The organism is Virgibacillus tibetensis (assembly GCF_036026595.1).
GTDB classification, from domain to species: domain Bacteria; phylum Bacillota; class Bacilli; order Bacillales; family Amphibacillaceae; genus Virgibacillus_P; species Virgibacillus_P tibetensis.
On record NZ_JARZFX010000002.1, the window covers coordinates 173,015 to 288,357 of the forward strand.

The window sequence follows — 115,343 nt, forward strand, 5'->3', positions numbered from 1 at the left end:
CTGAACAAAAACCATCTCGCGCTTTATTTTTAATAGCTGGTCGAAAAAAGCTATCATGTGCCGTACTCACATCATTCACAACTGTGTACCCATCCACATAACTCAAGGCATCCTGTTTTGTGAGGTGTGTTGCATTTCTGCCAATTATGACGCCAATCGTTGCATTGACTTCTACACCTGATTTCCCAGAAGGAACGGGGATCGGATGTTGATGACTATTGATCGTATTTCTGGGTTTTATATATAGAACGGGTCTAATTGGAGGTTCGTTATATGGCATTTCATGAAATTTCTCCTTCATCGCTTTCTGCTGGTCCCTGAAATTAAATAACGTACCATATATTGTTCCAGAAACAGGCGCCTGAAACGAGAGCGTATTTTTTTTGTACGTTTTGCCATTCCATTTCACTTCATCTATAAAATTGATTCTTATATCGTCCACTTGCTCTGATCCGGTAAACTTTGCTTTTGCACGATACATTAGTTCACTCCTTTTAAATTATGTAGGGGAGAATTGGTACACTTCTGCATTTTCCCTTTAAAATACTCTTTTCTTACTATTTCACTTCGGTTTTACTGAAACATATCCGGTTCTAGAGCAGATTCTCTCAAGCTATTGCTTCATTGTTCCTCTCCCCAGTTACTTCATATCAACGAGTGCTTGTATCTGTTTATATTTACCTTCAAAAAAAGCTAGTGGTGCCCCATCACTAATACAAACATCCGTTACTTTTCCAATGTAGAGTATATGGTCACCAGCAATCACAGTATCATGAACATCGCATGTCAGGTTAACGAGTGAATTCTTGATCGTTGGCATATTATTAAACCAATTAAATTCAATTTCGGTTGTTTCCTCAATTTGCCCGGCGAAATAGGCAGACATATCCTGTTGTTCTTCATTTAATACGCTTACCGCAAACTTACCGGAAACATTTATATAGTTTTTTATATTAGCATTTTCATCAATGGATATTACTACAAGTTTTGGATTTAAGGAAACAGACATAAATGCGTTGGCAGTCATTCCACGAATATCTTTTCCAACCTGTGTTGTCACAACTGTTACACCTGTAGCGAATTTCCCCATCGCCTTTCTGAACGTCAGATCGTCCATATGCTAACCTCTCCTTTTTCCTTAAGTGTATAAAACCTTTTTAAAGTCTCATGTCGGAAGTATTGTTGCTTTTAATTCTCGCAGTTGATATAAAATACGGCGTTTCTTTTTAGTAATGCTTTTTCTCCTTTTAAAGATGGTTGAGTGCTTGGATTCACTTCGACAGAATACTTCGCTTGCCATGGGCCGGCCTCAGTCTCCTCGAAAAACAAAGAACGCTCACTAAGGAGGTCTTCGGACACGTGCTGTTTCGACGAATATGACGTTAAAAAACAATCCTCTTTAAATGACGAAGGTTGGCTTATGCTGCTTCAGCTTACCCGGCTTCTGTTCGACTTCCTCCCCTGTTAACACATCCATTACGGCAGACGCTTCATTAAACCAGCAGTCAGGTGCCGCATGTCCCCAGAACGTCTGCCGCATTGGATCATTAATATCCCAGCGGATTGGCTTGAAGTCTGGATCGCTCGTTAAATAATCTCCATTATATAGCTCTATCCGATGTCCATCAGGATCACGTAAATATAAGAAAAATGCATTCGATAATCCGTGCCGTCCTGGCCCTCGCTCAATAGAATTGCCATATCCCATGGATGCAAGCACATCACATGTATGAATAATAGCTAATGGATCCGGAAGCCAAAAACCAATGTGATGCAGTCGTGGTCCTACGCCATTCATGAAAGCTTGGTCATGCACGGTCTGCTTACGATGCAGCCATGCAGCCCAGATATCCCCATCAGAAGTATCTGTATACTCGGAGCATGCGAAGCCCAGCTTTTCCTGGTAAAAGGCAGATGCACGTTCAACATCCGAAACACTGCAATTAAAATGATCGATCCGCTGCATCCGTGAACCTTTATACAAATCATAACGTTGTAGAAGCCTTTCAGCTGGTTCTATATCTGCAAAAAACTCCAGGGGCAAACCGGAAATATCCTGAACACGCAATGCCCGACCAATCGCATGCTGCTCCCCATTTTCCAGCCACTTTGTCTGATGACCTTCTTCTTCAAATAATAATGACAACGCTTCCAAATCTGCGTTTGACTGTACTTTATAACCTAATGTCTCAACACAGGGTTTTTCAGCCTTCTTCAATACAAGGCTGTGATGAGTATGCTCTTCAAGTCCACGAAGATAAATGTGTTCAGCATCAGATTCCGTTTCTATAAAACCAAGCGCATCTACATAAAACTTACGTGAGGCATCCAGGTCGGTCACATGCAAAATCGCCCGTGCACATCGAATAATATTAAAATCCACAAAGGTTCCCCCTTTTAATAGGTGTAGCTATCACTTGATAAACCACTGTATCTACTTTAAATCTTCACTCCGCTTGATTTTTTCATAAAGTCAGCGACATAGCTTTTGTACGTATCTTTTTCAAATTCATCAAAGTAAGTCATACCCATTTTAACCGGGTCCCCAAAGAAATAATATTCGTAATGTGCCTGCCTGCTGCCGAATGAACTCATGGTCATGTCCCAGGCCAGTCGGAATAGCTGAACACGCTCATAGCCATCCAGATTCTTGCCTTGCAGACCTCGTTGGATGATTGGTCCGATCTCCTCATGCTGGAAATCTGCTTGGGTGGGAATTCCCATTAAGCCAGATGCACCCAGTATTTTCACTATTTCTACCATGCGTGGGTAAATCCTTGGATACCAGTTACGAGCAGCATTTAGTGCATCGAAGTCTGGTGTCATCGTTCCCGATTTATCGAGTTTCGCATTATGCTCCGCGCGATACAGATGGGAGCGCATCGTCTCCAATGTCAGCATTATTTCCGTTCCTTTGTCCTTCACATGCTGGAACTGATCAATACCAATTGCATCCATCATGCTTAGTACAACACCAAGGAGGAATTCTGTTTTCACAATGTTTTTCGATACAACCTGGTGAGACATGTGTACAACAGCATTTGTTTCTCGGAAGGTCCGATTACAAACAGATGAATTTCCACAAACAAAGACACGTTCCCACGGTACAAAGACATTTTCAAAGGACACAATTGCATCGCCCTCTTCAAAACGGGAACCGAGTGGATGATCCCAATCATTTTTCCCGTAATCAAATGACTCACGACTAATAAATTTTAGACCAGGCGTATTATTCGGTATGGCAAATGCCAGTGAATAAGGGTCGTCAAGTTCTCCGGCCTTTTTAACAGTTGAGGGGAATACTAGAATTTCGTCTGTAATTCCACCTTGAGTTGCAAGCAGGCGTATGCCATCAACAATTATTCCGTCCGAGCGTTCCTCTACCAAATGCAGGGCAACATTTGCATCCTTTTGCTGATGCTGCATTTTTGCCCTGTTAACCTGTGGGTGAATTAATGTATGTGTCAGACTTATATCATTTTCTCTGGCGTATTCATAATAATTACGTGCATTCTCAGCGAAGCGTGGATCGGCTTCTGCAAATAAACCATTATTCATTCCCATAGCCATTACTTCTGCATTCAGATAGTCAGGGGATCGACCCATCATCCCACCAGAGGTCCTTGCCCATTCCTGTATTGCTTCCCGTCTTAAAATTAAATCCTCAATTGTTTTCGGCTGCAAAAAAGTCATACCCACCATGTCACCGCTTGTTGGTGATGTATACAGCATTTTATCTTTCTTTTCATACTGTAAATCATAAAGATCGGCCATCGATTTTACGACATTCTTAAAAGCCGGGTGTTCCGTCACATCATCAACGCGCTCCCCTTGGCAATATATATTATTCTTTGCTTCTTTTAATCTGCGAATATAAGCTGCACCTGTTTTTGCTGGCATAATCGTTTTCCCTCCCTATTTTTTCTTTCCAAACTGTGGAATGTGATGATCCTTCATTGCTACATGGATTGCTTTTGGTTCAGTGTAAAATTCCATTATTGCAAAATGTCCGCCTTCGCGACCGATTCCACTTGCCTTCATGCCGCCAAACGGAATTCGTAAGTCTCTAACATTCTGGGCATTTACCCAAAGCATTCCTGAATCTATCGCCTGTGCTACACGATGACCTCGTTTTATATCATTCGTCCAGACATATCCTGCCAATCCGTATTCTACGTTATTTGCCATCCTCACAACTTCTTCTTCTGTTTCGAATTCAATTACAGCCATTACCGGGCCGAAAATTTCCTCCTGACATATGCGCATATCATTGCTTGCTTCCAGCAATAAGGTTGGTGGTACGAAATTACCTGCTTTAACAGCTTCTGGAACGCTGCCTTGATAAATTGCACAGCCTTCTTCTTCTGCCATTTCAATATATCCAGACACTTTATTAAAATGACTGTGGTCTATCAAGGGTCCGATCTGAGTCTCTGGAGCGGCAGGATCTCCAATAACAATGTTGTCAACACGCTCTTTTAATTTGCTGACAAATTTATCTTTTATATTTTTATGCAAGAAAACCCTGGAGTTTGCTGTACACCGTTCGCCATTAAAGGAGAATATCCCCCAGACTGCTGCATCAAGGGCACGTTCAAACTCAGCATCATCAAAGACGATTAATGGTGACTTCCCGCCAAGCTCCATCGAAGTTTTCTTCAATGTGCCAGCCGCATTGCGAATGATCGTCTTACCTGTAGTAGTTTCACCAGTGAATGAAATGGCTTTTACTTTTTCATTTTTGACAAGTGCATCACCTGCCGTTTCTCCAAATCCATGGACGACATTGAACACGCCCTTAGGCAGTTCTGCTTTTTTCATAATTCCAGCGATTTTATTTGCGGAGAGTGGCGACAACTCAGCCGGTTTTAAGATGACTGTATTACCTGTTGCCAGGGCTGGTGCGATCTTCCATGTTGTCAGCATAAAAGGTGCATTCCATGGGGTGATTAAACCAACAACTCCAAGTGGCTGGTAGACAGTATAATTAATAAATTCATCATCAACCTGGTATGCATCCCCATGCATTCTCGTCTGAACCATACGGGAGTAGAACCTGAAATTTTCAGCTGCCCGCCCTACCATCTTACGTGTTTGGCTGATGGGCAAGCCGGTATCGAGCGTTTCCAGTATAGCGATTTCATCCACTTCCTCATCAATCAAATCTGCAATTCGCTCAATATACATCATGCGGTCTTTGAGCTTCATACTTCCCCATGGTCCATTAAGAAAAGCTTCTTGAGCAGCTGTTGCCGCTTTTTCAATATCAGATCGGTCTCCTTTAGCTATGCGATTTATTACTTCATTTGTAAAGGGGTTTTTGTTATCGAAGTACCCCGATCCAGCAGCATGTATAAATTCTCCGTTAATATAGAGCTGTACATCTGCCACCTTTTTATGTTCCAACTGATTCACCTTCTTTACTTAAATTGTGTGTACATCCTCTTTGATTAATTGATAGGTTACTAATGTATCTCTGATTTCCTCTTGAATTTCCATAGATGGGACATCCAGTGGCTTGCGTAAAACCGGCTCTATCTTGCCCATCATCCCTAAAGCAGATTTGGCTGGTGCTGGATTTGTGTCGCGAAAAAGCACATCATTTAGTGGCATCATTTCATAATGCATATCCTGTGCTCCTTTAACATCTCCCGCTTCCCATTTATTAAAAATATCAGCAACTTCTTTTGGCGCAACGTTTGCTGTTGCACTAATATGTCCTGCGCCACCGATTGCCAGCATTGGGTAACATAGAACTTCAATTCCAGAATACAAATTAAAATCTCTTCCACATTTCAACAAGACCTTATTTACATGCTCGAAATCTTTATTGGACTCTTTGACCCCTATAATATTAGGACAATCCTCTGCTAATCTCGATATTGTAACCGCTTCCAAATTCACGGCTGTTCTACCTGGAATATTATAAAGTATGATTGGAATATCTACAGAGTCTGCAACTGCTTTGAAGTGTTTGTATAGGGCGTGTTGGTTTGGCTTATTGTAGTAGGGGACAATTACCATCGCGCCATCTGCCCCCATCTCTTGTGCGGCTTTCGTCATTCGAAGTGTTTCCTGGTGATTGGTGGACCCTGTACCTGGTAAAAAAGGAACTCTGCCGTTTACTGTTTTACAAGCTGTTTCCATAACCTTTTCCCGCTCTTCAATGGACATCGAACTCGGTTCTCCAGAGGTTCCAGTTACCGATATACCATGACTTCCACTAGCGATATGCCAATTAATCAGCTCCTGGAATTTAACATAATCAATCGATTCATCCTGGTGAAATGGTGTAATTACTGGGGAAATCGATCCTCTGAAACGCTTTTTCGCTTCATCATATGACATTGCAATCCCTCCAATTTTTAGTTTTAAATATCTACTAATATTCTGAATAATTAAATCGTATATGATTTCGCATATAATGTCAACATTACTTTTTTTCTTAGCTGGAAATCTAAAAGATGAGAATTTACCTGCAACATGACATAAATTCACGGGGAATAGTAGCAGCTGAAGATCCTAAAGGACATGGAACAGTCTGAAGCCCCCCAGCGCTGGACTCATCTAATAATGATGGGAGGAGCTAGGCTAAAGATACGTTGCAGTTTAAATAAATAGTTACAAACCACGAGAAAAAAGAGTTAGAGAAAAAAAGAAAAACCTATACAGTAACTGCTTTTAACAGTTGCTATACAGGTTCATCTGTTTTTATGTTTGTTTTAATCGTCGTCTTTCAAAATCTTCGGCTGTCTTTATTTTATGCTGGCGGCTTAATTGCTCCAATTCGGGGAAATCGCTACCATTTTCTAACAGGGAAATTATCTCTTCATGCTCTTTTATTGATTCCTTCACTCGTATGGAATATAACGTTGAACCGACACCTCGAATAGAATCAAGGCGGCTTGTCGTATCTTTTATCGACTCCATTAAGTAGTTATTATTGCATTCTTCCCAAATCATTTGATGGAATGCTGTATTTAACTTACTGTATTTTATAATATCAAACTCCTCAAGAGCCTCCTCCATTAATTTATTGTGAACTTTCAGCTGCTTGATTTTATTTCCAGGGAATCGCTGGGCACTCAGTACCGTCGCATAGCCTTCCAAAACAGCTAGCACACGTAAAGTATCTGAGTAATCCGATTCATTTACTTCCGCTACGACTGGACCAACATTCTGCTTGTAAAATATTAACCGTTCTGACTCAAGCTGACGAATTGCTTCCCTTACTGGAATGGAACTGGTTTCCAGTTCTTTCGCAATTTGATCAATAACAATACGTTGTCCAGGAACATACACCCGTTCAATTATTCTTGCCTTTAATAACCGATACACTTTTTGTTGTTTGTTTTCCTTTATCATAATAAATCAATAATATATAAAATAATATATGATGTCAATCTATGAAAAAATTAAAGTAATCCCTTCATATAAAAAGCCACTGAAACTTACTTCAGCAGCTCTATTAATTATAACATGGAAATAATCCAACCTATCACAACAATCGCACCAATAACCATTAATATTGTTCGTAGCATATACTTATCATCCTTTCATTTATTAATTCTAATTTATTAATGCACATATCAGTAAGTTACCCATTATTAACTAAATAAAAACATTCCGTTCTGTGCTTTGATGACATTCCTCCCCGTTTGGAACAATCTGAGGCAGATTAAAGCGCAATAACCTTCAAACATAATTTAAATCTTTCTATTGACTTAATTTGTGTATATTGTATATATTGTATATATACAATTATAAAACGAGGGATAATCTGATGAATATTCTAATCGCCAGTACGAGTAAAGAACCACTGTTTCAACAAATTAAAGAACAAATAAAACAGCACATTTTCTCTGGCGAACTTAAGGAAGGCGATGCCCTTCCTTCGATGAGAGTTCTTGCAAAAGATTTAAAAGTAAGCGTCATAACAACTAAGCGCGCGTATGAGGATTTGGAACACGAAGGTTATTTACTATCTGCAGTCGGCAAAGGAACTTTTGTAGCTGGCCAGCAACCACACGTCCTGAGAGAATGGCAGGTTCGTGAGCTGGAAAATGATCTAGAAAAAGTCGTTCAAGAAGGCAAACGGTTAGGTTTAGCGAAATCTGATCTAATCGAGCTTATTGATATTTATTACGAGGAGGACCTATAACATGAATACAGTTGAATTTCATCATGTCACCAAAAAACGGAAGGACTTTTCTATTGAGAATTTAAACATCAATATTCCAAAGGGCTACATTACCGGGTTCATCGGTCCTAATGGTAGTGGGAAAACGACAACGATTCAAATGATGATGAACATTTTACAATTGGATGAAGGAAACATCAAATTGTTTGGAACACCACATAAAGACCACACCATTAAACAAAGAATTGGCTTTGTCTATGATGATCTTTATATGTATGAAGAATTTACAATTAAAAAGATGAAATCATTTATTGCACCATTGTATAACACGTGGAACGAGAATTTGTTTCAAAGCTATTTAGCAAAATTTGAGCTTCCGACACGTAAAAAATTGAAGAAGTTTTCGAGGGGAATGAAAATGAAGTGCTCCCTCCTTTTTGCCCTTTCACACGAGCCCGAATTTATTGTAATGGATGAGCCAACAGGAGGTCTGGACCCTATTTTCAGAAGGGAATTATTGGATCTTCTGCAGAACTTAATGGTAAATGAAGACCAAACGATTTTCTTATCCACCCATATTACAACAGACCTGGATCGCATCGCAGATCACGTTATCTTCATTTATCAGGGAAAGATCATTCTTCAGCAAAGTATGGATGACATAAAGGGACAGTTCCATGTCATAAAAGGGAAACGGGACATGATAGACGCGGATACTAAGGAACTTTTTATTGGAATTCAAAATACAGAAGTAGGATTTAGCGCCTTATTTGAGGGGAACCCATCTATTTTCAATACATTTGGCAATGAAATTGTGATTGATCATGCAACACTCGAAGATATCATGTATTTCATGACTAGAAAGGAGAACTAATCGTGCTACAAATGCTAAAACGCAACTTTTATTTAACTATAATATAAATCCTATTTATTTCTTTTCACCCTCTTTTCCTATGAATATGCCAAATACCCTCATGTATGTCGGTATAATGCTCGGTTTTATTTTCAATGTATTTTATGACAACAAGATTATGTAAATCGTTTACTTTTAAGTATGCCTTTTAATTTGAAAAAAATTGTATTCAGCAGGTAGGGCTTTTTACTGTAACTGTGATTCATTTATTCTAATGCACATTATAATCTTCCCTACTTAGATAAATCCGTTAAACAGCGTTCCGTATTAGCCATAAAGCCTTCTTTAATTCTGGCCAAATTTTCAGTTGGTTTTTATATCTGTCTTATAAACTTTCGGCATTGATTTTTTTGAGAAAAGATATTATATAGAGGGAGGAAAAAATAAATGAAACAACTTGTTAAGTATGATTTTTTAGTACATACCTGGGGAGCGATCTTATCGGTTTTTATTTTGATACCAATAGGTTATGCAGTTAATCTCCCACCGATATCCACGTATATCATAGTTTTAGTAACTTCAATCATCACCCTTTTTTATTATGATACGCGCGCGAATGCAAATCATTTTTTAGTAAGCTTACCTATTTCAAAAAGCAGTATTGTCAAAAGCAGATACCAATCGGTTATCATTTTTGCATTATGTATACTTATTTATCAATGGATAATAGGTCACGTGTTACCACCCTTTTTCGAAGCTTCCAACTATGTGTATAGTTGGAAGGAAATCATGATACTGGCCAGTCTCTCTGCATTAATCGCAGCAATTGTAATTCCGTTCTTTTATTTATTTCGGTCATTTATAATTGCGGCTGTGTGTGTCCTAATTATTGTATTCATAACTACCTTTTATTTGCTCGGCGCACTAATAACTGTTTTAAGCATGGAGGACCAGGATATGATCATCTTTAACGATCTAGACCCCGGGTTTGTTTTACTAGTTGAAAAGCATATTCCAGTTCAACCATTTCTGATCTTGCCACTCGTTTCTATAGTAATTTTATATGTATCAATAGCCGTATCCACACAACTTTTCTCGAAAAAAGACATTTGAACTTGACAAGCTAATCCATATATGAGATTATAGTTGAGTTAACGAAATGAAGTAACAAATAAGTTATTCTGGCATTCTACGTAATGTTTTTGAAGAAGCTTATTCACACTGGCGCGACTAAAGGGTCGCAAGGACGTAAAAGCAGGTAGGGTTTACGTTGCTTAAGTTAGAGAACATCATCCAGTGGAACACGTACCGCGGTTAAAGTGAAATGATTCTTATAAGACTCGAGACTCGAATCTTGCGAGTTAAGAAAAAGAAGTTAATGTTAATCCATGCTGCACATTAAAACAATGTATGCTCCGGCATAATGAGATGAATTTCCCACCCGATTGATTCGGGATAAAATAAAATTGAAGCTTATGTGTTACTTTAGAAATCAAAGGGGTACTCTTACTATGAGTGCCCCTTTTCCAATACATACTATCACCAAGTACAGACAAATACTTACTATAAAAGAAAGAAGGTCAGCTAAATGAATACACTACCACTAGGAACAATTCAGACAATGACAGTACTCCGTAAAATTGATACAGGCTATGTCCTTAAGCAGGATACAGAGGAAGCACTTTTGCACCACAATGAAACTGATGAAGAGCTCGAAATTGACCAGGAAGTTGATGTATTTTTATACAATGACAAAAAAGGTAATGTTACTGCGACTACGTCCTTACCCACCGTCCTAATGGATGCGTACGATTGGGCAGAAGTAGTAGAAGTAATTCCGAAGCTTGGGGCTTTTGTTACTATCGGAATCGCAAAAGAAATGCTTGTTTCAGTAGATGACCTGCCGTTATTTGAAGATGTTTGGCCAAAGGTTGGCGATAAGCTTTTCGTTACATTAGGAAAAGACCAAAAGGATCGCCTGCTCGCTATTCCTGCAACAGAAGGAATTATTGAAAGGACAATAGACCAGGCACCAGATGAATTACTGAATAAACCAGTGAGTGGCAGGGTATATTTTACGAACAGAGAAGGTACTGCAATTATAACAGAAGAAAATTATCGCGGATTCATCCATCACACAGAACGAAAACAGGAACCACGTCTTGGTGAGCTCGTCTCTGGCCGCGTTATAGAAGTGAAACCGGATGGGACAGTCAACATCTCCCTCCGCCCATTAAAACAAGACAGTATGGGTGAGGATGCTGATGCCATTCTTGAACATCTGGAAAAAAACGATGGAGCCATTCCATTCACTGATAAAAGTGATCCCGAGGATATACGTGGAACATTTAATATTAGCAAAGCATCCTTCAAACGCGCACTTGGCAGACTCATGAAAGAAGGAAAGATTGAACAGCGGGATGGAAACACATATTTGAAGTAATACCGTACTACACATTTACGAATAAGAAAAAGAGCGGAAAAAAACCCGCTCTTTTTTTGTTGTCTATTATGCTTTTGCTTTTGCATTTGCGTTTGCATACGTATCCAGGATTGACGTAATGATTAAGCCGATTGCTGCTGCAAATAGCGATGCAATCCCCCAACCGCCAAGTCCAGCACCCATAATTTCAATTTTATCAAATAGAGATGCTGCACCAAGCAATAATAATCCGATAATTATTAATATAATGCTCGGGAAATAGCTAGTGTATTTGTCCTTCGATGAATTTTTAGAGAGGACAAAGCTTATTGCGATGATTGCTATTGTTAAGATAATAGCGATTGTAAACACTGACTGTATCATAATTTCACCTCATAAATTTATAAATATATCACTGTATATAGTCTACAATTGAACATGCGTAAAGTCAATTATTCAGTAATCTTTTATGTGAAATATATAAGAATTATTTATTCACTTTTATCCTTTTTAGAATTTTCAAACATAATGATGAATAACATAATAGCACAGCTTATTTAAAGGAGGTATCAAACTGAATCACCACTCTAATTGAAGGAGGGTCTTAATGAAGAAGAATTTCTTTTGGCAAATTATCATTGCTTTTATCCTTGCAATAATTGTTGGTCTGTTTTTCGGTGAAAGAGCAGAATTGGTCCAGCCGCTTGGTGATCTGTTTTTGCGTTTGATTCGTTTTATTATCGTGCCGTTAATTTTAGCTACAATTGTTGTTGGTGTTACTAGTGCGGGGGACATAAAGAAACTGAGCCGATTAGGTGGAAAAACAATTTCCTACTATTTGATTACAAGCTTCATCGCTATTTCAATTGGTTTAACAGCAGGTTATTTATTTTCTCCAGGGAAAGGTCTCGATATTGTGGTGGAAAGCGAAGCAGCAGTAAATGAAACTGAAGGCTTTGTTCAGACCATGCTGAATATCATTCCAACTAATCCCATGGAATCATTAACATCTGGTAATGTACTTCAAATTATCTTTTTTGCTATATTTTTAGGAATCGGAATCATGTTAGTTGGGGAAAAGGCTTTGCCAGTGCAGCGATTCTTTGATGGGTTAGCTGAAATAATGTATAAAATCACCGGACTTATTATGGTACTTGTTCCTCTTGGGATATTCGGTTTACTTGCACCTATCGTTGGACAGTATGGGCTATCCGTTCTTCTGCCTTTAATTAAATTAATTCTGGCTATGCTTGTAGCATGCATTATACACGCCGGGATTGTTTATTCTTCGGCTGTACGTTCATTTGGTAAAATGAGCCCTATTGTATTTTTCAAAGGTATCTTCCCCGCAGCAACAGTCGCTTTTAGTACAGCAAGTAGTGCAGGAACGTTGCCAGTCACTATGAAAAACGCACAGGAAAACTTAGGTGTCTCTAAACAAACAAGCAGTTTCACACTTCCCTTGGGGGCGACCATCAATATGGATGGAACAGCTATTTATCAAGGGATAGCCGTAGTGTTTATCGCTCAATACTTCAGTACTGAATTAACATTTGCTCAAATTATGACCGTAGCTTTGATAGCTACACTTGCTTCCATTGGAACTGCAGGTGTACCAGGTGCTGGTCTGATTATGCTAACAATGGTGTTAGCAGCAGTTAATTTACCCCTAGAAGGGATTGCATTAATTGCTGGGATCGACCGCATTCTGGATATGATGCGTACTTCCGTAAATGTCATGGGTGACGCATCAGCCAGCGTTGTCGTTGATGCTTCCGAGAAAAGGCGGGAAGCGGAAGCCACCGCATCCTAAACAAACCGTAGTCAACGGGATGGTCTTGCTATTTACCAACGCTCAGATTTTGAAGAAATTGGTAAACTAAAAAGTTTTTGAAAATAAACAGTTGATTAATTCATTAAAATGCCTGCTACATGGCGGCTTCCACCGCTAAGTGACAGGCATTTTAATTATTCCGTATACACCCTGCCAACTTGTCCATCCTCTAAACGGACTTTAATACCATGTGGGTGATAAGAAGAATTGGTAAGCAAATCTTTTACTATTCCAGAAGTTGTTTTACCGGATCGCTGATCTTTTTTCAATACTACCTTCACTTCTAAACCTGGATTGATATTCTTACGGTACCTACCATCTATTGACATGTGTATGCTCCTTTTAATCTGCTGTTTATCTTTTGCAGCGGTATAGCCTTCTTTTCAAGTCTTACTTTAGTATTGTAGAACAATACATCCAGCTCTACAATCATTTAGTATGTTGTGAAGCCAACCAACTTCTGTATCCAGTATGTAGCTTTTCTAATTGGTGTTAGTTGATCTTGGTAAGCATCATAATCTGCAGTGAAAATACCATCCTGGTTTTCCCATATCCGGTAAAAATACGATTCAACATCTCGCATAATCTCTTCATCCATAGCGGCAGTAACTTTCAGGTTATTTTCAAGATTAAGGTCATCGAGGTTTCGTTTCGTAAAATTGGTCGATCCACCAATAAGTACACCCTCTTCAGCTTTATTAATGAACATGAGCTTTGTATGAAACTGGTCTTGTTCCGAATCATACCACCTGACGGTAATGTTGTCTTTATTATACAATTCAGAGGCGACCGGTAAATTTGGCAGACCTGTTTTTTGAGTACCGAATGCGATTACATTGGGATCCAGAATCATCCGAATTTCGGCCCCACGGTCTGCAGCGTTCAATAGTGCACCAATAACCTCACGTTGAGCCAGGTAAAACATTCCTAGCCAAATTTCATCATTGGCTTCCGCACTGTCTATCTCCTTCAAAGTATGCTTAAGAATTTCCCCCTCGGTTAGATATTGCATGGCGATGGCTCCAGTATCATCCTCTTCGCGCCTTTCAGGTTTCCTGATGTTAACAGGCTCTATATCATCAATTGAGTAGTCTACTACCGCTTGCTCTGCTGACACAATATCACGAATAATATCACCTTCTACCTTAAAAGCGATATTAGAAAAAAAACCACTTGCATCATGGGCATTTGCTGATGTAATCAACGCTGCATTCTCTGAAGCAACAACCTTTCGATGATTGGCTTTAATATTAAGCAATTTCAGGTAGGAACGGAGCGTAACATCCGGACCTTCAGAAGCTAACGGATTGGTAATCCAGCCGGATCCTCTTTGTCCAAACACCTGAAAAAAAGTTCTCCATACTGTGGAGTAAATAGGATTCGAGTCCCTAAGTTCACTAAGACTTGTAATTATAACCTCTACCCCATTATCTTTTAATCGTTGCAGATTTTTATTGGCGTGGGAATGGTAGCCAGTATTAATGGGATCAGTAATAAACACAGCCTGCAGTTCAGGAAACCGCTGTTTCTGTGCAATTATTTTTTCAGTAAGATTTGTACTTAATTTGGGGAAATGGCGATCCTCGTCTGAGTAATCATTAAATAGGAACATATCAACTAGAATAAAATCCTCTGCCTCCTCTATCAGCCGATAAACTTCCTCAAAGATCTCTTGTTCATATTCTATTTCTCCTTCAGCCGTTTGGTAGGTAAGGTCTGTTAAAAACTGGATGTCATCTGTATAGTAAATACCTCCTTCAAAAGAAATACCATCGGGTAATGGCTTGACTGCGTGAAAAAAGAATACAGAAATTAGAATCAGAAGCAATCCAGCACTAATCCATAAGCGTTTCATTCTAATTAACTTTTTCATAAATGTACACCTTTCCAAATGACAACAGCTGGTAAATTAAATTCTCCGGCTGTAAAAAGTTTTAATGGCAAAGGGAGCAACCATTCACTGCTAATATAGTAATATAGTAATTCCACTAATCATGTTAAATGAAACATAAAGAAGGATTTCGTTTAAATGTGTCGAATTACTTAGTTATAAAAAGGAGGTCCATTATGCAAAAATTTGAAAACTACATCTATGAACGACCTGATCTGCAGCAGGAAAAAAGTAAATTTACTGAACTCTTAACTTCATTTACTGCTGCAGACTCGACGGAGAAAGCCACACGGGCAATTGAAGCTATAAACGCATTTCGAAACAGACTATCAACCATGTCTAATCTGGTTTATATACGTGCATCAATTAACACGAATGATGAGTTCTATCAAAATGAACGTGATTTTTTCGACAATATAGAACCTGAAGTCCAAGCGATGAGCACAGAGTTTTACAAAGAATTGATACGCTCTCCGTATCGTAATGACCTTGAAAAACAATGGGGGGCGCAGCTGTTTCAAATCGCAGATCATGAAATAAGAGCATTTTCACCTGAAGTGATTCATCTGTTACAACAGGAAAATAAATTATCGTCCGAATATGCAAAGCTTGTAGCATCGGCAGAGGTGGAATTTCAAGGTGAAACGTACACATTGGCTCAACTGGGTCCGTTTGTTCAAGACAAAGACCGCAGCATACGTAAAGAAGCTGTTAATGCAAGCACTGGGTTTTTTGAGAGTCACGCAGAAAAATTCGATAACATCTATGACCAACTAGTAAAGGTTCGCCACGAAATAGCGACAACCCTTGGCTATAAAAACTTTGTAGAGCTTGGTTATGTCCGTATGCTGCGAATTGATTATGATGCTGGCATGGTCGCTGTATTCCGTAAACAAGTACGTGACGTTATTGTACCGCTTGTTTCAAAGCTACAAGAGAAACAGACTGAACGAATTGGTCTCGACTCCCTTAAGTTCTATGATGAATATTTTAAGTTTGAAAATGGAAATGCAAAACCAAAGGGTACGCCAGAGTGGATTATTGAAAACGGAAAAAAAATGTATGAAGAGTTATCTCCTGAGACAAGGGAGTTTTTCCAGTACATGCTTGACCGTAACTTAATGGATCTGGAAGCCAAAAAGGGAAAAGAAGCTGGTGGTTACTGCACATTTATTGAGGATTACGAGTCACCATTCATATTCGCCAACTTTAATGGAACATCCGGCGATATTGATGTGCTGACGCATGAAGCCGGACATGCTTTCCAGGCTTACTCAAGCCGGGACATAGGTATCCCGGAATACCTTTTTCCAACGTATGAATCAGCCGAAATACATTCGATGAGTATGGAATTCTTCACATGGCCGTGGATGGAGAGGTTCTTCAAGGAAGAGACAGATAAGTACAAATACGCCCATCTCGCAGATGGACTTCAATTCCTGCCATATGGCGTTGCCGTGGATGAATTTCAGCATCTTGTATATGAAAACCCTACATGGACACCTGATGAACGAAAGCAAGCATGGAAAAAGCTCGAAGAAATATACTTACCTAACCGTGACTATGATGGCAATGCTTATTTAGAAGCAGGCAGTTTCTGGCAGCGACAAGGCCATATTTATGATGTTCCATTTTACTATATTGACTATACGCTTGCACAGATCTGTGCATTTCAATTTTGGAAGCGATCCCGGGAACAAAATGAAGAAGCTTGGAATGACTATCTCAAGCTTTGCAAGCTCGGTGGTTCTAAATCCTTTTTGGGTCTTGTGAAGGCAGCAAACCTCCGCTCCCCATTTGAGGAAGGTACAGTTGAATCTGTTGTTGGCACAATTGAAGATTGGCTTAATTCTGTCGATGACAAAGCACTTTAACAGGTATTTATTTAAAATGACCACACGCTTTAACAAAAGCATGTGGCCATTTTTTTAGATTTTTTCCAGGAAAACCCTTACTCAGCTATTGCTTCTTCTGGTATAGCCTTTCCCCACACTTTATTCAAGATAGATGCAAATACGATTAATGTTACTGCACCAATCGCAAGTGCTATCAATGCCGATCCTGTTATTCCAGCAACCAGGAAGGATATAATCCCACTGATTCCAGCAGTCATAGCATACGGTATTTGTGTGTTAACATGATCAATCAAGTCACTCGATGCACCAGCAGATGACAGGATTGTTGTATCGGATATTGGTGAACAGTGATCCCCGAAAATCCCTCCGCTCAGTACCGCAGCTATCGCCAGATACATGTTTATATCCATGGCTGCAGCTATTGGCATTGCGATAGGTATCATAATGGCAAACGTTCCATAGGAAGTCCCTGTCGTGAATGCCACAATTCCGCCAATGATAAACAGCAATACTGGAATAATTGCCGGTGAAGCATTTTGCTGAGCTAATTCTACAATAAAGGCTGCTGTTCCAAGTTCTGATGTTACACTACCAATGGACCAAGCCAATGTTAAAATGATATAAACGAGCATCATACTCCTAAAACCACTTACATAAATAGACATAGCTTCCTTAAAAGAGAACAGTTTTTGCTGCATACCCATTCCCAGCCCAACAATGCCAGCTACAAAAGCAGCTATTAAAATGGACTTCCCGCCATCAGATTCGCCGATGGCTGTAACAAAGTCATTTTCCGGAAATCCACCTGTCCATAAAAACATTGGAGGTATTAAACCAATAAGTACTACTATCGGTACAATCATATTCCGTTTCTTTGGTACAAAATCATCCGCCATTTCAACATCTGTCATCGAATCATCTGACGGAGGTTCCGCTCCATCACGGAGCAGTTTCCCTGTAGTTCTGGCGCGGTATTCAGCCTGAGCCATTGGACCATAATCCCACTTCATGAAAATAATAATAGCTACAAGAAGAAGTGCTAATATGGAATAGAAGTTAAATGGGATCGTAAAGATGTATGTCATATACTCTGATCCGGTAATCCCCAAATCTACAAACTGGGCACCAATCAGCCCCATGACGAACACAACCCATGTCGAAACTGGTGCCAGCAAACACATTGGTGCTGAAGTAGAATCAACTATATAAGCTAATTTCTCTCTTGATACGCGCATTTTATCCGTTACTGATCGCATGACACTTCCAACAGTAAGCGCGTTGAAGTAATCCTCAAAGAAAATAATTATACCGAATAACATCGTAGATCCTTGCGCTCCTCTTGGTGTTCTTACTTTATTAGCTATTGAATAAGCTATCGCGTGTGCACCGCCAGTTTTTTGCAACACGGCAATCAGTACGCCAAAAAGTCCACAGTAGATTAATACAGTTGCACTCCATTCATCTCCAACGTTTGGTATGATAAATTCACCAAATGTTGCATATAGTCCCATCAACGGGTTCCAGCCGTGGATCATGGTTGCTCCAAGCCACACACCAGCAAATAAAGCCGGGATTACATTTCGCGTCACAAGTGCCAACACAATTGCAATAACTGGAGGTAATAACGAAAGAATTCCAAATTCCATTCTGTTTACTCCCTTCGTATCTAAGTTTTAGACAATTTTCCTGTTCTCTCCTCTCTAAATGAGTTTAACATAATTAATAGAATATTCACCATTAAATATATATTACAACATGTTGGGTTGTATGTCCCAATAAATCATAAAAAATAATCTATTTACTAAACAAATTTCGCCAAAATATGAATAGTAAAAGTCAGGTCACTCCTGTATCAGGATTTGTCGTTATGTTCGCTTTGCCTTTGGCTTTTCGATTACTCTGGTCTTTTCGTAAACATGCAACACGTTCGGATGAAATCAGCGGGATGAAATGGGCTGCTAGACATCATTGGGTATTTGGATTACTATTTGCAATTAATTTATGGTTATTTGGTTGATCTCAGTGAGAATACATGAATCCAAAATCTGAATTGTTCTCTCAACTATGGTAAACTTGTCAGTAAAATAATAAGCTGACATAAGGAGATTTACATGACATACAAAATACTTTTTCTAGATATTGACGGAACTATATTAAAACCAGACCATACCTATACCGAATCAACGAAAGACGCTATTTCCCAATTAAAAGAACAGGATATAGAAGTGTTTCTTGCGACAGGGAGACCGCTTCATGAAGTGAAAGATTTGGCCAAAGAACTCGATGTCGATTCTCTTATTGGGTATAACGGGGCTTTTGCAATTTATCAAAATGAAACCATTATTAATGAACCGATGGATGCTGGTACTGTAAGAAAATTTTTGGATATTGCTCGGGAAAACAAGCATGAAATGGTTTGTTATACAACTGAAAAGAACTATTTCACTTCTTTATCAAACCCTGTAGTAAAGCACTTCATTGACACATTTGACTTAAAGTATAATGAAGTGTTCAGCCAGGATATCATCGAAAATATACTTGGTGCTACCTTAATGAATCTGGACCCTTCCGAATCGTCGCTCTATAAAATTGAAGCTAATCTCCACCTTTCACACGTAAATGTTAAAGGTGTCGAACATAGCTATGATATTATCCGAAAAAATGTAAACAAGGGCGAAGCTGTTAAAAACGTGCTTAATCGTTTGGGTTTACAAAAAGAACAAGCAATTGCTTTTGGTGACGGGATGAATGATAAAGAAATGCTTCAGGAAGTAGGAGAGGGATTTGCGATGGCAAATGGCGCTCCTGAGCTACTGGAATATGCAAAACATAAAGCAGACCCTGTAACAGAATCAGGAATATTTAACGGATTGAAGAAATTAGGGTTGGTAAAGTAACTGCACTACGGATGCTACTCTTCCTCTCCATGATTAGTATCAAGTAACGACTTACACAAAAGCAAGCCTTTCACCATACTGTGATAGGCTTGCTTTTTATATGCCTTGTCATAAGTTTTGTTGCTTCGCAGTTGATAGAAAATGCGACATCGTACGCCACCGCTCTGGAAATACACTACGCTTTTCGCGGGCGGCTGGTGAGCTTCTTCATGCTGACGCATTTCAGAATCTCACCTATGCCTTTCCTCCCGCAGAAGTCTTCGTGTATTTCCGCCGCTTAGAATAGCCTTTTATTCAAATTATAAGAAGTTCTTAGAACATAGCATGGGGTTTATTCTTACAACTGTCAGAACATCATGACCAGCGGAGGCAGAACACGAAGACTCCTTGAAAATACAAACCAATTTTCTGCGTGCGATGTTAACGCTTCGGAGCTTTCCTTGTCCTGTGGGACCATCACGTGTCCGAAGACCCCGGAAGAAGCGTTCTTTGCTTCTGAGCAGGGCTGAGTCCGTGCCCACGGAAAGCGAAGTGTTCTGCCGTAGCGGTGGTATAGCACTCTTTATCGAGAAAGAAGATCAACGAAAAAGTTACGTCGCATTTTATAGATTTTGTGTTCACTACAATATATTTTTTGGTGGGAAGTACCCATGGTGCAGTCCCGATCTTTTATAAAGCATTTTAATATAAAAAACTATGTGCTATAACAAAAATCCACCATATACAAGCGCACCTACAATAACAAATGCCGGATGTACCTTAATTCGCTCCATCAATAAATAACTGATAACCGCAATTAACGCAGTCTGCCATAGCCCAATACCAATAAAAGATTCCTGAAAAAAGCGCCATGCCATTACACCGAGCAAAATAGCAATAACTGGACGTATATATAATGTTAAACGCTTTACTTTAGGAGAATCCTTGTACTTATACAAGACCCCCAACAGAACAATCATTAAGATCAGTGAAGGGGCTACAGTAGCAAAAACACCTACTATTGCTCCCAACACGCCTCCCACATCATACCCAATATAGCCGGCCATTTTCGTTGCGATCGGACCTGGTAAAGAATTACCAAGTGCCAACACTTCACTAAACTCCTGGACACTCATCCATTCATACCGTTTTACAACCTCATTTTCAACAAGTGGTATGGATGCTGGGCCACCGCCATAACCAAGCACTCCAGGAATAAAAAATGCTATAAATATTTCCCAGTACTTCATCATGATGGATCACCTTCTTTTTGTTTGTCAAGCTGATCATTTTTATCTTTCTTCATTAGAGCAAATACAATTAAAACACCGATGATGATCCCCGGGTGTACAGAAAGAAACTGCAACAGAATAAATACGACCCCACCCAAAATCACAGCCGGTATCCAGCCCATTCCCTTTCCAGCTTTTTCAATAAATTGCCAGGTTAGAACTGCCAGCATGACGCCTACAACAGGTATTACTGCAGCCGTCATTCCCTGCACCCAATCAAATTCTTTAATAGATGACAAAGATGTTAACAGGATAATCATTAAAATAATAGTAGGTATGATCGTTGCCAAAACAGCATTAATCATCCCCCATAAGCCGGAAACCCGATAACCAATATATCCTGCCAATTTTGTAGCGATTGGCCCTGGCAGGGTATTTCCAAGTGCTAATAAGTCACCAAATTCTTCGTCATTCATCCATTTGTATTTATCGACTACTTCCTTATGTACTAATGGAATGGAACTCGGTCCACCACCGTAGCCAAGCATCCCAACTCGAAAGAAAGCAATAAAAATGTTCCATTGTGTCTTCATATGTCACGTACCTTTTTCATATTATCGTGGTAAATTAACAGGCAGTAAACCCCTCTCATAATATTCAGCTGGGGTAACTGCCTGTAAAATCCCGATTAGATTCACTCCCATTTAAATAACATGCCTGCTAGTTAACTACCATGCAGCAACTGTACCGTCTGTTCTTGATTCTGTTCCACCGACCAGCACGCCTGTTTCCGGATCCCTCCAAATAATTTGGCCCCGTCCGAAGCTGTTTGGCTCCAGGGATATCCGTATATCATGCCCTTTATTTGCAAGTTCCAAGGCAAGGTGATGTGCCAGACGATTCTCTACTTCTACTACTCTATCCTTCATCCATTGCCATCTTGGTGCATCTAAGGCAGCTTGTGGGTTCAGACCAAAATCAATCGTATTCATTACTACTTGGACATGCCCCTGTGGCTGCATAAAGCCACCCATTACTCCAAACGGTCCTACAGGTTGATTATCTTTGGTCATAAAACCTGGAATAATCGTGTGGAATGTTCGTTTTCCACCTTCCAATGCATTGACATGGTTTGGATCCATTGAAAAATTATGCCCGCGATTTTGTAATGCTATTCCTGTACCAGGAACCACTAATCCAGAACCGAAGCCCATATAATTACTTTGAATAAATGAAACCATATTCCCTTCGTTATCTGCTGTTGCCAGATAAACCGTACCACTACTTGAAGGTTCCCCAGCTTCTGGCTGAATTGCCTCGTCTGTAATCAGCTTTCTGCGTGTGTCCGCATATGCTTCACTTAGAATTTCTTCTGTTGTGTATCTCATATGGTTATCTTCTGTTACATGTTTCTGGCCATCAGTAAATGCTAGTTTAATAGCTTCAATTTGTTTATGGTATGTTTCCACTGATTCTTTATCTGTGAATTCAAACCCTTTTAAAATGTTTAAAGCTTGTAATGCAACGATCCCCTGCCCATTTGGAGGAATCTCCCAGACATCGTATCCCCGGTAATTCACGTTAATTGGTTCAACCCAATCTGCCTTAAAATCTGCCAAATCCTCAGCTGTTAAAAATCCACCATTTTCTTTTGAAAAAGTTGCGATTTTCTCTGCCAACTCCCCTTTATAGAAGGATTCAGCCTTCGTATCAGCTATCGAACGTAATGTTTCTGCATGATCCGGAGATGACCAGATTTCTCCGGCTTTTGGTGCACGACCGTTAGGTGCAAATGTTTGGAACCAATTTTTAAATACATCATCTGTTAAACTCTTTTTATAAGTGCTATATCCCTTGTTCCAGAACTTGCTCAGTGTGGGGGATACTGGGAAACCTTCTGACGCGTACGTAATTGCTGGCTGTAGTACTTCTGTTAAAGGAAGCTTCCCAAACTTTTCTGATAGCTCAGCCCAAGCCCCTGGTGCTCCTGGAACAGTTACTGGCATCCAGCCGTATTTTGGAATCTCTTCATACCCGGCTTCCTTAACAGCATCTATTGAAATGTTCTTTGGAGATCTCCCGCTTGCATTTAAGCCATGCAATTCTCCTTTTGTCCATACCAACGCAAATGCATCCCCACCAATACCATTAGAAGTTGGTTCAACAACTGTGAGACAAGCAGCTGTTGCAATAGCTGCATCAATTGCATTGCCTCCTTTTTTCAGGATCTCTAACCCTGCCTGTGAGGCAAGTGGTTGTGATGTTGCCACCATTCCATTCTTAGCATATGTAGCATTTCGTGTAACTGGATATGGGTAGGATTGATTCGTAAGTGATTTCATTGTATACGCTCCCTTAACAGTAATAACTATTTTTCTGAATTATATAATATAGTACGAAATAAATGTACATTTGTCAATACAATAATAAGGTGATAAAATAAGATTACTTACATTAGTGCAACTTTACTCAATTATTTCTTACCAAATGTTTATTTAGCCCTAAAAATTAACTACGTATAGGAGACAATACTATGAAACATGATGAAATAGATAGAAAGTTATTAGAAGAATTAGCTGAAGATGGCAGATTATCATATGTAGAACTTGCGGAGAAGGTCGGCCTTTCCCGTGTAGCCGTTAAGGATCGTATTAAAAATATGCAAGATAAAGGTGTCATTGAAAAGTTCACTGTTGTTATTAATTCGGAGAAATTTGGTAAGAAAGTGTCTGCTTTCTTTGAAGTAGATGTGGAACCGAAACAACTGCAGGAAGTAGCACAGAATCTTGCAGACAACCCCAGTGTTGCAAGTATTTATCAAATGACAGGACCAAGTACATTGCACATGCACGTCCTTGTAGAAGATTTCCAAATGCTGGAGACATTTATTAACAATGAACTCTACTCCGTAGAGGGGATTACGAGAGTAGAAAGCTCTGTGATTTTAAAACGTTTTAAAAGTCGGACCGGGTACAAACTATAACATTTTTTTTCTGCCAATTAATTTCCTTATTATTGGAATTTTCTGTGATATAATAATTCTATATACTTTAAGGAAAGAGGTTGACTGTTATGTTCTGTCCTAATTGTGGAAATGAGCGTAATGAAAAAAGTAGATATTGCCAGCATTGTGGAAATAAGCAAAAACAACACTTTAGTATAGTCATGATTTTATTTATGTCTTTATTAGTTTCCGCCAGCATAGTAGGTGCTGTTTATTTAGCTACAACGAATACTGGAAATAAAGAATCACCAGTTGCTTCTGATAATGCAACAATTGAAAAAACACAACTCACATCCAAACAACCCATTGAAGTTCCAATTATGGAAAAGAAGGACTTGAAAGAAGATAAAAATCGAGAGTTAACAGACATTATTGCAGCAGCACAAGAAACGGTCTATACGGTTATTACCAATTACAATCAGGGATCGGGCTTCCTATATAATAATAATGGAGCAGTCGTTACCAATGCCCATGTCGTTGAAGGGGAAACAAGTGTATTTATAAAAACAGTGAACGGACAGGATCTTCCAGGAACAGTAATTGGTTATTCTAATGAAACAGATGTTGCAGTAATCCTCGTCCCCGATCTAGTTGGACGTGAACCTTTTTCATTGGAAAAAGCCTCACCAGTTAAAATTGGTGAAGAAATTATTGCCTTGGGTAGTCCACTTGGGTTAGAGAACACGGCAACAATGGGTTACGTAACAGGACAGGACCGCAGTTTCTTTATTGGTTCGTTTACGTATGAAAATTTATATCAAATCTCTGCCCCTATTTCACCAGGAAGTAGCGGAGGACCCTTAATCGCAAAAGCAAGTGAAAAAATTATTGCAATTAATTCTGCAGAAAGTCAGGGGGATTCATCGATAGGTTTTAGCATCCCATTATTTCAAATAGCAGAATTAATTCAATCCTGGATTGATCAACCGATGTCAGAAGAAGCTATTTTAGCTCAATTTTATGATGCCAATGACGAATATTACTACGATGATTTATGGAGCTATTACGAGGATGGCTATTTTGATGGTGGCGATTATTCTGAAGAGAACGCTTATTATGATTACTGGGAGTACTATTGGGAAGATGAGTCTTATTACAACGATTACTATGATGAAGGCTACGAAGAGGATTATGGTTATGCGGAAGACGAGTATTATGATGATGAAGGATGGTATGAAGAAGACGAGTATTATGACAATGAGGAATGGTATGACGAAGATGAAGACTGGTATTATGATGAACTAACTGAAACATGGTACTACTATAATGTCTATGAAGGTACTTGGTATTACTATGATGAAGTGGAGGACTTATACTATGAAGTGGATGAGAGCTTCTAATAGAATTCCCCATCACAAACAGAGTTGGTTATGCTATTATATACTAGAGTTCGAAATTCATCCAAGAAGGTGTCGCAGTGAAAAACGGATTAATTATTAGTGGATTTTATATTATAGGTTTACTTTTTTTAACATTCGGAATCAGCATGATGATTTTGGCTAACCTCGGTGCTGGCCCATGGGATGCCTTATACGTTGTTATGGCTGATGAGTTGGGATTAACTGTAGGAAGCTGGGTATTTATAGTAGGACTTTTACTCATTTTAATAAACAGCTTTTTATTGAAAAAAACACCAGATTATCTAGCATCCATAACCATTGTCCTGATTGGACTCTTTATCGATGTGTGGCTGGAAATTATATTCCCCAATTTGGTAGTTGCCTTATTGATCCCAAGATTGATTATGCTGATTGGTGGTATTTTTTCAATTGCTGTTGGTGTTTCATTTTATCTTCAATCAGAGTTTGCCAGAAACCCGATCGACAATTTAATGATGGCATTCCATAAACTTACTGGTAGGAGCCTGGCTTTTTCAAAGACATTTCTTGAAGTAATGGTCATGGTGATTGCATTTATTTTCGGAGGGCCAATTGGATTTGGGACGATACTCGTGGCTCTAATTATTGGGCCACTAATTCAGATGGTGTATAAGCCAGTTACGAAGTTCAGATGTCGGATATGCCATGAAAATCTAGTGCAAAATTAATTTATTTCTGGCTTAGATAAGTTCTAAGCCTATTTTTAAACTTTTCAACCCCATACCATATACTAATTTGGCATTTTTTGTTTTTTTACATCATATGGCCGATCTTCCCCAGGTCAACGTTTCCACCTGAGAGGACGCATACAACGTTTTTATCTCTCATATTCAACTTATCAAACATTGCCGCAGCAACTGTAACTGCACTGGATGGCTCAATCAGCTGTTTCATTCGCTCTAATACAAAAAATAATGCTTGGCTGATCTCATCTTCACTTACAAGAACGACGTTATCTATATACTTTTCTACAATTGGAAATGTCAGCGAACCAGGCTGGCTCGTTCTTAAGCCGTCCGCAATTGTATTCGTTTTCTGAATCGATGTTATCTGTCTGTTTTTTAATGATAAATACGTATCATTTGCACTGACTGGTTCAACGCCAATTATTTTAACAGATGGCTTTATCTCTTTAACCGCTGTTAAAATACCTGAAATAAGCCCGCCCCCTCCAATAGGGACTACAACAGCCTCCACCAGCTCCAATTGCTCCAGTATTTCTAACCCAACTGTTCCTTGGCCAGCAATTACAAGCGGATCATCGTAAGGTGGTATGAAAACGCCTCCGTTCTCTTTTGCCAGGATTTCCGCGCGAGGTATACGTTCATCAGAAGTTGTGCCACATGTTTCAATTGAACCATTATAGGATCGAATTGCGCTCACCTTGCTTGCATTTGCATCTTCAGGAACAACAATTGTAGCAGGAACACCAAGAATATTGGCAATATAAGCAACAGCTTGACCATGATTTCCTGAAGAGGCGGCAGTAACAGAGGATACGCCTTCCGCAGCAGCGTACATTACTTTATTTGTTGCACCTCGAACTTTAAAAGCGCCCGTCTTTTGTAAATGCTCCGCCTTGAAGAACATACTGTTACCACATAGATTAGATAGTTGGGAAGAACTTAGAATAGGTGTTTCATTTATAATAGTACTTATTCTTTCACGTGCCTGGTGAATATCCTTTATAGTAACCACTCTACCAACTCCTCGCTACTTGAGATTCGCTTGCCATTACTGATTATTTCCCAATAAATATACCTGTAAATCCAGTTAATTAAATTTTAACACAATTTGAAAAATACGCCATTCCTGAGTTAGGAATGACGTATTGCAGCAGCTTCATCTTGAACATGGGCTGATTTTCTTGCCACTTTAACAAGTAAATAAACGATTGGGGTATCAATTAGTGCAATCATCAGTTTGAACACATATTGGGTAGCGATCATGCCAATTAACACGTTCGTTGGAACAATTCCCCAGAAAGCAACCGTTATAAATAGTGTGGTATCAACAAGCTGACTCGTCATGGTTGATGCATTATTACGTAGCCAGAGTTTCTTCTCTCCATGTTTCATTTTTAACCGGTGGAAAAGACTCACATCTAAATGCTGGCTGGCAACGTAAGACAATAAACTTGCGATCATTACCCGAAAGCTTCCACCAAGAATTGTCTCGAATTCAGCTTGCAGTCCAAATACAGGTGCAGCTGGAAGTTCAATTGCTATAAAAACAAAGAACAACACAATTATCTGAGTGAAAAATCCTGCTTGAACTGTTTTCTTTGCTGCTTCTTTACCATAAACTTCACCGATCACATCGGTAATCAGAAACGTTACCACATAAACGATAACTGCTGCCGGTAAGATAAATTCACCAATGCTGAATAATTTAACCCCTAGAATATTGGATATAATTAATAGACCTACAAACAATGCATTTAAATATATAAACATAAGATCCTCTCCCTATTCAGAAGATCCAGCTGACCCTTTTCTATAAAACTCATATCCTCAGTATTCAGCGATTATCAATTTTCTCTGGATATAGATCATGATTCATCATGCGATGGTCAGCCATTTGTTCAAACTTGGTCCCCGGCTTTCCATAATTACAAAACGGATCGATGGAAATGCCACCACGCGGCGTGAATTTCCCCCATACTTCAATATAGCGAGGGTCCATTAATTTGATCAGATCATTCATGATTATATTCATACTATCTTCATGAAAACCCCCATGGTTTCTAAAACTGAATAAATACAGTTTCAAAGCTTTACTTTCTACCATCTTTTTATCCGGAATGTAGCTTATATAGATAGTTGCAAAATCCGGTTGGCCAGTCATAGGACATAAGGTGGTAAATTCCGGACAGTTGAATTTCACGAAGTAATCTCTGTTTGGATGGTTATTTTCAAAAACCTCCAAAATCTCGGGGTTATAATTAAATTCGTAGGTTGTCCCCTGATTACCCAATAACGTTAATTCGGACAAATCCTGTTCCTTCATATAGATAACCTCCTCTATTTAATTTAAACGAGTAAAAATCGTTACTGTTTCTTACATATCATGCTAAAAAGCCATGTACCTAAAGGCACATGGCATGATAATCGCATCATCTGTCCTTAGTTTTTTATAGAGGGTGAAGCTAAGAACCTCTTCTATTTAGCACTTGTACATTATATAAACGAAAGGAGGAACTGTCAATACCAAGCACCGTCTGTACTCTATCAAAATGGATATAAAAGTGGAATAACAGCAATCAGTACAACAGTCAGTACAAGCTGCAGAGGCACACCAACCTTGACAAAGTCCTTAAATGTGTATCCCCCGGCATTCATCACAAGTGCATTTGTTGGTGAAGCAACAGGTGTAGCAAAAGCCATACTGGCAGAAATTGCGACTGCAACAACAAATGGATACGGACTGACACCTAGGTTAATAGCAGTTGTAATTGCAATCGGTGCGAAAATGACAGCGGTAGCTGTATTGCTGATAAATTGACTTAATACCATGGTTAAAACATAGAACCCTGCCAGTACAGCATGTGGACCATAGTCACCTAATATACCAAGAAGCAGGTCACTCATGAAAGTAACCCCGCCAGTCTTTTCCAAGGCTGTAGCCATTGGGAGCATTGCGGCGATGAGGACAACCGATTCCCAGTTTATTTTATGGTAAGCATCCCCTGTTGAGCGCACACACCCTGTTATAATCATAAGAAAGGCAGACAAGAGAACCGCAAGCACTGGATCGACAAGTTCTAGTGTCATCAGTAAAAGCATAAATAACATAATACCACCTGCTATTGGTGCTTTCCCTTGTGCGGCAGCTGAAGTTGCTTTATCTGAAACTCTACCAACAACGACTACATCAGCGGATTTCTCTGCTAGCAATTCGATTTTCTCCCACTCTCCATAAATGATCAGTGCGTCTCCAAGGCGGAGTTTCTCTTTAGAAGCATTAGTTTGTATGTACTCTCCATTTCGACTGATTGCCAGTACGCTGCATCTGTATTTTTCCCGAAATTGAAGTTCGCGGATGGTCTTATTTTTAAAACTTGATTGTGGAGCAATTAATACTTCTGTCAAGCCATACTGTTTAGCAAGAAAGTGTCTTTTAGCTTCTGATTCATTAGTGAGATCGGTAAGGTCAAACTCGGTAAACAAAGGTGCAGCATCGCCAAATAAAAGCACTTTATCCCCTTGTTCAAAAACGGTGTCGGTCTTTGGAGTAATCCGTACATGTTTAAATAATGGAATCAGTTCGTTTTCTTTTCTTTCTATAGAAATTACTGTTATTCCATACTTAGTTGTTAACTCGAGAGTGGATAATTTCTTTCCAATGATTTGAGATGTTTCGGGAATTTCAATTAAATGTAAAGAATGATATATTTTATAAAATCCTGCCAGCTCATTCGCTGAAAAGGAAGTACTCTTACCTGTATTCATAGCCTTGTTATCAGGAAGCAGCTTCTTTCCAACCGTTACCATAAAGAGAATCCCTACCGCAAAGGCTACTAATCCAATCGGTGTGTACTGGAAGAAATGCATGGGCTGAAACCCATTCTCAGCCAGCGTATTACTGGAAACTAAATTCGGAGGGGTACCAATCAAGGTAAGGACACCTCCTAAACTACTTGCGAATGCGAGAGGGATAAGAAACTTGGCGGGACTTACATTTAAGTTCAGTGCCATGCTGATCACAACAGGAAGTAAAACCGCTACTGTCCCTGTATTACTCATAAATGCACTGAAAACTCCCACAGTGATCATAATAATAATAAATAATTTCTTTTCATTGTTGTTTCCCAATTTTAATAACTGATTTCCAATATGTATAGCAAGGCCAGTATTAAAAATACCTGCACCAACAACAAATAAACCTGCAATCATAATGACAACTGAATTGGAGAATCCAGCCAGTGCTTCTACTGGTGTAATTATCCCCGTTAAAGCAAGAAGCAATAAAGAACCCAAAGCAACTAAATCCGCCCTGTATTTACCATGTATAAAAAAGATGGTTGAAACTATCAATATGATAAATGTACCAATCATACCCATTCCTCCAGATTTAATTTCCACACTTTGTACTATCATAACAAAACCAGCCTTGTATGTAATAGTCAAATAGATTGATAGCCTTGTTAAACCATACCGTTTTCAAATCTAACATTGACAGGTCCTTTTTAACTATATACATTTAGAATAGTAAAACTATTCAGGAGGTTTTTTATGAAGTATGAAACAAAAAGAACTTCAACGGAAAGCAAAAGTATGGATGCCATTATAAACGAAACAGAAGAGAGCTTTTTTGTAGGTAGAAAGGAAGAGTTGGAACTATTTACAAATTGGTTAGAACAAGATTTTCAGGACTTCAAAGTACTCCACCTCTATGGAACTGGCGGTGTTGGCAACACATTTCTGTTAAATGCGTATGCCAGAATTGCAGAAAAAAGAAGAGTTCCATTCCTGAAGATGGATAGTCAGGATTTCATTCACACACCTGCCGGATTTTCGGAGCATGTTCTATCACTGCTAGGTACACTATATATTGATGCTGTTAACTCCAGCGAAAGCGTCGAACCTCCAAACACCCTGACCGTGCTTAACAGTATTGCTGAGAAGGGACGTATTATCATTGCAATTGATACGTATGAACAAATGGAAGACTTGGATCGATGGTTTCGAAACATATTGATTCGGGAATTACATCCGAACGTTGTAGTTCTGCTTGCAGGAAGAAATAAACTGAGAGGAGAATGGAGCGATTCCCCTACATGGCGAACGCTAATCAATCAGATCGAGCTAAAGGATTTTACATTCGTTCAATCCAAGTACTATTTAAAAAAATGCGGCATCAATAAGGAGCAGCTAATCCGAAACATCTGGCAATTCACAGAAGGACATCCACTCACTCTAACCCTGGTTACGCTTTCGAAAATCGGCTCCAATACTAGTCAATCTTCAGACAACCTGTCTGATAACAAATCGCAACTATTAATCGAGCTAACCGAAAGATGGCTGAAAGAAGTAAAGAATGAGGAAACACAGCATTTATTATATGTAGCAGCACTCTTCCATCATTTTGATCAAACAAGTTTATCCGCTGTCCTGGATTACGATGTTTCCTTTACTGCGTTTAACGAACTTATCACATTGTCGTTTATTCGGACTGTAAAGAATGGGTGGGCAATGCACGACCTTATTCGGGATGCGATTCAAATAGAATTAAAACACCGGGCCCCCGAGCAATATAATTGTATTTCAAAACATATTACAGATTATTTTTATAGAAGAACAATTGAGACTCGTTCCCCAAACGATATCGCTCAGTTCTTTTATCACCTCAGAAATGATTTTATTCAAACTGCCTTTTTTCAAAACTCCATGAATTCCTACATGTACTTAGAGCCTGTTGGGGCTTATAATTTTCAAGAAGTAATTGCATTTTTCGAATTTAAGAAAAAGAATCTGCAAGAAAGTGAAGCTGCGTTCTACAATCGAACTGCAGATAAATCATATTATTTTCATGCTTCCCTTCAACATAATAAAAAGGAATTAGAATTTCTTGGCCCTGAATACATTAAGAAAATAGGTTGTCACTCCGCCAATTTACTAAAAAATAAGATAATGGAGACGATCGGACTGTCCATTATTGTGCCCATAAACGAAAACACTCTCCCTTATCTAGCAACTGAGCCTGTGTCCCGTGCATACTTCAATCAATTAAGTGATAAAGAGATAGCCTATTTTAACGTCCCTCCAAATGAAAATGCCGGATGGTATATCAGGCATCTTGATTATACAGATCCAAAGGATACATCGGCACACTCATTTTTATTGTATAACTTATTTACTTTATTACTTCCAGGGGGAAAGATTATCACATCATCCCCCGTTACCTTTTTTCAGGACCTTTTAAAGAATTTGGGTTTTGAAGAAGTCCTTGAAGCAATTTCATATGATTTCGGTAATGATATTCCGTCACCTACTTACATGCTCGATGTCAGAGGTACAAAGCTGGATGCCTATTTGAAACAGTTTACTGAGAACACTTCTGTTCAGTATAAAATGAAAATTATTGCTGATACTTTTTCTTTCACTAACAAGGAAATTGAAATTGTGAAATTGATCATGGAAGGGTGTAGCAACCTGGAAATTGCAAGTAAATTATTTATTGCAGAGATAACAGTAAAAAAGCATGTTAGTCGAATTCTGAAAAAGGCGAATGCAAAAAATAGGGCACAGCTAGCGCGCACTCGTAGATCCAGTGGCAACAGTCGCCATGATTCGTACCTATCAGCTTAATACGAGAGATATTGAACCTGCAATGGATTTACATCAAAAGCTATTGGGTGTATCATCTAAGTTTAAAAAGCTAAGCTCTAAGAAAGATGAAGATGTCGATGAAAAAGTAAGTTAGCAGCAGTTCTGATAGTGGAGATATAGTGGTTAAAAGGAGGAGTCAGGATGATCCTCCTTTTTATTGGTTACCAACGGACATAATCAAACACTTTCATGATTCGTCTGTTTGACAGTTTCGGAACTTCATTCAAAATTGGTGCCTCACTCTTGGCAATACCAACTTCCGATTAAACTTCCCCCTGGCTTTAGTCAGGGGGGAGTTTGGTCAAAAAATGTAAGGATGGTTTCTGCGTATTACTTAAACGTCCGGGTAGCTTCCACGGCCTTCTTCCACCCAGCATACAATTCATCACGCTTCTCGGATTCCAGATTATCCATGAATGTCTTTTCATTCTTCCATTGTTTTGCAATTTCCTCTTTATCTTTCCAATAACCAACAGCCAGCCCCGCCAAGTAGGCGGAACCTAATGCAGTGGTTTCTTGAACGACAGGTCGCTCAACTGGAACACCCAGTATGTCACTCTGGAATTGCATTAAGAAGTCATTTTTAACTGCGCCACCATCCACACGTAATGTTTTTAGATCGATACCGGAATCTGCAATCATGGCATCCAGAACATCTTTTGTTTGATAAGCTAATGATTCCAGGGCAGCTCGGATAAAATGTTCTTTCGTGGTGCCACGGGTCAAGCCGAATACAGCGCCACGTGCGTCACTGTCCCAGTAGGGGGTTCCTAGTCCGACAAATGCTGGTACCATATAAACACCATCAGTGGATTCTACACTCGCTGCAAAATCTTCACTTTGTGGTGCAGTTTCGATAATTTTCAGGCCATCACGGAGCCATTGAATCGCTGATCCGGCAACAAAGATGCTGCCTTCCAATGCATATTTCACTTTTCCATCCACACCCCATGCCAGCGTAGTGAGCAAACCATGCTCGGATGCTACACCTTTATCTCCCGTATTCATTAGCATGAAACAGCCGGTGCCATACGTATTTTTAGCCATTCCCTTTTCAAAACAAGCTTGCCCGAATAACGCTGCCTGCTGGTCACCAGCCACTCCTGCAATGGGAACCTCGTGACCAAAGAAATGATAATCCACTGTATGTGCATACACTTCAGATGATTGACGAACCTCTGGAAGCATACTTTTCGGAACAGTTAAGATATCCAGTAACTCCTCATCCCATTTCAAATCATAAATATTAAACATCAATGTTCTGGATGCATTGGAATAGTCTGTTATATGTGTCTTCCCTCCAGAAAGCTTATACACAAGCCATGTATCTATCGTTCCGAATAACAGATCACCATTTTCTGCTTTCTCTCTTGCACCTTCTACATTATCAAGAATCCATTTGACCTTTGTTCCGGAAAAATAAGCGTCAATTAATAAACCGGTTTTCTCCCTTACCATATCATTGTGACCGGCTTCCCTTAATTCTTTACATATTCCGTCCGTTTGTCTTGATTGCCAGACAATTGCTTTATATACAGGCTTACCCGTATTCTTATCCCATACAACAGTAGTTTCACGCTGGTTCGTTATACCAATTCCTGCTATCTCGCCAGGCTCTATATCTGATTTCCTCAATACTTCTGCAATACATGCCAGTACTGAAGTCCAGATTTCATTGGCATCATGCTCCACCCAACTGGGTTTTGGAAAAAATTGTTCAAATTCTCTTTGAGCTGTTCCTACTATTTCTCCTTGATGGTTAAAAATTATTGCTCGTGAGCTAGTAGTACCCTGATCAATAGACAAAATATATTGTTTACTCATATTAACTCCTCCTAAACAACTTTTTTTTCAGCATTCGTATCTGATGAATTATCACCCTTGTTAATTTCTGCATGAGCAGCACCAAGAAATATTACTGCTACTATTGCACTTAGAATCCAAAATACTACAGAAAAATTACCTAAGAACATAGCATTATAAAATACTGCCCCATAAATTCCACCAAGTATAGGTCCTACTATCGGAATCCAAGCGTACTCCCAATCAGATCCGCCCTTACCTGGTATTGGAAGCAATGCGTGGGCTATTCTTGGTCCAAGATCACGTGCCGGGTTAATTGCATAACCAGTTGCACCACCAAGGGACATACCAATTGCTATAATTAACGCACCAATAATCAAGGGATTAAGTCCTTCGGTAAACTCGTTTGCACCTATAAACATAATACCCATTAAAAGCACGTAAGTACCAATCATTTCACTAACTAAGTTGGAGAAAGGACTACGAATAGCCGGACCCGTTGCAAATACCGCCAACTTCAACCCTTGATCCTTCGTTTCCCTCCAATGTGGCAGGTAATTCAAAAAGACGATCGCTGCCCCCAATATTGCACCAATCATTTGGGCTGTTATATATAAGGGTACCATTTCCCACGAGAATTCTCCTGCAGAAGCCAAACCTAAAGTTACTGCCGGATTAATATGTGCACCTGAAAAGTTACCAACCGCATAGACAGCCATTGCTACGGCAAGTCCCCACCCAATTGTAATTACAACCCAGCCGGCACCTTCTGCTTTCGTTTTCTTTAAAACGACACCACCTACTACTCCCCCACCAAGAATAATGAGAACCATAGTACCAATCAATTCCGCTAAAAACTCCGACAAATTAATCACCCCTTTATCTTTTTGTAAATCTTTAATCCAGTGAAATTGCTCTCTACTGAATATTCGTTGTAAGTATCGGGGACTACAAGCAGCCATCTCATCTGGATCATAGGTGAGAATCTCTGGGCATGCTCTATTAAAGACAAGTTAAACGTATAGGAAAAAGACCCACACTTTAATAGACATATTCTCCCTGGGAAAATACTACTAAAGCGTGGGTCTCCAAATCTCCACCACAAAATACTAATTAACTTGTACGTACGATACTAAATTAGTTTGAAAGCATTGTCCCCTGAACTACTAACCTGTTAATCTAGCTTCCTACCATCCCATGAGGATCAATAACAAACTTCTTAGATGCTCCCTGATCAAACTGCTGATAACTGGCAGGAGCTTCCTCCATAGAGATTAATGTAGCATTTACTGCTTTAGCAATCTGCGCCCGGCCGCTTAAGATCGACATCATTAAACCTCTGTGATACTTCATAACCGGCGTTTGTCCAGTTACAAACGTATGTGCTTTAGCCCAGCCTAATCCAAGACGTATTTTTAAAGTTCCCTCTTTTGCATCTTCGTCAATTCCACCTGGATCCCCTGTGACATACAGCCCAGGTATACCCAGTCGGCCTCCCGCTCTCGTTATATCCATAACGGAGTTCAGTACCGTACCAGGAGCTTCTCCAGCACCTTCACCATGTCCACTCGCTTCAAAACCGACCGTATCAATAGCACAGTCTACTTCCGGAGAACCAAGTATTTGTTCAATCTGCTCACCTAAATTAGGATGTATACGCAGATTTACAGTTTCACAGCCAAAGCTTCTCGCTTGTGCTAGGCGTTCTTCAATTAGATCACCCACAATTACAACCGATGCACCTAGCAATTGTGCAGAATGTGCTGCAGCTAATCCTACTGGACCCGCCCCGGCCACGTATACTGTTAAACCTGGTTTTACTCCTGCACTTACCGCACCATGATAGCCTGTAGGAAAGATATCAGAAAGCATTGTTAAATCAAGAATCTTTTCCATCGCCTGATCTTTATCAGGGAACTTTAAAAGTTGAAAGTCTGCGTAGGGGACCATAACATAATCAGACTGACCACCTACCCAGCCACCCATATCAACATAACCATATGCTGAACCAGGGCGATCAGGATTTACATTTTCGCAAATATGCGTATCCTGTGTTTTACAGCTTCTACACCGTCCACAAGCAATATTAAATGGTACTGATACTAAGTCTCCCATTTTTATATACTCTACATCCCTGCCCACCTCAATTACTTCTCCTGTGATCTAATGTCCCAATACTAAACCACTCGGTGCTGTTGTCCTCCCTCTCACCATATGCTGATCACTGCCACAAATATTCGTAGTCACTACTTTAACGATTACGCCATGGTCACATTTCCTGCCTACATTCAATGGATTAACACCTGGTCCATCACGCAAAACTAAGTCCGGATAGCTGATGTCCTGTACTTCCACCTCTCCCTTACCAATATATACGACCCCTCTGTTTCTAACGAAATCCACCACTCCCTCTATATTAATTAAATTAGCATGTTCACTGTACGAGCGTTACCATTCTATGTTTAGAAAGGAGGATTATGCTAAAAATCAAATTATATTATTTTTAAAAAAACAAAAATTCTATTGAATTTACTACATTGCATCCTGAACTTCCACTTATAGATGCTCTTACTTAAATCTTTCATAGGTTCCCCATAGCTCCGTATTAGAAGTTGTTACAGCAATAGCACCTCCTTTATACGCTTTCTTGATTTCTTCCTTCGTACGAATCAGCCCCCCAGCTATTACTGGAATATCTGTTTTATCACCAATTTCGTGGATAATGTAGGGAACCACTCCCGGCAGCACTTCTACATAATTCGGCTTTGAATTTTCTATAATATCAATATTTCTTTTCAAGGCATGAGAATCCAGAGCAAATAACCGCTGAATTGCTATTAATTTATTTTTTTTCGCCAATGAAATCATATTGCCTCGAGTAGATATAACTCCATCTGGTTTAACGTTACGCAATAAGAATTCGAATCCAAATGAATCTGTTTTCAATCCCTGGACCAAATCCAGATGGATCAGTACCTTCTTATCGTTGTCTTTGGCATGCTTCACTAACGAGGTTACCTGTGAAAGACGTGTTTCCAGTAAAACAATAATTTCATGCTCACTTTTCAAAACCAGATCAAAATCTTTCATATTTCTGACTGCTGGCAGGATACCCTTGAGTTTATAAGAATTAATTATTCGTATCACCTCTACTAAAATTGCAGGAGATTTGGGGTTGTCTCTGATTCTCTAATTATATGTATGCTAGTAAGGGTTAACCTACTACTAATAAATAATAGTAAAAATTCCATAAAAAAAAGGAGCCCGAAAGCCCCTCACTAAAACTGTCAATTAATTTTCCGTCACCTTCATATCCCATTCATGAATTTCATATTCCCGCGCTCCAATTTTAACGTAAGGATCCTGTTTCACTAATTCTTCGACTTCTGGAAATGTCTCCGCAATGTAAATAACCAATCCCCCGGCACCATCTGTAAATCTACCTTTTGCATAGACTTTTCCTTTTTTATCCATTTCTTCTAAATACGCAATATGATCACCACGGTATTGCTTACTCTTTTCTTCATTAAGCATTGGTAAAAAAACAGCAAAATACTTCATTCGTTTCTTCCTTTCCTATTAGAGTCCATCTAAATTATATCGTAAAAAGCAGTTTGTGAATATAAATGTAGTTATTGCCGCCAATGCCGATTATATTAAAATTATTCTCTCACAGTAACATTATACATTTTGAACCAGTAATCAATCTGGCACAGATGTGCAATCAGCTGTGGGCCTTTCATCAACTGTCCGTACCATGGTTGCTTAAATTGTTTCCCTTCACTTTCAACGATTGCCTCGACCTTACTTCGACTCATAAAATCGAATAATGGTGAATCATTATCCGCTAAAATTTCTTCCATCCACTTCACAACTGAACGAGTATATTCCGGCTGAAATGTCTTTGGGTAGGGACTTTTTTTTCTGTATAAAACATCATTAGGAAGAATTCCTTCCATCGCTTTACGCAATATTCCCTTCTCCCTCCCATGTACCATTTTCATTTCCCAGGGAATATTCCAAACATATTCTACTAACTTGTGATCCGCAAAGGGGACTCTAACCTCCAGGCTGGCTCCCATACTCATACGATCCTTACGATCCAGCAGTTGTGCCATAAACCAATGCATATTCAAATAAAATAATTCTCTTCGATGGGCTTCCTGCTTATTTTCCCCGTACAAACGTGGCGTTTCATCAATTGTCTCCTGATAACGATTATACACATAGCTTTTTAAATCCAGCTTATTTTTCCACTCTGGATGAAGCAGGTCAATTCTGGAATCTAATGACCGCATCCAGGGAAAGCCTGCATTTCCTGATTCAGACAGGTCATGAAACCAAGGATACCCACCAAATATCTCGTCAGCACATTCACCAGATAAGCTCACTGTCGTCTTCTGTTTAATTTGACGGCAAAACCATAGCAAGGAGGAATCAATATCTGCCATGCCGGGTTGATCACGCAGATATACAGCTTCCTTCAAGTAATATGCTAATTCATCCCCAGTAATTACCTCATTATGGTGCTCCGTCGAGAAATGATTTACCATCTTATCAATCCAAGGCTGGTCATTGGAAGGCTGGAACTTACTTGCCTTAAAGTATTCAGCATTACCTTCATAATCAACCGAAAATGTGATCAATGGTCCTTTGTCTTTTCCATTGAAGAAGTTCGAAGCTATTGCAGTAATTGCACTCGAATCCAATCCCCCGGATAAAAATGTTGAAACAGGAACATCAGCAACCAACTGCCTCTGAACTGCATCAACAAACAAGTTCCTGACTTGTTCAGCAGTCTCCTCAATTGTGTCATAATGCCGGCGACTTGAAACATTCCAATAGCGCCATACTTTCAATCCCTCTCTGGAGTAACTTAGAGCATGACCAGCTCGTAATTCTTTAACGTGTTTATAAAGGCCGTGTCCGGGTGTCCTTGATGGTCCAAGACCAAATATCTCCGCCAACCCCGAGCAATCAATTTCCGGTTTAACATCAGGATGGGCCAATATTGCTTTTAATTCAGACCCAAAAATGAATACACCCGAATCTTCATAATAAAATAGGGGCTTAACCCCAAGCCTATCCCTAGCCATATAAATATGTTGCCTTCTTTCATCCCAAACAGCAAAAGCATAAATTCCATTGAGATAGTCTACACAATCTTCCTGCCATTCAATATATGCTATCAACAATACCTCTGTATCCGATGTGGTATTGAACTGATACCCTTTACTACTTAGCTCACTTCTTAACTCTTCCGTGTTATACAACTCTCCATTGTAAACCATCGTGTACGTAATACCATTTACTTCCTTACTCATTGGCTGTTTTCCGCCTTCAAGGTCTATAACAGCAAGCCTTTTATGTCCAAATGCAACATGCTGATCAAACCAAATCTGAGAATCATCTGGTCCTCTTAATGTCAGAGTATCTGTCATTTTTTTTAATGCAGATCGCTCTGCTCTTACATCACGTTGCCAATCAATAAAACCAGTAATTCCACACAAAAATAACCATCCTCTCCTGATGCAATAAGTGGCGTTCACCTAGCCATTATATGCGATGGCAATGCGTACAATTACAAGAAAGGAAAACACCCAAGAGCGGACTCTGTGGGTGCTGAATTTTTCATTCTATTAAACTAGTATAATCCACAAAATAAAAGTAACGGTGAAAGCAACGATACCCTGTAACAGTGTTCCAGCAGTTTGTGCTTTGTACGCTTGTGTTACTGACATACCACTGAATTCCTTAACTACCCAGAAGTAACTATCATTTACATGGGAAACTACCATTGCCCCTGCGCCAATTGCCATAACTACTAGAGCAAGCGGAAATGCGCCAGTAATTCCTAGTTCTACTAATAATGGTGCCACAAGTGTTGAAGTAATCACTAGAGCTGCTGTAGAAGAACCTTGCGCTGATTTTAAAGCTGCTGCAATTAAGAATGGAATGAACAAGAACATTGCACCTGTAAAAAAGGCATTCTCTCCAAATCCTTGAATGAAATCCGCAACAGGAGTCGTACTGATAACTCTTCCAAATGCCCCGCCTGCTCCTGTAATTAACAAAATGGGTGCTGCTTCTTTTAATCCTATTCCCACCCAGCCTGAAAGTGTTTCTTCGTCATACTTAGGCAGCAACAGGAATGCGAACAATACACCGATTAATAACGCAACGATCGGTGATCCTAGGAATAATAGAATATCAAATAAAGTTCCTGACCAGCCTGCGAACGTAATAATCGAACTAAAACCAATTAATAGTATTGGTACAGTAATTGGGGCAAAAGACTTCGCAGTAGAAGGCATATCACCGAATTCTTTTACAATCGCATCATAGTCATAGGCAAAATCTTCATCATCTTCACCCTCAACTTTAATTTTAGTACCCACTTTGATCGCCCAAATATATCCAGCAATGATCGCTGGTATAGCTACAATAATACCAATCAGAATAATTGTACCAAGATAAGCCTCTGCTCCTATGTTGCCTGCTGCAGCTATAGGACCAGGGGTAGGAGGTACAAGTGTATGTGTAGCGAATAAGCCAGTTGATAATGCAATAGCCATGGAAGCTATTGCTACCTTAGCTTTTTTAGCTAGTGCTTTCTTTAATGAAGATAAAATAATATAACCCGAGTCACAGAATACTGGTATACTGACAATGGCTCCAATAAGACTCATTGCCATTTGCGGCCTTTTTTCTCCAACTACCCGCAAAACAACTTCCGCCATTCGAAGTGCTGCACCGGATTTTTCTAGAATAACACCAATAATAGTACCAAAAACAATAACGAGACCAATGCTGCCCATCAATCCGCCAAATCCACCATTGACTGCATCCACTACTTCAGATAAAGGCAATCCTGCAAAAATACCTATACCAAATGCTGCAATTAATAAAGATAAAAATGGATGTAATTTCAATTTTGCTGTTGCAAAAACTATGAATAAAACTCCAAATATAATTAGTAAAATGAGACCGAAACCTTCCACTTCATTCACCCCTTCATTTTTTTTTTAATTTCTTTGTTCTCCAGATAGAGTCCACTAAGTGAATAACTTGCTTTGTTTGTTCAAATAACAATACATTTGCTTTTTCCATTGATTCCTTTAGGGACATCGGCTTCGTATTAATTGAGAAACAACCTGAAAATTTCTCTCGAAGGACATTCAAATCACCTGAAAGACTTCCCGAAATTAGTATGACTGGCACATTATGCTTCTTTGATAGTGAAGCAATATACCCTGGCGCTTTTCCATATAATGTCTGTTCATCACTTTGACCTTCTCCTGTGATAACAAGATCTGCTTTCATGATCGACTGCTCGACATTCATAGCATCCGCTAACAGATTCGCTCCTGAAACAAGATTTGCACCTATTGCAAGTAGAGCGAAACCAAGTCCACCTGCAGCTCCAGAACCTGAAATTCCAACCAGAGATCTGTTTACTTCTTTTTCAATTAAACTCCCATACCGCTGTAGTGATTTATCATACAGTATTAACTGTTCTGCCGTTGCTCCTTTTTGGGGTCCATATACCTTAGTTGCACCCTTTTCTCCACAAAGTGGATTATCAACATCACAGGCTACCTTTATCGAAACATTGGCAAGTCTATGGTCAATGCCGGATAAATCCACTTTTCTTACTTGGTGCAAATCGTTCCCAAACGGACCTACCTTTTCACCCTTACTATCGAACGCCTCCATTCCTAACGCCTGGAGCATACCTAAGCCACCATCGTTTGTTGCACTTCCACCAAGTCCAATTACAAACTCGGTACATCCTTTATTCATTGCATCGACCATAAGTTCACCAATACCATAGGTAGAAGTGAGATCAGGATTCCTATTATCAGAAGGAACTTGGATTAATCCTGCAACACTTGCGCATTCTATGATTGCTGTTTTCCTGCCGACTATTGCATAGGTTGTAATTATTCTACTTCCTAAAGGACCTGTACAGGAGACTGAAATCTCCTCTCCTTTCGTTGCTGTTAGTAGTGCTTCAAGCGTCCCTTCTCCACCATCTGCCATTGGTTTTAAAACTACCGTGGATTCTGGAAGAATGGTAATAATAGAATTCCTCATGATCTGCGATGCCTGAATGGAAGTTAAGCTTCCTTTAAATGAATCTGGTGCAACCACTATATTCATAAAGTACTCCTTTTCATGTAGTTATTTATATTAAACACCTTTTTGTTACCGCTTACAATTAGGCCAATAAATGAAATTTTCTAAATTATTTTGCTTTATTATTGTGCATTTGCACAATGCAGACTACTCCTTATTATTTTTAAAAGAAATGCATCATGAAATAAGCGTGGGTCCAGGCCGGTCTTTTCTTTTACTTGTTCCAACCTGTATAGAAGTGTGTTTCGATGAATGTGGAGTATTTTCGCAGTTTCTTTAATCGAGAAATTCATTTCTAAATACGTATCAATTGTTTCTTTATACGTCTCTTCCATGTTACTTAATAAATTCTCGTAGGGTAAACAAATACTAGAATACTCATCTAAGGAAATAGAATTAATCAGTCTTTCAAGTTTCCACTTATCGCTATAGGAAACTGTTGATTCTCCACCATCAAAATATAATGCTTGTTTTGCTTGTTTGTAGGATTGCCTTATACCATTTAGCCCACAACCGGTTTCACCAATACCTATCCTTACATTCGTTTCTGTAAGCGGTTTAACCAACTTTTCCAGTTGAGCTGTTACGTAAGTCACAATCACAATTTCGTCTTCTGAAAATGGCAGGGCACATAGTATCTCCTCTCTTGTCATCTCTATTTCAGACCTAAAATATTCTAATTGTTCATGCACATCCTTAGCACATAATACAATTACACGCCACTCCTCTTCCAGATTAATTTTCAATGTGTATAAAGCTTCTTTTTTTAGCTTTTCTTCATTCATACCACTTGGGTGCAATAATTGATGAAGCCAGTTACTCCATTGTATTTCTTTATAGTAGGCTTGTCTTTGTATGTAAATTTGTTCAAGAACAATTTCAACAGAAACACGGATTAATCCCGTTATTCTAATTATTTCTTCCGGTTCTCCACTCACTCCCACTACCCCACAGATATTTTGCTGATGCATAATAGGCAGATTAACACCGGGCTTTGTACTTGGGTACTGTTGAATATTTCCCTGATCTAATATCAGCTCTTCACACTGGTTAATAACCTCAATTGCTCCGCGGTGAAGTTCGTTAATTCTTTCTTCATTGGTACTTGCAACGATTATGCCGTCTAGATCCATAATATTAATATCAACATCTATGTACTCAGCTAGCCGTTTAATTATTTCCTGTCCTAGCTCGCTTGTAATTTGCATAGTAAGACCTCCCCCAGTCTTCTTAATTTAGGCTACCCTTCTTTATTGTTTTATGATCAATCAAAAAACAATAAGGAGCAGATGTGGCACAAGTACCCAGGTGAATACGTTCATCTGAAGTGAATTCGAGTATATCACGTTCTTTAAGGCTCTCTTCGTAAGTTTGTTGCTTTTCGCTGCGAAAAGCAACAAATCTTTATGGCGGGACGAGTAATTGCAGAATGCCTCACTGAAATACCGCTATGCTTTCCCGAGTAATCGCAGCTAATGTCCCAATCTTTTAGAAAACAGTCTAAACTTATTATAACAAGCAATTGATTAAGAAATATATTTATAACGTCAACATTGTAGAGCACGATATTATTTCACAATCTTTAAGTAAAACTAATTGCAAATGAGAGCAGTAGTTTAGTAATTACTGCTCTCATTTTGTGCGGATATATATAAATAATGTTAATCATAGTAATGTATTCTGGGTTTATCCATTAACTGCTTTCCATGTCCTAACAAGCCCATCAACAATTGGATTAATGACAGCTCGATCAGTGTCGTAGTGACTATGGGATAATGGATTCCAACTGGTTAACCATCCACCGACATTCACAGCAACATCTTTTGATACCGCTTTATGATAAGCATGATTAACTCCCTTCAATGGATATGCAAGGACATCATCTTTGTCATAAAAATTAAGCCATTCTCCCTGCAGGTTTGGAAATTTTTCTTGAATTTTTGCAGAAGGAACTGTAATTGGTGAACCAAAATCCATATATCGAAGTGACCACAATGCCATTGGGCTGCCTAATGTATAGAACAACGAAAGTGTTTCACATTGCTCGATAGGAGTTTGACTCGTACACTTCCTAGTTTCTATTCCCATGTTCATTCGTTTAAATTGCAAATCATAAAAGTAGTTACTAGCTACTACTGAGCCCAGACTATGACTTATTACACAAAGTGGTGCATATGGACCTGCTTTTTCTCTTAATTTGTTAATAGATCTGGCCACAACAGCATGTACCTTATCATAATTTTGATTCCCAATTTTTGTAGGTTGGTAGGCAACCGCATCAGCAAGAAATTCTATAACAAACTGCCTTAATCGCTGATAATTAAGCCGCGTATTCTTTTGCATCCTGTCCCAAAGGACTCTTTGCTCAGGTTCAAAAATAGACGACCAGAAAACTGGCTCAAATACCAGTTCTGACTTAGCATCCTTAATAGACATTTTTTTGACGAACCTGCTTGTTATTCCATCTATTATTTCTTCTGCAAAATCTTCTTCTGGTGTACCAGCACCATGAATAATCGCCACTGCTATTTTTTGCGTCATATCCTACCTCCATTTTCAATTTACTAGTTATATAATCTATACTAGATGAAGTATCAACAATTCATAAGGTATAATACTACTATTTTCGGCCGGAAATTAAGGTAAGCACTATGTTTGAGGTTATTCATAGGATTTTTAAATTATTCTTATTCCATTAGCTCCAAGATCCAAAAAGAAAAGACCCGCCAAAGGCGAGTCTTTCTTGCAATTCTATTACTCTGCTGCAGGAGCTTCTTCTTCAGTTACAGCAATATCATAACGGTACATTCCGGTTCCATCACCAATATAATAGTTGTGAACTCGGTTATTTACAGGAACAAGTTCAGAACGGTATAAGGTTGGGAATACAGGAATCTCTTCAACCATAAATTGTTGCCATTCATTGTAAACATTTTGACGATATTCAACGTCAAATGCCTCTTCAGATACACCATCAGCCATCAACGCATCATTCTCATCACTAGAGTAACGAGAGAAGTTAAAGATTGCGTCGCGACCATATAGTCCTCTTGGATCAACGTCAATACCTACACCCCAAGCACCTTGATAAATATCAACTTCGGGATCGTCATCGCCATTTTGTCCAACACGATCGTAGAACGCGTTAAATTCTTGCAGGCGACCATCTAATAGTTCAACTTTAAGACCTACTGCTTCCCAAGACTGAATGTAATACTGTGCTAATGGCTCTGCAGTATCCCCACCAGACATGGAAGCAAAGTTAATTACTAGTTCTTCTCCATCTGGAGTTTCACGGAAACCATCTCCGTCAGTATCTTCATATCCTGCTTCATCCAGAATTTGTTTTGCAGCTTCTGGATCATATGTTACACCTGGGTTAGAATCATCATGGAATTCTGGATGAGACGGTGGAATTAGCGTTGTTGCATTCCAACGAAGTCCATTATAGAATCTTTCTCCAACTGCATCATTATCAACTGCATGCCACATAGCTTTACGCAGGTTAACATCAGACATTTTCATATCTGGATCTGTTGCTACTTCAGCATTTTCAGCATCCCAAGTACCAAGCTTAAATCCAATGTACGTATAAGCACGGTCAATCATACCAAGATATTCAACATTTGACATGTCAGCATTATCCGGATATTGATCAACCGGGAATGAGCTAACTGTATCAACGCCACCACTTTCAAGTTCTTGAACAACAACGTTTGGATTAATTACTTTTACAGTAACTTCGTCAAGCTTTGGCTCGCCTCTCCAGTAATCAGCGTTCTTGCTCATTGTTACAGACTCACCAGGTACAATACTATCTACTACAAACGGACCAAAACCAATTGGGTTTTCACGTACCTCTGGAGAAGATGACATATCAGCCACTTCCATATCACCAAAGATATGCTTCGCTAATGGATAAGTCCAAATACTACCAGTTACAAGTGAAGGTGATGATTCGATATAAGTAATTTCTAAAGTCTTCTCATCAATTACTTCAATTCCTGAAATCGTATCAGCCTCACCACTATTGTACTCTACCATACCTTCAATATTAGTGAAGTCAGATCCGTAACGAGGACCGTCATAATCTGGATCACCAATTACTTCATGTGCAAACAACCAATCTTCAGCTGTTACCGGCTCACCGTCTTGCCAGTTAACCTCATCGCGGATTGTGAATGTGAATATACGTCCTTCTTCATCTACTTCATAAGTAGCTGCCCCATCATTCGTATAAACATAGTTCTCATCCCAAGTTAGTAAAGGTTCATCAAACCAATTTAGGATTTGAGCATCAGGGTTACCTGAGTAGAAGTTCCAGTTTAGCGTTCCTTCAAAAGCAGTGTCAGAAACTAGACCAAATGTAAATGATCCACCTTCGATTGCTTCACCTTCGTTGTTCTTAATTTTTTCGAAGTCATCTACTGAATAAAGACCATCATCTTCTTCAGCAGCGTCCTCGCCATCATCTTCTCCATCATCCGAAGTTTCCCCCGAATCAGTGCCACCATCCGATTCCGCTTCACCATCATCGGAACCACCGTTACATGCTGCTAGTGCCAGCAATAAAATTAGCATTAAAGCAAATAGCAACTTACTTAAACTTGTCTTTCCCATCCTTGTAACCTCCCTTTTATTTAACCTCTTCTTTGTCTTGCATCGGTCGCACGTTTTAACGCTTGCCCGACATTATTTATACTCAACATCAATATTAGAATTAATATTGACGCAGGTAACCAGATCCACCATCTGTACTCCAGGGTTTGTGGGTTTCTCGCATAGCTGATAAGTGTACCGAGGCTCGGTGTACTTTCAGGGAAACCAAAACCTAAGAACGAGAGTCCAGACTCAATTCCAATGTTTGCCGCCAAGTTCAAAGTCATTGTAACAATGATAATTGAACTCAAGTTTGGCAAAACTTGATTAAACATGACTTTCAAATTCGAAGATCCCAGCGTTTTAGAAGCCTGAACATAGTCGAGCTCCTTTTCCTGTAAAGCCTTCGAACGTATCAGCCTTGCAATTCCCATCCACAAAAATGCTGTCATAATGAAGGAGAACGACCAAATAGTATACTTAGGAACCATCGTAACAAATACGATAACAATCATAAGCGTTGGTAAAATCATAAAAAAGTCAACAAGTCGCATGAATGCATTATCTACATGGCCACCGAAGTAACCAGAAATCAACCCTATTAAAATTCCAATTACACCAGACATTACTGTAACCAATATCCCTATGGAAAGTGAGTTACGTGTCCCTATAATTAATTGACCAAATATATCACGACCACCATAATCGGTTCCTAGTATGAAATCCTCACCTGGGGGTTCGTGAATGGCGAACAAATCTACTGTAACAATTTGTGCCTGGTCCAGAAATAGTGAAATCCCATATACAAATGCAACTGTTAAAATCAGAAATATCAGTGATATGAAGGCTATTTTATCCCTGACGAGTTCTCGCCATAGAATACTAAAGCCTGAAGGACTTTTTTCAGTAGCTTGCGCCTGAATATCTGCATTTACTTTGTTCGTTTCCATTTAAAATCACCTCAGAGTCTATCGAATTCTATTTTATGCGTATGCGCGGGTCTACGAGACTTAAAATAATATCTGAAAGCAATGCTCCTAATATAGCAGCAATACCAAACAGTAACACTACTGAAGTTACTACACTGTAATCTCGTAAGTTTATCGATTCTAAGAATAGTTGTCCCATTCCCGGATAACCGAATATATTCTCAACGAAAATCGATCCTCCGATTAATCCTGTAATTTCATATCCGAAAAATGCAGCAATCGGTAATAGCGAGTTTCTGAAAATATGCCGGTTATAGACTCTTGATTCAGAAGCACCCTTCGCTCTAGCTGTAATAATAAAGTCTTTCTGTTTTGTATCAATGATCTCACTTCGTAAATATTGAACGGTGGAAACAGTTGTTATTACAGCCATCGAAAACGCTGGTAATAATAAATGCTGTATTTTACTCATGACATAATCCATACTTCCTGGCGTCAATCCAGGGGCTACACTACCACTTGTAGGGAACAATCCAAATTTGAAACCAAATATCCAAACCATTAATAAAGCAGTTATAAATAATGGTGCAGCAAATCCTACGTACGTATAACCGGTAATCAATCGGTCACCCCATGTATCGTTCCAACGTCCACTGATAATACCAAGTGGAAGGGCGATCGCATATGTAAAAATTAATGTAGCAACAGATAGCCAAAAGGAGTTTATCAGCCGTTGACCTATTAAATCGGAAACTGGCATTTTATAACGGAATGATTGTCCTAAATCACCTTGTATAGCACCCCTGACCCAATCAACGTATTGCACATACCATGGATTATTTAAACCTAGTCTTTCACGTTGCTTTTCAATAGCTACCGGATCTATATTTGGGTCAATTAACCCCGTTAATGCGTCACCAGGCATCATTTTTGCCATGATAAAGATTAATAAGCTTAATAATATTATCTGTGGCAGCATAATTAGTATTCTTCTTACCGAGAATTTCCACATATTAAATTCAACCTTTCTCTGGCAAAGCTACTTGATGTGTATTGGAGATGGATTGTAGCTTATATGCTAAGCCTTCATTATCAAAGTAATCATTATATGATTGCTCATATTCTTCTTTTACTTCTTGACGGAATTGCTTCTGTTCCTCACGCTTTCTTGGATCAATATCCGGAATAGCTGCGATTAAGCGTTTTGTATAAATGTGCTGTGGATTATTAAAAATCTCTTCCTTTGTTCCTTGTTCCACATAACGACCTTTATACATAATTCCGATTTCATCACACATATGCTTAATAATGCCGAGATCGTGACTGATGAATAAATAAGTTAAATTCAATTCCTTTTGTATATCCTGCATAAAGTTCAATACTTGTGCTTGAACGGATACGTCAAGAGCAGATACAGGCTCATCGGCGATGATCAGTTTTGGCTTTAAAGCAATTGCGCGGGCAACGCCAATTCGTTGTCGCTGTCCACCAGAGAATTCATGTGGGTATTTCAGTATACTTTCAGGGCTTAGGCCCACTTGTTCCATTAATTCCTGCACTCGTTTCTTTTCTTCCAGCTTTGAGAGCTTTTCATAGTTTCGAAGTGGCTCTGCAACGATATCAAGAACTCGTTTTTTTGGATTCAGGGACGAATACGGATCCTGGAAAATCATCTGAACATCTCTTCGGACATCCATTATTTTTCTTTTTTTATCATTCAAGTCTTTCCCTCTAAAGCTCACTTTGCCTGAAGTAATGTCATTTAAGCCGATAATCGCACGTCCAGTTGTTGTCTTACCCGAACCGGATTCACCTACCAGTCCGTATGTTTTTCCTTCTTCTATGGAAAAGGAAACTCCATCAACTGCTTTGATATGACCGATTGTCCGTTTAAATAACCCACCTTTTATAGGAAAATGAACTTTTAAATCTTCTACATCAAGAAATCCCATGTGTCTGATCCTCCTTACTCTCTTCTGGGAAGTAAAATTGACTATGGCATGTACAGCGTACGAAGTGACCTGGTTTTACTTCATGTAATATTGGATTTTCTTCATGGGCAGCAGCATCAACCCAAGGTATTCGAGCAGCAAAACGGCAACCCAAACGCGGTAGATTCTGCAACGATGGCACAATCCCCTGTATAACGTGCAGTTTTTCTTGCTCCGCTGCTGTATTAGGCACAGAATTTAACAGTGACCTCGTGTAAGGATGCAGTGGATTTTCAAACAATGTATGAACATCAGCAATTTCTACAATTTGACCTGCATACATAACGGCCACGCGGTCGGCCATTTCAGCAACTACACCCAGGTCATGCGTTATTAAAATTACGCCAGCGTCCATACTGTCTTTTAAATCTCTGATCAAATCAAGAATCTGGGCTTGAATCGTTACATCGAGTGCTGTTGTCGGCTCATCAGCAATTAACAATTCAGGATTGTTGGCAATCGCGATCGCAATAATTATTCGTTGTCGCATACCCCCAGATAATTCATGCGGAAATTGATCATACACATGTTCCGGGCGTGGAATACCTACCTTGTTTAGTAATTCAATTACTTTTTCCCAGCGTTTTTTCTTGGATAAATTAGTATGTAATAAAAGAGTCTCACTAATCTGATCTCCAACAACCATCAATGGATTAAGTGCTGTTAATGGGTCCTGGAAAATCATGGCCATCTCGTCCCCGCGAAGTTTACTCAATTTAGAAGGAGATATGTTTGCAATGTCATTATCCTTAAATAAAATATTACCCTCAATTTTCGCACGGTTATGTAGTCCCATTAGTGAAAAGGCAAGTGCACTCTTCCCAGATCCTGATTCACCCACAATCGCCAATACTTCATTCTTGTTTAAAGTAAGTGTCACATCATCAACCGCTGCATAGTAGTCATCTTTAATCCGAAATGATGTTTTCAGGTTTTTAATTTCCAATAACTCTTTGCTCAAATTAATCCCCCTAATGGATAGTTTTCTGTTTTATATGAATTCGTCTCATTTTTTGTTATCAAATGAAAGTTCTGAAAATTCTTTTTAAAATTAAGGAACATATTAAACCATTTTCCATCTGGTTGTACTAGTCTGTTTCTTTTCTATTTTTCTGACAATTTATAGTATAATAATAAATAAAATTAGCTTCATCATGTTAGTTATTCCCCATATGCTCACTCATTTCATTCGTCAATTACTTCTATTTCGAACCCTGCTGACTAAGCATATAGTATTAGCAGGTAATAAGGTTTTCTATATTAGTATTAAATCTACGAAATCTAAACTTAACAAAACCTTAATATATTATAAATTATAAGGTAAAATTTTCAAAAATGCAATAGCTTTTTCACATAAACTAGGTATTATATTCTACATTTGTCGTTTTTTGTAATCCTTTAGTCTTAATATTCGCACGAACTTTGTACGTAAACCTGTACTATTACAAGGGATTCATTTCAATATTAAGGAAATAGACGAGGTATAATGCCCCATCTCTATTTTCCAATTATTTATTTAATTGCCTTCCCTATTACCTGATAACGAAAAGTACTGCTTAGGATATTGAGTTTCTTTGCTGATGTAAATCAGTCAACTTCAATATTCTCTTGGCGTAACCTGTTCAAAATAAGTAGCCGCAGCTCGGTTAGTTGGCCGTTTTCAGTTAACTTCAGACTGTTGCCATCATAGAATAAAAATTCATATTGAGAAAACCCTTCCTCGCGCGGGACTCCGTGTAGATTGCTTTTTCTATTTCATCCCAGGAATACGCATGTATTTCATTTGTAAAGTTCGTTCGGTATGAAATAGATTTGTCTGTTAGTGATGTAAATGGCTTGGAGGTAAGAATAAACGTTACACCACTTAGGATTATAAAAACTATGCTTTCTTTATATCAATGCTATTTACAATAAATGAAGGCAGCAGTAAAACAAATAACGGTGATAAAAATAGTATGCAAATCGCAACTGCTATAAATAACTGAATGTCCCAATAACTGCCTAACATAAAGACATTTTGAATGTTACTTCCTCTGAAATGATTTTGAAATACAAATGTAAGTTTATCCAGCGTATTTAAGAGGTAATAGGATATATGAGTTAGTTAGATTTAATTTCATGAAAAGATATTCGACAAATAACGGGAAGTGACAGGCACTTTCCCCCAAGGAGTGAACAATATGAAGGGCATTATTCTTGCTGGTGGTAGTGGAACAAGACTTTCTCCTAGTACGGATAGTATTAATAAGCATTTGCTGGCAGTTTTTGATAAGCCAATGATTTATTATCCACTTTCTGTTCTAATGCTTGGTGGCATTAAGGAAATTATGATTATAAGTACACCTGAAGATAAGCCGAGATTTGAGGAGCTGCTGGGTGATGGTTCGGCACTTGGAATATCGCTCCAATACGGTGAACAGGTCAAACCAAACGGGATTCCGGAAGCGTTAACGTTATCAGAACAGTTCCTTGGCAGGGACGCTGTAACCCTGATACTCGCTGATAACATCTTCTATGGTCAAGGATTTACTACACTGCTCCGGAACGCTATTAAAAACCACAGACATGCAACTGTTTTTGGCTATCGGGTAAAAGATGCCAGCCGGTTCGGTGTTGTGGAATTCGATCACAATCAAAAAGTAATTTCTCTACAAGAAAAACCGGAAGATCCACGTTCCGACTTTGCTGTAACAGGACTATATATATATGACAACAAATCAGTTCAACTTGCAAAGAAACTTAAACCATCGGCACGGGGAGAACTGGAGATAACTGATTTAAATAAAGAGTACTTGAAGCGGGGGCAGCTGGATGTAGAGCTGCTTGGAAGAGGGTTCGCCTGGATGGATGCGGGTACACATGAATCCTTATTCGAAGCATCTGAATTCGTAAAAATTACACAGCAACGCCAAGGCTTTAAGCTGGCATGCTTGGAAGAAATTGCCTATTATCTGGGATATATTTCACGAGAAACATTATATGAAAAAGGCAAATCAATGGAGAAAAACGATTATGGTCAATACCTGCTGGAAATTGCCAACCGAAAGCATACACAGCAGTATTGGGATTCCATTGATCGAAATCCAATGTTAGGACTGGTTGATTAATGAAACGAAACGCAACAATTCTCGTTACTGGTGGGGCCGGTTTTATCGGTTCCAACTTTATCATCTATATAATGGAAACATATCCCGATTATCACATTATCAATTTAGATAAGCTCACGTATGCAGGTTCTGAAGCGAACCTTCGAAAAGTAGAAAATCTTGCAAACTACACTTTTATAAAGGGTGATATTGCTGATGAAAATTTAATTGAACGCGTATTTAACGAGTATGACATTGATGGAATTATAAACTTCGCTGCTGAATCACATGTTGATCGTTCTATCGTAGACTCAAAAGAGTTTATTCAAACAAACGTTCTTGGCACAATGGTTCTCCTCCAAACTGCTCGTTCCATCTGGGAGAAGAAAGGTGTCTTGTCTGAAAGGCGGTTCCACCATATTTCAACGGATGAAGTGTATGGATCATTAGGTGCAGAAGGAAAGTTCAGTGAAGAAACAGCTTACGATCCGCGAAATCCATACAGTGCCTCCAAAGCTGGATCCAATATGCTCGTCAAAAGCTTCGGCTATACGTACGGTATGAATATTGTAATCACGAGCAGCTCAAATAATTATGGACCGAGGCAGCATGAAGAGAAACTAATTCCGAAAATCATTTCAAAAGCACTATCCAAGGAACCCATTCCCATTTACGGTGATGGAAAAAACGTAAGGGACTGGATTTATGTAGAAGATCACTGCAAAGCTTTAAATACAATTTTTCACAATGCCTCCGCTCTTGAAACCTACAATATCGGCGGCGGAAATGAACGGACCAACATTGAAATAGCAAATGAAATATGCAGTATACTGGATGATTTAAAGCCAGAAATTAAACAGGAAGCTTCCCTAAGCAGCTTTAAAGATTTAATTTCTTTTACAGAGGATCGACTCGGGCATGACCGGAGATATGCAGTTGATGATACAAAACTGCGTCAGCAACTGGGCTGGAAACCAAATGAAAGTATGGAAACTGGAATACAAAAAACTGTGGAATGGTATGTGGAACAATGGAATCCTTCCCTCACCCACTAATTTCAGTTGTCGTTCCTGTTTACGGTTGCGAAAGCTGCTTAACCGAGCTTTGCAGCCGTATTAAAACAACGATTGATCAAATTCCAGCCAATTATGAAATAATACTAGTAAATGATGCCAGCCCAGATGAAGCATGGAATACAATCAAGAAGCTTAGTAAACAGGACGATAGAATCAGAGGAATTGACCTTGCTCGTAACTTCGGACAGCATCATGCTATTACCGCAGGGCTTGATGTTACAAGCGGGGATTGGATCGTTGTAATGGACTGTGACTTGCAGGACCAACCAGAAGAAATTAGTACATTATATGAAAAAGCTCTCCATGGATATGAAGTGGTGTTTGGTAATCGTGCCGAGCGCCAGGACAGCTGGTTAAAGAAAAAATCATCACAGCTTTTCTACCGAGTATATGACTTTTTTACTGGTCATTCTTCTGACCATACCATAGCCAATTTTAGTATAAGCTCCAGGAAAGTAGTGGAAGGCTTTCGCCGAATGCAGGAGCAAAACCGCTTCTTTCCACTGTTTATACAATGGATGGGGTACAAAACAGCGGCCGTTCCAGTTGAACATAATGCGAGGAAGGAAGGGAAAACTTCCTATAACTTAAAGAAGCTGGTAACCTTGGCGACAGATGCTATCATAGCACAATCAAATAAACCACTTAGGCTATCGATCCAATTTGGATTTCTCATATCTTCCGTTTCCTTTTTATACGGAATGTACTTATTTGCACGTTATTTTTTCCTATCCGAACCGGTTCACGGCTGGACCAGTGTCATGGTCTCCATCTATTTTATTGGTGGATTAATCTTTTTTAACTTTGGCGTTTTAGGCCTCTATATCGGAAAAATCTTTAATGAAACAAAAGCAAGACCACTTTATCTCATTCGCGAAACAACGGAGGATTTATATGATACATCCAAACGGAGCTGATACTATGGAAACAATTTTAAAACCCACACCATGGGATAAACGGAATTTTCATGTTAACACATACGAACTGACTACTATAACTGACGAAGCATTGGAACAAACAAATGCAATCGAGGGACATTTCACCCTTAAAGTGGATCCTTATGAAAATACAGAAAAGCTTAGCAAATATGGGTTTTACTATGTTGATACATTAATCGAACCAGTTTGCAAAAAGGAAAACTTGCATCTGTTTAAAACAGAGGGAATTAGTCTTTCACGTGATTATGACAGAAAGAAAATCATTCAGATAGCAGAAAAGGCTTTTACTAACGGTCGCTTTCACCGTGATTTTAATATCCCTAATTTCATGGCAGACCGCCGCTACATGAATTGGGTTCATGATTTAATTGAAAAAGATCTTATTCTGGCCCTCCATTATGAAGAAGAGTTAGCGGGCTTTTATGCCTATGAAAATGACAAAGTTCTGTTATTGGGCATAGAAGAGAAATTCCGTAGCAGAGGACTGACGAAGTCTTTTACCAGTCATGGAGTCCAAGAACAGTTCAGGGTTAGTAACCACGATGAATTAATAACGTCTATTTCACCTGCTAATCTGCCATCATTAAATCTATTTATTTCAATCGGATTCAAGCTTAAAAACACGGTGGATGTGTACCATAAATTAAATGGCTCGCTTCCAGTTGGAGTGTAATATATGGGTTATTTCTATATTTTCGGAACCATTTTTTTTACGGTTTACGGTCAATTAATTTTAAAATGGAAAATTGACCAATACGGCAGCTTACCTGCACCCTTGGTGGAAAAGTTGACATTTCTACTGCAATTATTATTAAATCCATGGATCTTATCCGGCTTTTTGGCGGCTTTCTTAGCAGCATTGAGCTGGATGGCTGCCATGACAAAATTCGATATCAGTTATGCATATCCATTTATGAGCCTATCATTTATTCTCGTATTCATCCTGTCTGCGTTTTTATTTGGAGAACCTGTCTCGGCACAAAAAGTGATTGGTTTTTCTCTTATCGTGGCAGGCATTATTGTAATGAGGTGATAATATGATTCCCTTTAACAAACCATGCGTAATCGGAAAAGAAACAGTAGCTATAAATCAAGCTATTACGAACCAGAAACTGTCTGGGAATGGTCCTTTTGGGAAAAAATGCACGAATTGGCTGGAGAATCAGCTGAATTGCAAAAAAGCTATTCTCACTCCTTCGTGTACAGCAGCACTTGAAATGACTGCATTATTAACCGAAACAGGCGCTAAGGATGAAGTCATCATGCCTTCCTATACTTTTGTATCCACAGCAAATGCATTCGCTCTTCGTAATGCATCTATTCGTTTTGTGGACGTCGATCCTGCAACGATGAACATTGACCCGAAGCAAATAGAAGCGGCGATTACTGAACGCACAAAAGTAATTGTTGTCGTTCATTATGCTGGGGTCTCCTGTGATATGGATGCAATCATGGATATAGCAAAGGAGCATGACCTGTGGGTAGTAGAAGATGCTGCTCAGGCATTAATGAGTACCTATAAAGGGCGGCCACTAGGAACGATAGGTCATTTTGGTACCATCAGTTTTCATGATACAAAAAACTATACTTGCGGTGAGGGTGGTGCACTGCTTATTAATGAAGCTTCCGCTATCCAGCGGGCAGAGGTTTTACAGGAAAAGGGAACAAACCGTTCGCAATTTATTCGGGGAGCTGTTGATAAATACACATGGAGAGATATCGGTTCTTCCTATTTATTAAGTGAGATCAATGCAGCTTATTTATCCGTTCAACTGGAGCACGCCAATACAATTAATGAAGAGCGTCTGCTTTCCTGGGAACAATATAATGAAACATTACAGCCATTAATGAAAGATGGAAAAATTGTCTTACCCCATATCCCAGATAGTCTTGAACACAATGCACATATGTTTTACATCAAGACTGCTAATGAGGAAGAGCGTAATCATCTTATGGATTACTTAAATGAACACAACATCCAAACTGTAACCCATTATGTACCGTTACATTCCTCACATGCAGGCCGTAAATTCGGTATATTCAGCGGGAAGGATCAGTACACAACTTCCGAAAGCGAAAAATTACTGCGTTTACCAATTTACTATGGAATAGGAGAAGAGGCTATCGCTCATGTGGTCAACCATATATACAACTATTACGAAGAATAAATTAGCTGCAGGTATTGCCTGCCTAGTCATTATCGCCTACCTGCTTCCTTATTACATATTAGGCGAGGATACACATATTCGCGTGCATGATAATTTAGATTCCAATATCGTCTGGTATAAATTACTTGCAGAAAGCGGCCAGATATTCACTTTGTCAGACGTGGCTCTTCCGAATGTCATTAACGGCCTGCCAAGAAGTGCACTTCCATCCGGATTTGATGCGATGGTCTGGCTTTATATCTTATTTGAACCAATGACCGCCTACGCTATTGGACAGACAATCATGCGCTTTGCTGCCTTCTTCGGGATGTATCTATTATTAAGACATCATTTTTTGCGGGAGGAAAAATTTACCCTTATCCAAATCGGTGCAGCTTTAGGTTTTGCACTTCTGCCTTATTGGCCATCCGGCATGTTGTCCATTGCTGGACTTCCGCTTGCACTGCATCTTTTATTAACAATAAGAAAACGAAGAAAAGATACACCGATTTATTACTGGATCGTCTTACTGATCATTCCATTCTTTTCAAACTTTGTTCTTACCTTTGTATTTTTCCTTGGTGTAATGGGATTGCTGTGGTTGATTGACTGGATCCGCATGAAATCTGTAAACTGGGTGTTTTTCAATGCTATTGCTGCAATGACATTTATTTATTTGGTGAAAAACTATCTTCTCATTACTTCTATGTTCTTTGACAATGATTTTAGATCTCATAGAGAAGAACTGAGTTTGGGTCATAATACATTTCAAAGAAGTCTGGAGCTTTCCGTTGAAAACTTTTTATATGACCATACACACGACATGGCCGAACACTATTGGGTTATCGTCCCTGTTATTGGCATTGCATTTCTAATTGCATCAGTTCGGAACTTGAAGCCGTATATGCTACTTGGACTTTTTATCTTCAATGCTGCTTTATCGGTTTGGTATGCTTTTTGGTATTGGGAAGGTTTACGTGTAATAAAAGATACCTTTTCGATTGCAAATACGTTTAACTTCTCAAGAATTCATTTTTTCGATCCAGCAATTTGGTATATCTGCTTTGCCCTTGCGTTAGGAATACTCTGGAAACATTTGCCATTTGGCAAATGGATTGTTGCTATTTTGATCGTGATACAGTGCAGCATCGTCTTTCAACTTAATGAAGAAGCTAAATATAGTAAAGTTGACTCACCAACATTCAAGGAGTTTTATTCTGAAGAGCTATTTGACGAAATAGAAGATTATATAGGAAGGGACCAATCTGAGTACAGGATTGTCAGCATTGGAATGCATCCGACGATTGCGCAATTCAATGGTTTTTATACGTTGGATACGTACAATAACAGCTTCTCTTTAGATTATAAACATAGCTTCAAGGAAGTAATCCAAGGGGAACTGGATAAAAATGCTTCCCTTGAACGATATTTTGATACCTGGGGCGGAAGGTTATATATGTATATCGCCGATCATGGTGAGGATTACATGTTTACCAAGGAACGAGATGGAGCGATCGAAGAGTTATCTATTAGTAAAGAAGCATTGGTTGACCTGGGTGGAGACTTTATTTTCTCTGCCGTACCAATTGAAAATTATAAGGAGCTGGGACTTGAGTTTGAAAAGAGTTTTGAAAAGGATGACCTACCCTGGGAGGTCAGGGTGTATCGTGTGGATTAGGATACAGTATAGGAAGCATACAGCCACGGTTTCCGGCTGAGAGTGGAAGACTCTCGGCCAGCTGCTAGCTGCTACGCCTAGTAGTAGAACTAAAATACAAGCCTATTAATAGCTGCAATTATAGATTATAATAGCTTTAGGAGGTGAAACAGTATGGAAAAACATGAACTGAATGAGGTCTTAAATGCCCTTAAACAATATTCGGGGGAAATAACTTCGAAAATGGGTCAAATACAATCTGAGCTTGAAAACCGTATAGATCACGCGAAAGTTGAGCTTGAGAATCGTTTGGATCATGTAAAAGTTGAGCTTGAGGATCACATGGATGAACGCTTCGATCGACTTGAATCTAAGTTCGATGGAATGCGTGTGGAGTTAACGGAAACTCAGGAAACGGTCGACTTTCTTTCCAGCAAAAATGTGCAGCATGAGAAAAAGCTTCGCAAATTCTACCACCAACAATCCTGATCCTTCAGCAAAAATTAACTTCTAACCTAGTAGTACTTACCTTTTGACCTTTAAAAAAGTTCCCCACTAGCATCAGCTACTGGGGAACTTTTATTACTGATTAGTATATGTCCTAAGTTTTTCAACAAAACGATCGCCGACTTCTGCTGTGGAGAAACTACCTCCCAGGTCCGGCGTAAGATGCTCTGTTTCTTTAAGAAGGTCTTTAATCGTTGATAGAACTATCTCACCCCATTTTTCTTCTCCAAAGAAGTCCAGCATTTGACTGACGGACCATATAGCTGCAATTGGATTTGCAATCCCTTTTCCAGCTATATCTGGTGCCGATCCATGGACGGGCTCAAACATGGATGGAAACTCTTTTTCCGGATTAACATTGGCCCCTGTCGCAAGGCCCATTCCTCCAGTAATCGCAGCTCCAATGTCTGTCAATATATCGCCGAATAGATTGGATGTAACTACAACTTCAAACCTCATAGGATCTGTTACAAAATACAAGCTGGCTGCATCAACAAGGTAAGAGTAGGTCTCTACTTCTGGATATTCCTTCCCTACTTCTTCAAAAACTTCATCCCAGAATACCATCGAATAATTCAAGGCATTTCCTTTGCTTATACTTGTTAGTGTCCTGTTAGAATTACTTGCTTCCTCATAAGCATAACGAATGATCCGCTCGGTTCCTTTTCTGGAAAATACACCTGTCTGTAAAACCACCTCTTCTGGCTTTCCTTTAAATAACCAATCCCCAGCACCCGCATATTCACCTTCACTGTTTTCCCGAATAACCAGAAAATCAATATCCTCTCCGGTCCTGTTCTTTAATGGTGTTAAGGAGTCGTTTAAAAGTGTTATTGGTCGTATATTTACATATTGATCAAATTGCTTTCTAATCTGCAAAAGGAGGTCCCATAGTGAGATATGATCAGGAACTCCCGGATAACCAACAGCCCCTAAATAGATCGCATCAAAATTTTTTAATTTATCAATTCCATCATCAGCCATCATTTTTCCGTGTTCCAAGTAGTACTCACAGCCCCAGGGGAATTCCGTAAAGGAAAATGAGATATTCGCATCGATTTCTTCAATTGCCTTCAGAATTTTTACGCCTTCTGCCACTACTTCTGGACCAATTCCATCTCCTGGTATTAAAGCTATATTGAATGTCTTCATTGTTTCCCCTTTCCCCTTTCCCTTTTCTTACTATACTTCTGCTTCGGTGTTGATTTATTAAGCACTCATCCTGCTTTCCGGCTCCATGTATTTCTTTTCATGCCTGTTCCCCAAGTATCGAAGGACGAAAAACTGAATAACAATACCTGCAATTAACAACACGATACTACTTCCTATCAAGGTGTACGATAGATACAGCAACCCTGAAATACCGGCTGGAACAAGTGCATATGGTATTTGTGTTCTTACATGGGCAATGTGATCCGATCCCGCAAATATGGAAGCCATTACCGTAGTATCTGAAATAGGTGATACATGATCCCCAAAGATTGCTCCCGCGAAAATAGCACCGATAATAATAGGAAGCAGATCCGTTCCACCAATTGTATAGGCTAACGGGATTGCAAGTGGTGTAAGAATTGACATCGTTCCCCATGAAGTACCTGTTGCAAAGGCAATAAACATTCCAACAACAAAAATTAAAAATGGCAATAATGCTGCAGTCATCCAACCTTCTGTAGCTCCTACAACAAATTCTGCTGTGCCGAGCTCAGAGGTAACCGTTCCAATTGACCAGGCCAACACAATGATTACAAGTGCTGGAAGCATTGTACGTATACCTCCCAACAATGTATCTTCACATTTTTTCAGACCCATTCCTTGAATCAATCCCAGAATGATTCCTACAGCTGTCATTGCGAATGCACCCCAGGTTAATGCGACAGAAACATCGGTATCTGCTAAAGCATCCATCATGGATTTCCCTGTAGCTCCTCCACCGGAATACCATAATCCCCATATACTAACTGAAATAAGTGTTACAAGAGGAAGGATAAAGTTCCACACACTTCCTCCTTCTTTTCTATGAGGTTCACCCAAATCCTGCTCTACGGATGACAAAGGTGTAGAGCCATCGGCAATCAATTTCCCTGTATCCAGAGCTCTTTTTTCCGCATGTGCCATTGGTCCAAAGTCCTTACCAAGAATAATCATCGGAACTGCTGCAAGACATAGAATTGCGTAGAAGTTCCACGGAATAGATTGTAAGAAAGCGAAATATGGCTCTACCCCTATGATACCGACACTGGCGACAGCAGCGGCAATCAAAGAAACCTGAAAACCGATCCAATCGGAAACCGGCCCTATGGTAGCCATTGGAGCTGCAGTTGTATCAAGAACATAGGATAATTTCTCCCTAGATACTTTATGTTTCCCAGTAATATCTTTTGAAGCATTTCCCACTATCACAGAGTTCACGTAATCATTAAAGAAAACTAGTATTCCTAAGAAGTATGGTAAAAAAAGCACTCTTTTTCTCGTGGTTAATCTTTTCTCCAATACCCTGATTAGCCCTTCAGAGCCACCTGTTTTAAACATAAATGCAGCCCCGGTACCAAGTAATGCAGTCATAACGAGAAAGCGTGCATTCCAAGGATCTATCATTACATCCTTCATCCATGTAAAGGTTATTCCAACCGCAGAAAACGGATTTCCGCCTACAGCAATCACGCCACCAACCCATACACTTATGAAGAGAGAAAACAATACCCGTCTTGTAACAATTGCCAGCACTACCGCAACAATTGGTGGTACGATAGATAAAAAATCCATGTAGTTCCCCCATTTCAGTTTATTTTTTGATTTTTTTCTAAAAATATTCGGAAGGTAACTCTATCTTCGATTACTCAGTACAAATACTTAACAGAATCCAGTGAATTATTTTTGTGGTTACTCGTCCCTCCTAACGATTTGCCGCTTTTTCTTAGATAACATGGTGTTCGCAGAGATTTTGTGCGAAGGTCTTCGTTGCACTAATCCAGAGAGGTAAGTTATGTTAATACCAAATGACGTCACAATTTATATCTCTATAGCAACAAACCACCTAGATATAAACTCTCCTGATACGTTCCATCAAACTGGAGACTACCTCGTCTACTATACTGTCCATCCATTCTGCTACTTCTAGTGTTGTAATTTCATGATCACCCTGCCTGCCAATCAATACAACTTCATCTCCTTCCCTGACACCCGGAATATGGGTAACGTTAATTAACGTTTGATCCAATGATATCGTGCCCACAATCTTGGCTCTTTGCCCTCCAACGAGCATTTCCCCCTTAGTCGAAAACGCACGTTTGTATCCATCTCCATGGCCGATAGGTACAACAGCTATTTTTTCGGTGGAAGTAGTTACATAGCTCCCACCGTAGCCTATAGGGGTATTTGGTGGAAGCTCGCGGACATGAATAAGCTTTGATTTTAGTTTCATTACCCCTTTTAATGAAATGATATTCTGTTGACGTGGAGCAGGATGGTGCCCAAACAATGCAACTCCAGCTCTCACCATATCAAGATGCATATCTGGTCGTTCCATGGCAATTGTTGAGCCACCGACATGACGAACTGGAAAATGATAGCCATGTTTATTAAGTGTCATTACCGTATCCATGAATAAAGCAAATTGCTGTTCGGTCGTAATCCAATCACCGTCGTCTGCACATGAAAAATGTGTATATATACCTTCCCATTTCAATCCTGGCAACGTACAGCACGCCTCACAAAAATAAAGTGCTTGTTCAGGAGCTACACCAAAACGATGCAGTCCTGTGTCTATTTTCAAATGACAATTGGTAGTTCTCCCTTGCTTGACAGCTTCTTTACTGAGCACATATGCAAATTGTTCTGTAGAAATGGAAGCTGTTAATTCATATGTAACAATATCCGCTGCCTGTTCAGTAGTGACCGAACTAAGAATGTGTATAGGCACCTTAATCCCGTTTTCACGGAGCAGAACGCCTTCTTCTACGGTTGTTACACCAAGGCGTTTTGCTCCGCATTTTACAGCTTCATGGCTAATTGGAACGATCCCATGTCCATAGGCATTTGTTTTTACTACTGCTAGAAGTACGCTACTTTTAGATAGCAGCTTTGTTAAATTACTTATATTTTCACTGAAGGCAGCCAGATCAATCTCCGCTGCAGTAGGGCTGTGTGATAAACTATTTACTGAATGCACCACAATGCCATCCCCCCAAATTTTTCATAAGATGTTAACTAATTAATTAAATGCTTTTCACATCCTGTTTATAAAGGGATCGGAATTCCTCTACGATTCTCTTTGTTGTTTCTCCTGGTACGCCTGACCCAATTGTATGTTGGTCTACTTTCAAAATTGGAACCACATCGAGTTTTGTTGCTGTTACAAATACTTCATCTGCATCGAGCAGTTCAGTGACTGTATAAGTTTCTTCATTTACAGTTATATTCAATTTCTTGCATAGCTGTAGTATCTTTTTCCTTGTAATTCCATTTAGAATATAATTGTCAGCCGGGTGGGTATACAACTCACCATTTTTAACAATAAAGACATTCGATGCGCTCGCTTCCGTTACCGTTTCCCCACGATGGAGAATTGCTTCAATACTTCCATTCTCAACCGCTTTTTGCTTGGCCAGCACGTTCGGGAGTAGATTAAGTGTCTTAATATCACAACGGAGCCAGCGTATGTCCTCTGTTAGCACAGCTGTCGCACCTTGATCTTCGATATCAGTCATTCGTTCCTCAGCCCTCGTGTAAGCGATAGTTACTGGTGCTACTGCTGCGTCTGGGAATTCATGCCACCGTGGTGATGCACCTCTTGAAACCTGCATATAAATAATTCCCTCTTCAAGCTCATTTATTGAAACTAGTTGGTCAAGCTTGCTTTTTAAATCTTCCACCGAACTTGGTAAGGAGAGCTGAACTTGTTCAGCACTTCTTACCAGTCTCTCTAAATGGTCATCCAATAATAATGGCTTGCCATCATAAACACCGATTACCTCATAAATCCCATCACCAAATTGGTAACCGCGGTCTTCTATATTAATGACATCTTTCCTATCCATAATTTGATCGTTAAATAACATTTTGTTCACTGTTAACCTCTCCTTTGCTTTTACTAATCTCAGGTTGTGAGATTATACTGATGTGCTATATCTGCGATCACTGACGTATCCACACTAGAACCACTGATTACAACTGCAACATGGGATCCTAACTTAACTTTATCAGCTAAAACAGCTCCGATACCCGCAGCTGCTGCGCCTTCAATTACCATCCGATGCTTATCTAGCATAAAATTCATTCCAGCAGCAATCTCTTCTTCACTTACTAATAAAATATCATCGACCACTCGCTGTACCAGTTCGAAGGTGTATTGATTAGCTAATCCGATTCCCCCTAGTAAACTATCAGCCAACGTATCCTGTTCTTTTATCGTAATCGGTTTGCCCGCCTCAATGCTTTCATACATCGTTGCGCCTTTGTCGGTTGATACGCCTATTATCTGAATACTTGGGTCGGTAGACTTTAAAGCTACTCCCAGCCCCGAGTGAAGTCCACCACCGGATAAGCCACCGATAACGGTATCTATTTCAGGCAATTCTTCCAGCAGCTCAAGCCCAATCGTCCCTTGCCCTGCAATAATAGAAGGATCATCAAACGGGTGAATAACGGTAAGGCCCTGCTCTTTTTCCAGTTCATAACTGCGCTGTTCTGCATCATCTTGAGACTCACCATATATTTCTACTTCTGCCCCTGATTGTTTTAACGCATCCACCTTCGCTTTCGGAACTCGCTTGGATATACAAATTACTGCTTTAATACCTATTTGTTGAGCCAGATAAGCTACACTCATACCGAAGTTCCCGGTAGAAAACGTCGTTACCCCACGACTTTTCTCTTCAGATGTTAGGCTTAGTATCTTATTTGCTGCTCCCCTGATTTTAAAGGAACCGCTTACATTTAAGTTTTCCAGCTTCAAATGAACAGATGTTCCGGCGATCTCAGATAATGCTGGTGAATAAATTAATGGGGTTCTGTTTATAAATGGTGTAATTCGCTTTCGAGCTATCCATATATCACGCAGTGTAACAGTTGATTCTGGCATCCTACTCCCCCTCTAACGCTGGACTGTCGCTTAAGTTACTTATTTACGATTTTTTAAAAACCTGGCTACTGCCCCTTCCAATATAGCCACACCGACTGGGAGGACACGTTCATCAATATCGAAATTTGGTGTATGAAGGTCTCTGACTTTCCCATCTGATACTGCACACCCAAGAAAGAACATCGCTCCTGGTATTGCCTGGGTCATATGTGCAAAGTCTTCTCCCCCAAGTCCAAAAGGAGTATTTAACATTTTATAATCAGGATAAAGATCCGTGATAGTTCGCCTTAGTAATTCATTAACCACCGGATCATTTTTTAATGCAGGATCTTCAGGTGTTATTTTTAATTGATATTCCCCACCTAAAGCATGGACTACGGAAAATGCTTTCTCTAATTCAGCATGCAAAATGGTCCGGACATTAGGATCATAGCTGCGGATCGTCCCGTTCATCGTTACTTCTGAGGGAATAACATTGCTGGCTGAACCACAATGAACACTTCCAAGACTAATTACCGCTGGTTCCAGTGGAGATATACGTCGTGCGACTACCCCGTGCAGTGCCTGCAATAAAGGGCCAAGCATCCAAATAGGATCTGTGCCTAGATGGGGATATGCGCCGTGACCACCAGTCCCGGATATGACAGCTTCGAAAACATCCACATTAGCCATACTATAGCCATCGTGAACCTTCACTTCACCAAGCTCATTTTCCGGACTCATATGGAGGGCAATGACACAATCAACGTTATCCAGGGCTCCTGCCTGAATCATATACGGCGCTCCAGTTGATCCATGCTCATCTGCCATTTCCTCTGCTGGCTGAAATAAAAACTTAACTGTCCCATGCATTTCTCCATTTTCAAACTTTTTTCCAAGCAAGGTAGCGGTCCCCAAAGCAATCGCTGTGTGAGCATCATGCCCACATGCATGCATGACACCTTCATTCCTGGATTTGTAGTTATGGTTATTTTCTTCATAAATTGGCAATGCATCTATATCTGCCCGTAGTGCAATCGCTGGACCTGAACCTGAAGAAAGTGTTCCAACAACCGCAGTGGGATAGCCTACTTCTGTTTCCACCTTCATACCAGGAACTTTCCCCAGCTCCTGGACAATGAACTGAGCTGTTTCTACTTCCTGAAAACTTACCTCTGGATTCATATGGAGCTTACGACGCCATTCAATCAACTGGGAAGTTATCTCTTCTATACTTAAAACCATTGCATTGCTCACATTCCAGCCCCCCTTTTAAAAAAGAAAGGAGTCAAGCAATCAACTCCTTTCCACTTTATTCAATTAATGGCTGCTACTGCAGTAATTTCTACTTTTACACCTAATAACTGACTGCCTATTGTAATTCGTGCTGGCTTTACCGCTACATGCTCGAAATAGGAGGCATAAACTTTATTAAATTCCTGAACAGTATTCTGGTTTAATTCGGATAAGTGGCAGGTTACATGAACGATATTAGACAGATCTGCCCCCGTTTCAGCCAGGATATTTTTAATATTTTCCAGGCTTGCAGCAGCTTGGTCTGCAATTGTCTCCCCAGCTAGTTTGCCATCTGGGTGGACACCATCCTGACCAGAAACAAAGATAAATTGCCCTACTTTTACACCTTGAGAATACGGTCCGCTCGGTTGCGGAGCATGTATCGTTTCTATCGCCTGTTTCAAAATATCAGCCCCCTTCTTTCATAGTATAGGCAAGCAGTGCTGTTCCCTGCTTACTCCATTCCAATTGAAACGTACTGTGACTCTACAAAGGCATCAATGCCTTCATGACCGCCTTCTCTGCCCATACCACTTTCTTTCATTCCGCCAAAGGGAACCTGTGCTGCAGATGGTGCACCGTCATTCCATCCGACAATTCCGAAATTCAGCTGTTCGATTACGCGGGTACCCCGTGCTACATTCTCTGTAAAGACATAGGCAGCTAGACCATATGGTGTATTATTCGCTAAGTGAACTGCTTCTGCTTCTGAATCGATTTTCTGGATGGGCGCTACAGGGCCAAATGTTTCTTCCTGCATCACTACCATGGATTGATCAACGTCTTTAATAACGGTAGGTGAAAAGAAAACACCTTCTCCTTCTGTTATTACTTCACCACCAGTTACGACGGATGCACCTTTCGATACCGCATCCTGTACATGATGGTTCACCTTATCCAGTCCATCGCGATTAATTAACGGACCAACATTGACTGATTCATCAATACCATTTCCAACCTTCAACTTCTCAACTTCTCGTGAAAACTTTTCTACAAACTCTTCATATATACCTGCCTGAACGTAAATACGATTTGCACAAATACATGTCTGACCAGCATTCCTGAATTTAGAAGCCATGACACCTTTAACTGCTACATCCACATTCGCATCATCCAGAATGATTAGCGGAGCATGCCCACCAAGTTCCAACGATAATCGTTTCACCTGATCAGCACTTTGCTTGATAAGAATTTTCCCTACTTCTGTAGAACCTGTAAACGTAATTTTACGAACCTTTTCATTTTCCATTATCGCCTTCGCTATTTTAGACGAAGACCCTGTCACTAAATTAACGACACCTTTTGGAAAACCTGCTTTTTCGCATAGCTCCATCAATTTAACAGCTGTTAATGGACTTTCGCTTGAAGGCTTCATCAAAACCGTACAGCCTGCAGCAAGCGCTGGACCAATTTTACGTGTAAGCATGGCGGCTGGGAAATTCCACGGCGTAATCGCCGCTACTACTCCTACTGGCTTTTTCCAGACTTGGAGACGCTTACCTGAAACGTGTGCAGGAATTGTTTCACCATAAATGCGTTTTCCTTCTTCAGCAAACCATTCAATAAAGGAAGCTGCGTAATTCACTTCTCCTCTTGATTCATGAATTGGCTTACCCATTTCCAGAGTCATAATCCGAGCCAGCTCTTCCTGGTTTTCCAGCATCAGCTGATGTAATTTCTTAAGATATCCAGCCCGGTCATATGCAGTCAGTTCAGACCAGGAACCGAAAGCCTCATGAGCTGCCTCGATTGCTTGCTGTGCTTCTTCCTCCCCGCCATTTGGCACGGTACCCACATGCTCACCATTTGCCGGATTGGTAACCTTCAGCGTGTCAAGATCCTCTCCAACCCATTCTCCATTAATATTCATTAAATAGTCCATCTCTTTAACTTTATTCATTTTGCTTTCACTCCGATCTGTTAACTTCAATTTTTTGAGTACAACTAATCTTGTAAACTAGCTTTCAACTCCAACAAGAACCGCTTCTATTGATTCTTCCAGGATATTCAAACCTTCTTCCAACTGCTCATCCGTAATAACTAGTGGCATGAGTAAACGGACAACATTATCGAATACTCCAGCTTTTAATGCGATAACTCCGCGTTCCTGGGCCTCTTTTAATACGAGGTCTGTTATCTTTTTATTAGGCGTCTTACTTTCGCGGTCTTCTACAAACTCCAGTGCACACATAGCCCCCAGCCCTCGGTAGTCACCAATCACATCAAAACGATCAGACATTTCCTCGAATTTTTTCATAACTTTTTCCCCGATAACTTCCGCACGCTCGTTGAGTTTTTCTTCTTCCATTACTTCCAGTACGGCTATACCTGCACGGCAGCCAAGCGGACTTCCACAATACGTTCCGCCCAATTCACCCGGACGCGCTTTATCCATAACCTCTTCCCTGCCAATAACCCCACTGATCGGCAGTCCTGCTGCCATCGATTTTGAAATAGCAATAAGATCCGGCTCCACACCATAATGTTCCATCGCAAAGTACTTTCCAGTCCGTCCAAATCCTGTTTGGATCTCGTCTGCAATAAACAATATTCCGTGTTGCTTACAAAGCTCGTATACTCCTTTTACAAATGCCTTGTCTGGTACGATAAAACCGCTTTCCCCCTGAACCGGCTCCATAATGAATGCTGCTACAAGGCTCGGATCAACTTCGCTGATGAAGAAATTCTCCACCTGCTTTAGCATATATTCTGTATATTCTTCCTCACTCATCGATTCTGGACGTCGGTATTTGTAAGGAAATGGCGCTCGATACGTTTCAGGTGCAAACGGCCCGTATTCGTATTTATAAGGTCTGACCTTACCTGTTAATGACATTCCCATTAATGTACGACCGTGAAACCCTCCTGTAAATGAAACAATTGCTTGCCGGTTCGTATATTTACGCGCTATCTTAACAGCATTCTCTACTGCCTCCGCTCCACTGTTCAGGAACATTACTTTCTTTTTAAAATGACCTGGAGCAAGTGCTGCGATTTTTTCCGCAAGCTCAATGTACGGATCATACATCATCACATTAAAACCTGTGTGAATATATTTATCAATCTGATCATGTAAAGCGCTTACAACTGTGTCATGACTATGCCCCACATTAATAGTTCCAATTGCCCCGGCAAAATCAATAAACTGATTGCCATCAACGTCATGAAGCAAGGCACCTTTTGCTGATTCAACAAATGTAGGCACTCCATAGCCGACGCCTTGTGGGACTATATCCAGTCTGCGTTCAAGTAACGCCTTCGCCTTTGGTCCCGGTAATTCTGTTTTAACTTTTGCAAATTGCTTATTCATAATGAAACCTCCTCGTTTTCTTTGTTTTTTTCATTGACTCTAAAGCGTATAAACCTGAATAATGAATTCACCTGGTAAACTTTCCTCTCCTCCTTACAATAAGTCAACAATCAAGGGTAGAGGAGATTCGGTTAAAATCGCACGTCCTGTTGCAACACCCAACTAACCTGCATCCTTTAGCCACATGCTCTTTGTGTTTCTACTATCTCACACGGATTAAATAGAAGATCGATTAAATCCGCCGCGATGCGCACACAACATCGAACCACACTAAATGGCAAATGGTTTCGGTGGGACGAGTAATCGCAAATGGTTTTCGATGGGGCGAGTAATCGCAGTCCCAGTCCCAGTCCCAGGGCGTAGTTTATACTTTGCTAACGGGGCTCTTTCGCCTTTGCTCTTTCACGCCCAGCAATTTCTCTTCCACGTATTCGATGTGATTTTCCACTCTTTTCTTAACGATTTGCACATCTTTTGAAATTAAGGCATCTAATAATTGTGTATGTTCATCATAAAATGATTGATGACTGGAATAAAATTGATCAAGATGCATAAGGAATGTTCTAATTTGCACCTGAAGCGAATCATAAATTTTTATAATCCGTGAATTATCACTTAAATTAACAACATAACTGTGGAATTGCATATCCAGATCAAACAGATCATTCCAATTACCTTCAGCGACCTTAGCCTTCATTTTTTCGGTAATTCTTTTCAATTCCTGTATGTTTTTCTTTTGAAGTCTAGGAATTGCCTGTATAAAGGCCCTTGCCTCTATCAATGTCCGCAATTCAATAATCTCCGTCAAATCTTTTTCTGTAAAACTGGCGACATAAGTTCCTTTCCTGGCCTTACTGACGACCAATTCTTCGATTTCAAGAATTCTCAGTGCTTCGCGAATCGTACTTCGACTGACATCAAATGTTTCTGCCAGTTCACTTTCAAGTAACCGTTCACCAAAGTGTATTTCTTTATTCCATATTTTCCTTTTTAACTGATCAGCTATTAGCTCACTTAACGGTTTTTGCACGATAAAACTTTCTGTACCCATATGGAGAACATCCTCTCTATGCGATGCATAAATGTCGATTGTCGACATAGTGTACCCTAATCATAATTCAGACTATTTCGATTGTCAAATATTATTTTGATTATTTTAAATTAAATATTTTTATATTGACTTCCTTTCTTTTAATAGATAGTTTAAGGATAGTTAAACTACTTATTATTAAGAAGGATGGGGATATTATGAAGACAAAAATTATTGCCTACAACCGTGTAGAGCAACCGGTATTGAAAAAATTGAAAAGTAAATACGATGTACATTTCTTTAAAAACATAGATACGAAAACCGATCCCGAATTTTTGGCACAGCTTTATGATGCTGAAGGAATTATCGGACTGGAATTGCCGGTAGACAAGGAACTGATTGATCGTGCACCAAACTTAAGAATCGTAAGTAATGTTTCAGTCGGATACAATAATTTGGACGTTGACTATTTAAACAAGCGAAACATTATGGCAACCAATACACCTGATGTCCTCACTGATACAGTTGCGGATACGGTGTTCGGCATACTTATTGCAACAGCCCGACGTATACCGGAATTAGATCACATGGTAAAAACAGGAGGCTGGACAACAGAAGCAGTTGAGCCTGAACATTTCGGTATAGATGTTCATCATAAAAAACTTGGTATCATTGGTATGGGTAGAATTGGTCAGGCAATTGCTCAGCGTGGACATTTTGGTTTTGATATGGAAATATCCTACCATAGTCGAACTAGGAAACCAGATGTCGAAGAAAGGTTTGCTGCAACCTATTGCAGTCTCGACGATTTGTTAACCCAATCTGATTTTGTATGTCTTATTACACCACTTACAGCTGAAACAGAAGGTATGTTGGGTAAACGGGAATTTCAACTGATGAAAAAAGATGCCATTTTCATCAATGGATCCAGAGGTAAAACGATCGTGGAGCAAGATCTAATAGCCGCCCTAAGAGACGGCGAAATAGCAGCAGCGGGGCTTGACGTCTTTGAAAAAGAACCTGTCGAAACAGATAACCCGCTCTTGAAGATGAAGAATGTTGTCACCACACCACATATCGGCTCCTCCACACATGAGACCGAATTGAAAATGTCCGAGCTTGCTGCAACCAATCTTATAGCAGGATTAAATGGTGATAAGCCACCTAATCTGGTTAATTCAGCTACTTGGAGTAAGAAATAAGTTACACTTATTCGAAAAGACTAATTGTGCCACCAAACACATCATTTATATAATTCCAGTAACCAAAGTAAAGGTGCTGAACGTACCACAAATATGTGATACGTTCAGCACCTTTTAAAGGAAAGCTCTTCTCGCAAGTTTTGTTTCTTTACTTCTCGCAGTTGGTATAAAGTGCGACGTAGCCGCTGGGTTGCTTTCCGCTGCTGACCGTTGCTTTCCGCGGGCACGACTTCAGCCTCCTCGAGAAAACCACTCTGCGGGGTCTTCAGACACGTGCTATTCCCGCAGGAGTCAACGGTCCTCCGCTCCAAACAACCATCGTAATTGTGAAGTCAGCGGCAAAGAAGACTCTGCAAAATTAACGAAGTTGCATGTACCCGGAGTGGTGAAAGCGTAGTGTATTTTCCCGTACCGGAATAAAAATTTTAACTTTCACTACGTCGCACTTTATATATTTTGTTTCAAAAGTAACAAATTCTTTCGTTGGGACGAGTAATCGCAGGTACAGGTGCAGTCCCATTCTTTTAGAAAACAGTATTAAGGACAGTTAATATTTCGCTAGTTTAAGTTGGCTATCTCTTAAACCGCCTCAGGAAGCTTTGCAGTCGTACGTTTTCTGATTGACCAAACACTTCATGTGGTGGTCCCTGTTCGGCGATAACACCAGCATCCAAAAAGAGTACACGGTCTGCAATGTCTCTTGCAAATTCCATTTCATGTGTTACTAATACCATAGACATGCTGCCTTCATTCGCTATCCCGCGAATAACTTCAAGTACCTCTTCGACCAGCTCCGGATCCAGGGCTGATGTCACCTCATCAAACAGCATGATCTTAGGCCGCATTACCAATGCCCTAGCCATTGCTACACGCTGCTTCTGCCCACCAGAGAGCTGACTTGGATAGTTATCGAGTTTATCCCCAAGTCCTACTTTTTCCAGCATCTCTACCGAACGTTCCTTAGCTGTTTTCTTATCTTCTTTTTGCACATGAATAGGTGCAGTCATGCAATTCTCTAAGATGGACATATGAGGGAAGAGATTGAAGTGCTGGAATACCATTCCTATATTTCCCCTAATTTGTTGTAAATGTTTTTCATTAGCAGGTATTAATTTACCGTTTTTCTCCATGTTCCACAGGTTTTCTCCGTCAACTAGAATAGTACCAGAGGTTGGCTCTTCTAAAGTCATCAGCATACGAATAATTGTTGTCTTACCAGACCCACTGGGTCCGATAACTGCAACTTTCTCGGCAGGTTTAATATCTAAATCAATTCCTTTTAATACCTCGACATCACCAAACGATTTATGCACATTCTGAAATTTAACAATTGGCTCCACCATCAGGTCACCATTCCTTTTCCATTAGTCTTAATCACTGCATTCTTATCGAAACGGCGATTCATTTTTAGTTCCAGTTTCTTAATCAGTATTGCAGAAGGGTAGCTTAACACTAAGAATAAAATCGCTACTATTGTTAATGGCTCTAAGTAGGTCCAGTATTGCGCACCATAGCTGTTAGCCATGTGCAGAATTCCTACTACACCAATGGTCGAGGCAAGAGGTACTTCTTTAAACATAATAATAAGATAATTTCCAAGCATTGGGATTGTAGGCGGAATTGCTTGCGGCAAAATAATCTTAACCCACTTCTTTCCTGTAGAGAAATTAAGTGCTTTTGATGCTTCCCATTGTCCTTTTCCAACACTATCAATTCCAGAACGATAAACTTCCCCAATATACGTACTAAAATGAATGCCAAGACCTAACACAGCACTGGTAAATGGATCCAATGTCATTCCAACTACAGGAACCATTGGCCATGCATAATAGATAAAAAACAGCTGTACAAGAGGCGGCGTCGATCGAATAAACTCCATCGTCCAGGTAACAACCCAATTAATCAGTTTATTAGGTATTCTTCTTAAGAAAGTCCATACAAACCCAAATAACAGCGCGAATATGTAGCAGGCTATCGTAAGACCAATGGTTATACCTAAGCCTTGAACGACGATAGGGAAAGCATGAAAGAAAACGTCCCAGCTCCAATTGTTCATGTAGCCACCCCTTTCTTAGAAATACCTTCCATTTTTCGCGTGAGCCATATTAAAGGCAGTGCGAGTATAAAGTAGAATATAAGTATTAATAGATATACAGTCGGTGCCTGTGATAAGTTGGAGCTTCTCAAAATGCCGCCATAGTATAAAATATCGGTCATTCCAATCAGTGAAACTAACGATGTGGCTTTTAGCATTTGGATAAGGTAATTCCCAAACTCCGGGAGCATCATGCGAATAGCCTGTGGGAAAATAACAAGTCGCATGCGCTGAAAAGAGGACATGTTAAGCGCAGTCGCAGCCTCTGTTTGACCTTTAGCTACAGCAAGAATAGAACCTCGTACAATTTCAGACATGTACGCCCCATAGTTCAAAGCAATAGCTATTACTCCCGCCCACCAATTGCTGCCAAGTTGGATACCAAACAACATTGGTATTGCATAATATAACCAAAATAATTGTACAATTAACGATGTACCACGAAATATTTCAACATAAAAGCCAGTACTCTTCCGGATTACAATATTAGGTGAAAGGCGACATAATCCTGCAATAAAAGCAAATAAATAACCAAAAAACGCAGAAGCAATAAGCACTGTAATCGTAATATTTATTCCTTTCATTAAAACTGGGAAGATTTCAGTTATCGCACTAATAGTAATCACTCCTTTACTATCTATTTTTAAACAAAACATAGGGTCCGACCCCTGGGCGAGGGAGCCGGACCCTATGGAGTAATCTTGCTTATCTTATGATGACACGATGATTATTCCTCTATTATTTGATATCTCCGCTGCAGATTTTCTCAGTAGTAATGTCATCTGAAACGCTGTTCGTTTCGCCATTAAATCCATTTGCATCCAATAGTTCAGCTACCTTGCCACTAGCTTTTAACTCTGCAAGTTTTTCATTATACGCTTGCAGTAAATCTTCATTGTCCTTATGAAATGCAGCTGCACCATAGCTTGGTACTCCGTCAATATCCGGTTGTTCAAAATTGTCTACAAACTCTAAACTCTCTGTACCAGCAGACTCCAATGCCATTTTAATTGTCATCTCTGTACCTGTTGTAGCATCGGCCCGCCCAGACTCCACGGCTGAGAATGTTGCAGGAATATCTGGTGCACTTTGAATTTGTCCCGGATCTACACCTTCAGATTTTAAAAACTCATTTTCAGTAGCTCCTGCCATTACAGAAACCGTTGCATCAGGATTGTCAGCAATGTCCTTATAACTCATTAGACCTAAAGGATTTCCTTTTTGTACAATAAGGCCCTCCCCATACTGCATTTCCGGTTCACCGAAGGCTGCATTCTCACAACGATCAGGATTAATTGCCATACCAGCAGTTATGACATCAAATTGTCCTGCACCTAGACCAGGTATTAACTGACCAAACTCTGCCAGTTGAGAATCCATTTCCTCAATGCCCAGCTCTTTGAAGACAGCTGCTGCAATATCAACTGCTGCTCCTTTTAATTCCCCATCTTCTTCATAGGCGTATGGCTTTTCATTGGCAAAGCCAATTGTCACCTTACCTGCTTCCTGTAACTCTGCTAATTTACCACTCTCACCATTTCCACCGTCACCACTTGCTTCTTCATCAGAGCCACATGCTGCCAGGAAAATTAACATCAGGATTAATGTGGTTGTAAGTAATACTTTTTTCATCTCTAAATGACCTCCTCTTATATTGAAAAAATGTAACCATTTGTTCATATCTTGGATGTCTTTCTAACTGTGACTTTTCTAAACTAGGATATTATGTAAGGAGAACAGGGCACCCCCATATCTCCTTCGTGCTTGCATTATGCTAACCGGATATTTGGTTTGACGAACAGCTCCCGGGGAAAGTCGGCAAGCACTTCACAGCCCGTTTCTGTTACCCGAAACGATTCACTTATTTCCATCCCCACATGGCCAAGGTCAATCGTTGGAATCATATGAAATACCATATTAGGCTGTAATACGGTACGGTCACCCGGTCTTAAACTAGCAGTATGCTCTCCCCAGTCAGGCGGGTAATTCAACCCTGTCGAGTAACCTATCCGGGACTCCTTCTTAATTCCATTCTTTTCAATGGAATTTCTCCACGCCAATTCAACTTCTTCGCAGGTGATTCCAGGCTTCACAATATCAAGTGCACTGTTCATCCCTTCAATGACAACCTCGCTCAATCGCTGTATTTCTTCATTTGGCATACCAACTACAACTGTTCTTGCCAGGGGGGAATGGTACCGTTTATGGCATCCGGCTAACTCAATAATTACAGGATTACCATCTACGAAAGGCTCATCTGTCCATGTCAAATGACAGGCAGAAGTTTTTTCACCTGTAGGCAATAACGGAACAATCGAAGGGTAATCACCTCCATATTCTTCCATGCCGCTAATCTGTGCATGGGATATATTTGCAACTACATCACATTCTCTTACTCCCTCATTTATTGAATCGAAAGCAACTTGCATTGCCTTCTCGGAAATTTTGGCTGCTTTTTTAATATAATCAATTTCATTATCAGATTTAACGATCCTAATCCAATTGACCAGGCTTGTTCCATCTATAAATCGTGCATTACTTAGTTCCTGTGTAAGACGAATATAGCATTTAGCGGTGAAATAATAGGCATCCAATTCTACAGCAATGGATTTCCGATCCTGGTTCTTCTCCTTTAAAAAGTCACTCACAAAATCCATTGGGTGTTTTACAGTCGATTGAACATAGTCATCTGCGTAAGGAAGAATATGTGCATTATCCAAATAGGTGGTATGCCTAGCAGCACTGGCATCCAAACCACGTCCTATCCAGTAGGGCTGTTCCTCGTCAATTAACACAACGAGCAACTGGTGCACGTAAAAGGACCACGCATCATATCCAGTCAAATAATTCATGTTAGCCGGATCAGTCACTAGCAATACATCAACACCCGACTCCGCCATCCTTTGTTTGGTCTTCGTTAATCTTTCTTGAAACTCTGAAATAGGAAACGTTAACACCTACATCCCTTCCCCTCGTACATAATTTAACTATATACTTGAAAGCGCTTACTAATTACTGATAAAAACAGATCGTCCCTGAAATTGCGCAGGCATTCATGCTGATCAATAATAACTATTCGCTTTCTATATACAATGCTATAACTAGGACAATCGGACCATTTGCTTATTGTGTCGATTGTCGACATTATTGTATATTCATTATAATCTATAAAATTTCCAAGTGTCAACAATTATTTTAATTATTTTAAATGTTATATTATTAATGAAGTAAGAATGATCTGTTTTTTCTGCTCACAACGCCCTTAGACATTATCCAAGATGTAATGATGATGAAACCAGCTGACTCTGCAGTTTCCTTTTTAGAGCTTTAGATTGTATGATTCTTTGCCACCATAAAAAAAGCGCACCCTATCAGGAAGAATGCGCTGTTCATCTAACATTTTCTTATGCAATTCGGTCTATTTCTTCTTTCATTTTTTTATCTGCATAACCTTTACCGTACTTTGCAATGGACACCTTATATAAAATGAATCCTAAGATTACCCATACCCCTACAATAATCCACTCATATGGCCAAATTAATGCTGAGGGCATTCCCGGCATGTATAGAAGAGTAATCCCTCCAGCCATGAAAGCAGCAATCCATCCAATTGCTGTACCTCCACGAAGTCTAAATGGACGCTTCATATCGGGAGCCTTTTTGCGTAAAATAATGAACGACACTGCAACCATAAACCATGCCACAACCAGTCCAAGTCCACCAGCATCAACAAGCCAAACCAGTGCCGGTCGTCCCAGTAAAGGAGCACCTGTGGAAAACACACCGATCAGTATAATAGCTTTGTAAGGCGTATTATACTTTGGGTGCAGCTCGCCCAATGACTTGGGAAGCATACCTGCTCTTGCAAGCGCATAAATCGCCCGACTTCCACCAACATAAAAGCCAAGCCAACTTGTCAATATGCCGCCAATCCCGCCGAGAACAAGTAAATTGCCCATGAACTGACTATTTCCAAAGGCTTTGGCCATGGCATCAGCTGTCACAAGGTTTGATGCACCGATTTCCTCGGGACTTAACACTCGGGACACTCCGAATATCACAGCAATATACCAAACGACAGCGAGAACGACAGAAAATATTAAAAGCTGCCCGATTTTTTTCTGTGGTAATTTTATTTCTTCTGCTGCCTGTGGAATGACATCAAATCCTACAAACATAAATGGTGTCATAATCACCACTGTCAGCAGCCCGGCCATTCCCTTTTCAAACAATGGCTCCATGTTTTGAAAATTACCTGCAGCAGTACTTCCAGTGATCAATAGTACCCCAGCCATTACAATCAGTAATGTTAATATAAACGTAATAGCCGTGGTGAACTTGATTCCACGGTAATTAATCCATGCAACAATGACAGAGCCGAGTATACCAACACCTGCCCAGGTAATCGTCACATCCCAGCCTGCAATCGTGTATAAGTAGCCCATACTGTAATTCGGTATTAAATACTCAAAAACTGTTGGTAAAGCAACAGCCTCAAAAGCCACGACGGATACATAACCAAGTATAATTGCCCATGTCGCTATAAAGGAGGCCGTCCTCCCCATCGCCTTATAGGTGTAGACATGTTCCCCACCTGCCAATGGTAGTGCCGAAGCTAATTCTGCATAGGTTAAACCAACAAATATTACAAGTATGCCTCCAATAACAAAAGCCAAAATAGCTCCAAGGGAACCTGCTCCGGTTATCCATATTCCTGTTGTTACAACCCATCCCCAACCAATCATTGCGCCAAAAGCGAGAGCAATGACATCCTTATTCCCAAGAATTCTTGATAATTTCTGTTCGCTCATCTCTTTACCTCCTATTCATCAATCAGTATTTTTGAATAGATTTTGACATAGGCTTTTTCTAAAAAATTGGTGTACCATAGGTTCGTCCCACCAAAAGATTGTTGTCTCTGTCACGTAGATATAAAGTGCGACGTAGTGAAAATTCTCTTTCATGACACTATTTTCTCTTTCTGATGATTATTGATGGTTGAGTGCTTCAATTCGCTCCGGCAGAATACTTCGCTTTCCATGGGCACGGCCTCAGCCTCCTCAGAAGCAAAGAACGCTTCTGAGGGGGTCTTCGGACACGTGCTGTTCCCATAGGAGTCTGCGTATTCTGCCTACGCTGATAAAGATTTCCTGATTTTCCAGCGGCAGAAAATGTAAGACTCCTCGAAAAACATCCACATTTTCTTCGTGAGATTTAATATTGCCGAAGCTTTACTGCGGGTTCTTTAGCAGGGACTGGGACTGCGATTACTCGCCCCATCGAAAACCATTTGTAATTACTCGTCCCTCCAAAAGGCTTTGGTGCCCCAGGAGTGGACTGACCGTAGCGAAAGTCAAAAAAATTATAAGCATTAGGTGAATTTTAATAACATTGCACAATGGCCAGCGCAGGAAATATACGAAGACTCCTGCGGGAACAGCGAAGACGCCTGAGACCCCACAGTGAGCGTTCTTTGCGAGCGAGGAGGCTCAGCGCGAGCCCGCGGAAAGCGAAGTGTATTTCCGTAGCGGGGTTACGTTAATAACAAGTTACTTCGTCTTTTATAGAAACTACGAAAATTAAAAGCAACAAAACTAGCGATAGGACCCTTGGTATTAAGTTGTAGTTAAATATATGTTTACATTGGTCGGTTAATTCAAAAAAAGTGGTAGTAGTAACAGGAAGAGGTGTCTCCACCTCTTCGAATGATTAAAACGCGACACCTAGCTGTTTCTGGACAGTCAGAATAGAATCATGCAGTTTTTCTAGCATGGTATTCACTTGATTTTCGTCAATAATAATCGGTGGAGCAAAGCAAATTATATCAGAGTCGCCGTATGAAACAGCTCGACAGATAACCCCTCGTTCATGTAATGCTTCAATTACCTGTGCAGCAACCTGCAAATCAGGAGAAAAGTGCTTATTGGTTACTGGATCCTGTACAAGTTCCACTGCCCCCAAAAGACCAACAGCACGGACCTCCCCTACAATATCCAGATTTCCCTTCAACTTTCGGAATCCCTCTAGCATGAAAGAGCCCATTTTCCTAGAGTTCTCCACAAGGTTTTCTTGCTCTATAATTTCAATATTTCTCAGTCCTACTGCCGCAGCGGCTGGATGACCGCTATATGTAAAGCCATGGAATAAAGTGCCTTTTGACTTTTCCTTCAGCACCTCATGAATATGATCAGAAACAACAACACCTCCAAGTGGGAAATAACCACTCGTTACTCCTTTTGCGAAGGTGATCATGTCTGGAACAACTCCCCAATTTTCCATTCCAAACATTTTCCCTGTACGACCGAAACCAGTGATGACCTCGTCAAGGATGAACAGCACACCATACTCCTCGCATACATTTTTAACTTCCTGAAGGTAATCATCCGGGGGAATTAATACGCCGCCTGCGCCTTGTACCGGCTCGACTAATACAGCGGCTACCTTTTCCGCTCCATCTGCTTCAATCACCTGACGCAACGAAGCAATTGCTTGTTCGGTGCTGCTTTCGTAAGGTGATTCTGCGTGCGTAAAGTCTGTCATCATATGACCAGCCATTCCCCAAAACTCCGGAATTCCAGTCGCACTGGTAGAACCGGCAGCGACTCCATGATACCCACGTTTTAAAGATATGATTTTTCGGCGGTTAGGCTGATCTTGAATTCGCCAATAATGACGGACAAGTTTGATAGCTGAATCATTGGATTCCGATCCACCAGAAGTAAAGAAAACAGCATTCAAGTGACCTGGAGCGATAGATGCAATCTTCTCGGCCAGCTTGATAGCAGGCTCATGACTAAATGTGGAGAAGGCTGAACTGAAAGCTAGTTTCTCCATTTGTTTTGCTGCAGCTTCAGCTAACTCCTTTCTTCCATGTCCGATATTTACATTCCAAAGAGATGACATTGCATCAATGTATGCGTTTCCATTTTTGTCCGTTAGATAAATTCCTTCTCCTTGTTCGAATATTACCTTTGCCCCCTTTTCCTGCTGTTGTTGTATGGATGAAGTCGGGTGAATAAAATGTTTTTTGTCCAATTCGATTAAGTTTTCCAAACAAATTCCTCCTTTATTAAAAAAACCAGCAATATAGACAGGCGGGAATAAAGTGCAGTACCCTCTGTTTCTATATAACTGGTTTTAATCTAGGTTTTTGCTCCCCTTCAGCAGAGAAGTCTATTAGATTTGGCAGTCATGTTACTATTTTATTATTACTAATTTATCAAATATTCAATCCGTAGTCAATCATTTTTCTAAAACTCTTACTTAGCACTTACCTTCCCCCATAATCCCATAACACCTTCCATTCATCCTCAAGCATAGTCACATAGACATCCTGTACAATTGTAAAATTTCCAAATTTACCTTTAAAAACCTGTGAAACTGGTACTTTATAAGCAACATCAATCGGTTCTAGGTTTTCTTCCATACGCCAATTTTTTATTTCAACTGCTTCGCCTGTAGTATAAGAGAAACTTGTAACTTCAAAATGGTTCATGAAAACATGCACACGATCCTGTAAATAATTAACTTTCGAAAATTTTTTTTGCATGAATGGATGAAACATCGCCCAGGATTCTGAAAATGCCCCATTTTTTTCAAAAGCATAAAAGCGTTCTACAGCCTCTCGAGCTTTTCGTTCGGGAGATGTATGATCGAGTAAATATAAAATTATGGCTGCTATAATCGCTAAGGTTACCCCCAACAGCAACATGTTTCTCATCAGATCATCCCCCTAGACATGCTTAATCTATTGTTATTCTTCAGTAAGGTTATTTAGTAGTTCATACTTTATTCTTTTGAAAAAGAAAAGGGTGCTAAGCCCACGTATGGATTTAGCACCCTATATAATTCATTCTATTCTTATTGACCTGTCACCTTGATACATGTTCTGTAAAGTCGGCGAGTAATCTTGCCCCAAATCCAGTAGCTGAATTAGTGTAATAACCATTTTCCCGACTGCTCATTACTCCGGCCATATCAACATGCAGCCATTTGCATGAAACAGGAACAAAGCGACGCAGAAATAACCCAGCCACAATAGAACCTGCTTCTGTCTTGGAATTCGTATTCGTAAAGTCAGCATAGTCACTGGATATATAACTGTCATAGGAATCAACTAGAGGCATCGGCCAAACATTGTCACCGTTCTCGCTTCCAATTTGTTTCATCTCCTGGGACAGCGTCTCATCACCGAAGACTCCAGCCAATTTTGAACCTAAAGCATTTAGAATAGCTCCTGTTAATGTAGCAATATTAATGATGTAGTCCGCTTCTAATTCACCCGCACGAATCAGGCCATCAGCCAGAATTAATCGTCCTTCTGCGTCCGTGTTACCAACTTGAACAGTGAGACCATTTTTATAACGGATCACGTCACCTGGAATAACAGCCTTGCTATCGGGCATATTTTCAACAATTGGTATAAGTGCAACGACATTTACTTTCGCCTTAGTTTCGGCCAATAATTTCATCGCCCCTGAAACCGCAGCAGCGCCTCCCATATCCATTCGCATAGTACTTAAGTCTTTTCCCTTTTTCAAGCTGATTCCGCCTGTATCAAATGTCACCCCTTTGCCAACTAGCGCGACGAGTGGTTTCGATTCGTCTCCAAGGTACACTAATTCGACGAATGCAGGCTTATGGTCACTGCCGCGCCCAACAGTCAGCACACCATTCATTTCCATTTTTTCAAGGTCTTCCTTATTAAATACAGTTACATCAACCTCTGTATCAATAAACTCTTTCTTCAAAATATCCGGAAATGTACTCGGATTCAATGTACTTGGGATTTCATTCATTAGATCACGTGAAAAAGCTGTCGCAGCGGCTCTCATTTTACCAACTTCAACATGGGACCCTACATCTTCCCCTCCCTTTACATATAATTCTGTGGAAATTTCAGGTCCATTAGATTTATAGGCAATAAACTTATAGGAACCAAGGTGCCAGCCTTCAACAAATGCTGTTACTAGTGACCCTTCTTCTAAACTATTAAATACTTCACTAAGAACCTTTACATCGATCGATGCTTGTTCCACTTTGTGTTTGCACAGCTCACGGGCGATAGAACCAGCAATCATTCTTGATTTTTCATAGGTTTGCTTTTCCTCTTTAATATCCTTAATTACAACAAATAATTCATCCTCGTGAAATAGTGAAATGAAAGCTGTTGAACTGTTCTCTGCAAACTGTTTCAGTGACTCATTTTTTTGGAAACGTAAATCTGTTGAAAATATTATTGTTGCTTGAATAGGCCTATGGGTTTTTTTCCTCCTTAATTTCTATATGTTATTATTTCGGCACACGAAGAAAAAACCCTGCAAATTAACAGAAAATCTTAGAATGACAATCCAGTATCATCTACGCTTACCAAATGTGTACCATTGTCTGCAAATATACTTGGACAATTATATAGAAAACAATCGCATATTTATAATTAAACCGCACTCCATTTTTCAATAAACTCAAACCATTTGAAGCACTCAATACAATCACAGGCATGATAACCGGTGAGAGCAGAATCGATATTACACTGCCGGAAGTAATCGCTAATACGATCAGTTCGGGCGGATAGGGTAGGTAGATATTTTCCAATAACCCTGCAACGAGTACCATTACAGTTAATGGACCCAAACCTATGAAACCAAGAAAAATCACAATAAATGGAAGGAAATACAAAAAGTTCAAAAACGGGAAAACATCCTGTATGTAGTAAATACCATCAATTACAGTCGTTCCAAAGGGCGTTTGATTCAACCCATAAATTAACACACCCGCAGCCATCATAATACTCAGCTGGTATGATTGCTTCACCATATCCTCCGTAAAATAAGTTCTTGTTTCCTTTATTAGCTTCTTCTTTTTTTTCTTAATCAAATAATATAAACAAGTCCAGATCACCACTACAATTGGAATGATGATCATTAGGTTAAAAGTATAGATCGCATGCAATAGAAATATCGTTCCGAATAAGGTGATAAAAAGAATCATAAATTCAATAACTTTTTTCTTCACTTCTGCCTTATTAGGGTTACTGCGAAGTACCGTGTCAATTTCATTCCGTAACTCCACTGTTAAATTAACCCCGTACTTTTTTTCCTGAAAATAAGAAAAAATGACTGCAGCAATCGTACCTAGAACAGCTATTCCAAAACCTTGCAAAATGGAAATCCATAAAGATGCTCCCATCGTTTCCACAGCGAATATAAAGCTGGGAATACTTATGACCCACAAGGTGGAGAGAGCAAACGCCCGGAGGAGCGCAGTCCCTTTGAAATTTTCCCATGCCTCTCCCTTTTGGTTTTTCAATATGACGTTAATAAATTGATACATCATCGGGATTGCGCCAAATAATAAAAAGTAAGCAATAACCTGGGTAAACGATACAATTCCAAAGTAGAATTTACGGCTTGTGTTAATTGCTCTATGGGCATAAGCCAAAATATCTTCAATATAAGGTTCTTCCCGCAACACCCAGCTGATCATTGGTACAATAACCAATAAACCGATGATACTGCGCATTTGCAGAAATCCATTATAAAATCCAACTGCAAGAGATCCATCTGAGAAGATCATAACGAGTACACCAACGATAAATAAAAAAAGTGGTAATTTAAACTGGTTAACCTTTAACCTCATTCCTGTGAATAATATTACCAGGAAGCCACTAGCGGAAAGTATATATAATAGTATAGTTACCTCATAAAAATAGGTAAAAAAATGCAATAGTGCATAAAAAGTAATAGATAATCGCAATCCCCATATACTGAAGCTTTTCATCCATAGGCACTCCCTGCTGTTGAAATAGTAGAAATGAAGACGAAGAGATATGTGAATGCCTTCAAATCCATTATAGTACTATCCAGGATTTTATAAAGAATTTGGAATCCATCACTTGCTATTCGCCCTTTTTTAAGTATTTCATAAAATATATCGTTCTACTTGAACTTCTTCTGCATATAATAAAAAATGTGCAAATTACGTAAGTATCTCTTTCATCTTTAGCAGAAATAATAAAGCTGGGAGCACAACAAGAGGTCATTTTAGATGACTACATACGAGGAGGAAAAATGAAAATGCCGTCTGGTAAACATCAGGTTGAGATTGATATTCCAATTGAGTACATTTGGAACTTTGTCAGTGATATGAATAAATGGGCCCCGTTAGTTCCTGGCTATGTAACACATGAAACGCTAAGTGATAGACAATCGACATGGAAGTTTAAAGGTGAAGTAGGCAGGATGCAAAAAAACGTTACTATGAAATTGGACATTATAGAATGGGTGGAACCAACCAGAGTTTCCTTTAATTTAACTGGAATAAATGAAAATGTTGTTGGAAAGGGCTATTTTGAAGCAGAGGAATTAAGTCACAAAATAACTAAAATGACTGGCCACCTTACTATTTCTGCGAAAGGTATGGCTGGACCAATGATTAATACCGTACTACGAACCATTGTCCCAAAAACAACACGAGAGTTCACTGAAGCTATCGCCAATAGAATTAAAAAAGTGGAAGTTGTTATGCATTAACCTTAAGGAAGTAATATACGGATTTCTCCGTTAGGGTAATATGTTCTAAATTGAAAATGAATAGAGAAATAACGAAAAAAATCCTTCTCTTCTCATTAGTCAAAAATAGCTGCTAGATCTAGAGTACAATCAAAGTACAATAGATCCAGCAGCCTTTTATAATTTCATTCGACAAAATTCGGGAAGTGACAGGCACTGTTCTTATCCCAGTTCTGGGTAAAACAGAACTTTACCGAAGGATTCTTCTCTGTTAATTATTTTATTAAATGTTTCTGGTCCTTGTCTTAAATGAAGTCTATGGGAAATAATTGGTTTGACATTTATTTGCCCTGTACTCATATAGTGAACGGTTGTGCTCCATTCTTTACCAGGGAATGGAGAGGAAATTGCGTTCCATGATCCAAGAACTGTTAATTCATTCCGCACAATTTTTTCGAAATAGAATCGTTCGATATTGATATCCGCGTAAGGAATACCCATAAACACGACTTCTCCGCCTTTTTTGGGGAGGGCGAATACTTGTGCGGAGGTTATTGGTGACCCTGCTGATTCAATGGCAACATCAACGCCTGTTCCGTTTGTGTGCTCTAAAATTTGTTCATGGGCAGGTTTTTCCAATGAATTAATTAATACATCAGCTCCGACTTCTTTGGCAACGGCAAGCTTCTCATCATCAATATCAATTGCATAGACCTTTTTGGCACCAAATATCTTAGCCCATTGAATTGCAAGTAACCCAATATTTCCACAACCCATTACGGCAACCTCGGCTCCTGGTTGCATAGTCGTACGATAGAAACCATGTACAACAACAGCAGAGGGCTCAACAAATGCCGCAGTATCATAATCTACTGAATCTGGAAGTATAACAACATTCTCAGCTGGCAACTTAACATATTCTGCATATGCTCCTGGATGACGCGCACCGATAACTGTCAAACTTTCACAACGAGCTAACTCCCCTTTTTGGCAGCTTTCACATTTTCCACAGTAAAATGTTGGGCAGCCTGCAACGCGGTCTCCCACATTGACATTGTTTGCTCCTGCTCCAACTTCCACTACTTCTCCTGAGAATTCGTGTCCAAATGTCATTCCTTCCACATACGGTCCCAGCTTATTATATCTCGATATATCCGAACCGCAGATACCGACTGCCTTTACTTTAATAATGACATCATTTGCGTTTTCAATTCTGGGTTTCTCTGTTTCTTCAAAACGAATATCTTGTTTTCCATAGAGTTTTAAGGATCTCAATTCTACCATCCTCTCCGTATTCTGGTTGCTCTGAAATCTAGCTTGCTGTTTCATCCTGCTTAGCTTTTTTCTTGCCAATAATTTTATAAAGTGCAAAACCAATTACAATTGTATTAAGAATTAATTGGTTTTCAAAGTAAAAATTAGTTATAGATCTGAAGGGTCCCAACATAAATTCTAGAAAAGTTTCCATCATTTTAATCACCCTCATTTCTCTACCAATAGTAATGAATGATTAAGTAATCCTACTTAATCATTCATTCTGTTTAAACGAACATACTAATACGAAGCGTTTGATGTTTCACCCGAAATGATTGCGATAGCTCCGCTTGTACCAATTCGGTTTGCACCAGCTTTTATTATAGCTACGGCATCCTCATATGTGCGGACACCACCAGCTGCTTTTACGCCAAAGTCCTCTCCCACGATAGAACGCAGTAGTCGAACATCTTCAACTGTTGCTCCGCCACCATTAAATCCTGTAGCTGTTTTAACAAAATCAGCGCCGGCTTCTACAATTAAATTAGTTGCAGTGATTTTCTCTTCTTTTGTTAATAATGCTGTTTCTATAATAACCTTGGTTGTTAAGCCTTCAGAAGCTTTCACAACCTCAGCAATATCATTTTTCACAACATCATACGCTTGCGATTTTAATGCTCCTAAATTAATCAGCATGTCGATTTCTTCTGCACCATTCTTGATCGCTTCTTTTGTTTCTTCTACTTTGGTATGCGTTGTCGCTCCACCCAATGAAAATCCTATCGGTACGCCGACTTTAATCTTATGTGGAGATAATAAACTATGCGCATGTGCAACATAATACGGATTAACAAAAACTGCTTTAAATCCATGCTCAATCGTTTCATTACAAAAAGTTGTAATATCATCTTTACTAGCTGTTGGTTTCAAAAGTGTATAGTCAATCATATTAATTATGTCTTGCTTATTCATCCTTTATCGCCCCACATTATAGTTATTTAGAATCATCCGCTCCTGGGGAGGATTGCTTGATTTTGCTCTGCCACCCTGCATGGCAGAGCTTAGTCTATACGTAGCTAAACAGGCACTTGCGCTATTATTAGTCAATTGGCGTTAGTAGTACTTTGATCGCTTCTCCGCTTTTAATTGACTGATAAGCTTCTTCCCATTGCGTGATATCAAATTCATGTGTTACCAACGCCAGAGCATTAACACTACCATTATTCATTAATTCAAGAGATGGTTCCCAGTCAGCCGGTTTTTGACTTCTGCTGCCAACAACACGGATTTCTTTTTGAATAATTTTTTCAAGATCAAATGAAATATCTGCTTGAGCAAAAAGCCCAACCTGTCCATATTGTCCTTTTTTACGAAGGAGATCAAGTCCTTGTTTAGCTGCTGGGACCGCACCGGAGCATTCAAATACAACATCTGCACCGTAACCATCAGTCAGGCTGTTAACCAGTTCTTTAATATCTTGTTCCTGTGTATTCACTGCAAAGTCGATACCTAATTCTTCTGCTTTATCCAAACGTACTTTGTCATTTGTTAATCCAGTGATCAGAACTTTAGCACCGCGGCTCTTAGCAACCTGTGCTGTAAACAAACCAATCGGACCTGGTCCAATGACAACGACAACATCACCTTCATTGATTTCTGTTTTTGCAACAGCATGATGTGTACATGCTAAAGGTTCTGTCATTGCAGCTGATTGATAGTCCACATTTTCAGGGATATGATGAACACTTTCTTTACGTGCAACCAAATATTTGGCAAATCCGCCATCCTGCTGTGTACCCAATCCTTTACGATGGTTACAAAGGTTATAGTCACCCGACTGACAGTATTCACATTCTCCACAAATATAAAATGTTGTTTCAGAAGTAACACGGTCACCGGCTTTAAATTCAGTAACTCCTTCGCCGACTTCCACTACTTGACCAGAAAATTCATGACCTAATGTAACAGGCACACCAACTTTGTAATGTCCTTCATACGTATGAATGTCCGATCCACAAACACCTGCATATTTCACTTCAATTTTTACTTGACCAGGTCCTGCTTGTGGTTCCACTTTATCTTGGATTTCTAAGTTACCAAATCCATGTGCTGTTTTTACAAGTGCTTTCATTTAAACTCCTCCTATTAGTCTATATCTAGTTGAATGCTAGAGGACATTTGTATTAGTTAAACAAGGCGAAGAATTTGTAAATGACATAGTTTACGATGTTACCACCTTGGTCAATACTAGAGATTTGCGCTGAACCTTCAGGCATATTGAAATCTGCATTAACAGCCATTTGGGTAAAGATTGGTGCTACATCTGTTGCGATGTAGAGTGAAATAGCAATCATAATTGTACCTACAATTACAGAATGAACAATATTACCTCTTGCTGCACCTACGATAAATGCTACAATAAATGGAATCGTAGCCAAATCACCAAATGGCAATACCGCATTACCAGGTAAAATTACTGCTAATACAACTGTAATCGGAACTAAGATTAATGCTGTTGAAATTACAGCAGGATGTCCCAATGCTACTGCTGCATCAAGTCCGATATAAATCTCTCTATCACCAAATCGTTTATTCAACCATTCACGAGCAGATTCTGATACAGGCATTAAACCTTCCATCAGGATCTTAACCATACGTGGCATCAATACCATAACGGCAGCCATTGCCATACCGATTTCGATGATTTCACCAACATTGTATCCTGCTAATGCACCAATTGCTGCACCAAGGAATAGTCCGATGAAAATTGATTCCCCAAAAATACCAAAACGCTTTTGAATTGTATCCGGGTCTGCATTCCAGTTTCTAATCCCAGGAATTTTTTGTATTCCTTTTACTAAGAAGATACCTGGTGCATAAGAAATTGTACTACCAGTTGCGATAGAAACACCTGGTAATTCATAGAACTCGCTCATCATCGGTGCTGTCCAGTCAGCGACTTTTAAACACACGATTTGGAATAATACTGCTGCAATTAAACCTTGGATAATACTGCCTGAAATCGCATACACCATAGCAGCCATGAATGTATAATGCCAGAAGTTCCAAATATCCACGTTCATAGTTTTTGTTGTTTTTGTAAGAAGCATAACAACGTTTACAACTAGACCCAGTGGAATAATAAATGCTGCTACGACTGATGCCCAAGCAATGGATGATGTTGCCGGCCAACCTACATCAATAACATTCAATTGCACTCCCAGTCGATCAACCATGCCTTGTGCAGCAGGTCCTAGGTTAAGTACAAGTAAATCAATTACTAAGAAAATACCAACAAATGCTACCCCGATGGTTAAACCGGAACGAAATGCTTTACCTATTTTTTGCCCAAAGAATAAACCTAGCAGAAGTATTGCTACTGGTAAAATTACTGTCGCTCCTAGATCTAAAAAACCTTGTATAAAATCAACGAATCCTTGCATGTTTTTTCACCCTCACATAGTAATGTTTTATGATAAATCTCGATTTCTCCTGTTTTGCGAAAAATCGAGACTTTACTTCATAGTTGTATTATTTTTTTAGTTCTTCCAAGATTTGTTTCTTTGTGTCTTCAATCCCAATTCCTGTTAAGAATGCTCTTGCATTAATTACTGGGAATGGATATTCTTTTTTAGTCATTGCAGTTGTTACTAGTAAATCAGCTGTGTCCACGTGTGAACCAACTTCAGTAATTTTTATTTGAACTAAATTAACTTTAAGGTTATTTTCTTTTGCCATTTCTTCAATTGCACCGTTTACAACGGTTGACGTTGCAATTCCTGCTCCACATGCTACCAATACTTTCTTCATATCATTCACCTCCTTCAAGTGAAAATTCTAGTTTACTAGCTAATAGATTCTTTATAGCTGTCCCACTTTTTTCATTTGCTAAATAGTTTAATGTATCCTCATCCTGAAAGATTTGCATTAATCGTTGTAGCAATGCTAACTGATCATGTGCCTTGTCCATCGCCAGCATAAATACAAGCTTAACAGGAGTTGTTGCCTCATCATCTCCCATAATTCCGAAATCTACTGGATCTTTCAGTACAGCAACACTGATGGTTTTTCTGTTAACATGTTCCACATCAGTGTGTGGTATTGCTACAGAAACACCAGCTGTTGGCAAACCTGTAGCAAATTCACCTTCACGTGCGATAATTGCATTGATGAAACTGCTTTTTACAAGATCCTTTTCCACCAAATTGTTTCCCATCTTAGTTAAGACTTCTTCTTTCGTATTTCCTTCTAAATCTAGTAAAATAATAGATTCGTCAAAAAATAAATCACTCATTCCCTACACCTCATAATCTTAGTTGTATTTATTCATTCATTTGAATACTTTTTAATAATGGTATAAGCTTCCTCAACTGTAGAAGCGTTTGTTAAAGCAGTTCTGTCCTCTTCTGAACCAGCTAGTTTCATCAGTTGCATTAACGCTTTCAAATGTTTCTGCTTATCCACTGCAGCGATAACAATCACTAAATTTATCGTATAATCTTCAGTGAAATTTACTCCCTCTTCCAATATGAGAAGACTCATAGATACATCGTTTACACCTTCATCTGGCGCCGCATGCGGTATCGCTATATTCGGACCAATAACAATATAAGGGTCCTTTTCGCAATGCATAATCATTGCTTCCACATAATCGGGTTCAATATGTCCACTTTCAACTAACGGCTTTGCACTTGTCCGAATAGCCTCTTCCCAGGAGTCAACAGACTTTTTAAGTGTGACTTTATTCGGAGTGATCAACTCGCTTAAACTAGCGGTTGGGCGATCCAGTTGCTGATCTCTTACAGATGTACCCGTATCCGGATTGATATAGCCGAATAATTCCTTTGAAAGCTTCTGTTCGTCCTCAATCACAGCATGTTTCTTAACGATCTCTATTAAATCCTCCACATTTATATCAAATGGAATATACCCATGAAGTTCCATCATTACTTGTTTTCTCAACCGGTACTTTTCCTCTCGCTCAAGAAACGAGTTCGCAATAAATAACTTCTTTTCTGTCTCTAAGAAAATTGGTGAGAAGACGATTTCATAGTCAAGGGAATATGTTTGGAATTCTCTAACTGATAATGAATCCAAAAATACGAATTCGGGAAACAAATCACGTAATTCACTAAGCATTAGTCTAGAAACGGAAACACCCTTTGGACAAACTACAATCGCTTTGACTTTTTCCTGAATACTGTCTCCCTGCCTAGTCAGCCACCCACCGATCAACATCGTAAGGTACGTTGTTTCACTCTCAGGTATTCTTGTTCCAATTAAATCCGAAAGTGGCGTAGTCGATTGTTTTACTAAGTGGTGCAACTCCTTAAATTCTTTACTTACCATATCTTCATTATCATTTACTTCTGTAAGCTGATATTTAATTCGATAGTAGGCTGGTTTAACATGCAATAATAATTTATTTAGCAACTGCTCTTTATCTTGTAATAAGATACACGCTCTCTTCTCAAATAGTCGTAACATGTCATCAAGAGCTTGCAGCAAATTTGGGATTGTTTCTTCAGTCAAAAATTCTGACCAATACACGTTTATTGTTAGAAGATGCAGTGTTATAAACATCCGCTCTTCCACTGGAATATCTTCAATGTCATATAAGATTTCCTCTGTTGCTAGATATTCCTTTGTATCCGATAATTCTTCATACTTAATATAAAAAGAACTAATTTTTTTCCCTTGTTTAATTCTTCGTAATACGAGACTTAACGTATAAGGCATTGATGTAATCTTCTCATCCGTAAATTTTAAATTTAACTTGTTCTCTACTTTATCGATTCGATTACTCAATTCACTAATCTCAGCTTCTTCAATATCAGCTAACCTGCGTATCCAGCTTTCACCGTTATTCATATCCAGGATTTTAGAGGTTACTTGGGTCAGCAATTTCCGAATATGAAATTCCTTTCCTTCTAGTAGATACCCAAACCGCCTGGAATACCGAATTGCTATTTCATAATCTGACACATAATCCTGGGCACGTTTCATATCACTAAGAATGGTATTTTTACTTACTTCCAGTTCACTTGTAAAATGAATCAGCGACAGTTCTTCATTACTTAATAGCATCATCACAATCATGTACACTCTTTGTTTTTCAGAAAGAATATTCATGTCAACCGGTGAAACATCCTGTTCAGTAAGCTTGGAAAAAATCTTGGGATCGATAATAAAATGTCCTTGTTTGGTTCTCTCAATTTCAGGAAGGTTCTTGTCTGTTAGCCAGTCGTTAATCTTATTAAAACTGTAACCAAGCTGTCTCCGTGTGATGTTGTATTTCTTTTCAACATCTTTACTGTTGATACTTGGATTATTGATTAACTCTTCTAGGATATTATTGCTTCGACCATCAAGCTGCATCATAACCCTCCTTCGATATCTATTGTATCATCGTAATATATCTAATTGAATACGTTTCCATCGCAATTTGTTGGTAATAGTTTGTACATCATTGTGATTTACATTCATAAATACATTCAGATTGACCTACCAGATATTTTATAACAGTAGCCAGCTATTAATCCCACAATCTATTTACTACCCTCATACCAGATGATAGAATAGATCAGTCAACAACATTTATCTGGAGAGGAATGAGCACCTATGATTAAGAACAAATTTAATAAAGTGACAATGGAATACTTTCAAATTATCATCGGGGCTACATTAGTCGGCCTTTCCTATAATATATTTTTACTGCCATCCAAGCTTGCAGCAGGTGGGATTTCCGGAATTAGTACGATTCTATTTGAAGTCTATGCGGTAAGCCCTGCCTATACACAGTTTCTTATTAACATTCCGATCTTCATTCTTGGCTGGATTGCCATGGGAAAAGAATTTAGTTGGAAAACATTACTTGGTACGTTCTGGGTACCATTTATAATTTTTCTAAGTGCAAATATACCGTATACTGTTACCAATCCATTACTAGGCGCAATCTATGGTGGTATCATTCTCGGAACAGGTCTTGGAATTGTTTATAAAGGAAGCGGATCTACTGGAGGAACAGCTGCGATTGCCCAGATAGTGAAGAAATTCACGGGTCTGTCAAGTGGCTATTCGCAGTTAATTGTAGACGGTTTTGTTGTCGTTTCTTCTATTGTTGTGTTCAACCTGGAGCTAACCCTGTTTGCTTTAATGTGTATATATATTACTAGTAAAACAATAGATATTGTCCAGTTACGCACATCAGCTTCTAAGCTGATCCTAATCATTACCGAGGAAGAAGATAAAATCCAAGAACTTATACGTGGTGGGATTGACCGGGGTTTAACTAAAGTACGTTCCGTCGGAGGCTATTCAAATACAGATAAAACGATGATTTTATGCGTTACCGAGCAGCAGGAAGCAGTTCAATTAAAACGAATTCTTCAAAAAGAAGTACCAACTACATTTGTTATATTTATAAACGCATCGGAGATACTTGGACGAGGGTTTTCGTTGGAAAAATATTATGGACAGAAATTATAATATGTATAATAGTAGAAAAATCCTGCAGTGAGTACATCAGCTGCAGGATTTTTGTTTATTTATTTTTGAATTTATACATTTGTCTGTTACTTAAACAACCCATATTTTCTCTTAAACCGCTCCAATATCTTTATCCATGAAGCGCTGAATAGCAGCAGGAAAAATACGTTTGATAGTGCGTGGGCCAAATCAAACCCAAAGCTTGCACTGTAATAAAGTAGTATAGCTATCCAATTAACTTCTTGTATAACACCAAGGATAAACCATAAATTCATGACCCAGCCAAACAGGAACCCAACAATCAAACCATACATACATCTGCCAATCATATTGGTCATAACCCAGCGTTTTTGCAGTAAACCAGCAATTAATCCAATCATTCCCCAGGAGTACATCTGCCATGGCGTCCACGGTCCTTGTCCTAGAAATAAATTTGATACAATCGCTGCTAAAACACCAATTACGAAACCACTTTGTGGCCCCAGGGCGATGGCAGCGACAATAATGACAAATGTTGTTGGCTGAATGCTAGGCAACGAAGCAAACGGAACACGGCTAACTGCTGCAATAGCACCTAATACAGCCAGCATTACCAACTCTCTGCTCGTTAATTTTTGATGAGTGAACCGGATCATAAACGGCATAAAGGAAGCGCTCATAATAAGTAGGCTTAACAGAATATAATGCTGTGTATTGAACAAGGTAAATCCGACGAGGACAACGAATAAAATGATGCTCAGAACTATTAGGAGTCCTTTTGTATTCTCCATCTTTGCCGTGCCTCCTCTAACGTCACAACAGAAGGAGCATTACCTTGACGAGTTATCCGGTTCATAACTGTTGTGTAATAAGTATTCTCATGAAAAAAGGCCCTTGTATTCTCTGTTATTGTTATTTCCCCCTGAAATATCATGCTGCACCTTGTTGCATAACTGGCAGCGAACTCCACATCATGGGTCACCATAATAATTGTCAAACCTTCTTTGGTCAGTTCTGATACTAATTTTCCAAAGTTAATTTTGAATGCAGGATCCATCCCTTTTGTCGGTTCATCCAAGAGCAAGATCGTCGGTTTTATTAATAAAGCTCCAATTAACGCTGCTTTTTGTAATTCTCCACCACTTAAATCATGGGGGTGACGATCTTTTAAATGTGTTAGCTGAAATTTTTTTAAGAGATGCTTGATAGATGCCTCTCCATTTTGCAGTCTATGCAACTTCACAAGATATCTGTATTCTTCCAGTATGGTATCTTGTAAGAAAAATAAAATAGGGTTTTGCGGGAGATAGCTGATAAAAGTGGAATTGATTTTTTTCATTTTCTTTCCTTTATACATTATGGATCCATGCTGAGACTTTAAAATACCACTGATTATTTTTAACAGTGTTGATTTTCCGGTACCATTGGCTCCTAAAACTGCCAGCCACTCACCTTGTAAAACCGAAAGAGATAAGTTATTTAAAACGGGAGTCGTATGTTTAGCATACTGAAAATCTATTTCTTTTACCTCAAGTATTGACTCAGCAGTCGTAGGGTTTTCATTTTCAACATTATCATTTGCTGTAACTACTTGTTCTTCCAGCCACTGCTTCGCTTCTTTTACCGTAAGAGGAATGTTTTCAGGTAGGTAGTCTTGGTCATGATCTAAATACACCCGTGAAGCACTTGGTAAAAAGCTGGACATTGTTTGGTGATTTGCAAGTTTACCAACAACATTTCTTGGTTGATCAAAGGTTGCAATCTTACCATTTTCCAGCAGGATTACCCGATCAGCAATAGCGAATAACTCCTCCAGGCGATGTTCCACAATGACAATTGTTATTCCAAACTCATCATTCAACCGTTCTAGCGTATGAATAAATTCCTTTGCAGCTATTGGGTCGAGCTGGGCTGTAGGTTCATCCAGCAGAAGAATCGTCGGATCCAATAGAAGAATAGAAGCTAAATTTACCAACTGTTTTTCCCCACCAGACAGTTCACTCGTCTTCTTGACCAGCAAATGATTCAACCCGAAATAGTGAACCATTTCAGCAATTTTCTTCCGCATTTCTGCAGTGGAATACCCCATATTTTCAAGTCCGAATAACAGCTCTTCCATTACAGTGTCCATAACAATTTGGTTTTCCGGATCCTGAAACACCATCCCAATTTCCTTTGCCCTGACAAACGGACTATATACTTCCATTGCGTCACCCTTAAAAAAGAAGCGACCCTGCTTATTACCGTGGGGAGCTATATCCTGTTTTATTAGTCGCAATAAGGTGGATTTACCACTACCCGATGCACCGCAAAGTACGATAAACTCACCTTTTTCAATGGAAAAATGAACATCATCGATTACGTTTACCTCCGATTCTGGAAAGGTAAAACTCACATTTTCCGCTGATAATATTTCCATTTGACTACCTCCTTACCTTCAGCCCATACCGGAAAACCAATGAGCATTATCCAAATAATGAAATAAAACCATTCCCTCTCAATCAGGCCCATTGACTCCAGAACAGGTAACAGCATCAACACACCGTCACCAAGCCACCAGCCATAAATGACCAAGGAAGCAATGCTAACCAAACAGCAGCCAGCGATCCAGTCCTGTCGTTTCATATAGAATGCTTGATAATTACTTCTTCGCCGCAGACCATAACCCCTTGCAGTCATGGAATCAGCTGCTTGAATGGAATTTTCAAGCGCTCCGGTCAAAATCATCTGCAGGAGTAACATGCCATTTTTAACCCGATTCCGAATAGATCCTTTTCGTACAGATAAGCCCTTAACTTCCTGTATATTCTCCATATCTGTAAGTTTCCTGCGCAAAAGAGGGACAAATCGCATTGAAAGCATCGTTAAAAGTGCCCATTGCTTAGATACGCTTGAAAATAAATACAGAAATTTATCGGCTGTCATTACGATGTTAAATGTGATGAACATTGTTAAAATACCAGCCAGGGTTAATGCGATCATTACACCTTGGATGAGCGCCTCCAGCATAACCTGGTTATTAAAAAGATAGAATAAAATATGATTTCCTCTTCGATTAAACAGGGGAGTCAGTACTAGGATGAAAATGCTCATTACCGTGATCATCCAAGCCCATTTTTTTAATTGAGTACCTCTATCAAGCAAAAAATTATAAACGATAATCAGGGAAACACCGGTCGCTAAAAACAGGGGGTGCTGATATAACATAAAGCCTGCAATAGCAAGAATATAATAGAGTAATACTATAAAAGGATGGAAAGATCGAATACCTCTCATCTCTAGTTACCTTCATTTGTCTCTTCCAAATAATTGACCGTATAATTCCAGTTTACCGTATGCCCTTCTTCTACTGGATAAGCTCCTGCACTTCTGTCAATTAGTCCCCCGTTGACTCGAACATGCCATCCACTATAAAATCCCTCGTCAAATTCATATAAATTGTCAATCCCTTCTACATAGGCAGTAGAGTTCGCCCCTCTAACGCTGTATTGAATCCCTTTTTCCTTCAAAATTCGAATTGTTACATCAAGTGCCGTATCCCCATCTTCAACAGAAACTTTGGTTGCAGGTAATATTACTCCTTTTACATCCCCGGTTGTAATGGAAACAGTCACTGTTTTCTTCGGTTGTTTTGGCTCCTCCTTCTGCTTTTCTTCCGTTTCCTCTTTCGGTTTTTCCTTTGGCGTTTCCTTCGCAGTATCAGCTTGTTTTTTTGTTTGTTTTGATTGCTCTGTTTGTTTTTCATTTTTTGTTGTCGTATTCTTTTCTTTATTTACTGAAGAACCTTCAGTTGTACCTGCGCCACTTTTACTGAAGTTATTACCCGCTGTCTGTTCTTTTTGATTTGATGGTTTCTTTTCGTTATCTTTACCAGACGAATCCTCTATCTCATTTACGCCTGAATCCTTTGATTCTTTCGTACCATCTGACTGATTCAATTCTTGCTCCTGCTTTTCATCGATGCCATTTCCATCATCTTCACTTTCAGGCGTAAGCTCTGGATGTTCCTCTGATGTTACATCAGTTTCTGAAGTAGCTGCTCTTTCCTCAATTGGCTTAACCTCATCCTTTATACAACCTATGGTTAATAAAAGGAATAATAGGATAAGCATAAAACGTAGAATGCGGTTCATAGTAGCAGATTTCACTCTCCTTTTTAAAATGGATAAGGGGTAATCTATCGCTAGACTACCCATGCTATCTATCCGTTTATTATTTTCCTGCGTTTAATGAAAAGCAATAAGGCTCCACTGATGATCAGTACTGCTCCAATAGCCAGCAGATTGTACATCGTAGTTGCAGTATCGGGTAACTTTTCACCAGTCTTATCGCTATTATTTTTGTTAACTATGTTCTCATTTGTTTCATCTGTTTCACTTTTATTCTTTTCTTCTTCTTTACCTGTAACATCTTTATCTGATCCTTCATCTTCTTTATCCTCATTTTTGAGTTCACCAGCATTAACAGCGTTTTCCGGAACATCTGTTTCCGGGTTTTCTGGTTTAGTTCCTTCTTCCTCTTCTTCCTTTACAGGTAATGGAAATTGATACACCAAGCCACTCTGATTAACATATTTCTTATAGGCAACCAGGGCTAATAATGCTTGTTGAGTTGACATTGAATACGATTGAGAATCATCCAAGAGATGCATAAATCCACCGTCATCGTGCTTGAATTTCACTAAATGCTGCAGTAAGTTTCCACCTTCTTTTGTAAATGCTGCACTGGTTGGATCGATACCTACAGATACAAGACCAACGATAACCTGTGATACGGATTCACTTGAATCGCCACCATTCCATTGATCGGTATAGCCACTTGTGTCATCTTGTCCCTCTGATAAATAAGCAACTGCCTCATCGATAGCGGTTTTCACTCTTCCATCATCCTGGTATGGTGCTAAAGCTGCTAACGCCATCCCAGTAATATCTGGACTTGGAGTACTTCCAAAAAATGACCAACCTCCACCTTCTACCTTATCTCCATTAGCTAGAATAGTCTCAACCAGGCGTTTTCTAACTTCTGTCGGGGCCTCATAGTTTCCACTGTCTAACGCCAATAAGCCATAAATTGCTGCATTGATTGCCGGGGTTTCCAGATGTGCATGGTGGATGAGTTTATCCACTAAATCGTAACCTGCAATAGAGGTAGGGTCAGCACCTGCAGCTGAAAGCCCAATAATTACTTTTTCTAAATCAAATATGTTACGGAACTCTCCATCGAGTTCTATTACTTTTTCTTCCACACTCGTAATATAGGAAGCTGGAATAGCCTGATCTGTATGTGCTACCCCCCATATCCACCATTCACTTCCATAAATTAAATCAATGTTATTGGTAGTAAAATAGTTCATAACCTCATCTATGTTAGTTTGAATGAATGCTTCGGTTACGAGAGGGTATGTGGATTCAACTGACTTTTCGGTATAGCTTGCTTCCTCGTCTTCTACCTTCTCCTCTTGTTCTTCCTTAGGCGTGTCTTTTTCTACCTTGTCCTCTTCAAACGTTTGAACCGTCAGTCGGACATGGTCCCCCTCTTTCAGTGGATGGGCTACGATACTTGTTCCTATCGATTGATCATTTATAGCGATATTCCAATAATCATTCGCTCCTAGCTCTGTCTCCCCAACGTTATTAATAAAAGTAAAATAAGTGTCATTAATTGATGCATCAAGTATTACATTACTTTCCTTGGCAGCCTGGTACAAGCCATCATACGCGCTTGCTCCATCAACTACGTTAACTTTCATTTCCGGTATGACAGCGGTACCATTTATATCAACCACTGTAACAGTGCTGGTGATCTCCGGGAAAAAATTATCCTTATCACTTAATGCAAAAACGATATGTTCCCCTTCAGTTACCTTGTAGGAGGATGCGCCTACTTCAGTAGCTTTCCCCATGACAATCATTGACCAAAAAAGCGGGTCTGCTTGTTGAACCTCCCCAATAGCCGTTACCACATTTCCAAAATCATATTCATCATATTCGATCTCCATACCATGTGCTGTGACTGCTGATTGCAGGACATCGAATGCCGTTTCATCCTGCTTGAAGCCAATTGCTGTTAAGGGAAGCACATTGTCCCCATTTTCGTCAATTGCCATAATAGTAACTGCATTTTCAAGCGTTTGTGCATGACCGACTTCTGGCTGCAATAACATCAGATTTCCTAAAAATAGTAGTACTGAAAAAAGAATTGCTAAAGGCCGTAACATAGTTCTTTTCATACGTAATTCCCCCATTTTCATGTTTTTCCCATTAAAAAATACATCCCTTAACGAAGAGATGTATAGTGAATGCACTACGCGAATTATTATTATGTATCATAAATTAAACATGCGCTGGCACACCTCCCTATCCGCGTAGGTTGAATGGCGTAAAAAACAGGCAGGTCTCCTGGCTCATGTTCATCATTTTCTATTCCCTTCCCATCTTATGACAGTGGTATATTAATAGAAAACTCGCATTTACAGTGGCGGGACCGCGCCGGAATTAAACCGGCTTCCCTTTTAATGGTTTACAGTAGTATGCTATAAACCAACCTATTTTTTCCTATTCAATTAAGTTAATCATAATCAACATCTTCTTTTTAGTCAATCTAGCATTCTATTTCACGAAAAAATTTTTCAGAAGAACAAAAAGAAAACACCACCCAGCTATGCTGGATGGTGCAGTCTTTCTGCAAGCCTTTGAATTTTTTGCATTGTGCCTATATCCATATTACCACCACTTACTATTATTCCACAGTGGCGTGATTTAATCTTACTATTATGGGCAAATAAAGCTGCAAGTGCTGCAGCACCTGCACCTTCGACCAATGTTTTATTACGTTCAAGCATGTAAACAATGGCTGCAGCAATTTCTTCATCTGTTACTGTTATAATATCATCTACATATTCCTGCACAAGGGGGAAAGTACGCTTCCCTGGTTGCTTAACAGCGATACCTTCTGCAATGGTAGATACTGATTGGAGACTCTTTACACTGTTCTTATGATAACTTTCATACATAGAGGACGCTCCATCCGCCTGTACACCAATAATTTTTATATTACGATTTACATATTTAGCAGCAACCGCTACCCCACTGATAAGACCTCCACCACCAATTGGTACAATAATGGTATCCATTCGGTCTTCCTGCCGCAGCATTTCCATTGCAATTGTTCCCTGCCCTGCCATCACATCATAATCATCGAATGGATGGATATAAACAGCCCCGCTTTGCATCTGTCGTTTTAAAGAGGCTTCATATGCTTCTTGGAAGGTTTCACCAGTCAGCACTACTTCAGCCCCGTAGTTACGCGTTGCATTTACTTTGGCAAGTGGAGTTCTTTCAGCCATGAATATCGTAGCTTTTGCACCCAGCTTAGCTGCGGCATAGGCCACGCCTTGGGCATGATTTCCTGCTGATGCTGTGATAACTCCCTTTTCTAATTGTTCTGCTGATAATTGCATCAGTTTATAACTCGCACCCCTGAATTTGAATGCACCTGTTTTCTGTTGATTTTCCATTTTAAAATAAACTTTTTTGTCAACTAACTTGTTAGTAGTTGCTGAAGTAATTAATGGTGTACGGTGAACGATCGGAGCTAAACGCTCCATCGCAGTATGAACTTTTTCACCTGTTAAGCAATCCCCAAGACCTTCACTCTCCTTAATTATATATTAATACTATTCGACAAAAACCGGGAAGTGACAGGCACTCTATACGGCACCTTCATACGCGTCGATTTTGTCTTGATGTTGTAATGTTAGTGCGATTTCGTCCCAGCCGTTTAGTAGTTTTTCTTTGTGGTATGCTGGGATGTCGAAATGCACTTCATTCTTATTTGCATCGATTATACATTGTTTTTCTAAGTCCACCTGTAATACGTATGATGAGTTTTCAGCTTGCTCTATCCACTGATTGACCTGTTCATGGTCCATTACCACAGGTATAATTCCATTTGTTAACGCATTATTATAAAAGATATCCGCAAAGCTCGGCGCGATGATTACTTTGAAACCATAATCCAGTAACGCCCAGGGAGCGTGTTCCCTGGAAGAACCGCAACCAAAGTTTTCACCCGCTAATAAGATTGAGGCATCCTGATATTCAGCTTTATTTAATCCAAACTCCGGTCGTTTATTGCCTTCATCATCAATTCGCCAATGATAAAATAGAAATTGACCGAATCCTGTCCGTTCAACTCGTTTTAAAAATTGCTTTGGTATTATTTGATCGGTATCAATATTTGTTCGATTTAATGGATAAACCAGACCTTTATGTTCCCGTATTGCTTCCATCATCAGCGCCTCCTAATTCAGTACTCCTGCAAATTTACGTACATCTACAAAGTGACCCTCGATCGCCGCAGCAGCCGCCATTTCCGGACTCACCAAATGTGTTCGGGATCCATTCCCTTGTCTTCCTTCAAAATTCCGGTTGGAAGTTGAAGCACATCTGCCGCCAGGGGGAACAATATCATCATTCATTGCCAGGCACATACTGCATCCAGCTTCACGCCACTCAAAACCAGCCTCTTTGAAGATAGTGTCCAAGCCCTCTTTTTCTGCCTGTAATTTTATACTGAAGGAACCTGGGACAACAATTGCCCTCACCTTTTCATTCACCTTTTTACCTGCAACGATTGCAGCAGCATTTTGTAAATCGCTGAGCCGTGAGTTCGTACAGGAACCGATAAATACATGGTCAATTTCGATGGAAGTAATCGGCTGATTTTCTTTTAGCCCCATATATTCCAATGCCCGTTCCACATCTTCTCTGTATTCTACTTCATTTAAATCTGGCGTAGTTCCATTTACCGGCACACACATACCTGGATTGGTTCCCCATGACACCTGTGGCTCTATTTCTTCTGCAAGAATCGTGACAGATTTATCATACACAGCACCTTCATCTGTCGCTAACTCAAGCCATCCGGCAGCTGCTTCTGCAAATGCCTCTCCCTTTGGTACATGAACCCTTCCTTCAAGAAAGTCAATTGTTTTTTGATCAGGACTGATCAATCCAGCTCTTGCACCTGCTTCAATTGACATATTGCATACTGTCATACGTTCTTCCATTGATAAATTTCGAATCGCCTTACCCGTATACTCAATCACATAACCTGTGCCAAAGCGGATTCCGAACTTAGCAATAATAGCAAGAATCAAATCCTTTGCTGTTACTCCTGGACCAAGATCGCCTTCTACATGTACATTTAATGTCTTCGGCCGCTCCTGCCATATAGTTTGTGTAGCTAAGACATGCTCTACTTCACTTGTTCCAATTCCAAAGGCAAGTGACCCAAATGCGCCATGTGTGGAAGTATGACTATCCCCACATACAATTGTTTTGCCAGGCTGGGTTAATCCAAGTTCCGGGCCAATTACGTGAACAATCCCCTGGTCAGGATGGTACATGTCTGCCAGTACAATCCCGTTGTCCTCACAATTCTTTCTTAATGTTTCCATTTGCTTCTTGGCAACTTCGTCCTTTATAACATCACGGTTTTTGGTAGGGACATTGTGATCCATTGTCGCGTAAGTTAAGTCAGGTCTGCGAACCTTTCGATTGCTTAATCGTAATCCCTCAAAAGCCTGAGGCGATGTTACCTCATGGATCAAGTGTAAATCGATATATAGTAAATCAGGCTTTCCTGCTTCTTTATGAACAACATGTTTCTTCCAAATCTTATTTACGATTGTTTCCGGATTCCCCATTTCACCACACCTCCATTAATTACGCATATGAACTGCAAATGCTGTCAGAAACACTTTTTGTTGTTAAGTTTTCCAATACCATTTCAGTCATTTCTTTTGTACCAATCTGTTTGCCGCCTTTTATATGCAAATCAGCTGTATAATACCCCTGTTCAAGCGTTTCATTTACAGCCTCTTCAATTTCAGCTGCTTCCTCTTCCATTTGAAAAGAGTGCCTTAACATTAGCGCTGCAGATAGGATCATACCCAGTGGATTGGCAATTCCTTTTCCAGCTATGTCCGGTGCCGATCCGTGAACTGGTTCATATAATCCAACTCCATCTGATCGGATACTCGCAGATGGCAGCATTCCTAATGAACCTGTTAACACGGATGCTTCATCACTTAAAATATCACCAAATAAATTTTCAGTTACAATGACATCAAAGTGATTTGGTTGTGTAATCAGTTTCATTGCAGCTGCATCTACAAGCAAATGTTCAACGGCCACATCTGGATAGTCTTTGCTTTTTTCTTCCACGATTTCCCGCCACATCCGGCTTGATTCCAACACATTCGCTTTATCAACTGAGGTCAATCGTTTATTTCTCAGTCTGGCACTTTGAAAAGCTTTATCAATAATACGCTCCATTTCACTACGGTGGTAATAAAGTGTGTCTACCACTGCGTTGCCATTTTCACGTCTTTCACTTGGCTGCCCAAAGTAGAGACCTCCAGTTAGTTCCCGAATGATTAGGATGTCACTGCCTTTAATCACATCTTCTTTTAATGGAGAAGCATGTAACAAGGAACTAAATCCCTTAACAGGTCTCAAATTAGCAAATAAGCCTAATGTCTTGCGTATTCCCAACAATCCTTTTTCCGGTCGCATATACCCTGGAAGGGAGTCCCATTTTTTCCCACCAACAGCGCCCAATAAAATGGCATCTGCATTCTGACATGCTTTAATGGTATCTTCCGGTAAAGGTGTACCATATTGATCAATTGCATCACCACCAATTGCATGCTGATGAAATGTAAATCGATGGCCATATTCACTTGCAACTGAATTTAATACAAGCTTTGCAGATTCTATAATCTCTTTTCCAATCCCATCACCTGGAAGTAGAATAATTTGCTTATTCATAATAATCTCCCCTCCCTATCAGTCTTGTGTTATTTTACTACTGCCTTATTCACCGAAGTCCTTTGTTGAACAATATATCGATTTGCTGCATTTATAAATGCGTTAGCTGATGCTTCAATTACATCCTGAGCAGTGCCTCTGCCATTGACTGTTTCCCCATTAACTATCAGCTGCACATGTGATTCTGCAAGTGCGTCTTTTCCTCCACCTACTGAATTAATTTGGTAATCAACGAGCTTTAAATCTTCTTCAATTAATGCGTCTAATGTTTTGTACAGTGCTTCCACGCTTCCTTTACCTGTACACGCTGTTTCCACTGTTTCACCTACTGGCGTTTTCAGACGTACAGTGGCAGTTGGGATATTTGCCGTACCATATTGCACTTGAAACATTTCCAACTGGTACTTACTTACAGCCGAGTAATCTGTCTGAACTTCCATCAATATAGTGAATAAATCTTCATCGGTTACTTCTTTTTTATGATCAGTTAATTGTTTAAATGACTGAAAAGCTTCTTTAAGCTTCTCATCCGTAAGATCAATGCCGAGTTCTTTCACTTTGTCCTTAAATGCATGACGTCCTGAATGTTTCCCAAGGAATAATGTATTTGATTTCACCCCAACCATTTCTGGTGTAATAATTTCATAGGTGGAAGCATGTTTTAATACGCCATCCTGGTGGATACCTGATTCATGTGCAAAGGCATTTTTACCGATTACTGCTTTATTTGCCTGAACGTACATTCCAGTCAGTTTTGCAACAAGGTCACTCGTTCGTTTTATTTCATCCAATTTAAGATTTGTAGTAAATGGATAAAAATCTGACCTTACTTTTAATGCAACAGCGATTTCTTCCAAGGAAGCATTCCCAGCTCGTTCACCTATTCCATTAATCGTACCTTCTACCTGGGTCGCGCCATTTTCTACAGCGGCAATGGAGTTGGCTACAGCCATACCTAAGTCATTGTGACAATGACAGGAAAGGCTGACCCGATCAATGTTTGGTACAGTTTCCTTAATAAATTTAAACATATTTCCGTACTCGAGTGGCGTTGTATAGCCAACTGTATCCGGTAAATTAATTACCGTGGCTCCGGCATCGATAACCCGCTCAATAATTTGAGCTAAGAAATCCCAGTCCGATCGGGAAGCATCTTCTGCAGACCATTCAATTTCAGCAAACTTCTGTTTCGCATAAGAAACCATTTCAACTGCGGTGTTAATTACTTGTTCAGGTGTTTGCTTCAGCTTATAGGTCATATGAATAGGTGATGTTGCAAGAAACAGGTGCAAGCATGGTTTATCAGCACCTTTTAATGCCTCCCAAGCAGTGTCCACGTCCGACTTCACTGTTCTCGCTAACGCAGTAACTGACGTACCCTTTATTGTGTCAGCTATTGCTTTTACTGCATTAAAATCTCCTTTGGAGGAAGCTGGGAATCCAGCTTCCATCCGATCTACTCCGAAACGTTCCAGTTGCTTGGCGATTTCAAGTTTCTCCAGTTGGTTCAGATTTACTCCTGGTGACTGTTCGCCATCTCTTAAAGTAGTATCAAAAATTTTAATTCGTGACATGCTCTTTCACATCCTTTTGTTTGATTTGTTTGTTTTGCAATGGTTGCTTAACAAAAGGCATTAACTCACGTAACTCCCTTCCTACTTTTTCAATTGGATGACTGTTTTCCTTCGCATTGATCGCATTAAATTGCGGTCGGTTTGCTTGATTTTCAAGGATCCATCCTTTAGCAAATTTCCCTGTTTGAACATCTGTAAGAATTTCTTTCATGCGGGCTTTTGTACCCTCATCAATAACTTTAGGTCCTGATACGAAATCTCCCCATTGAGCTGTATCTGAAATGGAATAACGCATATTCTCCAATCCACCTTCATACAACAGGTCAACAATTAATTTCATTTCATGTAAACACTCAAAGTAAGCAACTTCCGGTTGATAGCCTGCTTCTGTTAATGTTTCAAATCCTGCTTTAATTAAGCTTGTTACACCACCACATAATACAGCTTGCTCGCCGAATAGATCTGTTTCCGTCTCTTCCTGGAAGCTCGTTTCCAGTACTCCCGCTCTTGCTGCGCCGATACCTTGTGCATATGCAAGCGCAAGCTCTTTCGCATTTCCAGATACATCCTGGTAAATACCATATAATGCTGGAACACCTGCTCCTTCTTGATATGTTCTGCGTACTAAATGACCAGGTCCTTTAGGTGCAACAAGAAATACATCTACATCTTCCGGTGGTACAATCTGGCTGAAATGAATATTGAATCCGTGTGCGAATGCGATCGCATTACCTGCTTTTAAATTGTCCTTAATGCTTTCGTTATAAACTTGTGTTTGCTGTTCATCCGGTAATAGTACCATTACCACATCTGCCTCGTTTACTGCATCTGCAACTGACTTAACAGTAAATCCATCCTCTTCAGCCTTTTTCTGAGACTTACCAGCTCTAAGACCAACTACAACATCATAACCACTCTCATGAAGATTCAATGCATGCGCGTGCCCCTGTGAGCCATAACCAACTACTGCGATTTTCTTGTTTTTTAATACCTCTTGTTGAATGTCTTTTTCATAAAGTACCTTTGCCATAATAAATTCCTCCTAGTGTTTGTTAGATTGAAAATGAATTAATCTCGGTAACATGCTGCGGCTGCTGTCCTCTTAGAAAAGCGGTGACACCTGTTTTAGTTAATTCCTTGATTCCATAAGGTCTCAGCAGTGAAATCAAAGCCTCTATCTTATCTGGCTTACCAGTTACCTGTATTGTTAAGCTATCTTTACTGACATCGATGACAGTTGCGCGGAATGGTGCAATTATTCCTTGTATTTCTGCACGTGTTTGACCATTTCCAACAACTTTAATCAGGGCTAACTCTCTTGCAACAATTGCTTTATCTGTAATGTCGGATACTTTTAACACATCGATTTGTTTATTTAATTGCTTTGTCAGCTGCTCTAATTTCTGATGGTCACTAACTTCAACAACGAGTGTCATCTTGGAAATACCCTCTGTTTCTGAGCTACCTACGGAAATGCTCGCTATATTGAATTGCCGTTTTTGAAGCATTCCTGTGATCCGGTTTAGGACACCACTATGATCCTGAACGGTAGCCGTTATAATGCGTTTCATTTTGTCACCCCTATCATTTCCTGTATCCCTTTACCAGGTGCAATCATCGGGTAAACACATGTGTCTCTGTCAACCCTGCAATCTACAACTACAGGTCCGTCATATGCGAATATTTCCTCAAGCATAGACACTGCATCATCTTCCTGGTCAACTCTTAATCCGCGGATACCATAGCTTTCAGCCAGTTTTACAAAGTCGGGATTGGAAGAAAATAATGATTCTGAATATCTTTCGTTATAGAAACTTTCCTGCCATTGCCTCACCATCCCTAAAGCTTCGTTGTTAACAATAATAATCTTGACTGGAAGGTTCCTTTCCTGAATTACAGACAACTCTTGAAAAGTCATTTGAAATCCTCCATCACCAACTACTGCAACAACGAGATCATCTGGAGCTCCGAGTTGAGCACCGATTGCTGCAGGAAAACCAAATCCCATAGTTCCCAAGCCCCCCGATGTAACCCAACGGTTTGGTTTATCAAAAGTATAGTACTGCGCTGCCCACATTTGATGCTGCCCAACGTCTGTTGTTACAATCGCTTCTCCTTTTGAGACTCGGTACACTTGTTCTAATAACCATTGGGGTGACAATAGCTTATCTGGTTTCTCATACCACAACGGGTAATCTGTTTTATTATTCTGTAATTTCTGTTTCCACAATTGGTGATCCGGCTGGTCAGGTGTGCTTTTCAATAAGGCTTGTAACGCCTCCTTAGCATCTGCCACGACAGGAATTTCGGTTGGTATATTTTTACCTATTTCTGCTGGATCAATATCGATATGTGCAACCTTTGCTTGTGGTGCAAAGTGTTGCAGGTTCCCAGTGAGTCGGTCATCAAATCTGGCTCCGATATTTATCAATAAATCACATTCGTAGATCGCCATGTTTGCTGCGTATGTTCCATGCATCCCAGCCATCCCAAGTGACAGTGAGTTGGTACCAGGGAAGCTGCCTAATCCAAGTAGTGTATTGGTTACAGGAAGTTGGTACTTCTCAGCGAACTCCCTCAGTTCCTCGGAAGCCTTTGCGAATACAACTCCTGCCCCCGCCAGGATAACTGGTTTCTTCGAACGACTTAATGCATCAGCAAGTTTAACAATTTGCAATGGATTTGGTTTTTTATTTGGTTGGTATCCAGGCAAATAGAAGTCATTAGCAAAACTTTCTGATAGAAGTCCTGCAGAGATATTTTTCGGAATATCAACAACCACTGGACCTGGTCTTCCCGTAGTAGCTATATGAAAAGCCTCTTTTACAATCCGTGGTAAATCCGATATATTCTTTACCTGATAATTGTATTTCGTTATTGGCGTTGTAATCCCCATAACATCGGATTCCTGAAAAGCATCTGTGCCAATCACATTGCTTGCTACTTGCCCAGTAAATACAACTAATGGCAATGAATCCATCATTGCATCGGTAATCCCAGTAATTAGATTCGTTGCACCAGGTCCCGAGGTTGCTAATACTACACCAGCTTTACCTGTAACGCGTGCATATCCTTCTGCTGCATGGATTGATCCTTGTTCATGGCGGGAAAGTATATGTTTAAATGGCGCATTGCTGCGGTAGATCGCGTCATAGATCGGTAACACGGCGCCACCTGGATAACCAAATAATGTGTCAACTTCCGCGTCAACCAATGTTTCAATGAGTAAATCAGCACCCGTTATCATTTCTTTCGTACTTTCTACTTCATGCTTCGCCTCAACCTTCACTACTACTTACCTCCTTTGATTAAAATTGAATATTAAAAAAAGACCCTTCAATCCCCTAATATCTGCATAGATTCAGAATTATTGGGGAGAAATGGATCTTAATTTCTCGGTACCACCCAGGTTTATAGCATTCTCGCGAATACTACCTTATGAGGCTGAAATTCAGCCGCATTGATAACAGGTACATGTGAGTGCACCTGGCTAAGACTAGTAGGATAAATCCGTTCAACTTAGCACTCAGAGAAGATGTCGGAACAATATGTACTTCTGGGCTTCCAGCAACCCCAGATCTCTGTGAATACACGTAAAATGTTCCTTTATTCCCGTCATCGAGTTAATGATATTATTTTGATAAAATTAACGTTGCTTAATGTGCTTTGAAAATCTGCAGTGGTTAATAATTGAATTTTTTAATATTGCCGACAATCATATAACGTTTTTGGCAAACAGTCAACCACTTTTAAAAAGTTTTTTGATACTTTGGATTAATCAATTAAATTGAATGCGCTTACATCATGTTCGGCTTCACGTTCTCCCAAAATGTTACACTTTGGTTACATTATTTTTTGACAGATGAAATAAGAGAATTCCTTGTTATACTGGGAATTTATGGCTTCTGTATCACACTACTTGTTTTCGTGATTATCCTGATTTTTACCTGCTTCAAATACCTAAAAAAATGAAAAGGACTCCAGTTAAATTGGAGTCCTTTGCTACTAATTATTTATTTAAAAAATCAGTTACTGCCCCTTTTGACGAACAGGAAACATTATGTGCATATTTTCCCAGAATGCCTTTTTTATACAGAGGTGGTGCTACCCATTCATTACGTCTCTTCTCCAGCTCATTTTCTGAGATTTCAAAGGAAATTTCTTTCTTATCCGAGTCAATCGTAACAAGATCACCTTCATGCAGGAAGGCAATTGGTCCACCTACCTGTGCTTCAGGTGCTATATGTCCAACCACTAACCCATGGGTACCTCCTGAAAAACGGCCATCAGTTAATAAGGCTACCTTTTCTCCTAACCCTTTACCAACTAAAATACTGGAAACGGACAACATCTCCGGCATTCCCGGTCCGCCTTTAGGTCCGATATATCGTATAACCAGTACATCTCCATCATTAATTTCATTAGCCATAACCGCAGCAGTTGCTTCTTTTTCAGTATTAAATACACGTGCAGGCCCAGTGTGGCGCTTTACTTTTACTCCGGATACCTTTGCAACAGCTCCACTTGGTGCCAGATTACCTTTTAATACAATTAATGGACCATCTGCCCGCTTCGGATTATCGAATGGCATAATTACATCCTGACCTTCTGCTAGTGAAGGTGCTTCTGCCAGGTTTTCAGCAACGGTTTTCCCTGTTACCGTCAGACAGTCTCCGTGAAGATAGCCTGCCTCATGAAGGAGCTTCATTACTGCCTGAACCCCACCCACACGATGCAGATCCTGCATAACATATTTACCGCTTGGCTTCAGATCAGCCAGATGTGGTGTATTCGCTTGAATCCGGTTAAAATCATCAATCGTTAAATCTACTTCTATCGCATGGGCGATGGACAGTAGATGAAGAATGGCATTCGTTGATCCACCTAAAGCCATCACTACTGTAATAGCATTTTCAAATGCCTCTTTTGTCATAATGTCTTTTGGATAAATATCCTTCTCCAGTAAATGATATACTGCTTTTCCTGCAGCATCACAATCTTCTTCCTTCTCGGGAGATTCAGCTGGGTTTGATGAACTTCCTGGCAGACTCATCCCCATTGCTTCCACTGCTGACGCCATCGTGTTAGCCGTATACATTCCTCCACACGCACCAGCACCAGGACAAGCGCTGCATTCGATTGCTTTTAATTCTCCATCATCTATCCGACCATTATTATGCTGACCTACGCCTTCAAATACCGATACTATATCAATATCCTTTCCTCGATGAGAACCTGGTGCAATCGTTCCTCCATAAACAAATACGGATGGAACCTCAGAGTTCGCAATCGCGATCATGCAGCCGGGAATATTCTTATCACAAGCGCCAATGGTAACAAGTCCATCAAGACTTTCCGCTCCAACCACTGTTTCAATAGAATCAGCTATTACATCACGGCTGGGCAATGAAAACCGCATTCCATCGGTCCCCATTGAAATCCCGTCTGAAACGGTTATCGTATTAAAAATTAGTGGTACGCCACCTGCTTCTCTGGCACCTTGCTTTGCTTTTAACGCCAAATCATCAATATGTATATTACATGGCGTGACCTCACTCCACGTGCTCGCAACTCCAATCATCGGCTTCTTAAAATCATCTTCTGAAACACCAACAGCCCGCAGCATTGCCCGGTTTGGTGCCTTCATTGTTCCATCAAATACTTTACTTTTTATACGTAAATCTTTTCCCATTTTATATCCCACCTATCTATCGAGTAATTATAAGACTATTTTTTTAATAGTTCAATGTATTTATTCTATTTAAATTATACCAATTAATAAAAAATGTGAACTTAAACCTCTGAAATTGGAGTAACCTGTGTTTTAGTGAAAGGTTTTTTTGTAAAATATAAGGTTAACCTATTTTTTCATTTTTAGTATCAACAGGTTTCGTATATTCACTCCGCTTTCCCCACCATGTTGCTAGAATTGGTCCTGAGATATTATGCCAAACACTAAATAAAGCACTCGGTACGGCGGCTATTGGGGCAAAGTGAGCTAGAGCTAATGCTGACCCTAGTCCCGAATTTTGCATACCTACTTCAATCGAGACTGCTTTCTGTTCACTTAAATCAAATTTCAATCCTTTTGCTAGTAAGTAGCCAATGAATAGTCCTAACACATTATGCAATACAACAACCATGAAAATCAACAAGCCTGTAGTAACTATAGCATCCGTATTAACAGCAACAACCGCAGAAGCTACCCCAACGATTCCAATAACCGAAACGAGTGGTAATGCAGCGACACTTTTTTCCACTTGTTTACGAAATAATAAGCGAACCACAATCCCTAAAACAATAGGAATCAAAACAATTTGTACAATTGAGATAAACATGCTTCCGGCAGAAACTGGCAGCCATTGACTTGCAAAAAGCAATGTTAAAGCTGGTGTAAGAATTGGAGCAAGCACCGTGGAAACTGCTGTAACCGATACAGATAAGGCAGTATTTCCTTTGGCCAAAAAAGTCATAACATTGGACGCTGTGCCACCTGGACAACAGCCAACTAAAATAACGCCAACCGCTACCTCTGGAGGAAGTTGGAATGCCATTGCCAGCCCAAATGCAAGTAAAGGCATAATCGTAAATTGAGCTGCTACCGTAACAAGGACACTTTTCGGGGCTTGAAAAACCCCTTTAAAATCACTTAAAGAAAGGGTGAGCCCCATCCCAAACATAATAATACCTAACAGGAGTGAAATGTGCGGTGCAATCCATGTAAACCCCCCTGGAAATATGAAACTTAATACAGCGAATAAGATAACCCAAACCGCAAATGTATTTCCTGCAAAATTACTGACTTTCTCTATTGTCTTCAATTCATTCCCTCCAGCCTCTATTAATACATTGAATTCTCTAAATGCGATGGTATACTATCAATTTTCTGATAATTAATTTATGATTCTATCATAAATTAAAAGGAAAAGGTAGAATTTTTTATTTTTCCACTAACAGTCATATCGTTTTTTATGAATAAAATAATACGATTACAGCTTAATTATGAACAGTTTGTGAAATTTCTTCTACATTGAAATAGGTAATTATACCTATCTTGCGGACATAGTTTGTATTAGACACTTAACAAAAAGGTAAGATTCTTAACAGGACAATCCATATTAATTGACGGTGGGATATCTTATAATTAATTTCAAACTTCATAAAAGAGGCTGGGGCATAACTAAATGGGAAGAATGAGAATCCGAACAATCGGAACTTAGCGTAGGCAAAATACGCAGACTCCTGTGGGAACAGCACGAGCTGATGATCCACTGTGTGAAGTGCTCTTTTTCACACAGTTAGCTGAAGCCGTGCCCACGGAAAGCGAAGTATTTTGCCGAAGCGGTACATTTGCTCAGGCGTTAATGTTCGGATTTTCCTGAATAATTCTTCTTTTGTCCCAACCTCTTCTGCTATATTACTGATCAAAACTGTCGGGATTGGTACCAGCACGATCGTCTATATTTAACGCATTAATTCGATCCATATCCTCATCAGACAAGAAGAAATCAAATATATCCGCGTTCTCAATAATCCGATGTTTTTTTACTGACTTTGGTATAGTTATTACATTACTTTGAATGTCCCATCGCAAGATTAGTGGGCCGGCGATTTGCCGTATTTCTCTCCAATTCCCTTGATGGTTGGCTCATCCAGAAGACCACCCCGTTTCAGCGGTGACCATGCTTCGAACTGAATATTTTCCTTCTCACAAAACGTTCTTAGCTCAACCTGTGTTAGATGCGGGTGAAACTCCACTTGATTAATCGCTGGTTTGACAATGCTATCTGAGAGCAGATCCTCCAGATGCTGTACATGAAAAGCTGTACATGAAAATTACTAACACCAATGGCTCTAACTTTTCCATCAGCATACAACTGTTCCATTGCTCTCCAGGTTTCTTTGTACTTTCCTTTCACTGGCCAATGAATCAGGTAGAGGTCAAGGTAATCTAAGTCAAGATTGTTCAGACTGTTTTCTAATGCCTCTAACGTACTTTCATAACCCTGCTCATCATTCCAA

At 39.7% G+C, this 115,343-nt stretch carries 99 protein-coding genes, 2 pseudogenes and 2 riboswitches (2 of these 103 running past the window's edge); of the genes and pseudogenes, 24 read left to right on the forward strand and 77 right to left on the reverse strand.

All coding sequences use genetic code 11. The features are described 5' to 3' along the window. From QGM71_RS05700 to QGM71_RS05730, 7 genes are all read right to left on the reverse strand, one after another. Positions 1-481: the 5' portion of a fumarylacetoacetate hydrolase family protein gene (locus tag QGM71_RS05700; RefSeq protein WP_327606565.1), read on the reverse strand. Its footprint begins 308 nt before the window's first position; only the first 481 of its 789 coding nucleotides appear in the window; the start codon lies at positions 479-481; its stop codon lies off the left edge, out of view. A gap of 159 nt (positions 482-640) precedes the next feature. Further along, positions 641-1,117 (reverse strand): flavin reductase family protein, encoded by a 477-nt coding sequence (locus QGM71_RS05705; protein ID WP_327606566.1) that lies wholly within the window; start codon positions 1,115-1,117, stop codon positions 641-643. A 282-nt stretch (positions 1,118-1,399) separates the two neighbouring features. Continuing rightward, positions 1,400-2,383: a 3,4-dihydroxyphenylacetate 2,3-dioxygenase gene (hpaD, locus tag QGM71_RS05710; protein WP_327606567.1), complete on the reverse strand. Its 984-nt coding sequence runs from the start codon at positions 2,381-2,383 to the stop codon at positions 1,400-1,402. Positions 2,384-2,439: 56 nt separating this feature from the next. Continuing rightward, positions 2,440-3,900: a 4-hydroxyphenylacetate 3-monooxygenase, oxygenase component gene (hpaB, locus tag QGM71_RS05715; protein WP_327606568.1), complete on the reverse strand. Its 1,461-nt coding sequence runs from the start codon at positions 3,898-3,900 to the stop codon at positions 2,440-2,442. Positions 3,901-3,915: 15 nt separating this feature from the next. Beyond that, on the reverse strand, positions 3,916-5,415 hold the full coding sequence (gene hpaE, locus QGM71_RS05720) for a 5-carboxymethyl-2-hydroxymuconate semialdehyde dehydrogenase (protein WP_407702994.1): 1,500 nt from the start codon (positions 5,413-5,415) through the stop codon (positions 3,916-3,918). A 9-nt stretch (positions 5,416-5,424) separates the two neighbouring features. Continuing rightward, positions 5,425-6,348: a 2,4-dihydroxyhept-2-ene-1,7-dioic acid aldolase gene (gene hpaI, locus QGM71_RS05725; RefSeq protein ID WP_327606570.1), complete on the reverse strand. Its 924-nt coding sequence runs from the start codon at positions 6,346-6,348 to the stop codon at positions 5,425-5,427. 363 nt (positions 6,349-6,711) lie between these two features. Further along, positions 6,712-7,338: a GntR family transcriptional regulator gene (locus QGM71_RS05730; RefSeq protein WP_327606571.1), complete on the reverse strand. Its 627-nt coding sequence runs from the start codon at positions 7,336-7,338 to the stop codon at positions 6,712-6,714. Positions 7,339-7,783: 445 nt separating this feature from the next. Between QGM71_RS05730 and QGM71_RS05735 the strand changes: the two genes are divergently transcribed. The 4 genes from QGM71_RS05735 to QGM71_RS05750 all read left to right on the forward strand — a co-directional run bounded on the left by QGM71_RS05735 (position 7,784) and on the right by QGM71_RS05750 (position 11,436). After that, positions 7,784-8,161 carry a GntR family transcriptional regulator gene (locus tag QGM71_RS05735; protein WP_327606572.1) on the forward strand — a complete coding sequence of 126 codons (378 nt, stop codon included), beginning with the start codon at positions 7,784-7,786 and terminating at the stop codon, positions 8,159-8,161. A 1-nt stretch (position 8,162) separates the two neighbouring features. Then, positions 8,163-9,014 carry an ABC transporter ATP-binding protein gene (locus QGM71_RS05740; RefSeq protein ID WP_327606573.1) on the forward strand — a complete coding sequence of 284 codons (852 nt, stop codon included), beginning with the start codon at positions 8,163-8,165 and terminating at the stop codon, positions 9,012-9,014. A 426-nt stretch (positions 9,015-9,440) separates the two neighbouring features. Then, positions 9,441-10,106, forward strand: coding sequence for an ABC-2 transporter permease (locus QGM71_RS05745; RefSeq protein WP_327606574.1), 666 nt, complete (start codon positions 9,441-9,443; stop codon positions 10,104-10,106). A 475-nt stretch (positions 10,107-10,581) separates the two neighbouring features. Beyond that, on the forward strand, positions 10,582-11,436 hold the full coding sequence (locus QGM71_RS05750) for a CvfB family protein (protein WP_327606575.1): 855 nt from the start codon (positions 10,582-10,584) through the stop codon (positions 11,434-11,436). Between the two features lie 66 nt (positions 11,437-11,502). Here QGM71_RS05750 and QGM71_RS05755 read toward each other — a convergent pair whose 3' ends face one another. Continuing rightward, complete coding sequence (locus tag QGM71_RS05755; RefSeq protein ID WP_327606576.1) at positions 11,503-11,799, reverse strand: hypothetical protein; 297 nt, start codon at positions 11,797-11,799, stop codon at positions 11,503-11,505. 223 nt (positions 11,800-12,022) lie between these two features. Here QGM71_RS05755 and QGM71_RS05760 point away from each other — a divergent pair, with 223 nt between their 5' ends. Continuing rightward, positions 12,023-13,228, forward strand: a complete 1,206-nt coding sequence (locus QGM71_RS05760) for a dicarboxylate/amino acid:cation symporter (RefSeq protein WP_327606577.1) — start codon at positions 12,023-12,025, stop codon at positions 13,226-13,228. 155 nt (positions 13,229-13,383) lie between these two features. Here QGM71_RS05760 and QGM71_RS05765 read toward each other — a convergent pair whose 3' ends face one another. Both QGM71_RS05765 and QGM71_RS05770 read right to left on the reverse strand, forming a co-directional pair. Next, positions 13,384-13,578 (reverse strand): YwbE family protein, encoded by a 195-nt coding sequence (locus tag QGM71_RS05765; RefSeq protein WP_327606578.1) that lies wholly within the window; start codon positions 13,576-13,578, stop codon positions 13,384-13,386. A gap of 104 nt (positions 13,579-13,682) precedes the next feature. Continuing rightward, positions 13,683-15,122, reverse strand: coding sequence for a phospholipase D family protein (locus tag QGM71_RS05770; RefSeq protein WP_327606579.1), 1,440 nt, complete (start codon positions 15,120-15,122; stop codon positions 13,683-13,685). 194 nt (positions 15,123-15,316) lie between these two features. On the opposite strand from QGM71_RS05770, the gene QGM71_RS05775 reads away from it, so the two are divergent. Continuing rightward, the gene (locus QGM71_RS05775; RefSeq protein WP_327606580.1) at positions 15,317-17,014 is read left to right on the forward strand and encodes a M3 family oligoendopeptidase; all 1,698 of its coding nucleotides are present in this window, start codon (positions 15,317-15,319) and stop codon (positions 17,012-17,014) included. A 77-nt stretch (positions 17,015-17,091) separates the two neighbouring features. Here QGM71_RS05775 and QGM71_RS05780 read toward each other — a convergent pair whose 3' ends face one another. Beyond that, positions 17,092-18,642 (reverse strand): Na+/H+ antiporter NhaC family protein, encoded by a 1,551-nt coding sequence (locus QGM71_RS05780; RefSeq protein WP_327606581.1) that lies wholly within the window; start codon positions 18,640-18,642, stop codon positions 17,092-17,094. Between the two features lie 221 nt (positions 18,643-18,863). Between QGM71_RS05780 and QGM71_RS05785 the strand changes: the two genes are divergently transcribed. Both QGM71_RS05785 and QGM71_RS05790 read left to right on the forward strand, forming a co-directional pair. Then, positions 18,864-19,013 (forward strand): hypothetical protein, encoded by a 150-nt coding sequence (locus QGM71_RS05785; protein ID WP_327606582.1) that lies wholly within the window; start codon positions 18,864-18,866, stop codon positions 19,011-19,013. Positions 19,014-19,107: 94 nt separating this feature from the next. Beyond that, the gene (locus QGM71_RS05790) at positions 19,108-19,893 is read left to right on the forward strand and encodes an HAD family hydrolase (RefSeq protein ID WP_327606583.1); all 786 of its coding nucleotides are present in this window, start codon (positions 19,108-19,110) and stop codon (positions 19,891-19,893) included. Between the two features lie 701 nt (positions 19,894-20,594). Here the strand turns inward: QGM71_RS05790 and QGM71_RS05795 are convergent. The 3 genes from QGM71_RS05795 to ggt all read right to left on the reverse strand — a co-directional run bounded on the left by QGM71_RS05795 (position 20,595) and on the right by ggt (position 23,446). Then, positions 20,595-21,122 carry a chromate transporter gene (locus QGM71_RS05795; protein WP_327607044.1) on the reverse strand — a complete coding sequence of 176 codons (528 nt, stop codon included), beginning with the start codon at positions 21,120-21,122 and terminating at the stop codon, positions 20,595-20,597. After that, positions 21,122-21,697 carry a chromate transporter gene (locus QGM71_RS05800; RefSeq protein ID WP_327606584.1) on the reverse strand — a complete coding sequence of 192 codons (576 nt, stop codon included), beginning with the start codon at positions 21,695-21,697 and terminating at the stop codon, positions 21,122-21,124. Before QGM71_RS05800 ends, QGM71_RS05795 begins: the two co-directional genes overlap by 1 nt. 135 nt (positions 21,698-21,832) lie before the next feature. Continuing rightward, complete coding sequence (gene ggt / locus QGM71_RS05805; protein WP_327606585.1) at positions 21,833-23,446, reverse strand: gamma-glutamyltransferase; 1,614 nt, start codon at positions 23,444-23,446, stop codon at positions 21,833-21,835. 191 nt (positions 23,447-23,637) lie between these two features. Between ggt and QGM71_RS05810 the strand changes: the two genes are divergently transcribed. The 3 genes from QGM71_RS05810 (at position 23,638) to QGM71_RS05820 (ending at position 26,155) form a co-directional block, all read left to right on the forward strand. Continuing rightward, positions 23,638-24,087, forward strand: a complete 450-nt coding sequence (locus QGM71_RS05810) for an Lrp/AsnC family transcriptional regulator (RefSeq protein ID WP_327606586.1) — start codon at positions 23,638-23,640, stop codon at positions 24,085-24,087. Positions 24,088-24,176: 89 nt separating this feature from the next. After that, positions 24,177-25,448, forward strand: coding sequence for a trypsin-like peptidase domain-containing protein (locus QGM71_RS05815; RefSeq protein WP_327606587.1), 1,272 nt, complete (start codon positions 24,177-24,179; stop codon positions 25,446-25,448). Between the two features lie 77 nt (positions 25,449-25,525). Further along, complete coding sequence (locus QGM71_RS05820; RefSeq protein WP_327606588.1) at positions 25,526-26,155, forward strand: YczE/YyaS/YitT family protein; 630 nt, start codon at positions 25,526-25,528, stop codon at positions 26,153-26,155. 85 nt (positions 26,156-26,240) lie between these two features. Here QGM71_RS05820 and QGM71_RS05825 read toward each other — a convergent pair whose 3' ends face one another. The 4 genes from QGM71_RS05825 to QGM71_RS05840 form a co-directional block, all read right to left on the reverse strand. Then, on the reverse strand, positions 26,241-27,185 hold the full coding sequence (locus QGM71_RS05825) for a threonine ammonia-lyase (protein WP_327606589.1): 945 nt from the start codon (positions 27,183-27,185) through the stop codon (positions 26,241-26,243). A 119-nt stretch (positions 27,186-27,304) separates the two neighbouring features. Then, positions 27,305-27,943, reverse strand: a complete 639-nt coding sequence (locus tag QGM71_RS05830; RefSeq protein ID WP_327606590.1) for a queuosine precursor transporter — start codon at positions 27,941-27,943, stop codon at positions 27,305-27,307. 64 nt (positions 27,944-28,007) lie between these two features. Continuing rightward, entirely contained in the window at positions 28,008-28,496 is a 489-nt protein-coding gene (gene queF / locus QGM71_RS05835) for a preQ(1) synthase (protein ID WP_327606591.1), read from the reverse strand. Positions 28,497-28,606: 110 nt separating this feature from the next. Further along, positions 28,607-28,652: riboswitch (PreQ1 riboswitch) on the reverse strand. Positions 28,653-28,717: 65 nt separating this feature from the next. Further along, a complete protein-coding gene (locus tag QGM71_RS05840) occupies positions 28,718-30,586 on the reverse strand; it encodes an SLC13 family permease (RefSeq protein WP_327606592.1) in 1,869 nt (622 codons plus the stop codon). Positions 30,587-30,721: 135 nt separating this feature from the next. On the opposite strand from QGM71_RS05840, the gene QGM71_RS05845 reads away from it, so the two are divergent. Continuing rightward, complete coding sequence (locus QGM71_RS05845; RefSeq protein ID WP_327606593.1) at positions 30,722-32,797, forward strand: LuxR C-terminal-related transcriptional regulator; 2,076 nt, start codon at positions 30,722-30,724, stop codon at positions 32,795-32,797. After that, the gene (locus QGM71_RS05850) at positions 32,775-32,912 is read left to right on the forward strand and encodes a hypothetical protein (protein WP_327606594.1); all 138 of its coding nucleotides are present in this window, start codon (positions 32,775-32,777) and stop codon (positions 32,910-32,912) included. The genes QGM71_RS05845 and QGM71_RS05850 overlap by 23 nt, the downstream gene beginning before the upstream one ends. Positions 32,913-33,148: 236 nt before the next feature. On the opposite strand, the gene glpK is transcribed toward QGM71_RS05850, so the two are convergent. From glpK to QGM71_RS05925, 15 genes and pseudogenes are all read right to left on the reverse strand, one after another. After that, positions 33,149-34,642, reverse strand: coding sequence for a glycerol kinase GlpK (gene glpK / locus QGM71_RS05855; RefSeq protein WP_327606595.1), 1,494 nt, complete (start codon positions 34,640-34,642; stop codon positions 33,149-33,151). A gap of 11 nt (positions 34,643-34,653) precedes the next feature. After that, positions 34,654-35,487 (reverse strand): MIP/aquaporin family protein, encoded by an 834-nt coding sequence (locus QGM71_RS05860; protein ID WP_327606596.1) that lies wholly within the window; start codon positions 35,485-35,487, stop codon positions 34,654-34,656. Between the two features lie 313 nt (positions 35,488-35,800). Beyond that, positions 35,801-37,024: pseudogene (gene fdhA / locus QGM71_RS05865) on the reverse strand (formaldehyde dehydrogenase, glutathione-independent). A 165-nt stretch (positions 37,025-37,189) separates the two neighbouring features. Further along, a complete protein-coding gene (locus QGM71_RS05870) occupies positions 37,190-37,756 on the reverse strand; it encodes a glycerol-3-phosphate responsive antiterminator (RefSeq protein ID WP_327607045.1) in 567 nt (188 codons plus the stop codon). 156 nt (positions 37,757-37,912) lie between these two features. After that, complete coding sequence (locus QGM71_RS05875; protein ID WP_327606597.1) at positions 37,913-38,182, reverse strand: YciI family protein; 270 nt, start codon at positions 38,180-38,182, stop codon at positions 37,913-37,915. A 101-nt stretch (positions 38,183-38,283) separates the two neighbouring features. Continuing rightward, positions 38,284-40,131, reverse strand: a complete 1,848-nt coding sequence (gene asnB, locus QGM71_RS05880) for an asparagine synthase (glutamine-hydrolyzing) (protein ID WP_327606598.1) — start codon at positions 40,129-40,131, stop codon at positions 38,284-38,286. Between the two features lie 129 nt (positions 40,132-40,260). After that, positions 40,261-41,622, reverse strand: a complete 1,362-nt coding sequence (locus QGM71_RS05885) for a GntP family permease (RefSeq protein WP_327606599.1) — start codon at positions 41,620-41,622, stop codon at positions 40,261-40,263. Positions 41,623-41,635: 13 nt separating this feature from the next. Next, on the reverse strand, positions 41,636-42,784 hold the full coding sequence (locus QGM71_RS05890) for a glycerate kinase (RefSeq protein ID WP_327606600.1): 1,149 nt from the start codon (positions 42,782-42,784) through the stop codon (positions 41,636-41,638). 98 nt (positions 42,785-42,882) lie between these two features. Further along, complete coding sequence (locus tag QGM71_RS05895) at positions 42,883-43,968, reverse strand: CdaR family transcriptional regulator (RefSeq protein ID WP_327606601.1); 1,086 nt, start codon at positions 43,966-43,968, stop codon at positions 42,883-42,885. 478 nt (positions 43,969-44,446) lie between these two features. Beyond that, positions 44,447-45,301, reverse strand: coding sequence for a chemotaxis protein (locus QGM71_RS05900; protein WP_327606602.1), 855 nt, complete (start codon positions 45,299-45,301; stop codon positions 44,447-44,449). Positions 45,302-45,514: 213 nt separating this feature from the next. Then, positions 45,515-47,380, reverse strand: a complete 1,866-nt coding sequence (gene opp4A / locus QGM71_RS05905; protein ID WP_327606603.1) for an oligopeptide ABC transporter substrate-binding protein — start codon at positions 47,378-47,380, stop codon at positions 45,515-45,517. 20 nt (positions 47,381-47,400) lie between these two features. Then, the gene (locus QGM71_RS05910; protein ID WP_327606604.1) at positions 47,401-48,309 is read right to left on the reverse strand and encodes an ABC transporter permease; all 909 of its coding nucleotides are present in this window, start codon (positions 48,307-48,309) and stop codon (positions 47,401-47,403) included. A gap of 28 nt (positions 48,310-48,337) precedes the next feature. Beyond that, entirely contained in the window at positions 48,338-49,300 is a 963-nt protein-coding gene (gene opp4B, locus QGM71_RS05915) for an oligopeptide ABC transporter permease (RefSeq protein ID WP_327606605.1), read from the reverse strand. Between the two features lie 7 nt (positions 49,301-49,307). Continuing rightward, positions 49,308-50,240 carry an ABC transporter ATP-binding protein gene (locus QGM71_RS05920; RefSeq protein WP_327606606.1) on the reverse strand — a complete coding sequence of 311 codons (933 nt, stop codon included), beginning with the start codon at positions 50,238-50,240 and terminating at the stop codon, positions 49,308-49,310. Then, complete coding sequence (locus QGM71_RS05925) at positions 50,227-51,240, reverse strand: ABC transporter ATP-binding protein (protein ID WP_327606607.1); 1,014 nt, start codon at positions 51,238-51,240, stop codon at positions 50,227-50,229. The genes QGM71_RS05920 and QGM71_RS05925 overlap by 14 nt, the downstream gene beginning before the upstream one ends. A gap of 1,219 nt (positions 51,241-52,459) precedes the next feature. On the opposite strand from QGM71_RS05925, the gene rfbA reads away from it, so the two are divergent. From rfbA to QGM71_RS05965, 8 genes are all read left to right on the forward strand, one after another. Continuing rightward, on the forward strand, positions 52,460-53,386 hold the full coding sequence (gene rfbA / locus QGM71_RS05930; protein ID WP_327606608.1) for a glucose-1-phosphate thymidylyltransferase RfbA: 927 nt from the start codon (positions 52,460-52,462) through the stop codon (positions 53,384-53,386). Then, the gene (gene rfbB / locus QGM71_RS05935; RefSeq protein ID WP_327606609.1) at positions 53,386-54,420 is read left to right on the forward strand and encodes a dTDP-glucose 4,6-dehydratase; all 1,035 of its coding nucleotides are present in this window, start codon (positions 53,386-53,388) and stop codon (positions 54,418-54,420) included. The genes rfbA and rfbB overlap by 1 nt, the downstream gene beginning before the upstream one ends. Then, positions 54,396-55,358: a glycosyltransferase family 2 protein gene (locus QGM71_RS05940; protein ID WP_327606610.1), complete on the forward strand. Its 963-nt coding sequence runs from the start codon at positions 54,396-54,398 to the stop codon at positions 55,356-55,358. The genes rfbB and QGM71_RS05940 overlap by 25 nt, the downstream gene beginning before the upstream one ends. Then, complete coding sequence (locus QGM71_RS05945; protein WP_327606611.1) at positions 55,336-56,052, forward strand: N-acetyltransferase; 717 nt, start codon at positions 55,336-55,338, stop codon at positions 56,050-56,052. Before QGM71_RS05940 ends, QGM71_RS05945 begins: the two co-directional genes overlap by 23 nt. A gap of 3 nt (positions 56,053-56,055) precedes the next feature. Continuing rightward, a complete protein-coding gene (locus QGM71_RS05950) occupies positions 56,056-56,412 on the forward strand; it encodes an EamA family transporter (RefSeq protein ID WP_327606612.1) in 357 nt (118 codons plus the stop codon). A gap of 4 nt (positions 56,413-56,416) precedes the next feature. After that, positions 56,417-57,547 carry a dTDP-4-amino-4,6-dideoxygalactose transaminase gene (gene rffA, locus QGM71_RS05955; protein WP_327606613.1) on the forward strand — a complete coding sequence of 377 codons (1,131 nt, stop codon included), beginning with the start codon at positions 56,417-56,419 and terminating at the stop codon, positions 57,545-57,547. Beyond that, positions 57,510-59,204, forward strand: a complete 1,695-nt coding sequence (locus QGM71_RS05960) for a DUF6044 family protein (protein WP_327606614.1) — start codon at positions 57,510-57,512, stop codon at positions 59,202-59,204. The genes rffA and QGM71_RS05960 overlap by 38 nt, the downstream gene beginning before the upstream one ends. A gap of 153 nt (positions 59,205-59,357) precedes the next feature. Further along, entirely contained in the window at positions 59,358-59,672 is a 315-nt protein-coding gene (locus QGM71_RS05965) for a hypothetical protein (protein ID WP_327606615.1), read from the forward strand. Positions 59,673-59,765: 93 nt separating this feature from the next. On the opposite strand, the gene QGM71_RS05970 is transcribed toward QGM71_RS05965, so the two are convergent. The 10 genes from QGM71_RS05970 to QGM71_RS06015 all read right to left on the reverse strand — a co-directional run bounded on the left by QGM71_RS05970 (position 59,766) and on the right by QGM71_RS06015 (position 71,405). Beyond that, entirely contained in the window at positions 59,766-60,842 is a 1,077-nt protein-coding gene (locus QGM71_RS05970) for a tartrate dehydrogenase (protein ID WP_327606616.1), read from the reverse strand. Positions 60,843-60,899: 57 nt separating this feature from the next. Beyond that, positions 60,900-62,453 (reverse strand): Na+/H+ antiporter NhaC family protein, encoded by a 1,554-nt coding sequence (locus QGM71_RS05975; RefSeq protein ID WP_327606617.1) that lies wholly within the window; start codon positions 62,451-62,453, stop codon positions 60,900-60,902. Positions 62,454-62,724: 271 nt separating this feature from the next. Then, entirely contained in the window at positions 62,725-63,861 is a 1,137-nt protein-coding gene (alr, locus tag QGM71_RS05980; RefSeq protein ID WP_327606618.1) for an alanine racemase, read from the reverse strand. 43 nt (positions 63,862-63,904) lie between these two features. Then, complete coding sequence (dat, locus tag QGM71_RS05985) at positions 63,905-64,747, reverse strand: D-amino-acid transaminase (protein ID WP_327607046.1); 843 nt, start codon at positions 64,745-64,747, stop codon at positions 63,905-63,907. Between the two features lie 38 nt (positions 64,748-64,785). Continuing rightward, positions 64,786-65,769 (reverse strand): hydroxyectoine utilization dehydratase EutB, encoded by a 984-nt coding sequence (eutB, locus tag QGM71_RS05990; protein ID WP_327606619.1) that lies wholly within the window; start codon positions 65,767-65,769, stop codon positions 64,786-64,788. A 39-nt stretch (positions 65,770-65,808) separates the two neighbouring features. After that, positions 65,809-67,005, reverse strand: coding sequence for a M20 metallopeptidase family protein (locus tag QGM71_RS05995; protein WP_327606620.1), 1,197 nt, complete (start codon positions 67,003-67,005; stop codon positions 65,809-65,811). A 59-nt stretch (positions 67,006-67,064) separates the two neighbouring features. Next, positions 67,065-67,448, reverse strand: coding sequence for a Rid family hydrolase (locus QGM71_RS06000; protein ID WP_327606621.1), 384 nt, complete (start codon positions 67,446-67,448; stop codon positions 67,065-67,067). Positions 67,449-67,498: 50 nt separating this feature from the next. Then, complete coding sequence (locus tag QGM71_RS06005; protein ID WP_407703002.1) at positions 67,499-68,926, reverse strand: NAD-dependent succinate-semialdehyde dehydrogenase; 1,428 nt, start codon at positions 68,924-68,926, stop codon at positions 67,499-67,501. A 75-nt stretch (positions 68,927-69,001) separates the two neighbouring features. Then, the gene (gene gabT, locus QGM71_RS06010; protein WP_327606623.1) at positions 69,002-70,354 is read right to left on the reverse strand and encodes a 4-aminobutyrate--2-oxoglutarate transaminase; all 1,353 of its coding nucleotides are present in this window, start codon (positions 70,352-70,354) and stop codon (positions 69,002-69,004) included. Between the two features lie 364 nt (positions 70,355-70,718). After that, positions 70,719-71,405 (reverse strand): GntR family transcriptional regulator, encoded by a 687-nt coding sequence (locus QGM71_RS06015; protein ID WP_327606624.1) that lies wholly within the window; start codon positions 71,403-71,405, stop codon positions 70,719-70,721. 197 nt (positions 71,406-71,602) lie between these two features. On the opposite strand from QGM71_RS06015, the gene QGM71_RS06020 reads away from it, so the two are divergent. After that, positions 71,603-72,586, forward strand: a complete 984-nt coding sequence (locus tag QGM71_RS06020; protein ID WP_327606625.1) for a 2-hydroxyacid dehydrogenase — start codon at positions 71,603-71,605, stop codon at positions 72,584-72,586. Between the two features lie 572 nt (positions 72,587-73,158). Here QGM71_RS06020 and ehuA read toward each other — a convergent pair. From ehuA to QGM71_RS06070, 10 genes are all read right to left on the reverse strand, one after another. Continuing rightward, entirely contained in the window at positions 73,159-73,929 is a 771-nt protein-coding gene (gene ehuA / locus QGM71_RS06025; RefSeq protein ID WP_327606626.1) for an ectoine/hydroxyectoine ABC transporter ATP-binding protein EhuA, read from the reverse strand. Beyond that, positions 73,929-74,642, reverse strand: coding sequence for an ectoine/hydroxyectoine ABC transporter permease subunit EhuD (ehuD, locus tag QGM71_RS06030; protein WP_327606627.1), 714 nt, complete (start codon positions 74,640-74,642; stop codon positions 73,929-73,931). The genes ehuA and ehuD overlap by 1 nt, the downstream gene beginning before the upstream one ends. Next, positions 74,639-75,265 (reverse strand): amino acid ABC transporter permease, encoded by a 627-nt coding sequence (locus QGM71_RS06035; protein ID WP_327607047.1) that lies wholly within the window; start codon positions 75,263-75,265, stop codon positions 74,639-74,641. Before QGM71_RS06035 ends, ehuD begins: the two co-directional genes overlap by 4 nt. A 154-nt stretch (positions 75,266-75,419) precedes the next feature. After that, a complete protein-coding gene (ehuB, locus tag QGM71_RS06040) occupies positions 75,420-76,313 on the reverse strand; it encodes an ectoine/hydroxyectoine ABC transporter substrate-binding protein EhuB (protein WP_327606628.1) in 894 nt (297 codons plus the stop codon). Between the two features lie 137 nt (positions 76,314-76,450). Continuing rightward, positions 76,451-77,638, reverse strand: a complete 1,188-nt coding sequence (locus tag QGM71_RS06045; RefSeq protein WP_327606629.1) for a M24 family metallopeptidase — start codon at positions 77,636-77,638, stop codon at positions 76,451-76,453. A 447-nt stretch (positions 77,639-78,085) separates the two neighbouring features. Continuing rightward, positions 78,086-79,492, reverse strand: a complete 1,407-nt coding sequence (locus QGM71_RS06050; RefSeq protein ID WP_327606630.1) for an APC family permease — start codon at positions 79,490-79,492, stop codon at positions 78,086-78,088. Between the two features lie 898 nt (positions 79,493-80,390). Continuing rightward, positions 80,391-81,734: an aminotransferase family protein gene (locus QGM71_RS06055; protein WP_327606631.1), complete on the reverse strand. Its 1,344-nt coding sequence runs from the start codon at positions 81,732-81,734 to the stop codon at positions 80,391-80,393. Positions 81,735-81,951: 217 nt separating this feature from the next. Next, complete coding sequence (locus QGM71_RS06060) at positions 81,952-82,401, reverse strand: hypothetical protein (protein ID WP_327606632.1); 450 nt, start codon at positions 82,399-82,401, stop codon at positions 81,952-81,954. A gap of 151 nt (positions 82,402-82,552) precedes the next feature. After that, entirely contained in the window at positions 82,553-83,761 is a 1,209-nt protein-coding gene (locus QGM71_RS06065) for a leucyl aminopeptidase family protein (RefSeq protein WP_327606633.1), read from the reverse strand. 286 nt (positions 83,762-84,047) lie between these two features. After that, positions 84,048-85,460, reverse strand: coding sequence for a hypothetical protein (locus tag QGM71_RS06070; RefSeq protein ID WP_327606634.1), 1,413 nt, complete (start codon positions 85,458-85,460; stop codon positions 84,048-84,050). Positions 85,461-85,756: 296 nt separating this feature from the next. Between QGM71_RS06070 and QGM71_RS06075 the strand changes: the two genes are divergently transcribed. After that, a complete protein-coding gene (locus QGM71_RS06075) occupies positions 85,757-86,212 on the forward strand; it encodes a CoxG family protein (protein ID WP_327606635.1) in 456 nt (151 codons plus the stop codon). A gap of 201 nt (positions 86,213-86,413) precedes the next feature. On the opposite strand, the gene QGM71_RS06080 is transcribed toward QGM71_RS06075, so the two are convergent. The 8 genes from QGM71_RS06080 to QGM71_RS06115 all read right to left on the reverse strand — a co-directional run bounded on the left by QGM71_RS06080 (position 86,414) and on the right by QGM71_RS06115 (position 93,823). Next, positions 86,414-87,466 carry a galactitol-1-phosphate 5-dehydrogenase gene (locus QGM71_RS06080; RefSeq protein ID WP_327606636.1) on the reverse strand — a complete coding sequence of 351 codons (1,053 nt, stop codon included), beginning with the start codon at positions 87,464-87,466 and terminating at the stop codon, positions 86,414-86,416. Positions 87,467-87,503: 37 nt separating this feature from the next. Beyond that, positions 87,504-87,659, reverse strand: coding sequence for a hypothetical protein (locus QGM71_RS06085; RefSeq protein ID WP_407702995.1), 156 nt, complete (start codon positions 87,657-87,659; stop codon positions 87,504-87,506). An 86-nt stretch (positions 87,660-87,745) separates the two neighbouring features. Next, complete coding sequence (gene deoC, locus QGM71_RS06090; protein WP_327606638.1) at positions 87,746-88,417, reverse strand: deoxyribose-phosphate aldolase; 672 nt, start codon at positions 88,415-88,417, stop codon at positions 87,746-87,748. 127 nt (positions 88,418-88,544) lie between these two features. Further along, positions 88,545-89,576, reverse strand: coding sequence for a zinc-binding dehydrogenase (locus QGM71_RS06095; protein WP_327606639.1), 1,032 nt, complete (start codon positions 89,574-89,576; stop codon positions 88,545-88,547). A 52-nt stretch (positions 89,577-89,628) separates the two neighbouring features. Then, positions 89,629-90,888 carry a galactitol-specific PTS transporter subunit IIC gene (locus QGM71_RS06100; protein ID WP_327606640.1) on the reverse strand — a complete coding sequence of 420 codons (1,260 nt, stop codon included), beginning with the start codon at positions 90,886-90,888 and terminating at the stop codon, positions 89,629-89,631. Between the two features lie 88 nt (positions 90,889-90,976). Then, positions 90,977-91,255, reverse strand: a complete 279-nt coding sequence (locus tag QGM71_RS06105) for a PTS sugar transporter subunit IIB (protein ID WP_327606641.1) — start codon at positions 91,253-91,255, stop codon at positions 90,977-90,979. 1 nt (position 91,256) lies between these two features. Beyond that, positions 91,257-91,739 carry a PTS sugar transporter subunit IIA gene (locus QGM71_RS06110; RefSeq protein WP_327606642.1) on the reverse strand — a complete coding sequence of 161 codons (483 nt, stop codon included), beginning with the start codon at positions 91,737-91,739 and terminating at the stop codon, positions 91,257-91,259. A 32-nt stretch (positions 91,740-91,771) separates the two neighbouring features. Then, on the reverse strand, positions 91,772-93,823 hold the full coding sequence (locus tag QGM71_RS06115) for a BglG family transcription antiterminator (RefSeq protein ID WP_327606643.1): 2,052 nt from the start codon (positions 93,821-93,823) through the stop codon (positions 91,772-91,774). A gap of 243 nt (positions 93,824-94,066) precedes the next feature. Here QGM71_RS06115 and QGM71_RS06120 point away from each other — a divergent pair, with 243 nt between their 5' ends. Further along, entirely contained in the window at positions 94,067-94,933 is an 867-nt protein-coding gene (locus tag QGM71_RS06120; RefSeq protein ID WP_327606644.1) for a YitT family protein, read from the forward strand. An 86-nt stretch (positions 94,934-95,019) separates the two neighbouring features. On the opposite strand, the gene QGM71_RS06125 is transcribed toward QGM71_RS06120, so the two are convergent. The 16 genes and pseudogenes from QGM71_RS06125 to QGM71_RS06200 form a co-directional block, all read right to left on the reverse strand. Beyond that, positions 95,020-95,703 (reverse strand): ECF transporter S component, encoded by a 684-nt coding sequence (locus tag QGM71_RS06125; RefSeq protein WP_327606645.1) that lies wholly within the window; start codon positions 95,701-95,703, stop codon positions 95,020-95,022. Continuing rightward, positions 95,679-97,331 carry an ABC transporter ATP-binding protein gene (locus tag QGM71_RS06130; RefSeq protein ID WP_327606646.1) on the reverse strand — a complete coding sequence of 551 codons (1,653 nt, stop codon included), beginning with the start codon at positions 97,329-97,331 and terminating at the stop codon, positions 95,679-95,681. The genes QGM71_RS06125 and QGM71_RS06130 overlap by 25 nt, the downstream gene beginning before the upstream one ends. Further along, a complete protein-coding gene (locus QGM71_RS06135; protein ID WP_327606647.1) occupies positions 97,304-98,188 on the reverse strand; it encodes an energy-coupling factor transporter transmembrane component T in 885 nt (294 codons plus the stop codon). The genes QGM71_RS06130 and QGM71_RS06135 overlap by 28 nt, the downstream gene beginning before the upstream one ends. Positions 98,189-98,190: 2 nt before the next feature. Continuing rightward, positions 98,191-99,060, reverse strand: coding sequence for a DUF4430 domain-containing protein (locus tag QGM71_RS06140; protein WP_327606648.1), 870 nt, complete (start codon positions 99,058-99,060; stop codon positions 98,191-98,193). A gap of 53 nt (positions 99,061-99,113) precedes the next feature. Continuing rightward, positions 99,114-101,141, reverse strand: coding sequence for a DUF4430 domain-containing protein (locus tag QGM71_RS06145; RefSeq protein ID WP_327606649.1), 2,028 nt, complete (start codon positions 101,139-101,141; stop codon positions 99,114-99,116). Positions 101,142-101,283: 142 nt separating this feature from the next. Next, positions 101,284-101,475: riboswitch (cobalamin riboswitch) on the reverse strand. Positions 101,476-101,570: 95 nt separating this feature from the next. Further along, on the reverse strand, positions 101,571-102,518 hold the full coding sequence (gene ilvA / locus QGM71_RS06150) for a threonine ammonia-lyase (protein ID WP_327606650.1): 948 nt from the start codon (positions 102,516-102,518) through the stop codon (positions 101,571-101,573). Between the two features lie 102 nt (positions 102,519-102,620). Continuing rightward, positions 102,621-103,202: a 3-isopropylmalate dehydratase small subunit gene (gene leuD / locus QGM71_RS06155; RefSeq protein WP_327606651.1), complete on the reverse strand. Its 582-nt coding sequence runs from the start codon at positions 103,200-103,202 to the stop codon at positions 102,621-102,623. A 12-nt stretch (positions 103,203-103,214) separates the two neighbouring features. Continuing rightward, positions 103,215-104,621: a 3-isopropylmalate dehydratase large subunit gene (gene leuC / locus QGM71_RS06160; protein WP_327606652.1), complete on the reverse strand. Its 1,407-nt coding sequence runs from the start codon at positions 104,619-104,621 to the stop codon at positions 103,215-103,217. 19 nt (positions 104,622-104,640) lie between these two features. Continuing rightward, positions 104,641-105,747 (reverse strand): 3-isopropylmalate dehydrogenase, encoded by a 1,107-nt coding sequence (leuB, locus tag QGM71_RS06165; RefSeq protein ID WP_327606653.1) that lies wholly within the window; start codon positions 105,745-105,747, stop codon positions 104,641-104,643. Between the two features lie 29 nt (positions 105,748-105,776). Next, on the reverse strand, positions 105,777-107,321 hold the full coding sequence (locus tag QGM71_RS06170; protein ID WP_327606654.1) for a 2-isopropylmalate synthase: 1,545 nt from the start codon (positions 107,319-107,321) through the stop codon (positions 105,777-105,779). Then, positions 107,308-108,351 carry a ketol-acid reductoisomerase gene (ilvC, locus tag QGM71_RS06175; protein WP_327606655.1) on the reverse strand — a complete coding sequence of 348 codons (1,044 nt, stop codon included), beginning with the start codon at positions 108,349-108,351 and terminating at the stop codon, positions 107,308-107,310. Before ilvC ends, QGM71_RS06170 begins: the two co-directional genes overlap by 14 nt. Before the next feature lie 22 nt (positions 108,352-108,373). Continuing rightward, positions 108,374-108,892, reverse strand: coding sequence for an acetolactate synthase small subunit (ilvN, locus tag QGM71_RS06180; protein ID WP_327606656.1), 519 nt, complete (start codon positions 108,890-108,892; stop codon positions 108,374-108,376). Further along, positions 108,889-110,610, reverse strand: a complete 1,722-nt coding sequence (gene ilvB, locus QGM71_RS06185; protein ID WP_327606657.1) for an acetolactate synthase large subunit — start codon at positions 110,608-110,610, stop codon at positions 108,889-108,891. The genes ilvN and ilvB overlap by 4 nt, the downstream gene beginning before the upstream one ends. Positions 110,611-111,330: 720 nt before the next feature. Next, positions 111,331-113,013, reverse strand: a complete 1,683-nt coding sequence (gene ilvD / locus QGM71_RS06190; RefSeq protein WP_327606658.1) for a dihydroxy-acid dehydratase — start codon at positions 113,011-113,013, stop codon at positions 111,331-111,333. 163 nt (positions 113,014-113,176) lie between these two features. Then, on the reverse strand, positions 113,177-114,142 hold the full coding sequence (locus tag QGM71_RS06195) for a bile acid:sodium symporter family protein (protein WP_327606659.1): 966 nt from the start codon (positions 114,140-114,142) through the stop codon (positions 113,177-113,179). Positions 114,143-114,738: 596 nt separating this feature from the next. After that, positions 114,739-115,343: pseudogene (locus QGM71_RS06200) on the reverse strand (aldo/keto reductase); it runs 239 nt beyond the window's last position.

What these genes read in the sequence shown, in the direction of transcription:
- QGM71_RS05890 (WP_327606600.1), bottom strand. Translation starts at nt 42,784, where the DNA reads ATGAATATAGTGGTTGCACCAGATTCATTTAAAGGAAGCTTAACTTCC.
- QGM71_RS05965 (WP_327606615.1), top strand. Translation starts at nt 59,358, where the DNA reads ATGGAAAAACATGAACTGAATGAGGTCTTAAATGCCCTTAAACAATAT.
- leuC (WP_327606652.1), bottom strand. Translation starts at nt 104,621, where the DNA reads ATGGGGAATCCGGAAACAATCGTAAATAAGATTTGGAAGAAACATGTT.
- QGM71_RS06115 (WP_327606643.1), bottom strand. Translation starts at nt 93,823, where the DNA reads ATGCAGCTTGATGGTCGAAGCAATAATATCCTAGAAGAGTTAATCAAT.
- ggt (WP_327606585.1), bottom strand. Translation starts at nt 23,446, where the DNA reads ATGAAATCACTTACGAATCAATCCTACCCATATCCAGTTACACGAAAT.
- QGM71_RS05895 (WP_327606601.1), bottom strand. Translation starts at nt 43,968, where the DNA reads ATGCAAATTACAAGCGAGCTAGGACAGGAAATAATTAAACGGCTAGCT.
- QGM71_RS05830 (WP_327606590.1), bottom strand. Translation starts at nt 27,943, where the DNA reads ATGTTTATATATTTAAATGCATTGTTTGTAGGTCTATTAATTATATCC.
- hpaB (WP_327606568.1), bottom strand. Translation starts at nt 3,900, where the DNA reads ATGCCAGCAAAAACAGGTGCAGCTTATATTCGCAGATTAAAAGAAGCA.
- QGM71_RS05950 (WP_327606612.1), top strand. Translation starts at nt 56,056, where the DNA reads ATGGGTTATTTCTATATTTTCGGAACCATTTTTTTTACGGTTTACGGT.
- QGM71_RS05790 (WP_327606583.1), top strand. Translation starts at nt 19,108, where the DNA reads ATGACATACAAAATACTTTTTCTAGATATTGACGGAACTATATTAAAA.
- QGM71_RS05840 (WP_327606592.1), bottom strand. Translation starts at nt 30,586, where the DNA reads ATGATAGTACAAAGTGTGGAAATTAAATCTGGAGGAATGGGTATGATT.
- QGM71_RS05900 (WP_327606602.1), bottom strand. Translation starts at nt 45,301, where the DNA reads ATGACGCAAAAAATAGCAGTGGCGATTATTCATGGTGCTGGTACACCA.
- QGM71_RS05755 (WP_327606576.1), bottom strand. Translation starts at nt 11,799, where the DNA reads ATGATACAGTCAGTGTTTACAATCGCTATTATCTTAACAATAGCAATC.
- QGM71_RS05795 (WP_327607044.1), bottom strand. Translation starts at nt 21,122, where the DNA reads ATGAAGTACTGGGAAATATTTATAGCATTTTTTATTCCTGGAGTGCTT.
- eutB (WP_327606619.1), bottom strand. Translation starts at nt 65,769, where the DNA reads ATGCCAGAATCAACTGTTACACTGCGTGATATATGGATAGCTCGAAAG.
- QGM71_RS06130 (WP_327606646.1), bottom strand. Translation starts at nt 97,331, where the DNA reads ATGGAAATATTATCAGCGGAAAATGTGAGTTTTACCTTTCCAGAATCG.
- glpK (WP_327606595.1), bottom strand. Translation starts at nt 34,642, where the DNA reads ATGAGTAAACAATATATTTTGTCTATTGATCAGGGTACTACTAGCTCA.
- QGM71_RS06095 (WP_327606639.1), bottom strand. Translation starts at nt 89,576, where the DNA reads ATGAAAGCACTTGTAAAAACAGCACATGGATTTGGTAACTTAGAAATC.
- QGM71_RS05705 (WP_327606566.1), bottom strand. Translation starts at nt 1,117, where the DNA reads ATGGACGATCTGACGTTCAGAAAGGCGATGGGGAAATTCGCTACAGGT.
- QGM71_RS05740 (WP_327606573.1), top strand. Translation starts at nt 8,163, where the DNA reads ATGAATACAGTTGAATTTCATCATGTCACCAAAAAACGGAAGGACTTT.
- opp4A (WP_327606603.1), bottom strand. Translation starts at nt 47,380, where the DNA reads ATGGGAAAGACAAGTTTAAGTAAGTTGCTATTTGCTTTAATGCTAATT.
- QGM71_RS05920 (WP_327606606.1), bottom strand. Translation starts at nt 50,240, where the DNA reads ATGGGATTTCTTGATGTAGAAGATTTAAAAGTTCATTTTCCTATAAAA.
- QGM71_RS06015 (WP_327606624.1), bottom strand. Translation starts at nt 71,405, where the DNA reads ATGGGTACAGAAAGTTTTATCGTGCAAAAACCGTTAAGTGAGCTAATA.
- QGM71_RS05800 (WP_327606584.1), bottom strand. Translation starts at nt 21,697, where the DNA reads ATGAAGACACAATGGAACATTTTTATTGCTTTCTTTCGAGTTGGGATG.
- ilvA (WP_327606650.1), bottom strand. Translation starts at nt 102,518, where the DNA reads ATGGAGCGTTTAGCTCCGATCGTTCACCGTACACCATTAATTACTTCA.
- QGM71_RS06135 (WP_327606647.1), bottom strand. Translation starts at nt 98,188, where the DNA reads ATGAGAGGTATTCGATCTTTCCATCCTTTTATAGTATTACTCTATTAT.
- ehuD (WP_327606627.1), bottom strand. Translation starts at nt 74,642, where the DNA reads ATGAACAATTGGAGCTGGGACGTTTTCTTTCATGCTTTCCCTATCGTC.
- QGM71_RS05815 (WP_327606587.1), top strand. Translation starts at nt 24,177, where the DNA reads ATGTTCTGTCCTAATTGTGGAAATGAGCGTAATGAAAAAAGTAGATAT.
- QGM71_RS05775 (WP_327606580.1), top strand. Translation starts at nt 15,317, where the DNA reads ATGCAAAAATTTGAAAACTACATCTATGAACGACCTGATCTGCAGCAG.
- QGM71_RS05970 (WP_327606616.1), bottom strand. Translation starts at nt 60,842, where the DNA reads ATGAAGACATTCAATATAGCTTTAATACCAGGAGATGGAATTGGTCCA.
- QGM71_RS05810 (WP_327606586.1), top strand. Translation starts at nt 23,638, where the DNA reads ATGAAACATGATGAAATAGATAGAAAGTTATTAGAAGAATTAGCTGAA.
- deoC (WP_327606638.1), bottom strand. Translation starts at nt 88,417, where the DNA reads ATGAATAAGCAAGACATAATTAATATGATTGACTATACACTTTTGAAA.
- dat (WP_327607046.1), bottom strand. Translation starts at nt 64,747, where the DNA reads ATGTTATTTAACGATCAAATTATGGATAGGAAAGATGTCATTAATATA.
- QGM71_RS06120 (WP_327606644.1), top strand. Translation starts at nt 94,067, where the DNA reads ATGATTAAGAACAAATTTAATAAAGTGACAATGGAATACTTTCAAATT.
- QGM71_RS06050 (WP_327606630.1), bottom strand. Translation starts at nt 79,492, where the DNA reads ATGAGCGAACAGAAATTATCAAGAATTCTTGGGAATAAGGATGTCATT.
- QGM71_RS05975 (WP_327606617.1), bottom strand. Translation starts at nt 62,453, where the DNA reads ATGGATTTTTTATCTATCGTACCACCAATTGTTGCGGTAGTGCTGGCA.
- ehuA (WP_327606626.1), bottom strand. Translation starts at nt 73,929, where the DNA reads ATGGTGGAGCCAATTGTTAAATTTCAGAATGTGCATAAATCGTTTGGT.
- queF (WP_327606591.1), bottom strand. Translation starts at nt 28,496, where the DNA reads ATGAAGGAACAGGATTTGTCCGAATTAACGTTATTGGGTAATCAGGGG.
- ilvC (WP_327606655.1), bottom strand. Translation starts at nt 108,351, where the DNA reads ATGGCAAAGGTACTTTATGAAAAAGACATTCAACAAGAGGTATTAAAA.
- QGM71_RS06085 (WP_407702995.1), bottom strand. Translation starts at nt 87,659, where the DNA reads ATGGAAACTTTTCTAGAATTTATGTTGGGACCCTTCAGATCTATAACT.
- leuD (WP_327606651.1), bottom strand. Translation starts at nt 103,202, where the DNA reads ATGGAAGCAATACGGGAACATAAAGGTCTGGTTTATCCATTAAATCGA.
- QGM71_RS06105 (WP_327606641.1), bottom strand. Translation starts at nt 91,255, where the DNA reads ATGAAGAAAGTATTGGTAGCATGTGGAGCAGGAATTGCAACGTCAACC.
- hpaI (WP_327606570.1), bottom strand. Translation starts at nt 6,348, where the DNA reads ATGTCATATGATGAAGCGAAAAAGCGTTTCAGAGGATCGATTTCCCCA.
- gabT (WP_327606623.1), bottom strand. Translation starts at nt 70,354, where the DNA reads ATGAATAAGCAATTTGCAAAAGTTAAAACAGAATTACCGGGACCAAAG.
- QGM71_RS05850 (WP_327606594.1), top strand. Translation starts at nt 32,775, where the DNA reads ATGATTCGTACCTATCAGCTTAATACGAGAGATATTGAACCTGCAATG.
- QGM71_RS05760 (WP_327606577.1), top strand. Translation starts at nt 12,023, where the DNA reads ATGAAGAAGAATTTCTTTTGGCAAATTATCATTGCTTTTATCCTTGCA.
- QGM71_RS05785 (WP_327606582.1), top strand. Translation starts at nt 18,864, where the DNA reads ATGTTCGCTTTGCCTTTGGCTTTTCGATTACTCTGGTCTTTTCGTAAA.
- QGM71_RS05940 (WP_327606610.1), top strand. Translation starts at nt 54,396, where the DNA reads ATGGAATCCTTCCCTCACCCACTAATTTCAGTTGTCGTTCCTGTTTAC.
- rfbB (WP_327606609.1), top strand. Translation starts at nt 53,386, where the DNA reads ATGAAACGAAACGCAACAATTCTCGTTACTGGTGGGGCCGGTTTTATC.
- QGM71_RS05780 (WP_327606581.1), bottom strand. Translation starts at nt 18,642, where the DNA reads ATGGAATTTGGAATTCTTTCGTTATTACCTCCAGTTATTGCAATTGTG.
- QGM71_RS05745 (WP_327606574.1), top strand. Translation starts at nt 9,441, where the DNA reads ATGAAACAACTTGTTAAGTATGATTTTTTAGTACATACCTGGGGAGCG.
- QGM71_RS06035 (WP_327607047.1), bottom strand. Translation starts at nt 75,265, where the DNA reads ATGAAAGGAATAAATATTACGATTACAGTGCTTATTGCTTCTGCGTTT.
- QGM71_RS05945 (WP_327606611.1), top strand. Translation starts at nt 55,336, where the DNA reads ATGATACATCCAAACGGAGCTGATACTATGGAAACAATTTTAAAACCC.
- rffA (WP_327606613.1), top strand. Translation starts at nt 56,417, where the DNA reads ATGATTCCCTTTAACAAACCATGCGTAATCGGAAAAGAAACAGTAGCT.
- QGM71_RS05960 (WP_327606614.1), top strand. Translation starts at nt 57,510, where the DNA reads ATGTGGTCAACCATATATACAACTATTACGAAGAATAAATTAGCTGCA.
- QGM71_RS05845 (WP_327606593.1), top strand. Translation starts at nt 30,722, where the DNA reads ATGAAGTATGAAACAAAAAGAACTTCAACGGAAAGCAAAAGTATGGAT.
- QGM71_RS06170 (WP_327606654.1), bottom strand. Translation starts at nt 107,321, where the DNA reads ATGTCACGAATTAAAATTTTTGATACTACTTTAAGAGATGGCGAACAG.
- opp4B (WP_327606605.1), bottom strand. Translation starts at nt 49,300, where the DNA reads ATGTGGAAATTCTCGGTAAGAAGAATACTAATTATGCTGCCACAGATA.
- QGM71_RS06110 (WP_327606642.1), bottom strand. Translation starts at nt 91,739, where the DNA reads ATGAGTGATTTATTTTTTGACGAATCTATTATTTTACTAGATTTAGAA.
- QGM71_RS05735 (WP_327606572.1), top strand. Translation starts at nt 7,784, where the DNA reads ATGAATATTCTAATCGCCAGTACGAGTAAAGAACCACTGTTTCAACAA.
- QGM71_RS06125 (WP_327606645.1), bottom strand. Translation starts at nt 95,703, where the DNA reads ATGGAGAATACAAAAGGACTCCTAATAGTTCTGAGCATCATTTTATTC.
- QGM71_RS06065 (WP_327606633.1), bottom strand. Translation starts at nt 83,761, where the DNA reads ATGATTGCTGGTTCTATCGCCCGTGAGCTGTGCAAACACAAAGTGGAA.
- ehuB (WP_327606628.1), bottom strand. Translation starts at nt 76,313, where the DNA reads ATGAAAAAAGTATTACTTACAACCACATTAATCCTGATGTTAATTTTC.
- QGM71_RS06145 (WP_327606649.1), bottom strand. Translation starts at nt 101,141, where the DNA reads ATGAAAAGAACTATGTTACGGCCTTTAGCAATTCTTTTTTCAGTACTA.
- QGM71_RS06070 (WP_327606634.1), bottom strand. Translation starts at nt 85,460, where the DNA reads ATGAAAAGCTTCAGTATATGGGGATTGCGATTATCTATTACTTTTTAT.
- leuB (WP_327606653.1), bottom strand. Translation starts at nt 105,747, where the DNA reads ATGAATAAGCAAATTATTCTACTTCCAGGTGATGGGATTGGAAAAGAG.
- QGM71_RS06005 (WP_407703002.1), bottom strand. Translation starts at nt 68,926, where the DNA reads ATGGACTATTTAATGAATATTAATGGAGAATGGGTTGGAGAGGATCTT.
- QGM71_RS06060 (WP_327606632.1), bottom strand. Translation starts at nt 82,401, where the DNA reads ATGAGAAACATGTTGCTGTTGGGGGTAACCTTAGCGATTATAGCAGCC.
- QGM71_RS05750 (WP_327606575.1), top strand. Translation starts at nt 10,582, where the DNA reads ATGAATACACTACCACTAGGAACAATTCAGACAATGACAGTACTCCGT.
- QGM71_RS06020 (WP_327606625.1), top strand. Translation starts at nt 71,603, where the DNA reads ATGAAGACAAAAATTATTGCCTACAACCGTGTAGAGCAACCGGTATTG.
- ilvD (WP_327606658.1), bottom strand. Translation starts at nt 113,013, where the DNA reads ATGGGAAAAGATTTACGTATAAAAAGTAAAGTATTTGATGGAACAATG.
- QGM71_RS05910 (WP_327606604.1), bottom strand. Translation starts at nt 48,309, where the DNA reads ATGGAAACGAACAAAGTAAATGCAGATATTCAGGCGCAAGCTACTGAA.
- QGM71_RS05765 (WP_327606578.1), bottom strand. Translation starts at nt 13,578, where the DNA reads ATGTCAATAGATGGTAGGTACCGTAAGAATATCAATCCAGGTTTAGAA.
- ilvN (WP_327606656.1), bottom strand. Translation starts at nt 108,892, where the DNA reads ATGAAACGCATTATAACGGCTACCGTTCAGGATCATAGTGGTGTCCTA.
- QGM71_RS06100 (WP_327606640.1), bottom strand. Translation starts at nt 90,888, where the DNA reads ATGCAAGGATTCGTTGATTTTATACAAGGTTTTTTAGATCTAGGAGCG.
- QGM71_RS05770 (WP_327606579.1), bottom strand. Translation starts at nt 15,122, where the DNA reads ATGAAAAAGTTAATTAGAATGAAACGCTTATGGATTAGTGCTGGATTG.
- rfbA (WP_327606608.1), top strand. Translation starts at nt 52,460, where the DNA reads ATGAAGGGCATTATTCTTGCTGGTGGTAGTGGAACAAGACTTTCTCCT.
- QGM71_RS06075 (WP_327606635.1), top strand. Translation starts at nt 85,757, where the DNA reads ATGCCGTCTGGTAAACATCAGGTTGAGATTGATATTCCAATTGAGTAC.
- QGM71_RS05875 (WP_327606597.1), bottom strand. Translation starts at nt 38,182, where the DNA reads ATGAAGTATTTTGCTGTTTTTTTACCAATGCTTAATGAAGAAAAGAGT.